Source organism: Curtobacterium poinsettiae (genome assembly GCF_025677645.1).
In the GTDB taxonomy this organism is placed as follows: Bacteria; Actinomycetota; Actinomycetes; order Actinomycetales; family Microbacteriaceae; genus Curtobacterium; species Curtobacterium poinsettiae_A.
Genome location: NZ_CP106879.1, coordinates 1,079,395 through 1,193,811 on the forward strand (window position 1 = coordinate 1,079,395; position 114,417 = coordinate 1,193,811).

Consider the following 114,417-nt stretch of genomic DNA (forward strand, 5'->3'; position numbering starts at 1 on the left):
TCCGGCGACGCCTGGATCCACTCCGAGGTGCGGTCGGCCAGCTGGGCGAGCCAGTCGAGCTTGTACGTGTAGTGCGGGTCGCCGAGCTCGCGGCCGTTCGGCACGTAGAGGCTCCACAGCCGGACGCCGTCGACCGTGACGCCGATCGCGCGGGCCTCGACCGGCAGGTCCGGCCCCTCGTGGCCCTTCAGGAACCCGGGCTGGCCGGGGAAGTCGCGGGTGACGTCCTCCATCGGCAGCCGGCTGGCGAACGCGACGCCGTTCCACTGGTTCAGGCCGTGCGCCTCGACGTGGTACCCCGCGGCCTCGAACTGCTCGACCGGGAACTGCTCCGGCTTGCACTTGATCTCCTGCATGCCGAGGACGTCGACGTCCTCACGCACCAACCAGTCGACGATCCGACCCACTCGGGTGCGGACGGAGTTCACGTTCCAGGTCGCCACGCGCATGGAACAAGAACCTACCGGTGTCGACTGACGACGAGGTCGGCTGCGCGACCGGACGGCACGTGCGCCGCCTGTACGGCGTGCGGCACGATGGTGTTCGCTGGAGGCCAGCAATCGATCGCACGGAGGCAGCAATGGCATCGACGACGAACCGCGTCGACGGGACCCCGACCGGGACCACGACCGGGGCAGCGCTCGGCACCGGGGCCGGGAGCACCCAGCCCGCCGGCACCACCACGACGCAGGTCACCGCCAAGGGCAGGACCATCATCGACGACACGGTCGTCGCGAAGGTCGCGGGCATCGCCGCTCGCGACGTCCCCGGCGTCTTCGCACTCGGCGGCAACGCCTCGCGGGCGTTCGGCGCCATCCGCGACGCCATCGGCTCCAGCGCGCTCGGCCAGGGCGTCCGCGTCGAGGTCGGTGAGACCCAGGTGGCCGTCGACCTGACCATCGTGGTCGACTACCCGACGCCGATGATGGAGGTCGCCTCGGCGGTGCGCGCCGCCGTCACGAACGCCGTCACCGAGCTCGTCGGCCTCGAGGTCACCGAGGTCAACATCGCCATCAACGACGTGAACATCCCGGCACTCAACGGCGTCGCGGACGAGCCCGACACCCGGGACGGTCGGGTCCGGTGAACGCCACCGTCGTCGGGATGGGCACCGGCGCCCTGCTCGCGATCGTCGCCGTGACGCTCGGGTTCTGGGCGTTCGTCGTCGTCGCCGTCTGCATGGCGGTCGGCGCACTGGTCGCTCGCATCGTCACGGGCGACGTCGACTTCCGCCGCCTGCTGGACGTGCTGCGCGGACGCCGGAGCTCGTCGTGAGCGACGCCGCCGTCGCCACGACCGGCGACAGCGGCGTCCGGCTCCGCGGTTCCGACCGCATCGGCACGTCCGCGCTGGTGCACACCGCCCAGGCGGTCGCCGCCGAAGCACTGCGCGTGGCCTTCCGGGAGGTCCGCGCCCGGGTCGCCGACGACGGTCGCGGTGCGCTGGCGGTCGAGATCACCGCCCCGCTCGCCCTGCCGGTGCTGGGCTCGCACGCACTCCCCGACGAACCCGTCGTCACCACGGCGCACCGCGCTCGCGGCACGATCGCCGCGCGCTTCCGGACCATCACCGGCCGACAGGTCGCCCGCGTGACCGTGACCTTCGCCTCGTCGGTCGTGGACACCCCACGGAGGGTCCGGTGACCGCCGCCACAGCCGTCGATCCCGCCGGCGGCAACGCCGATCCGATCGCCCCCGCCGGCCCCTCGCCCGACGACCACCACGCCACCCACCGCCGCCTGCTGCGCCGCGAGACCCACGTCTCCCGTTCGGGCGCCGTCGTCGTCGCGATGCTCATCGCCCTGGTGCTCGCCGCCGCCGCGGTCTTCGCCGGCGCACTCGTCCTGCTCGACCAGAACGTGCTCGGCGTCGACCCCCGTGCGGTGGTCGACGCCGCGCTCGCCGCTCCGGACGGCCTCGACACCACCATCGTGATCGGCATCGGTGCCGTCGTGGCCCTGATCGGCCTCGTCCTCCTGCTGCAGGGGATCCTGCCCCAGCGGCGTCCGCGGCACGTGATGTCGTCCGACCGGCTCGCAGTGGTCGTCGACGACGAGGTCCTGGCCTCCGCTGCGGCCCGCGCCGCCCGATCCGCGACCCGTCTGGGTGCCGACGCCGCCGTGGGCACCGTCGGCCGTCGCACGGTCGACGTCGTGCTCCGTCCAGCAGCCGGGGTGGACGTCCCCGCGGTCGCCGCAACCGAGGCCGTCGAGCGGGAGTTCGTCGCGATCGACGCGCAGCCGCCGCTCGCTGCACGGGTCCGGGTGCAGCCGACCGGGCGGGTGGACGGATGAACGCCACGAACCGCGGGCTCGGCCGGACGGCGCTCGTCGTGCTCGGGCTCGTCCTGCTCGTCGCCGGGGTCGCCGCGATCCTGGTGCAGACCGCGCAGGGGCTGCCCCTCGTCGCCTCGTGGTGGCGCACGGTCGGTGATGTCCTCGCCGGACTCGGCACCGGGGCGTCGCGTGACGACTCGGTGTTCGCGTGGACCTGCGTGCTCGGCGGTGGCGTCGTGCTCGGCGTGCTCGCGCTCGTCGTGCTGACGACGCTCGGCGGTGGCCGCGAGGGCACCGTCGTGGACAGCGACGGTTCGGCCGACGGCGTCGCCGGTTCGGTGCGCATCGAGTCCACGGCCGTGCAGCACGCGCTCTCCTCGGCCATCGGCGAGATGCCCCAGGTCGGTTCGCTCGCCGTCGACGTCTACCGGGTCCGTGGTGGTCGGGCGATCCGGGTGCGGGTCCGTCCGCGCCGGGGTGCCGCGCCGCGCGAGATCACCGAACGGGTCGAGGCCGTCGTCGCCGACCTGGACGCCCTGCTCGGCGAACGCCTGCCGGTGCTGCTCGAGATCGCCCGTGGCGGGTCGGGGTCGTCCCGTCCGGACCGCGTGCACTGAGCGTCACCGTGGTGCGCTCGATCGGTGGACTGCCCCGGCCGGGCGAGACCGTCCCGGTGCCGCGCGTGGTCACCGAGATGGCCCGGGGCCGGGAGGTCGCCCTCGTCTGGCACAACGAGATCGGCGGGACGACGTTCCGTATCGGACCGGATGCGCACGCCGAGGAGTTCGTGAAGGTGCTGCCGCACGCCTACGGGTCGTGGATCAGCGGCGAGGCCGCGCGGCTGACGTGGGCGTCCCGGTACGCCCGGGTGCCGGAGGTGCTCGACCACGGCACCGACGAGGACGGCGTCTGGCTGCACACCCGTGCCGTGCCCGGGTGGAGCGCCGTCGACCCGCGCTGGCACGACGAACCCTGGACCGCGGTGGTCGCGGTGGGGGAGGGCCTGCGCGCGCTGCACGACACCCTGCCCGTCGACGACTGCCCGTTCACGTGGGCGACCGCGGACCGGCTCGATCGCGCACGCGGGGCTGCCGCCGACGCCGACGCCGACGCCGAGCTCGGCCCGGAGCCGCCGGCCGACCGGATCGTCGTCTGCCACGGTGACCCGTGCACCCCGAACACGCTCATCGGTGCGGACCGGCGGTGGAGCGGGCACGTCGACCTGGACGCGATGGGCGTCGCAGACCGCTGGGCCGACATCGCGGTGGCGACGATGGCGCTCGGGTGGAACTACGGACCCGGGTGGGAGCCGCTGTTCCACCGGGCGTACGGGCTGCCGGACGACCCGGAGCGCACCGCGTGGTACCGGGCGCTCTGGAACGGGGACGTGGACGACGTGACCTGCGGCGCGCTGAACCGGAGCCGTCGTGGTGCTCGATCGGTTCAGATCTTCGGCTTGTTGACGACGGGGTCGTCCCACTGGGGGAAGTTCGGGTAGACGCCGGGGAGGGACCGATCAGGGAACTTGACGGTCGAGCGTCCGTAGATGGCCGTCGAGAGCGCGTTGGCGTCGTTGGTCCAGAAGGGTTCGCTGTAGACGGTGATGGGGTTGTCGCCGTTCTCCTGGGCGGTGTACTGGATCTGCCAGCCGTCGCCGGTGGTGGCCCAGACTTCTTCGTCGCCGGTGATGGTGCGGTGTTCGATGTCCCAGCCCTGTTCGGTGAAGTAGTCGATCATCGGTTGCAGGTCGCGTTGCTGGTCGGTGGGGCCGGGTGGGGACCAGAGTCGTGTGGTGCTCATGTCGTAGCTGTTCTTGGTGTCGGAGCCGGGCAGGGGTGCGACGCCGTCTCCGCCGATGCCGGGGACGTCGTCGCCGCCGCCCCATTCCCATTCGCCCTCGTGGACGTGGAGTTGCGCGTTCCGGAGGAGTTGCTGCATGTGTTCGTAGTGGTCGCGGTAGGCGTCGAACTCTTGGTGCAGGGACATCTCGGCGACGTCGTGCTGAGTGAGGCCGGCTGCGTCGGTGGGCATCTGGTTTCCTCCTGCCGTGCACCCCGACAGCAGCCCGAGGGTCAGGGCTGCAGTCGTGATGGCACGGAGCATCGGTCGCATGGTCTTCATCATGGCTTCCCCGTCGCGATGATCTTCGCGATGGTCTGTTGTGCGGTGGCGTCGCGGGACAGGCGCTTCGGCCGCGGTGGTGGACCCGTATGAGTGCCCGAGGACGGTCAGTGACCGCGGCGCGCTGCCCCGGCTGTCGTGGATGCCGTCGAGGAACGAGGCGAGGTTCGCCCCGCCCGCTGTCGCACGCGCCTGGCTGGGGACTTCGACTGCGCCCGGTGCGCGGTACCCGACCCAGGACACGACCGCGAACGATTCGGACCGTAGCAGCGGAAGTGCGAACGGTGGAGTTCCACGTCGACGTGTGGAGAAGTTGCCGCGGCGATGCGCGGCGTTCCCACCGGGGCCGATCGCCTAGAAGGCGACCCCGCGGGCGCTCATGAACGGCACCGGGTCGGTGGTGGCGCCGTTGATGTGCACCTCGACGTGGCTGTGGCAGCCGGTCGAGGCCCCGGTGGAGCCGACGAGGGCGATGAGCTGCCCCGCGGAGACCTGCTGCCCGGTGGCGACCCGGAAGCCGCCGTCGACGATGTGGCCGTACGCGGTCTGCACCCCGCCGCCGTGGTTGATGCGGACGTAGTTGCCGTAGCCGCCGTACCAGCCGACGTAGTCGACGGTGCCGGCCGAGGCCGCGACGATGGGCGTGTAGCAGCCGCTCGCCAGGTCGGTGCCCTCGTGCATGGTCACGACGCCGGTGATCGGGTGCACGCGGTACCCGTACGGGCTGATCACGTAGCCGCTGGCCGGGCGGACCCAGCCGGTCCCCGAGCCCGCGCCGACGGAACCGCCGCCGCCCGAGCCGCTGCTGCCGGTCGAGCCGCCGCCTGACGGAGCGCCCCCGCCGGAGTTCGCGGCCTGTGCGGCGGCTGCTCGCTGCGCGGCGGCTGCGCGTGCTGCGGCTTCGCGAGCTGCCTTCTCCTCCGCCGCCTTGCGGATGCGCTCACCCTTGGCGAACTCCGCTTCGGTCCGGACGCGGCCGGAGGTCAGGGTCGCGAGCTGGGCGTCGAGTCGCGCCTTGTTCGACTGCTGCTCGTCGTAGGCGGCCTGCACGGCGTCGGACGCCGCCTGGGCTTCCTGCATGCGATCTTCGGCTTCGGCAGCGAGGTCGCCCAGCGCCTCGGCGGCGCGGTCGGCCTGTGCCTCGAGCGAGCTGGCGACGGCGGCGTCGGCGCTCGCGGCGGCCTGCACACGCTCGGCCTGCTCGGAGAGCTTGCTCAGCGCACCGAGGTTGTACAGCAGGTCACTGGCGTCCTCGCCCTGGGTGATCACCGATGTGGTGACGTCGGCGCCACCGGAGCGGGACATCTGCGCGGCGAACTGCCCGGCCTGCGCGGCGCTCTGGTCGGCGACCTCGGCGTGGTCCTTCGCGTCGGCGCGGAGCTGCTGTTCCTTCTCGGCGGCGGTCTGGGCCTTGCGCTGTGCCTTGTAGAACACGTCGCCGAGCTTCTGCGCCTTCGCCTCGGCAGCGTCGACCTTGGCGTCGAGCTCGCTGATGATGCCGCGGATCTCGGTGATCTGCCCCTGCTTGGCGGACTCCTTGCCGCGGGCGGACTTCACTTCGTCCCACGTGGGGTAGGTCACTGCCTGGGCCGCCGGAGCGTCGGCGATGACCGTGCCGACGAGGCCCGCGAGTGCCAGGCCGGTGACGGCGAGGCGCAGGCGCACGGGGACACGGTGGGCGCGGGGGCTGCTGGGACGAGACATCGAGCACGAGCCTATACATCCGTACAGCGAGCATCGGACGGCAACGCGCCGCTGTGGACAACTTCAGCAGTGGATCAGAAGCCGCGGTCGCGCCGGATGACGTCGGCGCTCCCGACGACGTCGCGCCGCAGGATCGCCTGCCCGGCGGTGCCGGCGTAGTCGTAGACGTCGAACCCGGTGCAGTGGGTGATCGTCGCCGGGGGGCCGAGTGAGTCCTCGACCGCGGTGGTCCAGAGGTCGTGCGACCCGACCACCACGAAGCTCGGGTCGGCGTCGCGGTAGGCACCGAGGTCGACGAGCCACGGGTACGTCTCGAAGGTGTCGCGCACCTGCAGCAACTCGACGTTCGTCGACGCGTAGGTCGCGAGGGGCCGGACCGTCCAGAACTGCCCGACGCCCGTGACCTGGCGTCCGTCGGCCCAGCGGTCCAGGCACGCGGCCGCCGGGTACCGCGCGGTCGACACGGCGTGGGCGGTGCCGGGGGCCACTGCGACCCCGGTCGCGAGCACGGCGGCCATCGCGACCGCCACCCCCGCTCGGACCCCGCGGTGCGGGCGGTGCACGCGGGTGCGGCGGACCGCGGTGCGGGTGAGCTCTGCCACGGCGACGAGTGCGAGCAGCGGTGCGGTCACGATCGGCTGCAGGTAGCGCGGGGTCTCGGACCCGGCGACGACGACGCCGACGGACACGGCGACGACGGTCACCAGGGGCAGCAGCGTCGCGACCAGCACGGTGCGTGCGGTGCGGACCCGCCAGGCCCAGACCGTGCCGCCGACGGTGACGAGCACCCCGGCGAACAGCAGCAGGAGTCCGAGGTCGCCCGGTGCCGTCCCCGCCCGGTCGTCGGTCAGCGCCGCGAAGAACCGCAGGGTCTCCCCGGCCCGCGACGGCTGCACGTACGTCGCCGGGTCGAGGGAGACGAACGGCCGGAGCGGGATCCGCACCAGGTACCCGACGACCGAACCGACCGTCACGGCACCGGCGAGCAGCGCAGCGGGGCGCCACGGCACCCGCCGTGCCAGCACCAGGAGCCCGAGGGTGACGACCACCGGGGCCGCCGACCACGGCACGTACAGCGGGTTCGACGCGGTCGTGCACGCGGCGACGAGTCCGAGCACCACGAGCAGGGGCACCGACGCCCGGCCGAGGCGCACCGCCCGCAGCACGAGCACCGCGGTGCCGAGCACCGCCAGCACGGCGCCGTAGTAGTAGGTCGTGGTGAGCAGCAGGGACGCCAGCTCGAGCGAGGTCGCCGTCGCCGACGACTCCGTGAGCACGAGCAGCGTGACCAGACCGAGTGCCCCCGCCGACACCGCGATCCGGGCAGGGCGCCCGGCGGACGGCATCAGCTCGTTCGCGGCCGCCCGCACCAGCGCGTACACGGCGAGCAGCACGAGCACCCCGTTCAGCGCCAGGGCCTGCTGCGGCGTCGCGGTCACCAGCGAGCAGAACAGATACACCGGCAGCTCGGGGAAGAAGAACAGCGCGGGCGACATCGCCCACTCGAACGGCTGGCCGGCCTGCAGCGAGCGCTCGACGAGCGGCAGCAGCACCGAGTCGCCGTCGTACCAGAGCAACGCCACCCGTTCCGTCGCGATGACGTGGCGCAGGGCGATGACGGCCAGGGCCAGCGCGACCAGGCCGCCCAGGGCCTCCCGTCCGACCGTGACGGCCACCGCGCCGGGCCGGCGGTCGCCGGACGGAGCCGGCTCCACGGCGGGGCGGCGCGGTGCTCGGGACATGCCCCGGAGCGTACCGAGGCCGCCTCGGTGCCGGCACCCCGCGGCCCACAGGCTGGGGGAGCGCGTTGCGGGCCCGAACGACTACCCTTGTGCGCTGTGACCGACGCGCGCGAACAGTTGATCCAGTACATCTCCTCCGAAGCGGTGTTCCACGGCGACTTCACCCTGACCAGCGGGAAGAAGGCGACGTACTACATCGACCTGCGGAAGGTCAGCCTGGACCACCGCGTCGCGCCGCTGATCGGGCAGGTCATGACCGAGCTCGTGCAGCAGGTGCCGGACGTCTCCGCCGTCGGTGGCCTGACCATGGGCGCCGACCCCATCGCCAGCGCCGTCCTGCACCAGGCCGCCGCCCGGGGCCTGACCTACGACGCCTTCGTCGTCCGCAAGGAGCCGAAGGACCACGGCCGCGGCAAGCAGGTCGAGGGACCGGACCTGAAGGGCAAGCGCGTCGTCGTGCTCGAGGACACCTCCACCACCGGCGGCTCGCCGCTCAAGGCGGCCGAAGCGCTCGAGCGCGAGGGCGCGATCGTCGCCGCCGTCGCGGTCGTCGTCGACCGGGACACCGGTGCCAAGGAGACGATCGAGGCGGCCGGCTACCCCTACTTCGCGGCCATCGGGTTGGCTGATCTGGGGCTGACCGCGTGACCGAGGAGCGTCCGGACGACGCACGCGAACCCGACGGCACCGCCGGCCCGGCAGACGGGGACGACGGCCTGGAGGCTCGGCGTGCGTCCGGATCGGACGCTCCGTTCCACGGTCTCCGCAGCGCTGCGGACATCTTCGGGGCTCCACGCGGCGAGGAGGACTGGCCGTCGCGGCGGGAGCGCCGTGCGGCCGAGCGCACCGCCCGCGAGACCGGCGCACCGCTGCCCGAGCCGTTCGTGGCCGAGGGGGAGGCGGAGGACGCCGCGCCTGCGGCTCCTGCTGCGGCTGCGCCGGTGCCGCCCGCTCCGGCTCCGGCGCTCGACGACGGTGCGACCCAGGCCATCTCGATGCCGCCCGAGCTGCTCGCCCCCTCCGAGAACCCCGACGCCGTCGTCGAGCACGAGCGCTCGACACTGCACGACCGGATCCCGGCCGCCGCTGACGTCCCACCGGACTCCACCGCGCCGCACCCGTCGTCGATCGTGCTGCCGACCGCGCAGACGCACCGCGACGAACGTGCCGCCGCGGCGAAGGCCATCGAGGACGAACGTCGTCGCGTGGATCCCTTCGGCGAGGGCCGCGCCGATGTCGACTGGCTCGGGCGCGCGACCGGGAACCACCCGGAGTCCGTTGCGCCCGCTGCCCCGCAACCCGTCGGCGTCGAGAACGTGCTGCCCCCGACCGAGGAGCCGCCGACCTTCACCGACCTGCTGCGCATCACCAGCACCGGGCCGGTCCCCACGCAGACCGGCGCGCACGACCGGCCGTTCGACTGGGCGATCGGCGACGACGAGCCCGGCGAGGTACCGGCGACGCTGACCACCGACTCGTTCGACACCACCGCGCTGTCCGCCGGGTCCTGGTCGCTCGCCGACGAGTTGGACGACGAGGACGAGGTCGTCGCCGGCGAGGTCGACACCCCGGCCACCGGGCTGCCGCAGGCGCCGCGGACCTACCCGGTGCCGCCCGCGGTCCCCGTGCCGCCGGTGGTGCCCCCGGCCGCTCCCGGCGCTGGCGCTGGCGCTGGCGCTGGCGCCGGCGCTGGCGCTGGTGCCGCTGCTGCTGCCGCTGGTGCTCCGTCGGAGGCGACCGAGGCCGTGGACGCGCCCCGTGGGTCCGCCGGGGACGACGTGCCGGACGCGACCGAGGGCCTCCAGGCCGACGCGCCGACCACCGCGATGCCGGCTGCCGGCACGCCCTGGTGGTCCGAGCCCGACGCGACCGCGCCGCCGACCGCCGCGCCGCCGCTCGTCGAACCCGCCGGTGCACAGGAGTACCCGGCGCACCTGCCGCCGTCGGTCGGGCAGGACCTCGACGCCGTGCTCGGGCTGCGCGGGAACGACACCGGTCCGCAGCCGGAGTCCCTGCCGGCCGCGGCGCCGGACGACCTGGACCAGTCCGAGTGGGACGGCCGCGAGACCAGCGACACGAGCGCCATCAAGGACCTGTTCGGCACCGAGGCCGTCGGGCAGCTCGGTGGCACGGGCTACGACCCGGAGGAGACCGGGACGCGGATGATGCCGGCGGCTGCCGTGCCCGCGGCGGCTGCCGCTCCTGCTGCTGCCTCCGCGCCCGCTGCTGCCGGACGGCCGGCCGGCGGTCCGGACCGGCAGTCCGGCGACCGCGACAACTTCATCAACGAGGGCTTCGCGCGGCTGCGGAACGAGGGCAAGCGCGGCAAGCAGCTGCTGATCTACGGCTCGATCGCGCTGATCCTCGTGCTCATCGTGCTGGTGTTCCTGCTGTCGAAGTGGATCCTCGGCAACAACATCGCCGACCAGGCCGTGCCGACGAAGTCGCCGGTCGCTGCCTCGTCGGCGCCGGCGACACCGAGCGCTGCGCCGTCGGCGTCGGCCTCGCAGTCGAGTGACGCCGCAGCACCGTCCGCCACGCTGCAGTTCGCCACGACCCCGGCCCTGCCCGGCGAGCACCCGTGGACCGACCTGGCCGGAGGGGAGTGCCTGTCGCCGTTCACGAACGCGTGGTCGCAGACCTTCACGGTGGTGGACTGCGCGACGCCCCACATCGGGCAGCTGACCGCGAGGCTCGCGGTCGAGGGCGACACCTACCCGGGCGCCGAGGCCCTGGCGACCCAGGCCGCCGACCAGTGCCAGTCCGACACGGCGCTGAACGCCTCGGCCGCCGCTGCCGTGGGCGACGTGCAGGTGCAGGGGTCCTACGCGCCCGACCAGGCGACGTGGGACCAGGGTGACCGGTTCATCTCGTGCTTCGTGACGCGGTCGTCGGGGCAGCCGCTGTCCGGGTCGTTGGCGCCGGGGGCGTAGGCGAGGCGGGTCGGTCGTCGGCGTCCGGCGGTCGGGGCGGGTCACACCTGTTCTGCGACGTTCCACCCCGTGATCGACCGGTGGTCTGTCGGAACATGCACACGCAGCGAATGCGTGTGCAACGAACGACATCCCACCCGTCGAACGACGAGTGGGATGTCGCAACATGCACGCGCATCGGCTGAGATGCGCCGGCGTCAGGCGCTCGCTGGCACCTTCGCCGACACGTCGGACAGCGTCTGCAGCTCGTCGGCGGTGAGTTCGAGCTCCGCCGAGGCCAGCAGCGCCGGCAGCTGCTCGGTGTTCCGGGCGCTCGCGATCGGTGCGACGACGTCGGGCTGCGCCTGCAGCCAGGCGAGTGCGACGGTCGCGATCTCGGAGCCGTGTGCGTCGGCGATCGAGGACAGCGCGTCCACGACGGCGAGCCCCTCGTCGGTGAAGTAGCCGGACACCTGGCCCTCGCGGTCCTTGCCGGCGAAGTCGTCCTTCGAGCGGTACTTGCCGGTCAGGAACCCTGCGGCGAGCGAGAAGTACGGCACGACGCCGAGGCCGTGTTCGTGCGCGAGCGGTGCGATCTCGGCCTCGTACGGCTGGCGCGTCACCAGGTTGTAGTGGGGCTGGATGGCGACGGGCTGGGCGAGGCCGTTCTCGGTCGCGATGCGGATCCACTCCGCGGCGCGGTCCTTCGAGTAGTTCGAGATCGCGGTGTAGCGGACCAGCCCGTCCTGCACGAGCTGGTCGAAGGCGCGGACGGTCTCCTCGAGCGGGGTCGACTGGTCGTCGAAGTGCGCGTAGTACAGGTCGATCCGGTCGGTGCCGAGGCGCTCGAGGCTCGCGCGGGCAGCGGCGGCGACGGTGTCCGCAGCGAGGCCCTGGAACTCCGGATGCTGCGAGCCCTTCGTCGCGATGACGACGTCGTCCCGCTTGCCCGAGGCGCGCAGCCACGAACCGATGACCCGCTCGGACTCGCCGCCCGAGTTGCCCGGCGCCCAGGCCGAGTAGACGTCCGCGGTGTCGATGAAGTCGCCACCGGCCGCGGTGTAGGCGTCGAGGACGTGGTGCGAGGTCGACTCGTCCGCCGTCCACCCGAAGACGTTGCCGCCGAGGGCGAGGGGGAACACGTGCAGGTCACTGGTACCGATGCGGGGCATACGGAGGTCCTTTCGTGGTCGGAGGTGCGGTGGGAGCGAACCGCACGTCTCCCGACGCTATGCCCCGATGCTTGACACGGCCCCGGCGCGAGGGGCTTCGATGGAGTGATGACCACGCTCAGCGATGCCCTCGCCGACCCGCGATCCTCCGCCCGGCTGCAGGCCGTGATGGCCGCGGGGACCACCCCGGACCCCGCGGACCTCGAGGTGCTCGTCGCGCAGTGCGCCGTGGAGCCGGACTTCTTCGTCCGCGACATGCTGACGTGGGCGCTCACCCGGCACCCCGCCGACGACGTCGTGGCCCGCGTCCTGCCCGAGCTCGAGCGCCCCGAGCCGCAGGCCCGCAGCCAGGCGCTCCACACCCTGTCGAAGATCGGGGACCCGGACGCGTGGCCCGCGGTGCGCCCGCTCCTCGAGGACCGCGACGACGAGGTGCTCCGCGCGGCGTGGCGCACGGCCGTCGCACTGGTGCCGGACGACGAGCGGGCGTCGCTCGCGCGGACCCTCGCCGTGCAGCTCGGCGTCGGGGACCGCGAGCGTCGGCTGAGCCTGTCGCGTGCCCTGGTGGGACTCGGCGAGGTCGTCGTCGAACCGGTCCTCGCCGCGGCGGCCGACCGTGGGACCGACGCCGTCCGGGAGCACGTGCACGAGACCGAACGGCTGCTGCACGACCCGGATGCGGCATCCGCGCTCGCCCTCGAACGGGCTCGGCGCGAGGTCGCGCTCGGCCGGACGCGCTCCGTCAAGGGGTAGGGCCGGCGGGCGCGCCCGGCCGGGAGCGCCGGGTGGTCGCGAGGCGTCGCCGCCGCGGGCGTGGGGCGGGCGCGTCGCGCGGTCATGAAACCCCGTGGGCGGGGGGCCGAGTGGTCGTGAACCGTCGGTTGCGGGGCTCCCGGGCGACAGATGGTGACCGCTCGGCGGAGGTGAGCGGGGTGTCGTGACCGATGGGGGCGGCGGACGGGAGGCGCGTGGCGGCGGGGCACCGGGCCTCCCGTCCGACGCCACGCGCGTTCGCGGGCCGCGGTGCGGTCACGACACCCCGTGCGCTGGGCGCCGAGTGGTCGCGAACCGTCGGCTGCGGGGCTCCCGGGTGACAGCTCCTGACCCCTCAGCGAACGTGAGCGGGGTGTCTCGACCGGCCGGCCAACGCATGCGTGGCAGCCGACCAGCCGACCAGCCGACCAGCGCGCGCAGCGCGGTCAGTCGCCGTCGGGCGCGAGCCAGATGGACGACGCCGCCGCCGCCGGCAGGTCGACGAGGGACTCCGAGCCGTCGGTCGCCCGCCGCGACACCGCGATGACGCCGGCGTAGTCCCGCACCCGCTCCACCCGCAGGTGCGTCCCCAGCCCCACCCCGAGCTCGTCGAAGTACCGCAGCAGGGACGGGTCGTCGTCCGAGACCCGGTCGACGGTGCCGCACGCACCGGGCTCGATCGCCCCGAGGAGCGTGCCGGGCGAGTCCGGCACGATGCCGTCCGCACCGGGGATCGGGTCACCGTGGGGGTCGTGCGTCGGGTGGCCGAGGTCGGCGTCGACCCGGTCGAGGAACTGCTCCGACACGGCGTGTTCCAGGGCTTCGGCCTCGGTGTGGACCTCGTCCCACGAGTAGCCGAGCCGCTCCACCAGGAACGTCTCGATCAGCCGGTGCCGCCGGACCATCGCCACCGCGACCTGCTGCCCGAGCGGCGTGAGCACGACGCCGTAGTACGGGGTGTGCTCGATCAGGCCGTCGCGGTCGAGCTTCTTGAGGTTGCCCGACACCGTCGACGCCGACACCTTCAGCGACGCCGCGATGTCGCGCGTCGCCAAGCCGGGTCCGCCGCGCTCGCTGGCCTTCCAGACGAGCTTGACGTAGTCCTCTGCCATGGTGGACAGGGATGGCAGGCGCATACCGCCAATCGTACGTCCCGCCTGGTACAACCAGCAGATGACCACCACCGCCTCCGTCCGAGCCCCTCGCCGTCGCTGGCCGGTGCCGCCGTCGCTGCTGCTCGGGCTCGCGCCGATCGTGGTGTTCGCAGCGATCAGCGCCTGGCGGTCACGGCCGAGCGACGACTACGCGACCCTCGGGCAGACGGTCGACAGCGTCGTGCACGCCCTCGTCATCCCCGAGGGCATCGCGGTCGCGGCACTCGCCCTGTTCGTCACGGCGCTCGGCTGGTGGCGGATTGCGACGGTCGACCCGGTCCGGACACGGCTGCGGTGGACGATGCTCGCGCCGATCCTCGTGCTCGTGGTGTGCGTCGTCCGGCTGCCCCTGATCGACTGGACGGCGCTGCCGGCGCACTACTTCGTGCTGCTCGCCGTCGGGGTGCTGTTCGTCGGGGTCTTCGAGGAGCTGATGGCCCGCGGCACCCTGCTCGTGGGGCTGCGGCGGCGGCTGCCGGAGATGGGGGTGTGGGCCCTGTCGTGCGCGCTGTTCGGGCTGCTGCACCTGCTCAACGCGCTCGCCGGTGCCGGGATCGGGCCGACGCTCGTCCAGGTCGTGTTCGCGGCGTCGTTCGGGTCGACGCTGTACGTCGCGCGTCGGCTGACCGGGTCGCTCCTCGCCCCGGTGCTGCTGCACGCCTTCTGGGACTTCGGGTCGATCGGGTTCTCGGCGACGGCGGACACGGGCGACTTCGGCAAGCTGACCCTGCTCGGCCTGATCGGGCTGTTCTCGTTCGGGGTGCTCGCGTTCGGCATCGTCGCTGGCGGGATCATCGCCTGGTACGACGACCGGCCCCGTCGGCTCGCGAAGCGGTGGCGGACGGTGCCGCCGATGGCGGCCTTCGCCCTGGAGGCCCGTGGGGCGTCCCACGAACCGGCTGCGGCGGGTGCCGCGGTCGCCTCCGGCGCCGGGGTCGACGCCCGGTAGCGGCCGCGGGCGACGCGAGCGGTCGCCAGCGGTCGCGAGCGGTCGCGAGCCTCCGGCTAGAGCTCGACCTCGAAGGGCTCGGTGCGCACGAGCTCGTGCACGCCGGAGATGACCTCGCTCGGGCGGAACGGGTACCGGTCGATCTCCGCCTGGTCGCTGATGCCCGTCATCACGAGCACGGTGTGCAGCCCCGCCTCGATGCCGGCCTGCACGTCGGTGTCCATGCGGTCGCCGATCATGCCGGTGTTCTCGGAGTGCGCGCCGATCCGGTTCATCGCGGAGCGGAACATCATCGGGTTCGGCTTGCCGACCACGTAGGGCTGCTTGCCGGTGGCCTTCTCGATCATCGCCGCGATGGCGCCGGTGGCCGGCAGGACCCCCTCGGCGCTCGGGCCGGTGGCGTCGGGGTTCGTCACGATGAAGCGGGCGCCCGCGCGGATGAGCCGGACGGCCTTGGTGATCGCCTCGAACGAGTAGTTGCGGGTCTCGCCGACGACGACGTAGTCGGGAGCCGTCTCCGTCATGATGAACCCGGCCTCGTGCAGGGCGGTCGTCATGCCGGCCTCACCGATCACGAACGCCGAGCCGCCGGGCATCTGCGACTTGCAGAAGTCGGCGGTCGCGAGCGCACTCGTCCAGATCCGCTCCTCGGGCACGTGCAGGCCCGAGCTCCGCAGGCGGGCGCTGAGGTCGCGCGGCGTGAAGATCGAGTTGTTCGTCAGCACGAGGAACTCGGTGCCGTCGTCGAGCCACTGCTGGATGAGCTCCGGGGCCCCCGGGAGTGCCTGGTTCTCGTGGACGAGCACGCCGTCCATGTCGGTCAGCCAGCACTCGACGTCGTCTCGGGTCGCCATGGCCATCACCCTACTGCGCAGGGGCTCAGGCCCGGCTCGTGGGCGGCTCGTGGCCTGCTCGTGGCCGGCTCGGAAAGGGCCGGGAGGCCCGGGGCGGCTCTTGCGCGCTGCTCCGAGACCCGAGAAGGTCGAGACACCGAACCGCGGTCGGCTTTTGCTCTACGCTTTTCGGGACACGTACCGAATCAAGGAGGCCCCCTCGTGCTCGTCGAACCCGGAACCCCGTCCGCCGCGCCCCGACCCGCCACGGTGTCGGAGACGGAGCTCGAGGTGACGCCGCGACGACGCCGAGGCCGCCCGAACGTGCTGTCCCGCGAGCAGGTGATCGACGCCGCCACGACGATCGCGAACGAGGACGGCCTCGACCGCCTGTCCTTCCGGGCGCTGGGCGTGCGGCTCGGGGTCGCCCCGATGACCGTGCACCGGACGATCGGCGGCCTGGACGACCTGCACGCCGAGCTCGTCCGCCGCACCGTCGACGAGTTCACCGCCACCTTCGTCTGGCCGGACGAGTGGCACGCCGTCGTCCGCACGTTCGCCACGACGTTCCGTGACCTGATGCGGACCCATCCGCTCGTGCTCGAGTCGCACAGCCAGCGCGCCCCGCTCGCCTCGACCGAGTCCGACGCCGTCGTGGCGAAGGTCGTCGGTGCTCTGCAGGACGCCGGGCTGCCGCCGGCCGAGGCGATGTACACCTTCTTCGTCGTGTACGACTTCGTGGTCGGGCACGCCGGGGTGCAGGTCGGACGTGGCGACTCCGAGGCCGGCCGACCCGAGCGGCACCGGTTGGTGGGCGAGATCCTCGGCGAGCACTCCTACGACGACCGGTTCGCGCTCGGCCTCGACATCCTGATCGCCGGCATCGAGTCGCGCATCGCCCACGGGGTCCGCACCGCCTGACGCAGCGCCCGGCCGTACGCTGGTCGGGTGACCACTGCGCCCGAACCGTCGCACGAGCTGACGACCAACGGGGTGGGGCCGCACCCGGAACCCTGGCCGGACGACCCGAGGCTCGACCCGGAGCTGCTGGCCGCCGGGGACTCCCGGAACGTGCTCGACCGCTATCGGTACTGGTCGATGGACGCGATCGTCGCCGAGCTCGACACCCGACGACACGCGTTCGACGTGGCGATCGAGAACTGGCAGCACGACCTGAACATCGGCTCGATCGTCCGGAGCGCCAACGCGTTCCTGGCCGGCACCGTGCACATCATCGGGCGACGCCGGTGGAACAAGCGCGGGGCGATGGTCACCGACCGCTACCAGCACGTCCGCTACCACCCCGACGTCGAGGCGTTCCTCGCCGCGATGGCCGAGGAGCAGCGTCCCGTCGTCGCCATCGACAACACCCCCGGTGCCGAGCGCATCGAGACCGCGACGATCCCGGAGCGCTGCGTGTTCCTGTTCGGGCAGGAGGGCCCCGGGCTGACCGAGCAGGCGGTCGCCGGTGCCGGCGCACACCTCGAGATCACGCAGTTCGGGTCGACGCGGAGCATCAACGCCTCGGCCGCCGCGGCGATCGTCATGCACTCGTGGATCGTGCAGCACGCGGAGCCGCCCGGCACGACTTCGTGAGCAGAAACGGTCGGGTACGGGCCCTGGACCCGACCATTCCTGCTCACGAAGCGGGCGGGTCGGAGGTGGGACGGGCCTCCCGTCCGGGGTGCCGTCAGCGCGTGGCGGTGGTGCGTCGCGCGACCAGGCGGGGTTCGACGAGGAGTTCCGAGGCGGCCATCCGTGGATCGGCGATGCGGGCCAGCAGGCGCTCCCCGGCGCCACGGCCGATCTCGACACTGCGGTCGTCGATGCTCGTCAGGCCGACGTACCGCATCGCCGCCACCGGGGTGTCGTCGTAGCCGATGACGGAGACGTCCTCGGGGACGCGCAACCCGCGTTCGGCGAGTTCGGACAGGGCGCCGAGGGCCATCACGTCGTTCGCGGCGAAGACGGCGGTGACGTCCGGGTGCTCGTCGAGGAGCATGCCGAGGGCGCGGGAACCGGCCTCTTCGGTGGGTTCGCCGGGCAGCACCGTCGTGACGACGGACGCACGTGTCGCCGCGGCCTGCTCGAACCCGGACCGGCGTTCGGACGAGGCCGCCGAGCTCGCACCGACGAACCCGAGGCGGGTGTGGCCGAGGTCGAGCAGGTGGTGCGCCGCGATGCCGCCACCGGCGTGGTCGTCGTTCGCCACGGTGTCGGCGCGGGGGATCGCGACGCGGCCGCCGGCGATGACGAGCGGCATCGAGGCGGGGATCGCGAGGTCGGTGGTGGGTTCGCCGGCGATCACGATGCCCTCGACGCGCATCGACAGGAAGCCCTCGACCGGAGAGGCATCGAGCCCCGTGTTGAGGAACCGGTCGGCCACCACGAGCCGGTGCCCCTGGTCCTGCAGGCTCTCGCGCAGGCCGGTGAGCAGGTCGACGAACCACTGGTTCCGGAAGTCGTCGAGCACCACGCCGATGGTGCGGCTGCGCGTGCCGGCGAGGGAGACGGCCGCGGTCGAGGGGCGGTAGTCGAGCTCCTGGATGGCCTTGAGCACGGCTGCCCGGCGCTGGTCGCTGACCCGGGGGGAGCGCTGCAGCACGAGGGAGACGAGGGACTTCGAGACCCCGGCGCGTGCGGCGACGTCGTAGATGGTCGCGGGCTTGCCGTCTCCCATGATGCGCTTCGACCTCCGTTGGCTCGTGCGTCGATCGTAGCGGTTGACGTGACATGGGCCGGGCGGTGTCGTGGGCGGTGGCGGCGGGTCGCGGTGGGGGTTTCGCTTCGTGAGCAGAAATGGTCGGGTGCGGGGCGGCGACCCGACCATTTCTGCTCACGATCTGCGCGTGCCTGGTCCTCCACGCGGGAGGCCCGGGGCGCGTTGTGCACAGAAGTCGCGTTCGGCGCGCGGGCGGCGGGCGCGGGGCGCGAACGTGGTGGTCATGCGAGCACGACCACTTCCGACACCGCTGCGCGGGCGCACGTTCGACGTCGGTGCCGCCGACCGCGCGGGCGTCTCCCGACAACGTCTCCGACGGCGTGACCTGATCCGGCCGACCCGGTCGATCCGATGGGAACGTGACCGTCCGCCCGATCCGGTTCACCGGATCCGGGCGTTCCGGCCGGTCTTGGTTCCCGGGCAGTTCATCAGTCACGTCTCGGCGGCGGTCCTCTGGCAGCTGCCGGTCCCGTTCGCTGACGACGGACCGGTGCACGTCACGAGTCCCGTGCCGATCGCACAACCGCGACGCCGCGGGGTCGTCGGGCACCGCATCACACCGGACCGTGCCCGGGTGACGGAGCGGTGGGGGATGCCGACGAGCACGCCCGCGGCGCTGTGGGTGGATTGCGGCGCCGTGCTCTCGGTCGACCAGCTCGTCGTACTCGGGGACGCCATCGTCACGGAACGACGGTGTGGGACGACGATCGACGACCTCGCTGCCGCCGTCGCCCTGGCCGGCGCACGATCGGGTGTCCGACGACTGCGGGTCGCGCTCGAGCTCGTGCGGGTGGGTGCTGGCTCGCCCCAGGAGACCCGGGCACGACTGGCGATCGTCCGCGCGGGGCTGCCCGAGCCCGACCTGCAGGTCGACGTGCTCGACGAAGTCGGTCGGTTCGTCGGCCGCGTCGACATGGCCTACCCGGAGCGGCGCATCGTCATCGAGTACGAGGGCGACCACCATCGGACCGACGCCGAGCAGTGGAGCCGTGACCTCCGCCGCTACCGCGAGATGGAACGACTCGGCTGGGCGGTCGTCCGGTGGACGAAGTCCGACCTCGACACCCCGGCGTTCGGCGCGGTCGTACAGCTGAGGTCGCTGCTCGCGCGCCGGGGGTAGCGTCCGCGGCATGGCGACGCTGCTCATCACCGGAGCCGCGGGTCGCATCGGGAGCGCCCTGCGTCCTCGCCTGCGGTCCGCGGGACACGACCTCGTGCTGCTCGACGAACAGCAGCCCCACGATCCGATCGGCGCCGGGGAACGGTTCGTGCCCGGTTCGGTGAACGACCCGGCAGCGCTGGACGATGCGCTCGCCGGGGTCGACACCGTGGTCCACCTGGCGGGCATCCCGACCGAGGCCGCTTGGGACGATCTGATCGCGGCGAACCTGACCGGCACGAAGAACGTGCTCGAACGGGCGGCCGCCGCCGGCGTGCTCCGGGTCGTGCAGGCCAGTTCGATCCACGCAGTGGGGCTGGTGCCCGAACCCCTCGACCAGCCTGGGAGCGTGACCGGCGACCGGCTGCCCCGTCCGGACACGTACTACGGCGTGACGAAGGCGGCCATGGAACTGCTCGGCAGCCTGTTCGTCGATCGGTACGAGATGTCGATCGTGTCCGCGCGCATCGGTGCGTTCGGTGCGCTGCCGCCGACGACCCGGGCGCTGCTCATGTGGACCTCGCCCGACGACCTGACGCGCCTGGTGCTCGCGACCGTGGCGCTCCGTGACCCCGGGCACCACGTGGTCTGGGCCCTGTCGCGGAACACCGGGTCGCCGGCTGACCTGTCCGCCGGGGAGCGCATCGGGTTCCACCCCCTCGACGACGCCTCCGCGGTGCTCGATGCAGACGCCCGTGCTGCCCTGCCGACCGACGACCTGCGCACCCTCGGCGGCGGGATGGTGCACCAGCCGCTCGGCGAACGTCCTTCGTGAGCAGAAGAGGTCGGGTGACCTGATGTCACCCGACCTCTTCTGCTCACGAAGCGCCCCGCGCCCCGGCGCCGCGCCCGGCGCCCCGCTACCCGATCAGGCTCGGGCGCAGGTCGCGCAGCGTGCGGGAGCGGGTCTGCCGCGCCGTGACCACGAAGGACACCAGGAGCGCCCCGAGCAGCCAGCAGAGCAGCACGCCCGCGTCCGACCACGCGGTGCCGAGGTTCCCGCCGTACATCGTCTGCCGGATCGCGTCGACCGAGTACGTCATCGGCAGCGCGAAGTGCAGCGCCGCCAACGGCCCCGGCAGCGTCTGCCACGGGAACGTCCCGCCGGCGGTGACGAGCTGCACGAGCATGAGCACCAGGCCGAGGAACTGCCCCACCGATCCGAGCAGCACGTTGAGCGCCATGATGATCGCCGCGAAGGTCGCCGAGGCCAGCACCATGATCCCGATCGTGCCGCCGACGTGCACCACGTTCAGGTCGAGGGCGAAGCGCACGATGAAGAACAGCGCCACCATCTGCACCAGGCCGAGGAGCGCCGGGGTCAGCCAGCCGCCGAACACCACCGCGAGGGGCTTCCGCACCGCCGTGATCGCACGCTTGGAGATCGGCTTGAGGATGAGGAACAGCGCGTACATGCCGATCCAGGCCGCGAGCGAGATGAAGAACGGTGCGAGGCCGGCGCCGTAGTTCGACGCCGCGGCAACGTTGTCGTCGCCGACCTTGACCGGGTCGGAGATCACCGAGGCCTGCGATTCGCGCTCGGAGGCGTTCGAGGCTGGGATCTTCGTGCGGCCCTCGTCGAGCGACGACGCGAGCTTCGACGAGCCGGTCTTGAGCTCGTCGAGGCCCGATGCGAGCGACGTGGCGCCCTTGTCGGCGGACGCCGCGCCGGTGGCGAGCGACGATGCGCCCGACGACAGGGTCGGAGCGGCCGAGGCCAGCGTCGACGTGCCGTCTGCTACCTTCGCGGCACCCGCGGAGAGCACGGACGCGCCAGTCGCCGCCGACGAGATGCCCGAGGTCAACGTCGGTGCCGCGGCAGCCAGCTTCGACGTCCCGGCGGCGAGCGTGTCGGAGCCGTCGGAGAGCTGCTGGATGCCACTGGTCAGCGCCGGAGCCTGCTCGGCGAGCTGCGATGCCCCCGCGGACACCTGCGCGCTGCCGGTCTTGAGCTTCTGCAGGTTGCCGGACAGGTCGCCGGCACCGGCACCGAGCTCGGTGCTGCCGGCCTGCAGGCGGTCGAGCCCGGCGAGCAGCTGGGTCTTCTGTTCCGCGGTGAGCACCGTGGAGGCCTGGACGACGGGCTTCAGTGACGCGACGAGTTCCGGCGACTGCGCCGAGAGCTGCTGGACGCCCGCGATGAACGGTGCGGCCTCGTCGGCCAGCGTGGCATTCCCGGTGGCGACCTGCGACGCACCACTGGACAGGCGCGCAGAGTCGGAGGGGAGCGAAGCCGTCTGGTCACGGAGCTGGTGCAGCCCGGACTGCAGCTGCTGCGCCCCAGTGTCCAACTGCTGCGTCTGCGACGGCAGCGCCGCCGTCTGCTGCTGCGCGCTGGCCAGCCCGGACGCCAGGGTCGACGCCCCCGACGCCACCTGCTGCGCCCCGCTGTTGAGCTGCTGGGTCTGCGACGGCAGGTCGGCCGTGCCGGACGCGAGCTCCGCCGCCCCGGACGACAGCTTGCCGGTGCCGTCGGCGAGCTGGTGCGCGCCCGAGTCCGCCTTGGCGGTTCCGGACGCGAGTTCATCGGCCCCGTCGACGGCGTCGCCGAGGCTGTCCCGCACGTCGGCGAGTCCGACGAGCAGGGTCTTCGCCGCCTGCTTGCCGACGCGCTCGGCGACGGCGGTGCGCATGGTCTTGCCCGCCTGCTCGGCGATGGTCGACGCCAGGTACGAGTTCGTGTCGGCCGTCGTCATCACGAGCTTCGCCTGCGTCGGGTCGTCGGACTGCGCGGACACCAGGTGCTCGGAGAAGTCGTGCGGGATGGTGACGACGAAGTCGTAGGTGCCGTTGCGGACGCCGGAGCGGGCATCGGCGGCGCTCGTCTTCGTCCACTTGAAGTCGGCGCCGTCGATGGCCTCCTTCGTGACGTCCTTGCCGTAGTCGACGTGCTCGCCGTCCAGCGTGGCACCGGCGTCGAGGTTCACGATCGCGGCGGGGATCTGGTCGAGCTTCGCGTACGGGTCGCGGTTCGCCCACAGGTATGCGCCGCCGTACAGCAGCGGCACGATCATCAGCGCGATGAACGCCAGGCGTGCGAGCGGGGTCGCGGTGAGCCGCGCGAGTTCTGCGCGGACGAGCGAGGTGGTGGTCACTTCTGTGCCTCCGTCGGGACGGTTGCGGATGCTTCGGTGACGGAAGGAGCGGCCGGGAGGCCCGGCTCGCTTCCGTCGGTTCGGGCCACGTCCTCGGGGTCCTCGGTCTGGGGCGTCACGAGCGTCGCGACATCGTCGTGCGTGTCGATCGTGTCGAGCAGGTGCTCGACGGTGGTGGCGGCGGCCTTCGAGGTCACGAGGACCACGGTCACGCCCCGTCGTGCGACGTCGCGGATCACCTGGAACCAGTCCTCGACGGCGCCGCCGTGCCGCTCGGGTGAGGTGATCACGATGCCGGTCACACCGTCGCGCAGCAGGGCGAGTTCGACGAGCAGCCGGACGCGCACGACGGTCGGCACCCGCTGCACGGCGGTGTCGACGTAGTCCCGCAGGCCGAGCTCGTCGAGCACGGTGTCGACGTGCTCGCGGTTCGGGCGCTGCCCGGCGAACGCGAGCTCCTCGCGCACGATCTGCTTCAGGGTCATGACGGGGAAGGGCTCGGCGACACCGGGGGTGTCGACCAGGGCGAACGAGCGCCGGACGGCTGCCGGGTCCTCGTGGCCGTCGAGCAGCAGGCGGCCGGTGTCGGGCTGCATGCGGCCGCCGGCGACGAGTGACGCGAGCACGGGTGCCTGCTCGGTCTCGACGGCGAGGACCCCGGGGCGTCCGGGGGCGGCGACGGCGGAGACGACGGGCAGGGGTGCGCCGGGCTCCTCGCCGATGCCGACGTGGTCGAGTTCGAGCGTCATGCGTGGTCCTTCGGGGCGGGAGCGGGAGCAGCGGGTTCGGAGAGCAGCGCGGTGCGCCAGTCGATGCCGGCCATGCCCAGCGCCGACACCACCACCATGCGCCGTCCGTCCTCGTCACTCGTGCCGGAACGGGTCGCCTCGTCGAGGACGGCGATGCACGCGCCCTCGACCAGACGGCCGAGGGTCTCGGGGTCGACGTCGTCCCGCATGGCGCCGTCGGCGATCCCGAGCGCGCACGCCTGGCGCACCTGTGCGCGCAGCGGCGCGAACACCTCGGCGACGGGTTCGGCGAACGGGCTGCGCACGGCGACCCTGGCCATCGAGCGGACGTGCGACACCTCGGTCCAGAGCGTCACCGCGATCGCGGCGAGGCGTGCGGCCGGCGGGAGCTCCTGCAGGTCCGAAGCGGTGGGCATGGCGGCCGCGATCCGGGCGGCGCCGGCGGTCACGACCTCGCGCACCAGGTCGTCGCGCGAGGGGAAGTGTCCGTACACCGCACGGCGCGAGAGTCCCGCAGCCGCGGCGATCGTCTCGATCGAGGCGTCCGGGTCCTGCTGCAAGCACGTCTTCGCCGCGTCGAGGAGGGCTGCCCGGTTCTCCGTGGCGTCGCGACGGGGCGCGCGGAAGTGCTGCTCAGTGGTGGTCACGCACCCCATCGTAATAACGTGCACACACGTGTGCAACTTAACAGGTTCCGTCCCCCGGATGAGGGGGGTCCCCCAAAGTGCGGACTGTCTTCCCTGAGAACGAACGCATAGCTTCACAGGAATCTCATGCGAACCACGGACTGAGCCAGGAGTGTCCTCTTTGAACCGTGCAACACCGAACACCGACCCGAACCCAACACCCCATCGCTTCACCCGCGTCCTGACCGCCGGCATCGCCGTCGCGGCCCTCGCGTGTGGCGGTCTCGCAGTCGGGGGCGCGGCCTCCGCAGCTCCGGCCGGGATCTCGGTGGCCGACCTCAAGCTCTCCGCCCCGCTCCGTGACGCCAAGCCGACGAAGACCGTCGCCGCGTTCGTGCGCACGACCGGCCAGGGTGCCCTCGAAGTGGACGCCAAGGCGAAGGGCGGGGACCTGACGAAGTCGCGGACCCAGTCCTCCGCGGCCAAGAACCGCGTCGAGGCGATCCAGTCGACCGTCGCCGCGGTGCGGTCGGCCGTCAAGCGCGCCGACGCCGACGCGACCGAGCTCTACTCGACCGAGTACACCGTCCCCGGCGTCGCGGTCGTCGCCGACGTCGACGCGTTCCGGCAGATCGCGGAGCGCTCCGACGTCGAGAGCATCATCCCGCTCACGCCGAAGAAGATCGTCGAGCCGACGGTCAACGAGAACGCCGACGCCGCTCCCTCGGGTGTCGACCCCAGCCTGGTCCAGCCGGGTGCCGACGGTGTCGCGCCGAAGAACGCCGCGAGTGACGTCTACACGCGCTCGCTCAACGCCTGGCAGCAGACCGGCCACACCGGCAAGGACGTCAACGTCGCCGTCCTCGACACCGGTCTCGACTACACCCAGGCCGACTTCGGCGGCCCCGGCACCACCGAGGCGTACCAGCAGGCCCTGGCGAACGCGAGCGGTGGCGCCCCGGACCCGAGCCTGTACGACGCGTCGAAGTTCCTCGGCGGGTACGACTTCGCCGGTGCGACCTACAACGCCGACCCGTCGGACCCGGACGCCTACGACCCGGTGCCGGCTCCCGACGACAACCCGATCGACGGCAAGGGCGGCGACCACGGCACGCACGTGTCCGGCTCGATCGCCGGCTACGGCCTGACCGCCGACAAGCAGCAGTTCGACGGTGACTACACCAAGCTCACCACGCAGCAGGTACAGGACATGTGGATCGGTCCGGGCACCGCGCCCGAGGCCGGCCTGTACGCCCTGAAGGTCTTCGGTGACAACGGTGGCTCGACCGACGTCACCGGTGCCGCGCTCGACTGGGTGGGCCAGGCGCTCACCGAGGGCAAGGACATCAACGTCCTGAACCTGTCGCTCGGCTCCGACTACGGCGCACCGGATGACCCCGACAACGCCAAGATCGACGCACTGACCGCGCGCGGCGTGCTCCCCGTGATCGCCTCGGGCAACGCCGACGACTTCACCGACATCGGTGGTTCGCCGGGCAACGCCGAGGGTGCGCTCACCGTCGCCGCGAGCGCCACCGGCCAGTCGCTGTACGACGGCGTCCAGGTCACCGCGCCGGCCGACGTCGCGAAGACCTACCGCTCGCAGTACTCGTCCAACTTCAAGGGCACCCTGCCCGTCGAGGGCGACGTCGTCGTCCCGACCGCGAACATCGACGGCTGTGCCGCGTTCAGCGCCGCTGACGCCGCGAAGATCAAGGGCAAGGTCGTCTGGCTGAAGTGGACGGACGCCGCGCTCGAGTGCGGTTCCCTCGTGCGCTTCAACAACGTCGAGGCCGCTGGCGGCGTCGGCGTCCTGCTGGCGGGCACGCTCGACACGTTCGAATCCGGCATCGGTGGCAACGCGACCATCCCGGGTGCCGAGCTGACCGCGAAGAGCGTGGCGAGCCTCCAGGCCACCGCGAAGGCGGGGACCCTGCACGTGCGCTTCGCGGACGAGCTCAAGGGCTTCGAGGTCGCCATCGAGGCGGACGCCGTGAACACGCTCGCGTCGTTCACCAGCCGTGGTGTGCACGGATCGTTCGACGACATCGTCAAGCCGGACATCGCCGGCCCCGGGGTCAACGTGATCTCGGCGGCCAACGGCACCGGTGACGGCCGCATGTCGATGAGCGGTACCTCGATGGCCACGCCGGACGTCGCGGGCATCGCGGCGCTGACGTTCCAGTCGCACCCCACCTGGTCCGCCCCGCAGGTCAAGGCGGCGCTGATGAACACGGCGACGCACGACGTGAAGGACGGCAACCGTTCGGCCACCCTGCTCCGTCAGGGCACCGGTCGCGTGGACGCGCTGCAGGCGGTCACCGCCGGCACCACGGTCCGCAGCGCCGAGAACGACCAGCTCGTCACCGCGTCGTTCGGCGTCGTCGAGGTCGCGAGCGGGACGAGCGAGACCCGCACCCTGCAGATCGACAACACCGACAGCACGGCGCACACGTACGACGTGTCGTACCAGCCGCAGGTGTCGCAGCCGGGCGTGACGTTCGCGCTCAGCTCGAAGCAGGTCACGGTGCCCGCCAACGGCACAGCATCGGTCACGCTGACGTTCTCGGTCGCCGACGCGACGAAGCTCCGCCGGGTCATCGACCCGACCCAGGAGGCCGTCCAGCAGGGCTACCAGCGCGAGTTCGTTGCAGCGGCCTCCGGCATCGTGGCGTTCGCGCCGACCGACAGCTCGCTCAACCCGATGCGCCTCGGGGTCTACGTGGCCCCGAAGCCCGTCAGCGCGGTGCGGGCCCGCACCACGGTCTCGTTCACGGGACCCGGCAAGTCGGCCGAGCTGACGCTCAAGGGCCGCACGCTCGACCAGGGCGGACTGACGACCGGCTACCACGCCGCCGTCGCTCCGTTCGTGCTCGGCGGCACCGACCCCGCCGAGGCGTTCCCCGAGGGTTCGGCGACGCGTTCGCTGCAGGCGGCCGACGTCCGTTCCTACGGTGCGTCGTACGACAAGGCGTCGGGAACCCTGGCGTTCGGCGTGCAGACCGCTGGTCCGGACGCGAACCCGGGAGCCGTGACCAACGTCGAGGTCCTCATCGACACGGACCGTGACGGCGAGCCCGACTTCCTGGTGTACAACGCGAAGTCGGCTGCCGTGGACGCCACGTTCGCCACGACGGTCGACCTGGCGAAGGCCGCCCTGGACGACCCGGACATCGACCCCGTCGTCGACGTCCAGCCCCTCAACGGCGGTGCGCCCGGACAGGACGTGAACACCTTCGACAGCTCCGTGAAGGTGCTGACCGTCGCTGCGAAGGCCATCGGTTCGTCGAAGAAGTTCGACTACACCGTGCTGACGGAGTCAGCCTACGCCCCGGGTGCCGCCACCAGCGGTTCCTCGGTCGTGGACGAGACGAAGACGGCCACGTTCGACCCGTCGAAGCCGAAGCTGTCGTTCTCGCAGGACGGTACCTCCGGCGTGCTGTTCGCCGACGCCGACTCGCTCACGGTCACCCGTGCCTCGGGTGTCACCAAGGCGACGGTGCTGCTGCTCCACTTCGACAACGCGGCGGGCAAGCAGGCCGACACGTCGACCATCAACGTGGTCCCGCCGAAGCTCGCGCTGGCGAAGGGGAGCAAGGTCACGGTGAGCGGGACGGCGAAGGTCGGCTCGACCCTCACCGCGAAGCACGGTACGTGGAGCACGACTAAGGCGACCTACAAGTACCAGTGGCTGCGTGACGGCAAGGTCGTCCGGTCGGCAACGGGTACGAAGTACGAGCTCGGCTCATCCGACGTCGGGCACCGCATCAGCGTGCAGGTGACGGCCCACGCCTCCGGGTACGTGGACGGCACCGCCAAGTCCGGGGCGACGCCGAAGGTCACGCGCCGCTAGGTCAGGGTGCGCGCGGTCCGCGCGCCACATGGTGAGCAGAAGAGGTCGGGTCCCGAGTGGGGATCCGACCTCTTCTGCTCACGAAGCGGCCCGGGCGTACACGGGGCAGCCCCCTGAACGCGCGTTCGGGACAGGTAGTTAGACAAACTAGTGAAGTGGTGCAAGTGTGGCTCCCATGCAGAGCACGCTGAACCAGCTCCGGTCCAACCCGGTCGAGTGGCGCCGTCGTGGACTCACCCCGCCGGACGTCATCCAGGCCATGATCGAGCAGCGACTGGCCGAGCCGGGGCACTCCCAGCCCGTCGGTGACCCGTCGTACCAGGACTTCTTCCGGAGCTGATCCGGGGTCGGACGGGCGATTCGGGACGCACCGACCGACAGACGGGAGGCGCGGTGCCAGCTGGCACCGCGCCTCCCGTCTGCGTGTCCGGTTGCGCCTCGGACGTCACTTGCCGATCTTGCCGTCGGCTGCGTCCTCGGCCTTGCCGATCTGGTCGCCGTGCCCGCCGCCGGTCGCCTTGTCGGCCGCGTCGCCCGCCTTGTCGAGGCCGGCGTCCGTGGCCTGCTCGCCCTTGTCGCTCTCAGCGAAGTCCTTCGCCTTGTCTCCGATGCCGCTCATGTCGTGCTCCTTTCGCGTCGTGGATCTGGACGCGTCCGACCGTGCTCCGCCCGATCCGGACGGACACCCAGGTGCGCCGGATGTGGACAAGCGGCCCGCCGTCCACAGGACGTCACAGCGGGTGACGCGCAGGTGACCAGCCGATAGACTCGGGTGGACCACCGGCCCGGACGGCCGTGTGCGGTCCTCCGCCAACGTGAGGAGAACCAGATGCCCGCAGCAGTCATCATCGGCGCCCAGTGGGGCGACGAGGGCAAGGGGAAGGCCACCGACCTCCTCGGCTCCCGCATCGACTACGTCGTGAAGTTCAACGGCGGCAACAACGCCGGCCACACCGTCGTCGTCGGCGGCGAGAAGTACGCCCTGCACCTGCTGCCCTCCGGCATCCTGACGCCCGGCGTGACCCCGATCATCGGCAACGGCGTCGTCGTCGACCTCGAGGTGCTGTTCCAGGAGCTCGACGCCCTGCGCGCCCGCGGCGTCGACGTCTCGAAGCTGCTCGTGTCGGCCAACGCCCACGTCATCACGCACTACCACCGCACCGTCGACAAGGTGACCGAGCGGTTCCTGGGCAAGCGCCAGATCGGCACGACCGGTCGCGGGATCGGCCCGACCTACGCCGACAAGATCAACCGCGTCGGCATCCGGATCCAGGACATCTTCGACGAGAACATCCTGCGGCAGAAGGTCGAAGCCGCGCTCGACCAGAAGAACCACCTGCTGGTCAAGGTCTTCAACCGCCGTGCGATCGACCCGGAAGAAGTCGTCGAGTCGCTGCTCTCGTTCGCCGAGCGCCTGCGCCCGATGGTCGCCGACACCGCCCTCGAGATCCACCGGGCGCTCGAGCGCGGCGAGACCGTCCTGTTCGAAGCCGGCCAGGCCACCATGCTCGACGTCGACCACGGCACCTACCCGTTCGTCACCTCGTCGTCCGCGACCGCCGGCGGCGCCGCGACCGGTTCGGGCATCGGGCCGGGCAAGCTCGAGCGGATCATCGGCATCGTCAAGGCGTACACGACCCGCGTCGGCGCCGGACCGTTCCCGACCGAGCTGTTCGACGAGTCCGGGGAGTTCCTGCGCGCGAACGGCTTCGAGTTCGGCACCACCACCGGCCGCCCGCGCCGCTGTGGCTGGTACGACGCCCCGATCGCCCGCTACACGGCACGCATCAACGGTGTGACCGACTTCGTGCTCACCAAGCTCGACGTCCTGACCGGGCTCGAGACGATCCCGGTGTGCGTCGCGTACGAGGTCGACGGCGTCCGCGTCGACGAGGTCCCGGTCAACCAGTCCGACTTCCACCACGCGAAGCCGGTGTACCAGGAGTTCCCCGGCTGGACCGAGGACATCACCGGGGCCCGTACCTTCGACGACCTGCCGAAGAACGCGCAGGACTACGTCCTGGCGATCGAGGCGATGTCCGGCGCACGGATCTCGGCGATCGGTGTCGGACCCGGCCGTGACGCCATCGTCGTGCGGCACGACCTGCTCGGCGACGACGAGCGTGCCGACCAGCGCGCCGGCGAGCGCACCGACGCAGCGTGACGATGCGGATCCTGTTCGTCTGCAGCGGCAACATCTGCCGGTCCCCGCTCGGCGCGCAGGTCCTGACGGCACGACTCGGCCCGGACGCTCCCGCGTTCGTGGTCGAGTCGGCTGGCACCATCGCCGACGACGGCGCCCCGATGGACGCTGTCGCGGCCGAGCAGTCCGTCCGGCTCGGCGGCGACCCCTCGGCCCACCGGTCGCGGTACCTGACGGCCGAGGTCGTCGAGCGCGCCGACCTGGTGCTGACCGCCGAGCGATCGCACCGTGCAGCCGCCGTCTCCCTGGCGCCCCGGGCGTCCAAGCGGACGTTCACGGTCAAGCAGTTCGCGCGGGTGCTCGCCGGCCTCGAGCCCGGTGACCTGGCCGACGTGACGACCCCGCAGCAGCTCGTGGAGCGCGTCGCCCGGCTGCGCGGAACGGTCCCGCCGCCCGCCGACCCGGCCGACGACGACGTGGACGACCCCTACCGTCGCTCGACGGCGACCCACCAGCGCGTCGCGGACGAGCTCGGTGCGGCGCTCGCGCTCATCGCCGACGCACTCCGGGCAACGCTGCGCTGACGCTGCGCACGGTGCGCGGTTGTTCGCCCGGTGCGAGGTCGGCGGCCTGGTGCAGGGCTGCAGCGGCGCACGGAGCGAGCAAGCTCGCGCGGGCCGAGGGGCACCGCACGGTGCGAGTCCGGCGACGCTCGCACGGGTCGGAGCGCGCAGCACCATGCACGTGCGAGGATGCCTCATGCCCGTCGTCGAGTCCCGCTGCGTCGTCCCGGTCGAGCCGTCGGTGGCCTTCGCCGTCTCGCAGACGCAGGGCGCAATCCGGAAGCGGTGGGACCCCTTCATCCGCCGCCAGCACCTGATGGACGGCGCGTCCGTGCCGGCGAAGGGCGTCCGGACGTACACGGTGCAGCGGTTCGGGCTGGCGATGGAGAGCGAGTACGTCTCGTACCACCCGCCGTCGAACGTGGGGATGAAGATGACGAAGGGCTCGTGGTTCTTCGAGCGCATGGGCGGAGGGTGGCACTTCCAGGCGGCGGAGGGGCAGCCCGGGCACACCCTCGCGATCTGGCGCTACAACTTCACCTGCCGGCCGCAGTGGCTCGCGCCGATCGCCGAGAGGATCGGCGTGCTGGTCTTGCAGCGGGACATCGACCGGCGCATCCTGGGGTTCGCCCGCGGCTGCGAGGACCCCGTCGTCCTGGCCCACGTGGCCGCCCAGCGCGCCGCCTGACCGGACCCGCGAGACGCCGGTGTCGTGCGGCTGCTCGTCGGTCCAAACGACGCGGCGTCGAGCGATGACGACGGCGTGTCCAGGAGTACCGAACCGCCCGATCGGCGCTTGCATCCTTCGATGGAACTCCCGCAGGTGCGTCCCGAAGCGGGTCGTCCCCGAGCGCGCTGGTTCCTAGCGTCGTGTGCATGACGAACACCACCGAAGTCCGGCCCACCGCCGGCACCGCAGCCCGTGACCGAGGGGGTGTCCGCGGCCTCATCGCCCGGCACCCGCTCGTGTCCTTCTTCACCATGGCACTCGGCCTGAGCTGGCTCGCGTGGGTGCCGTACATCCTGTCCCCGCACGGCATGGGCGTGTGGGACATCCACTTCCCCGAGGTCCTGGGCAGCGGACAGTTCACGGGCGTCCTGCCCGGGGCGCTCCTCGGCCCGTTGGGCAGCGCGTTCATCGTCACGGCGGTCGCCGACGGTCGCGCGGGGCTCCGCCGTTGGGTGGGACGGCTGTTCCGCTGGCGGGTCGCCTGGTACTGGTACGCACTGGCGCTCGTCGTCGTGCCGGCCCTGATCGTCGTGTCCGCGCTGCCCTTCGCCGGTGGTGACGTGCGGGCTCCCTCGGCCCTGGCCTTCGCCATGCTCGTGCCCGGGCTGATCATCCAGCTGTTCTCGACCGGCCTGAGCGAGGAGCCCGGCTGGCGCGACTTCGCCCTGCCCCGCCTGCAGCACCGCTTCGGGGGCCTCGGCGCCGCCGCGATCCTCGGCCCGATCTGGGCGCTCTGGCACATGCCGCTGTACTTCAGCGACTGGGGCGGCTGGCCGAACGCGCACTGGAGCGAGCCCGTCGTGTTCGCCCTGTTCACCATCACCTTCAACGTCGTGATGATCCAGGTCTTCAACAAGACCCGCGAGAGCCTGCCCCTGGCCCTGCTGCTGCACGTCGGCGTGAACAACACGATCTCGACGCTGTTCCCCGAGATGTACCCGAGCATGACCGCCGGCACGCTGATGATCGGCCTGACGATCATGTCGACGATCGCCGCCGCGGTGCTCCTGATCGCGACCCGTGGCCGCCTGGGCTACGACCCCGCGCGACGCGCCCTGCCCCTCGACGCCCCGGTCCCCGGTGACGCCCGTCTCGTAGGATCCAACGATGGCCTCCGCTGAGCACGACGCGCTGCGCGCACCGGCCGAGCCGGCAGCGCAGCCCGCGCGGCCGGCCCACCACCCCGCACAGCGCGACCGCCGCGTCGACGTCTTCGTCGCCCTCGGCACGGCCGTCGTCGCCGTCGGGCTGCTGCTCGGCCTGCCGCCCCTGGACGCCCTCGAGCCCGACGGTGCCGCCCTGGCGCTGCGTGTCCCCGCACCGTTCACCCTGGCGTGGACCGTCCTGGCCCTCGGCCTGCTGGCTCAGTCGGCCGCCCTCCTCGCCGCCCGTCGCGCGCCGCGCACCGTGCTGATCGTGGTCGCCGCCCTGCCGGTGGTGGTCGCGGCGCTCGCCCCGCAGTCGTCCGACCTGTTCGGCCTCACCGCGCTGCCCGTGGTCGTCGCGGTCGTCCTCGCCGCACTCCGCGTCCCGCTGGCCCGCCTGTGGCCGACGCTCCTGCTCGCCGGTGCGCTCGTCGCCGCCGGCAGCGCGGTGCTGGCCGCCGTCGCCGGTGGCGCCTTCCGCGGTGACTTCTCGACGGGCCTCGCCGGCTCGCTCGGGCAGGGCGTGCTGCAGGCGATCGGCGCGGTCGGCCTGCCCCTGCTGGTCACCCTGCTGGTGCAGTCCCGCCGCGAGGTCCGTGTCGCCCGCACCGCCGAGGCCAGCGCCGTGAACCGTGAACAGGACGCCCTGGTCGACGCCGCGGTGTCCCGCGAACGTGCCGCGATGGCCCGTGAACTCCACGACATCGCCGCGCACCACCTGTCCGGCATCGCCCTGATGGCCGCCGTCATCGACCGGCAGATCGACGCGGACCCGCAGCGCGCCCACGAGGGCGCCCGCCAGGTCCGTGAGCAGAGCACCGCCGTGCTCGAGGACCTGCGCCGCCTGGTCGGCCTGCTCCGCGACGACGCCCCAGCCGAGCGCGCCGTCGAGACGGTCGCCGGCATCGTCGACCTGACCGAACGTGCCCGGTTCCGCAGCGACGTCCGGCTCGACGTGCTGCCGGGGGACCGCCCGCTGGCCGACGGCGTCGGCCCGCTCGCGCAGCTCGCCGCCTACCGCACCGTCCAGGAGGCGCTGGCCAACGCCGCCCTGCACGCGCCGTCCGCCCCGTGCACCGTCACCATCGACGACCGCGACGCGACCCGGGTGGTGATCCGGGTGGAGAACGCTCCGGCCACCGTCCCGGCAGCGGGGACCTCTCCCTCGGGCGGCAACGGCCTGCGGGGGATGCGCGAGCGGGCGGACCTGGTCGGGGCGCGCCTCCAGACCGGCCCGACCGCGACCGGCGGATGGCTGGTGGAGCTGGCGCTCGGCCGGGAGGCACCTGCCGCACCCACGCAGGCCGCCGACGGCACCGGGGTGGTCGCGTGATCCGCGTGCTGGTCGCCGACGACCAGCCCCTGGTCCGCGCCGGGGTGTCCGCGCTCCTCGGTGCGGAGCCGGACATCGAGGTGGTCGGCGTGGCCGCCGACGGCGGCGAGGCGCTCGCGCTGGCGCGCGAGACACGACCCGACGTCGCCTGCCTGGACATCCGGATGCCGGTGATGAACGGCATCGAACTCGCCCGGATCTTCTGCGCACCGGACGCCGATCCGGCGATCCCCGCGCTCATGCTGACGACGTTCGACCTGGACGACTACGTGTTCGGGGCACTCGAGGCCGGTGCTTCCGGGTTCCTGCTCAAGGACGCCGAGCCGGACACCATCGTCGACGCCGTGCGGCAGGTCGCCGCCGGCAACGGCACGCTCGACCAGGCCCTGACCCGGCGGGTGCTGCGTGAGTTCGTGTCACGGCGGAGCCTGCAGCCGGTCTCCGGCGACCGGGCCGACGGCGTGCTGACCGCCCGCGAGCGCGAGGTGCTCCTGCTGCTGGCACAGGGGATGTCGAACGAGGAGATCGCCGCTGCGCTCGTGCTCGAGGTGTCGACCGTGAAGTCGCACCTGGCACGGATGCTGCCGAAGCTCGGCGTGCGGTCGCGGCTGCAGGCCGTGGTGTGGGCGTACCAGAACCGGATCGTGACGGTGCCGGAACAGCCGTAGCGGTGTTGGTCCGCGAGCCGCGGCGTCAGCCGGCGGGCTGCGGCTCGGCGGCGCCGGGGACGACGAGCTGCCAGACGTCGTCGTCTCCGTCGTGGGAGAGGTACAGGCGGAAGGTGCCCTCGTCGGCGAGGGGGTCGCCCGAGAGGTACTCGACCGGTTCGCCGCTCGTCTCGCACTGGTCCGAGGTGCTGATGACCTGGATCGTGTCGCCGGGGGCGGCGGCATCGCCCTTCGTGACGTCGGTGACCGTCGCCTCGTACACCCGGTAGATGCCCTGCGGTTCCACGGTGCGGTCGGTCTTGGTGACGTCGGCGTCGACGACGAGCTCAGCTGCGTCGCGGCGTTCGGCCGGCGTCCCCAGCTGGACGTAGTCGGTGCACCCGGTGCTCTGCAGGCCGTCGTCGTTGACCGACTGCACCCGGCTCTCGCTGCCACAGCCCGCCAGGGTGCCGCCGAGCACCACGACGAGTGCCACGACCGGTGCCATCCGTCCCCACTGCATGGGGCGAGTATGGCTCACGACACGAACGGGTGCTAGCCCGCTGCACCCTTGGCGCCCTCGGCGGCGATGTGGATCGCCTGCTGCATCCGGACCGAGACCTTCTTGGACATCGCGACCGTCGGGTGGACGCCGTCGTACGTGCGCGAGGACGGCCAGCCGCCGTCGAGCCGGCGGTCGGCTGCCCACGGGTCGACGAACATCCAACCGCGGGTCAGCGCGTGGTTCTGCAGGTCGCGGTTCAGGATCTCGCCGAGCTTGCGGCGGTCGATGTGGCTCTTGCCGTAGTTCGTGGTGTTCGACGGCGCGATCGCCGAGATGACGACGTGATCGGCGCCGGCCCGCGCGGCGATCTTGTCGATGTTCTGCAGGATGGACGCGGAACTGCGCTGGTAGCGCAGGTCGTTCGTGCCGGCCATGACGACCAGCACGTCGGCACCGTGGTGGGCGGTGTTGGCGAGGATCTTGGTCGTCGTCGCGCTGCCGATGGCCGTGCCGCCGACGTTGGTCATCGACGAGTCCTTCAGCTGCCGCATCCACGACTTCGGCATCTCGGTGATCGAGTCGCCGGCGTACGTCCACGTCAACTTCGTCGGGGCTGCGGCTGCAGCGGCCGTGCTGCCGACCGCGGTCTCCGGCGCAGCAGGGGTGACGGCTGCCGTCGGCGTTGTCACCGGAGCCGGTGTCCCTGTCGGGGTCGGGGCAGGACTCGGGGTGAGCACTGAGCCGGCGGCGACGGCGAGCGTTGCTGCCGCGGCGAGGAAGGGGACGCTGGTGAGGAACTGGAGGCGCGGCAACGTGATCTTTCGTTTCGGGTGCGAACCAAACCACCCTAGAAGCTGTACGGCGGCTCATCTTCCCCCAGGTGGGGGGACACCGCGCCAGACCATGCGTGGCACTGTCCGGGGAACGCGCGTTCCCGTTCGGGGGACTGTGCACGGGCGCGTCGGGCTGGTGAGGTGTATAAATGCACATCGAAACGCCGCCGATGCCCGTCCTCGACGACACCGCCCTCCGTGGCGAGGTCATCCACGGGATGATCACCGCGCTGCGCTCCCGGCCGCTGCACGAGGTGACCCCCGAGGTCGTCGCGGCAGCGGCTGGCGTGTCCATCGACGTCGTCGACCGCACGTTCCCGAGCTGGGACGGCCTGCTGCTCGCCACGATCGACCGGTGGAACGAGGACCGCACCGTGCCGCTCATGCCCCTGGCCGAGCAGCACGGCACCATCCGGTTCCTCCGTGCGATCGTCACCGCGAACGTGGCCGACCCGTCGCTCATGCGGTTCCTGACGGCGACGCTGAACATCGCGGCGTCGCCCGAGCACCCGCTCGCGCCGATGCTGCACGCCCGGTGGCGTCGTTTCCACGCCTTCGTGCAGCACGCGCTCGAGCGCGACGTGATGCTCGGGCGGGAGCCCGGGACGATGGAGCCGGCCCGAGGATCGGAGCAGTTGCTCGCGACCTACGAGGGACTGCAGCTGCAGTCGATGGTGCGGCCGGAGATGGACCTGCTCGAGGCCTTCGACCGCGCCGTGACGCGTCTGCGCGAGGGCTGGTCCCGCGCCTACGTGCCGCCCGTCTGGGACCTCGACCTGGTCCACTGAGCCGCCGGGGTGGCCCGGCTGGTCACTCCCCACAGACCGAGGACGCTAGGGCGTCCGAGGGCAGACGCTCACCGTCTGCACGCGTCGCCGCACGATTCGGGTTCGAGCGGCGGCGCGTACCAATCTCTGCAGGTGTCCGTGCGTTCCGCACCGCTCGACGGTCGCCGTGCGCTCGTTCCGCGCCGTCAGTCCGCGTGCATCGCGAGCGGTCGCTCCGTGTCCACCTCGACCGGCTGCCGGCGGATCGCGATCACCGTGACGTCGTCGTCGTGCGGCACCTCGTCGGCACGGGCCGACAGTGCGAGGACGACCGCGTGCGGGTCGCGGCCGGCGCGCGCGATCGCCGCGACGGAGTCGATCGTGTCGTCCAGGTCGTCGTACAGGTCGAGCACGCCGTCGCTGAACGAGACGAGCAGGTCACCCGGTTCGAGCGCACCGTCGGCCGTCGCCCACTCCTCGCGGATGCCGAGCCCGAGCGGCATGTCACCGGACCGCAGCCGGTCGACGTGTCCGTCGGCGCGCAGGACGAAGCTCAGCCCGTGCCCGGCGTCCGACCAACGGAGCGTGCCGTCGTCGGAGATCCGGGCGTGGAACAGCGTGGTGAAGGCGAGGTCGGGCCCGATGCCCTCCGCGGACAGACCGTCGGACGCCCGCTTCAGCGCCTCGGCGGGGTCCTCGACCGTCCGGGCACTGCGCAGGGTCGATCGCACCGCGGCCGCGATCAAACCCGCGCCGACACCCTTCCCCATGACGTCGCCGAGGGTCACCGCGACACCGGTCGGGGTCGGGTACCAGTCGAAGAAGTCGCCGCCCACACTCCGGGCCGGCAGGCAGGCACCCGCGACGACGACGTCCTCGGTGATGCGGCCGGTCGTCGTCGGGAGCAGCGATCGTTGCACCGCGGCGGCCCGGTCGATCTCGGCGCGGACCTTGCCCTCGCGGTCCTGCGCGACCCGGACGCTCCGGCGTGCGCGTCTCGAGAGCTCGTGCACCACCACCGCGACCGTGCCGAACACCGCGACCGTGATCGTCAGCCGAGCGAGCTCGCTCACCGCGGGGGCGTCGTCCGGCGTCAGGACGTAGGGGGCGAGGATGACGGCGGCGACGCCCAGGAGCGAGAAGACCACGTTGCGGCGGCCGTCGAGCGACGACCACCAGACGACGGGCAGCACCACGAGCGAGGTGAAGACCGACGCGCCGGAGCCGGTCCCGGTGCGCAGCAGCGCGATGGTCACGAAGTCCAGGCACAGCAACACCGGCACGAGCGCTCCGGCGCGGGGCAGGACGAGGGGGACCGCGCTCATCACCGTGGCGACCGCCGTACCGATCAGGCTCGCGAGGAAGAGCTCCGCCGAGGTGATCTCGAGCGTCGGCACGACCACCGTGAGCACAGCCGACACCACCAGCAGGCCACTGATCGGAGCCTGACGGACGAGGGGTGATTCGACGATGCTGGTTGGGCGAGTCATGCTCAGTGCAGGTTAGTGGTCCGAGCCTGCGGAAGTCCGTCGTCGCCTCGATCTGGGGGTGGGCTCGTGACCGCTCAGCGCGGCCAGGTGGCGACGACCGCGACCGCGTTGAACAGCACGTGCGCCAGGATCGCGCCGCCGATGCGGTCGGTCATCGCGACGAGCGTGCCGGTGAGCAGGCCGAGCAGGAACGTCGTCACGAACACCTGGAAGCCGCCGAGCAACGTGCCACCAGCGCCGAGCAGCAGGTGGAGCAGCGCGAACAGGAACGCCGTGACCACCACCGCCAGGAACCGGGTGCGGGGCGTGAGCTCGGCGGCGAGCCGGCGCTGGAACAGCCCGCGGAACACCACTTCCTCGAGCACCGGGCTGACGACGACGATGCCGATCGCCGACACGAGCAGCAGCCCGACGTCGGGCGTGCCGAGGGACGGTGCGGGGACCAGCCCGGTCGACCCGGTGAACGCGATCGACATGAAGACGTCCACCGCGCGGCACACGATCACGATGCCGATCGCGAAGACGACGATCCCCAGGTCGAGCCGGAGCCGCGACACCATCGCCGCACGCGGGGTCCGACGGAGCACCACGGCGGCCGCGACGACGAGCGGCACCCACACGGCGGCGTCCGCGGCGAGCACCTGCAGGACCGGCGAGGGGATGCCCCCAGTCCGGGTGACCTGTCCGACGATCCGGGTCAGGATCACGGCGACGCCGAGTGCGACGAGGATGACGACGAGGTCCCGCTGCCGCCGCACGCTGGGCTCGGTGGTGGGCGTGGCCGACTCGGAGCGCATGGGGCCACCGTAGAGGACACCGCGCGCCGGATGGCGACTTCCCCCGAGGAGTGCTCGTTCCTGTGGCACTATTTGTATGCCGTGCACTGGGAGTACCCCGGCGCGCCTGTGTCGGGACCACGGGGGACGGCCATGATCGGGGAAGGCAAAGGCGTGGAACTCCGCGACTACATCACGGTGCTCCGCAAGGGATGGGTACTGATCGTCGTACTCGCCCTGGTGGGAGTGGCCGCAGCCGCAGGGTTCTCCCTGCTGAAGAAGCCGGTCTACTCGGCATCGGCGCAGGTCTTCGTCTCCACGGAGACGTCCGGCAGCGCGAGCGACCTGGCCCAGGGCAACACGTTCACCCAGCAGCGGGTGCTGACCTACTCGAACCTGGTGTCGACGCCGATCGTGCTGCTGCCGGTCATCTCGTCCCTCGGGCTCGACATGAACGCCGACCAGCTCGCGACGATGGTGTCGGCGACGGCACCGACGAGCACCACCCTCATCTCCATCTCGGTGGAGGGCACCGACCCGGTGCAGGCCGCCGACATCGCGAACGCGACCTCGCAGAGCCTGACCAACGTCGTGCAGGACATCGAGGCCACCGACGCGAGCGGCAAGAGCACGGTCAAGCTCACCCGCGTGAAGCAGGCCGACGTGCCGAGCGTCCCCGTCAGCCCGAACGTGCCCGTCAACGTCGCGCTCGGGCTGCTCGTCGGCCTCGCGCTGGGCGTCGGCATCGCCGTGCTGCGCGAGACCCTGGACAACCGGGTGCGCACCGAGCTCGACGTCGAGAAGATCAGCGACAAGCCGGTCGTGGGTGGGATCGCCTTCGACGCCAAGGCCGCCGAACGCCCGCTCATCGTGCAGGTCGACCCGCGCAGCCCCCGTGCCGAGTCGTTCCGCACGCTCCGCACCAACCTGCAGTTCCTCGACATCGGCAGCGGTGCCCGCACCTTCGTCATGACGTCGTCGATGCAGTCCGAGGGCAAGAGCACCACCGTCGCGAACCTGGCGATCGCCCTGGACAGCGCCGGGTTCCGGGTCATCCTGATCGACGCCGACCTGCGTCGCCCCCGCGTCGCCGAGTACATGGACGTCGAGGGCAACGCCGGTCTGACGGACGTGCTCATCGGCCGCGCCGACCTGGAGGACGTCGCCCACCCGTGGGGTCGCGGCAAGCTCGTCGTCCTGCCCGCCGGACCGATCCCGCCGAACCCGTCCGAGCTGCTCGGGTCCCGCGCCATGCAGGACCTGATCGAACGGCTCGAGCAGCAGTTCGACTACGTGCTGTTCGACGCCCCGCCGCTGCTGCCCGTCACCGACGCGGCGATCCTGGCCAAGAAGGCCTCCGGCGCGATCGTCGCGGTCGCCTCGGGACAGACGCTGAAGGGCCAGCTGGCCGCCGCCGTCGCGACGCTCGAGAACGTCGGCGCCCCGATCTCCGGCTTCGTCATCACGAAGATGCCGCTCAAGGGCCCCGGCGCCTACGGCTACGGACGCTACGGCTACGGGTACGGCTACGGTCAGGACGAGGACACGACCCCGACGGTCAACCCGCCGAAGCGGGTCGGCAAGAAGCTCGGCGTGCTCCGCCGCGCCGGACGCTGAACGGGGACACCCACATGAAGACTCGCCGGGGGACCCGAAGCCTCGGCCGCGCACTGCCCCGGACCACGCTCATCCTGGTCGCCGTGGTGGTGGTGGCGCTGATCGTCGTCGACGTCGTGCTCGTGGCGCTCGCCCTGGGCCGCACGGCCCCCGAGGAGAACGGACCCGCCGGCCCCATCCCCACCTTCTCGGGGACGCCGGACCGGCGCGAGACACCGCGACCGAGCGCGTCTGCCGACGCAGACGCCGCTGCGACCAAGCAGCAGGGTCGCCGCCTGTTGGCAGCGGTCGACGGCCAGGAGGCGTGGCGCGCGTCCGGCGGGTCGTGCGGCGGCCCGCGGCCGGTACTGGAACACTCCGTGGACGGCGGGGCGACGTGGGTCCCGGTGGGACTCGGGACGGATGTCGGATCGCTCATGGCGATCCGGGCCTCCAGCGCGGAGCTCTCGATCTTGGCGGGCGTCGGCGACGACTGCACCACGACGGCGCGGACCAGCACCGACGCCGGCGTGACGTGGGAAGCCGGGGCGCCCGGCGCCGCCGGCGCCGGCATCAGCACCGACGGCGTCGTGCTCGCGAGCGGGACGGAGCAGGCGCCGTGCGCCGACCCGATCGACGCGTTCCAGGGGGAGCAGACCGCGGTCGTCATCTGCGACGGCCAGCTCGAGTGGCGCACCGGCGATGCCGCGTGGGTCGACGTGCCGATGGGCGGCATCCGTTCGATCGGCGTCGACGGTGGCAACTACACCCTCGCCCGGGTCGGCGCAGCAGCCTGCGACGGCGTGCAGATCGAGACCATGTCCGCGTCGGACGTGACGCCCTCGTCGTCGACCACGCCGATCGGCTGTGCCGACGGCGCGGACACCGACGACACGGTCACCATCGACCGTGCCGGGCAGGACGTGTGGCTGTGGGACGGCACGACCGTCCGGGTCTCGTCGGACGGTGGCGCGACGTGGTGACCGGGTCGTCCTCGTGACAGCGGACGCGCTCCGCGCACCGCGCGCCGTGGGCGCCACCGACGAGTGGAGCCGCACGTACTCGCGCCGCGTGCTCTTCACCGACCTGCTGGCGCTGATCTGGGTCGTCTTCGGTGTGCAGATCGCCTGGCTCGGACTCGAGTCGAACCTGGCGACCAACACCGCCGACCTGCGGCTGAGCTACTCCGCGATCTCCATCGTCGTGATCGTCGTGTGGATGAGCGCGCTCGCCCTGTACGACACCCGCGGTGCGCGGGTGATCGGTGTCGGCAGCACCGAGTACCGCCTGGTCGCAGACTCCAGCGTCCGCGTGTTCGGCCTGCTCGCGATCGCAGCGTTCCTGTTGCACGTCGACCTGGCCCGTGGCTACGTGCTCATCGCGTTCCCGATCGGGATCCTCGTCCTCCTGCTGTCGCGGTGGATCTGGCGCCAGTGGCTGGTCGCCCAGCGTCAGCAGGGCGCCTACTCGGCGACCGTGCTGCTCGTCGGGTCACCGGCCAGCGTGCTGCACATCGGCCGCGAACTCGCGCGTTCCCCCGAAGCCGGCTACCGCGTGGTCGGGGCGGTCGTGTCGACGAACCACCGCGGTCTGCTGACGGGTTCGACCATCCAGAGCCACGGCGGCTTCGACGACGTCGGCTCCGCGCTGCGCGAGACCGGTGCCGACACGGTCGTGATCACCAGCTCCGACGACCTGCCGCCGGAGCGCGTCCGCGAACTCAGCTGGTCGCTCGAGCCGGGCCGGCAGCACCTGGTGGTCGCGCCGAGCCTGACCGACATCGGTGGTCCCCGCATCCACACCCGGCCGGTGCAGGGCCTGCCGCTCATCCATGTCGAGACGCCGACGTACTCGGGGCGCAAGCTCTACACGAAGCGGGCCTTCGACCTGATCGGTGCCGCGCTGCTCGTCGTCGTCCTGTCGCCGCTGCTGCTCGTGCTCGCCGTGCTGGTGAAGACCACCTCGACCGGTCCGGTCTTCTTCCGGCAGGAGCGCGTCGGCCTGAACGGCAGCACCTTCCGGATGATCAAGTTCCGATCGATGGTCGTCGACGCCGAGGAACGCCTGCAGGAGCTCAGCGCTCTCGACCGGGCCGAGGGCAACGACGTGCTGTTCAAGATGCGGAACGACCCCCGGGTCACCCGGGTCGGCGGGTTCATGCGCCGCTACAGCCTGGACGAGGTGCCGCAGCTGTTCAACGTCCTGGCCGGCAGCATGTCGCTCGTCGGACCCCGGCCGCCGCTGGCTCGCGAGGTCGCCCGCTACGACACACACGTCCACCGTCGGTTCCTGGTGAAGCCCGGCATGACCGGCCTGTGGCAGGTGAGCGGTCGGTCCGACCTGTCGTGGGAGGATTCGGTGCGGCTCGATCTGTACTACGTGGAGAACTGGTCGATCGTGGCCGACCTCCTCATCCTCTGGAAGACCTTCAAGGCAATCGCCAACAGCCGGGGTGCGTACTGATGGTTACTCACCGCGATGTCCTGCCCGACGGCGGGGACAAAGCCAGTCCCCGCGACACCCTGCTGGCTCTTCCCACGGTGCGTGCGGCGGGCGTACCACTGGTCGCCATACCTGGCTCGAAGATCCTCGACGAGCTGAGGCTGATCGCCGATCACCTGGACGATGCGGGAGTGCCGGTCCATTTCGTCAACGCGTACACCGTCTCGCTGACCGCTGATGAGCGCTACTTGCGCGTGTTCCAGTCGGACGGGCTGAACATCGCCGATGGGACGCCCCTCGCTTGGATCGCCCGTCGGACGAGTGGCCAGGTGGCACATCTGCGCGGGCCAGATGCGTTCCGTGAACTGCTTTCGTCGAACCCGTCGCACGGTATCCGACACTTCCTTCTCGGCGGAAGTGATGCCTCGCTGGCCCGTCTTGAACAGGCAATCGCGCGGGACTATCCCGACGCAGTGGTGGTGGGGTCGTTCAGCCCCCCGTTCACCGACTTCGAAGCAAGCGATCGGGAAACGATTGACTCGTTGATCCGGGAGTCGGGGGCGAACATGCTGTGGGTCGGAATCGGGACTCCCAAGCAGGACTACGAGGTCCAGAGACTCGCCGAGCGGCACCCCGCGGTCGTGTTGGCGGTGGGAGCCGCCTTCAACTTCGTGTCCGGAGACGTTGTCGAAGCTCCGAGACTGTGGCGCCGCACGGGCCTGGAATGGTTGTACCGGCTCTTCCGCGAGCCACGACGCCTCTGGCGACGGTACTTGCTGGGCAACGTGCGGTTCTTGCTCCTCGCCCTTCGGAGACGACGTGGCTGAGGCAGGCGCGGACGTTGTCGTGATCAGTCAGCTTCCTCCACCGGTGCACGGATCAACCATCATGACGAGGACGTTCCTGGAAGCACTTCACCATGCCGGTCTGCGGGCGGTCCTCGTGGATCGGCGTTTCAGCAAGTCAGTCGACGAGATCGGCGGGATGAGCCTCAGGAAGGTCCTCAGCGCTTTCTCGCTCCTGTTCCGACTCGGGAACGCACTCCGACGCAACAGAGGTGCGGCGGTGGTGTTCTTCACCACCAACCGGCCGCCATCGTTCTGGGTCGACGTGATGATGAGTGCAACACTCCAGGTGCTACGCCGTCCCTACATCGCGTACGTGCACACGTCGGGGTACCAGGAACTCGCCGATCGGGGCGCAGGGCAACGCCGCGGGGTCGCTCTCCTCCTCGGCGGTGCTGTGTCCGTGGTCGTCCTCGGAGAGTCGATGGTCGCAGACGTATCGCGGTTCAACGACTCGATCCGCACGGTCCCCAACGCCGTGCCGGAGCGGGAGCGGAACGCCACACCCGTGGCCGACGCACCGTCAATCGTCTTCCTGTCGAACCTCATCCCCGGCAAGGGCGCGGAGGACTTCATGCGCATCGCGAACCGATGCCTGAACAGCACACCGGCATCGCGCGCGGTCGTGATCGGGCGTGCTTCGTCGGACGAGTACCTCGACGGTCTCCGCGCGCTCCTCGACCCGCACGTTCGCGATCGAGTGAACTTCACGGGTGCTCTGTTCGACGAGGACCGTGACGATGTGCTCTCGACAGCAGCCGTGCTCGTGTTTCCCAGCACCTACCGCTACGAGGCACAACCGTTGACCGTGTTGGAAGCGATGCGGTTGGGTGTTCCGGTCGTCGCCTACGACGTCGGAGGCCTCCGCGATGTCATCGAAGATGGCGAGAACGGATTCCTCGTCGGTTTGGGTGACTGGGAGGCGGCGTCCGAACGGTGTCGGGAGCTCCTGTCGTCACAGCGTGATCGCGAACGCCTCGCAGCCGGAGCCCTCGCAACCTCGCGTGAGCGCTTCGGACTCGCCCAGTACAGCGCCGCTTGGATCGCGCTCCTCGAGCGAGGAGTGTGACGTGGCGGGTCGACGATTCGCGATCGTGCAGGAGTACGTTCCGGCTTACCGTGCGCCGCTCTTCGACAGGTTGGCGGAGGTGCTGGCTGCGGAGGGCGATGAGCTCACCGTCTTCGCGGGAGAACCAGCTGGCACTCTCGCACAACGACGAGACGGCGTTCGCAACCGCCCGTGGTTGCGAAAGATCCGGCAGCGAGAGCTGAGGTTGCTCGGCAAGCGACTGACCATCCGCGCTCTGCCTCGCGACGTCTGGCGAGCGGACCTCATCGTCGTGGAGCAGGCCCGACGGAATCTCGATGTCCCACTGTTGCTCCTCTGGCCCCGCACCGCGCGGAAGACAGCGCTTTGGGGTCACGGTGCTGACGTGGTGAAGGTGCCGTCCCGCTTCGAACGCCTGTACAGCCGCCTGATCACGCGGAAGGCCGCCTGGTTCTTTGCGTACACACCTTCCGGTGCCGAGTGGGCAGCCGAGATCGGTAGGGATCCACGGCGTACCACGACCCTGTACAACAGCATCGACGTGGGGCAGCTGCAGGAGGACCTCCGATCCGTCCACACGGCGACGTCGGCGCACCAGGTGTGCTTCATCGGCGGCCTCGACGCCAGCAAGAAGATATCCGAACTGATCGCGATCGGAGAGGGCGTACACCGTGCGGATCCTGCCTTCCGCCTGGCGGTTGGGGGCGACGGACGGCTTCGAGGTGTGGTCCAGTCCGCCGCTGACCGACTTCCGTGGCTCGACTATCGTGGCCCCGTGTCAGGACGCGCGAAAGCGTCGATGCTCCGCGAAAGCGAGTTGCTCCTGCTTCCAGGTCGAGTCGGCTTGACAGCCATCGACAGCCTTGCAGCAGGCCGGCCGATCGTCACACTCGCCTCCTCCCTGCACGGGCCGGAGTTCGGGTACCTCGAACCCGGCAGGACCTGCGTTGTGTCCGATGGTGTCGACGCCGCCGCCCACTCTGTCGTGATGCTCCTTCGCGATCGGCAGGCGCTTGCGACGATGCAAGACAGCTGCCGCCAGGCATCTCAGAAGTACTCCATCGAGAACATGGCGCAGTATTTCCACGGCGGTCTGAAGGAAGCGATCAGGGACGACGATGAGTAAGTTGCACGTGATCGTGGCCAGCCACAACCGCGCTGAGACCACCTGGAACGCGTTGCAGTCCCTCCACGAGGCAGCCTCCGGTGCGGGTGTCGAGTACGACGTGACGTTGTTCGACGACGGTTCGTCAGACGACACCATCGAGCAAGCCACCGCCGCCGTGGATGAGCTGACGGTGCTCCAAGGTGACGGTTCCGCTTTCTGGGCGCTGTCCATGGCCACTGCTGAAGCAGCAGTGCTGGCACGCGATGACGTGCGGGACGACGACTGGTTGCTCTGGTTCAACGACGATGTCCAGCTCGAGCGCTCGGGGCTCCGGGCATTGTTCGAAGCGGCATCTCGCCTGCCGGGGGGCATCCTCATCGGGAGCACCGTCGACGCAGTTTCGGGCGAGCTGACGTACGGAGGTCTCCGGCGCGCGGGAATCCACCCGCTCTCCTTCGATCTCGTCGAGCCGTCAGAACTCGTCGAGGAAGCGAAGCGAGTCGACGCGTTCAACGGCAACGTCGTGCTCCTACCGGTCCATGTCGCTCGGGCAGTCGGATCGATCGACGGAGGATTCAGTCACGCCTACGCGGATGTGGATTACGGGATGCGGGCGACCTCGACAGGCGTGCCGATCTGGGTGACCGGGGGCACGGTCGGTTACTGCAGCCGGAACCCGACCGTCTCGCATCGATCACTGATCACCGCCTGGCGCTCGTTCATCAGTCAAAAAGGGGCGGGCAATCCGCGCTCGCTGCGGCGTTACCTGCGCCGGCATAGTGCACGGTCGTGGTGGTTCTTCTACACAGCGTCCTACGCGCTCTGGTGGATTCGGGCCCTCCGTCGGACATTGCGCGTCGGAGGGGTGAACCGATGACGACCTTGCTCTTCCTCGTCGTGGCGATCATCTTCATGGTCCTCGCCATCGGGCTGGTGCGGATGCAGCCGCGCGTCGTCTACTGGGTCGCGTCCTTGTACGCAGTGACGGCATGGGAGTACCCGAACTTCGGAACGATCGGCACCTTCGGTGGCACGACCATCACCCTCGGCGACGGGCTTGCAGTGAGCCTGATCGTCGCGGGACTCCTGGACGCTCGGGCGGTGGTCCGGCGTTTCCCACCTGTTGCTGTCATCGCTGGTGCGGTGCTCGTCGCACTGCTAGCGATCTCGCTCGTTCAGGGGATCGCGACCTTCGGCCTCGGCGTCGCCGTGAACGAAGCACGTGGCTTCTTGTACGTCCTCGGCATCTTGTTCTGGGCGGTGACGCGTCCGTGGCCTCGATCGGAGGTCGTCTACGCGGAGAAGTTCCTCGTCATCGTGCAAGGTGTCGGACTGTGCGTCGTGGGCCTGTACCACGTCGCGCGGTACGGGTTGGGCGGGACCGCAGACTTCGTTCTCGTCAGCGGAGAACTCAGCCAGACGGGCCGGCCGCTGGTCTCGGGCCAAGCCCTGCTCCTCACGCTCTGTGCGGTTCTTGCTCTGCGGCTCTGGCAGCGCAATGCGCAAACGCGCTGGGTCTGGTTGTTCGGCTTGTTCATGGTGTTCGTGATCGTCAGTCAGCAGCGGACTGTCTGGTTGACAGCCCTCGCAGTCGCAATCGTCCTCCTGGTCCGTGGACCTCGTGCGCTTCGCCAGAAGCTCGTGCTGCTCTTCGGGGCGCTCCTGGTCGGGGGCGTCCTGGTGTCGGCGGTTCAGTCGTCGACGAGCAGCATCGTGGCTGAGTTCGCCGGCTCAGCATCGAACACCGGGACGTATTCCGCGCGACTCACGAGCTGGATCGGTCTCATTGTGCAATCGGTGGGCGAGGGTGTGCTGACTGTCTTGTTCGGAGCACCCTTCGGTCACGGTTTCGGCAGGTTCGAGGGCGTCGGCCGGTGGGTGGTCTTCGCCCCACACAATTGGTACGTCACCGTGTACCTGCGAGAGGGGCTGATCGGGCTCGGCGCGATGTTGGTCATTTTTCTGCCCCGGTTCTTCGCTGGGTTCAGGGCCAACCGTGACGTGTTCCTGACCGCCGTGCTCGTGTGCTTCCTCGTCTACGGATGGACGTACTCGTGGCAGTGGTGGACGTGTCTGCCCCTCGCGCTGGCATTCCTCGATCGAGACTTCCCCGAGGCAATCTCCACACAGATCCCCGCGCTGCCCGGCTCCCGGCGGATTGAGGTGCACCGGTGAAGCCCGGGATTCGGGTCTTGCACGTCCTCGGGGAACTGAAACCGAGTGGCATGGAACGGATGCTCGTCTCCGGAGCACAGGAGTTCCAAGCGGCGGGCGTTGACGGTCATGTCCTCGGCGTGGGCCAGCAGCACCCGTTCGAGGGCGCGATCCGGGACGCTGGCTACTCGGTGACCACCACCAACCGCGCGTTGCACACGGCCGCTGGGCGCGAGGTACTGCGGCGGCTCCTCGTCGAGGCCGAACCGGATGTCGTGCACATCCACACCGAGGGCCGGTACTTGCAGACAGTGCTCGCTTTCCGGAGGTTGGATCGGAGACTGCCCGTTGTGAGGACCATCCACAACGTGTTCGACGCGCGCGGTCGATGGTTTGTACGTCGTGCCGTGCAGGCGCTCGTCGCTGACCGGTTGGTCAGCGCTCTGATCGCTCCGAGCCCTGACGTGGCGGGAAATGAGATGCGCTTCGGCCGTCGCCCCCAGGTGATCTACAACTGGGTGGAGGACCGGTTCTTCGATCTGGCGAGGCAGCGTGCCGAAGCGGTGGTGGCGCCCTCGGCCCCGATCGTCATCGTCGGGAACTGCTCGAGCATCAAGAACCACGAAGTGGTGCTCGAGGCAGCCCTCCTCGGGAACCTCCGCGTCGCCCACGTCGGCTCCGAAGTCGACGCCGGGTCCGTCGAAGGGGAACTCCTCGAACGACTCGAGCGAGCAGGACTCCTCGCCGCTCGTGGGGTTGGTGATCCGGGAGCAGCGCTCGTCGCTGGGCGTGTGTTCGCGATGCCCAGCCGTCACGAAGGCATGCCTGTTGCGCTTGCTGAAGCGTTGGTCGTCGGCCTGCCCGCGATCGTTTCGGACGTTCCGGGGCTGCGGTGGGCCCTGGGGCAGAGTGGTGTCGTCGCACTTGCCGAACGAGAACCGGCGAAGTGGAGCGAACGTCTCCGAGCAGGAGCCTTGGCGAGTGGCGCTCCGACGATCGACTTCCATGCCGCCAGGGGAGTCGCCGAGTACACGGCGGTGTACCGAGCCACCACCATCAGACGACGAAGAAGGGCTGCCACGTGATCCGAGGAGTGCTGACACGCATCCGGCGGCGGCGGTGGTTCCGGGCGCTGCCGACGACCGTGTCGTGCGAGCGCGGCCTGCGCTACGGCGCACGCGTTCGTCTCTGGGCGCCGACGTCGCTGACCATTGGCTCAGATGTCCATCTCGGGTCCGACGTCCGTATCGAAGTCGACGGCAGCATCGGCGACGCGGTCCTCATCGCCAATCGGGCGGCCATCATCGGGCGACGTGATCACGACATGACCGTCGTGGGTGTCCCCATCACCGCGAGTCCTTGGGTGGGTGATACTCCGATGCTCAGCGCCGTCACGACGATCGGAAGTGACGTCTGGATCGGGTTCGGAGCGATCATCTTGTCCGGCGTCACGGTCGGGGACAGCTCCGTCATCGCGGCCGGCGCAGTCGTCACGCAGGACGTCGAGGCGAACACGGTCGTCGCCGGCAACCCGGCGAAGGTCCTCAGGCCTCGCTTCCGCGAAGGAGAACTGAGCGCGCACTGGGATGCCTTGCGGCGACGGGGTGTCCGGCTCGCCACTGACAAGGCGGCAGGTGCACCCGATGTCTGAATCGTCGCCACGGATCTTCTACGTGCCGAACGAGTTCGGCGGTTTCCGCCAGCTCGGCTTCCGTGATCCGCTGGAAGCGCTGGTCCGGGCCGGTCGCGTCGCTTCACTGGCGACCTTCAGCGTCCTGGACGCGATCCGGAACGGTGGAGATGCCGAGCGTCACCGTGAGGAGCTCGTGCGACGGGTGTCGGAGTTCCGCCCGGACATCCTGCTCATGCAGCACCTCGGACACACCGGGCTGCGTCGGCAGCACTTCGCGGCCCTGCGCGCAGCCTGTCCCGGTGATTTCATCTACCACGAGGCTGATCCGTACTCGAGGTACCTCCATCCGATCCCTCCCGAAGCGAAGGCTGCAGGCAGGGCCGCGGACGTCGTCTTCACCGTGGGGAGCAGCGGGTTCAGCGAGAACTTCCGCAGGGCGGGGAGCGCGGACGTCCGCTGGATCCCTTCGGCCTACGAACCGACGAGGAGCGCCAACTTCGACCGACCGATCCGGAAGGACCGCCCGTACGACGTCGTCATCGTCGCCAACCGGAATCGTCCTCGGCTCCGAGGTCTGCCGGACTGGCGGGAACGCATTCGATTCGTCGGGTTGATGCAGCAGCATTTCGGAGACCGGCTCGCTGTCTTCGGGAGAGGCTGGGACGGAACGACGGCCAAGGGGCCCGTGCCCTTCGAAGCGCAAGACGAGGCCATCACCTCAGGCTGGGTCAGCGCCAACTGGGACCACTTCGCGGGCGAAGCGTCCTACTTCTCGAACAGGTTGCCCATCTCGTTGGCTGCAGGGTCGATCCATGCGACGACCGAACACCCCGGGTACGACGATGTCTTCCCCGCGAGCAGCAGCCGGTTCCTGTTGCGCGGACGGACGCCGGAGGCCCTCATCGATTCCATCGAGCAGGTGCTGGCCGAGACCACCACGAACGACCGCCTCGACGCGATCGCCGCGGGCCGTAGCTTCGCTGACGAGTACCTTCGGCAGGACGATCTCATGGTCCAGATGCTGAACTGGCGCACCCGCTGGATCGACCCAGCGGACGCCCGCGCAGTCTGGCGACGGACGACGGGAGGACGGCCGTGAGGATCGGACCGATCAGTACGTTCCCCTTGCGTGCTTCGCTTCGGATCGAGCGGGGTAAGAACGCCAAGGACCTCCGCAGGAAGAGCGATGGCCGAACTGCGCCCGGGGACTGGACACCTCCGCGAAACTTGCTGGGACTCCGCGTGCGCATCGATCCGTACCCCGATCTCGGCCATCAGCTGTCGACGTGGATCGCGGGTTACCTCTGGTCCGCCGATCTCGGGGTGCCGTACCTCGGTGGGAAAGTGACGAAGGACACGAAGGGGCTCTTCGACCTGGCGCAGCTGACTGCTGCCACACCGTCCGGGCACGTGCTGGAGCATCGCCTCGCCGCGACTGGGTTCGAGACCGACGATTGGTCGCTCCGCGCTCTCCAAGAATCGACGAGTCGTGCAGCGCCTCGTTCGAGCCGTCCGTGGATCGGGCGCCTGGCCTTGGACCAGCGTCGCTGGGACCAAACGCCGGCTGCAGAACCGCTCCGACGCGCAGTCCTCGGAGGTACCTCGGCGACCAGCTCCGGAGCCTCGAGTCGAACGCGGACTACATCGCTGTCCACGCTCGGCGCGGCGACATTGGTCCCCAGTCACATCCGGACCGCTGGATCGGTGTCGACTACTACCAAGGTCTGATCAACGAGATCAGGGGCGTGCCAGCACTCAGCCGCATGCCGATCAGGCTCTTCACGTCAGGAGATGCTGCCGACCTGCGCGACCTGGAGCGCGTCGGAGTGTCGATCAGTGACGGAGGCCAGCGCGATCAGGACTTCATCGAGATTGCGGCAGCTCGGGTGGTCGTAGCGGCCCCGAGTTCCTTCGGGTTCCTCGCCGCGCTCGTGTCGAGGGCACCCGTCATCGCCCGGACCCCCTGGTGGCACCATGTGCCCGACTCCGGCCGCTGGATTGCCTACCAGGCTGACAAGGGCCTCGACACCACTCGTCTTGGCCGTCTGGTCGCGGGTGCCCCTTCGTGACGTCGAACGGGCGACGCCTCCTTGCGGGGGCGTCATGGGTCTACGGGCTGCAACTCCTCACCGTCGTCGTGCAACTCGGCTACGCGGCCCTCACGTCGAGGCTCGCTGCTCCGGGCGTCTTCGGTGCGTACAGCGTCGCGCTCTCCATCGCGGCGCTCGTCAACCTCCTGGGGTCCGGTGGACTGTCGCAGACGGCCGCGCGCGCGCCTGATGCGGAACGTTCATCGACGCGGCCCCTCGCGACATATGCGCTGCTCCTCGGAGTAGCGGCTGCCCTCTTCACCTTGGTCACAGCCGATTTATGGAGCGCATTCTGGGGTGCTCCGCAGGCAGCCGGTGCTGTCCGCCTCCTCGCCATGAGCGCGCTGGTGATGCCGTTCCTCAGCCTGAGCACGGGCCTCCTGCGCCGCCGAGGCGCTTTCCGTGAGATGGCGATCGCCACCTTCTGTTCCAACGTCGTCGGAATGGTCGCGGGAGCCGGAGCCGTGCTCCTCTTCCGAAGCCCGGAATCGCTCGCCGCGTCCGCAATCATCGGACAGTGGGGCACGCTGCTCTGGGCGGTTACTCGGCTCCGCGGCGCTCTGCTTCCAGGGCGGCTCACCCTCCGATCGGACAATGTTCGGTTCAGCACCAAGCTCGTCGCGGTATCTGTCTTCCAGTACATCTCCGGCAACGCTCCGCGGTGGAGCGTCAGCCAGTTCGTCGGAGCCGGCGTGCTCGGGGCGTGGAACCGGGCAGATGTCCTGTCAACGGTCCCGTTCTCGCAGCTGCAGAACGCGCTGATGCAGGTGATCTACCCGGAATTCCGTCGCTACGAGGTCGGCACGTTGAATGCGAAAGCCGTGTGGCTGGACATGCTGAGCCTCGTCGCATGGCTCACCCTTCCACTCGGCGCCGTCATCGCCGGAGTAGGACCGGAAATCATCTACGTCGCGCTCGGGCCGGGGTGGGAACTCGCAGGCGAAATCCTGCCGCTGCTCGCGGTGCTGGGAGCCGTGCAACCGTTGATGATCCTCCTCGCCGGTGCCCTCGAGTCCGCGGCGCTGTTCAAAGCGATCTGGCTGTCCGAAGCCGTCGCCTTCGTCACCAGTGCTGTCGGCGTCGCGATGGTCGTGGTCCATCAGCAGTACGTCTTCGCCCTCCTAGCACTCATCGCGGCGATGATCGGTCGGCACGTGGTCCACATCATCCAGGCGCACCGTGTCCGAGCGCTCGGCCTTCGGCAACTCGCGCTCGGGTACGCACAGCCAGCGGGATTCGCCCTGGTTCTGTACGGCTCACTCATGGTGCTGTTCCACGACTTCGGTGTCGGCCCCGCCCGCGTGGCAGTGGGACTCATCGGCCTTGCTGCCCTCGCCGTGTGGGTGGGCGTGACGCGTCGATCCTTCCCGCCGATGGAGATCCTCCATCGCCGGCGGATTCTCCGTCGTCGCGGCGAAGGTGCGCCATGAGACTCAGAACCTCCGCTGGACGCAAAGGAGTTCGGTCCGGCGGACTTCGCTGACGCTCGTACGGTAGATTCAGCCGATCAGGGGGCCGGGAGGTCGGATGTTCCGGCCGATCCCTCTCGATCACGAAGGGGCGGCTGTGAAACCGATCTTCCTCGTCTACACGTTCCAGGATGCGGAACACCTCCGAGAACTCGTCGAAGCGCTGTCACCGTACGAAGTGATCGTGCACGTTGACGCGAAGGTCGATCTGTCCCCGTTCGCGGTCGCCGTCGAGGACTGTGCCAACGTCCGAATGGTGAGGGACAGGGTGCAGGTCAACTGGGGTGGCTACTCGCAGGTGCGTGCGATCCGAGCCCTCGTTCGGCACGGACTCGAGTTCGCGGACGACGACGACTACCTCGTCCTGCTCTCCGGGTCTGACTACCCACTCCGTGCCGTCGATCACTTGATCGCTCACCTGGAGGAGCACCAGGGTCGGCAGTTCCTCCGCGCTTTCGAAATCTCGGCGAGTGAAGAGAAGTACCGGCGTCAAGTCGACCGGCATCACCATCGTGACATGCGTTTCTTGTCGACCCGGACCGGTAACAAAGCTCTCCGAAAACTCCGTAACGGGATCATCCGGCTCATCGACGGCCCCTTGAGTGTGAAGCGATCTCCGGCTCCTCCGGGCGGGCTGCGCGTCGGTCACGGCGGTACTCACTTCGCCGTGACGGCATCGTGTCTCCGCGAGATGGAAGCCCTGGTAACGCCGGAAATCGAGCGCTACTTCGCGGCAATATTCTGCCCGGAGGAGAAGTTCTACCAGTCCTTGGTCATGCGGACCAGCTTCGCCTCGGCGACGCCCGCAGGCGGTTTCGAGGATTACGTGGGCCCGGGGAACTGGCGATACGCCAACCTGCACCTGATCGACCCGACTCTCATCCGGGTGTTCACCGAAGAGGATTGGCCGGAAGTGGCGGCTTCCGACGCCTTCTTCATCCGGAAGATCGTGACCGGACCGAGCACCGGTCTCCGCACCAAGATCAAGACCGAGCGGCTGACGGCCGCGCGCTCCAACTAACGACGTGAGGACGGGAAACAGTTGCCCAAGAAGGCCTTGATCACAGGCATCACCGGACAGGACGGCTCGTACCTGGCCGAGCTGCTGCTGCGGAAGGGGTACGAGGTGCACGGGCTCATCCGTCGTGCGTCCACGTTCAACACCTCGCGGATCGACCACCTGTACGTGGACCCGCACAACCCGGACGCCAGGCTGTTCCTGCACTACGGGGATCTTGGTGACGGCGCGCGGCTCGTCAGCCTGCTCAGCGAGCTGAAGCCCGACGAGGTCTACAACCTCGCCGCGCAGTCACACGTGCGGGTGTCGTTCGACGAACCGGAACACACCGGCGACGTGACGGGTGTGGGCACGATGCGCATGCTCGAGGCGGTCCGTGTGTCCGGTATCCACACGCGCTTCTACCAGGCGTCCTCCTCCGAGATGTTCGGCGCAACTCCGCCGCCGCAGAACGAGGAGACGCCGTTCTGGCCCCGTTCTCCCTACGGCGCCGCGAAGGTCTACAGCTACTGGGTGACCCGGAACTACCGCGAGGCGTACGGGATGTTCGCCGTGAACGGGATCCTGTTCAACCACGAGTCGCCGCGTCGCGGTGAGACGTTCGTCACCCGGAAGATCACCCGCGCAGTCGCTCGGATCAAGGCCGGCCTGGAGGACCACGTGTACCTCGGCAACCTCGACTCCGTCCGCGACTGGGGGTACGCCGCCGAGTACGTCGAGGGCATGTGGCGGATGCTGCAGGCCGACGAACCGGACGACTTCGTGCTCGCGACCGGTGGTGACTTCACGGTCAAGGACTTCCTGACCACGGCGTTCTCGCACGCTGGGTTGAACTGGGAAGACCACGTGCGGTTCGACGAGCGGTACCTGCGACCGAGCGAGGTGGACGCCCTCGTCGGTGACGCTTCGAAGGCCAAGGAGAAGCTCGGTTGGGAGGCGACCGTCGACACCGCCGAGCTGGCGAGGATCATGGTCGACGCCGACATCTCCGCCCTCGAGCACGAGGGCCGTCCCTGGATCGACACCGTCCGTCTCGAGAGCTGGGGTTCCTGATGACCACGACCGACTTCACCCCCGGTCCGATCGATCGAGCCGACCGCGTCTACGTCGCGGGACACCGCGGCCTGGTGGGTTCGGCGGTCTGGCGCAAGCTCGAGTCGGAGGGCTTCACCGACGTGGTCGGACGGACCTCGTCCGAGCTCGACCTGAAGGACCGCGGCGCGGTCTTCGCCTTCTTCGCAGACCAACAGCCGAAGCACGTCGTGCTCGCCGCCGCCAAGGTGGGCGGGATCATGGCGAACAACACCTACCCGCACGACTTCCTCAGCGAGAACCTGCAGATCCAGGTCAACGTGATGGACGCCGCGGTGGAGCACGGTGTCGAACGGCTCGTGTTCCTCGGCTCGTCCTGCATCTACCCGAAGATGGCCGAGCAGCCCATCCACGAGGACGCACTGCTCACGGGCCACCTCGAGCCGACGAACGACGCCTACGCCATCGCCAAGATCGCCGGCATCCTGCAGGTGCAGGCCGTCCGTCGACAGTTCGGCCGTCCGTGGATCTCGGCCATGCCGACCAACCTCTACGGCCCGGGCGACAACTTCTCGCCGACCGGCTCCCATGTCCTGCCGGCGCTCATCCGCCGGTACGACGAAGCCGCTCGCAGCGGTGCATCGACAGTCGAGAACTGGGGGACCGGGTCGCCCCGTCGTGAGTTCCTGCACGTCGACGACATGGCGGCTGCGGTGTTCCACCTGATGGAGCGCTACGACGGCCCTGACCAGGTCAACGTCGGTACCGGGTCGGACGTCACGATCAGGGAGATCGCGGAGACGATCGGCAAGATCGTCGGGTTCGAGGGTGAGACGGTCTGGGACACGACGAAGCCGGACGGGACCCCGCAGAAGCTGCTCGACGTGTCGAAGCTGGCGGACGCCGGATGGACGGCGCAGATCGGCCTCGAGGACGGGCTCCGCAGCACCATCGACTGGTACCGCGAACACGCGGATTCCGTCCGTCAGTGACGGGTGTGGGACGGACGGAACCGTAGGATCGCCTCATGTCCGACGCGCCCGAGTCGCGACGCACTGCAGTACGCCGGGGGTCCAGGGCCCGGATCGTCCTGTGGGTCGTCCTCGCCCTTGTCCTGCTGCTGATCCTCGCCGTCGCCTGGGTCGGTGTCCGCGGCATGCTCGCGAAGGGGCACCTGGAGCGGGCCGTCGGGGACGTGGACACCCTCCGGTCCCAGCTCAGCGGCGGTGACACCACCGGCGCCCAGAAGACGGCGCGTCACCTCGAGGACGAAGCAGCGTCGGCTCGGTCACTGACCGGCGATCCCGTCTGGGGCGCTGCGCAGTCCGTGCCGTTCTTCGGGACCAACCTGCGGGCCGTGCGGGACGTCTCGGTGATCGTCGACGACGTCGCCAGCGACGCCGTCAGTCCCGTCGCCGGCGTCATCGACGGCCTCGGGTCGGACTCGTTCGCACCGAAGAACGGCAGGATCGACCTCCAACCGATCGAGGACGCGCAGCCGGCGGTCGCCGAGGCCACGAAGACGCTCCAGCAGGCACGCGCCGACGCGGCACGGATCGACACCAGTGGGACGCTGTCGCCGGTCACCACCGCCGTGGGGCAGCTGCGGAACGCGTTGTCCTCCGCGTCCGACCAGGCGGTCGCGGCGAACCGCATCGTGCAGCTCGCGCCGGCGATGCTCGGGCACGACGGGGACCGGAACTACCTGCTGCTGTTCCAGAACAACGCCGAGTTGCGCGCGGGCGGGGGCATCCCCGGTGCAGTGGCGCTCCTGCAGGCGAAGGACGGAGCAATCAGCCTAGGGAGCCAAGCGTCCGGGTCGTCCTTCGGACCGTACGACAAGCCGGTGCTTCCGCTGACCGACGACACGCGTGGGCTCTACGGAGACATCACCGGCGAGTACATGCAGGACGTCACCCTCACACCGCGATTCGACGTGTCGGCGAAGCTGGCTCGCGAGATGTGGAAGCAGAGATCCGGGCAGCAGGTCGACGGCGTGCTCGCCATGGACCCCGTGACCTTGAGCTACCTGCTCAGGGCCACGGGTCCCGTGCAGCTGCCGACCGGCGACACCCTGACGTCCGAGAACGCGGTCAAGCTGCTCTTGAGCGACGTGTACGTGAAGTACCCCGACCCGGTCGTGCAGGACGCGTTCTTCGCGTCCGCCGCCAGCGCGGTGTTCGACAAGGTCGCGTCGGGCGGGTTCGACACGAAGGCGTTCGTGTCTGCGCTGACCCAGAGCGCTGACGAGGGCCGCCTTCGGCTCTGGAGCGCCGAGAAGGCCGAGCAGCGCCGCATCAGTGGGACTCCGGTCGCCGGCGAGCTGCCGACGGCAACCGCCGACTCGAGCCAGTTCGCCGTCTACCTGAACGACGGCACCGGGGCGAAGATGGACTACTACCTCGACAAGAGCGTCTCCGTCGGCAGCTCGGTGTGCCGGAAGGACGGCCGCCCGACGTCGGTCGTCGAGATCACCCTGAAGAACACGGCACCGGCCGACGCCGCGACGAGCTTGCCGCGGTACGTCACCGGGGGCGGGGACTTCGGCGTGGAGCCGGGCAGGATCAAGACCCTGCTCGCGGCGTACGCACCCGAGGACGCGATCTTCCTCGGTGCCACCAAGGACGGCAAGACGACGGCCGTGCAGACGGCAACCGACGGCGGGCACCCCGTGGCCCAGCTGCAGACCCTGCTCGCCCCCGGCGAGAGCCTGACCTACCGTGTCGCCTTCCTGGGTGAAGCGAAGTACGCGAAGGCAGCGGTGCAGGCGACCTCGACCCCTGGCGTCCGGCAGGCCGAGGCGAAGCCTCTGACGTTCGATTGCGAGCGGCCACTCGCCGCTGGCTGAGGTCGGAAGCTCCGCAAAGCGAACCAGAAGAATGCCCCCACTCCGAGGGGCAGTAGACGAACCTGTCCGGGGCCAAAGCCTCTTGAGCCGCCGCACAGTGTGCGGCACGCACACTCCTGAGCGGCTCTCATCTGGGGTTTCTCTCGCGAGCAGCTACGGCGTGTCCGCGACGGGACACATCGACTCGCCGAGAGAACGGGTGAACACACGTCGACCAATGACCAAAATCCACGTGATCTGGTACCAAGCTGGGAAACTCCGCTAGATTGAGACAACTTCGCCATCACAACCGCCATTTCCATGGCTGGGGTCAACCACCGGCGGATCAGCGGGCTCTGGGTGTCAGGGTCTGGATCATCAGATCTTTAGGGGAACCATTCATGAAGAAGCTCATCGCAGCGGTGGTGCTGGCTGGCGCCGCACTGCTCGCCACGCCGGCCGTCGCCAACGCCGCCGGCTACACGCCTGACTCCGACGTCTCCGTCTCCGGCTCCGCCGTCGCCGGTGGCACCGCTTCGGTGAACTTCACCGAGGGCGCGTTCCAGGACAACGAGACCGTCAACGTCCAGGTCACCGGTGCCGGTGCGGTCACGCTCGGCGCGCTGCCGACCACGACCGTCTCGAAGACCTACACGGCCGCTTCGGATGGTTCGCTCGACGTCAACGTCACGTTCCCCCAGGGCGCCTCGGGCACCTACAACCTGACCGCCACCGGCGCCACCTCGGGCGTCGTCGGCTTCGCGGCCTTCACCGTCGCTCCGGCTGACGCTGCTGCTGTCCCCGCCGCTGGCGCGGGCGCCGGCACCGGCACCGACGGCACGCTGGCCTTCACGGGTTCGACCGTCTCCGCCCTGGCCCTCTGGGTCGCCGGCGGCGCAGTCGTCCTCGGTGGTGGCCTCCTGCTGGTCCGCGGCTCGGTCCGTCGCCAGCGCGAGTCCGTCTGAGTGTCGACACACTGAACGAAGCCCCCGGAGCATCTGCTCCGGGGGCTTCTTCGTGTCTGGAGATCGTCCTCAGCGTCGTCGGGCCGCCCGGCTGAGCAGCAGCACACCCACAACCGCGCCCAGGAGCGCCCCCACGCCGTTCGCGACGACGTCGTCGATGGTCGCGGTGCGGGCGGGCAGGAACAGCGCCTGACCGGTCTCGATGCACGCGCTGACGACGAGCCCCGCGGCGATGGCGGCCCACCACCACCGAGCCCCGGCGAGCAGCACCACGAGCAGGCCGAGCGGCACGAAGTAGACCACGTTCGCCAGGGACTCCACGGTGGCGTAGTCGATGCGCTCCGGCAGGCCGTGACGGTGCGCGGCTGCGAGGGCACGGGTGAGCCACGGGGCCCCTGCAGCGTCGACGGGGGAGCCCCAGAACCCGACGAGCGCCAGGGCGACGCCGTAGGCGATCGCCAGCCCCGTCGCGAACCGACGGCTGCGCCAGGTGGCCGGGGCGCGGTCGTCGACGCGGGGCTTGTCGGAGGTCACGTGCCGACGCTAGCGAGTCGCGCCTCCAGGCGGGTGTCCGAACCATCTCGTCCCCCGAACGCGGCGATCCGGAAAACGAGTACCCCGATCCTGGCGCTGTACCCCGGAAGTGCGACGCACCTGCCCGGAAATCCGGGGCTGCCCGACGGATGGCATTGACGAAACCCGTGAATCGACGGGCCTGGCTGGCGATCCCCTCGGTACTTCTCGTAGCGTTCTGGTGTCAGCAGATGTACCCCGGATCGTGAAGGAGAGCGACATGAGCATCACCGTGAACAACGCGACGCAGGCCGAGGTCACCCTCGACACCGACACCGTGGACACCATCGCGATCCTCGAGGCCGATGCAGCGCTCTCCTCGCGCCCCAAGCGCGCCAAGGTCACCTGGGTGCAGGAAGACCAGGGCGAGTGGATCGCCGGTTACGGCGGGTACTTCGGCGGCAGCGTCGACAAGCGCGACGACCGGTACGTGGCCTCCGACACCTTCGGGCTCGTCGTGGGCGAGTTCTCGTCCCTCGAAGAGGCGCAGACCAAGCTCGAGGACCAGCTGCACGTCATGCTCCCGCCGGTCATCCGGCCGGTCGAGTGACGACAGCGGACACCAGCTCCACCGGCGTCGACCGCGACGCCCGCACCACCCGGAACCACCGGCACCACCCAGCACGCAGCACCGCACGAAGGAGCAGGACCATGAGCACGACCGTCGCCCACCGCCAGCAGGCCGAGGTGACCCTGGACACCCAGACGATCGAGGTCATCGCCGAGATCGAGGCCCAGGTCGTGGCTCCCGTGCAGGCGGCCCCCGTCCGCATCTCGTGGGCCCAGGCCGACACGGGCCTGTGGGTCGCGAACTACGGCGGCTACTACGGCGGCACCGTCGACCGTCAGGGCACCCACTTCTTCGTCGCCGACACCTTCGGTGAGTACGTCGGGGACTTCCGCTCCCTCGATGAGGCGAAGGCGCGCCTGGCCGAGCGCCTGCACGTGCTGCTGCCGGACGTGATCCGTCCGACCGTGTGATCGGCTGCTGATCGCTCGCTGATCCTCGAACCCCCGCCGGCCTGCCGGCGGGGGTTCTTCCGTGTGCCCGGGGCGCGCACGGGTCGCGACGGCGGGCCGTCGAGTGCCGTGGCGTGCCGGGCTGCCGCGTGACCCCTGAACGAGTGGTCCCCCCTATTGGGGACCCGTACTGTCCCCATCCGAACACGAGGAACTGCCAGGATCAACCTGGCGCCAACGACCGTTCTCCCTGATCCTCCGGTCGGTCTCGGTGCCCGCATCGTCTCGACCCGAAAGTGATCATGCAGCGTACGAACCCGGGCACCGCTGTGCCCACCGACGGTCCGGACCGTCCCGTCGGCACCCGTGCCACCCGCCGACCCGGCCTGCGCGCCGTCGCCGTGCTCGGCGCGGCGCTCCTGGTGGGCACCGGGCTGACCGCCACATCAGCGGTCGTCGCGGCCGCGCCGGCCTCGGCCGTCAGCGCCACGAAGGACGGCGCCATGGTCTGCACCCCGCAGGAGACGCTGTACGCGATCGACGGCACCGGCAAGGTCGTCGCGGTCGACATCAGCACCGGGGCCTCACGGGGCACGACCGCCGACGTCACGAACCTCGGTACCGGCGCGAACAACGGTCTCGGCATCTCGCGCGAGGGCGTCTCGATGTTCGCGGCGTCGAACAACCAGACGGCGACCCTGCGGCAGTTCGACCCGAAGACCGGTGTCGCGTCCGACCCGGTCGCGACGGACAAGACGCGCACCGTCATCCGGGGCGCGGTCAACCCGGTGACGGGGATCTACTACTACGGCGACAACGCCGGGTGGCTCGGTGCGTACGACCCGTCGACGGGCAAGTACCTCGGCCAGGTCGGTCAGATCAACGGGCTCACGAAGCGCAACGCTGCGGACACCGCGAACGCCAACGGTGACTTCGCGTTCAGCTCGCGCGGCCTGTTCTTCGTCGTCGCGGCGAACAAGGTCTACCGCGTCAACGTCGACCAGGTGCCGGCGACCGCGGGCACCACGGCGATGAGCACCACCGAGATCGCGACCCTGCCGGCGAGCACGAACAGCCCCGGCATCGCGTTCTCGTCGGACGGCTACCTCTACGTCTCCAACACCGTGACGACCAACAGCGTCGCGACGACCACGATCTACCAGCTCGACCCGACCTCGGGCAAGGAGGTCCGCAGCTTCCCCATCGTCGGCAACTACGCCGCGAGTGACCTGGCGAGTTGCAACTACGCCGACACCGTCACGGGTGCGGCGAGCGTCGACCAGCGCTGGGGCAGCGGCGACCAGTTCACCCTGGCCATCAGCGGCGGCGGCATCGACCCGGCGACCGCGGGCGTCTCCGGTACCACGACCGGCTCCGCCACGGGCGTGCAGGCGCAGAAGGCCGGCGCCGTCCTGACGACGCCGAACAAGGACTACACGGTCGAGCAGACCGCCGCGGGCACCACCGACCTGGCGAACTACGACACCACGTGGAAGGCGGTCGACCAGACGACGGGCACGACCGTCGCCAGCGGCACCGGCACCACGGGGACCTTCACCTTCCCGGCAGCCACCACCGCGGACGGCACGGACGTCCTGGTCACCTTCGCGAACACGCTGAAGGCCACGCACGTCACCACCAGCAGCGACACCGCCACGACCCCCACCGGCACGGCGCTGTCGGTGCCGGCTGCCTCGGGTGTGCTCGCGAACGACCGCGGCACCGGCCTGTCCGTGGTCTCGAACACCACGCCGGCGCACGGCACCGCCACGGTCGCCGCCGACGGCTCGTACACGTACACCCCGGCCAGCGGGTTCTCGGGCTCGGACACGTTCCAGTACACGGCGAAGGACTCGTCGGCCCAGACCTCGACCAGCACCGTGACCGTCACCGTCGCACCGAAGGGCTCCGACGACGCGTACAGCGTGCACGCGGGCAAAGTGCTGAAGGTGAACGCCGCGGACGGCGTCCTGGCGAACGACCGCGGGTCGGACCTGACCCTCACCGGCCACGGCCAGCCGTCCCACGGCCTGGTGAAGGTCGCCGCCGACGGGTCGTTCTCGTACGGTGCCGAGAAGGGGTACTCCGGCCCGGACTCGTTCACGTACACGGCGAAGGACGGCTCCGGCGCGACCGTCACCGCGACCGTGCGGCTCACCGTGCTGCCCACCGCGTCGGCCGATGCCGTCACCGCGACGGCCGGGTCGACGACGACCGGCAACCTGCTGGCGAACGACCTGGGCACCGGCCTGACGGTCACGGGCAACAGCACCCCAGCACACGGCTCGGCGACGGTGCGACCTGACGGCTCGTACTCGTACACGCCCGCCGCCGGGTTCTCCGGCACCGACTCCTTCACGTACACCGTGACCGACGGCAGCGGCGGGACCGACACCGTCACGGTCACCGTGCAGGTCGCCCCGGCCGCACAGGACGACACGGTCAAGGTCGCCGCGGGCGGCACGGCCACCGCCGGCACCCGCGCGACCGGCGTGCTCGGCAACGACTCCGGCACCGGGCTCACGGTGGCGTCGAACACGTCCCCCTCGCACGGCGCGCTGACGCTCGACCAGGCCACCGGCACGTTCACGTACACGCCGACCGAGGGGTACTCCGGCCCCGACGCGTTCACGTACACGGCGGTCGACCGCTCCGGTTCGCCGAGCACCGCGACCGTCTCGATCACGGTCAACCCGACCATCGGCGCCGACTCCGCGTCGACGGACGCCGGCACCCCGGTGACGATCGACGTGCAGGTCAACGACCGTGGTTCGGACCTCGAGACCACGATCGTCACCGGCCCGTCCCACGGCACGGCCGTCGTCGCAGCGGACGGCTCGGTCGAGTACACGCCGACCGCCGGCACGTCCGGCAGCGACTCGTTCACCTACACGGTGACCGACGGCAGCGGTGTCACCACCGGTGCGGCGACCGTCACGATCACCGTGCGGCCCGTCGCGACGGCCGACACGGTGTCGTCCCGGTCCGACGAGGCGCTGACGATCGACGCCGCCGCCCTGACCGGCAACGACCGGGGCACGGGGCTGACCGTGACCGACGTGACCGCAGGCGGGGCCGGCAACGGCACCGGCACCGGCGAGACCGGCGCCACCCGCGGCACGGTCACCCTCGACCGTGCCGCCGGCCGCGTCGTCTACACCCCGGCCGACGGCTTCTCGGGCACGGACACCTTCACCTACACGGTGACCGACACCGCCGGCAGCTCCACCACCGGCACGGTCACGGTCGTCGTCGGCCCCCGCGCCACGGCCGACACCGCCACCGCCACGGCCGGCTCGACGCTGACCGTCGCGAAGGGGGACGGCGTGCTCGCGAACGACCGGGGCACCGGCCTGACCGCGGTCGTCGACCAGCAGCCCGCACACGGCACGGTCGAGCTCGCGGCGAACGGCTCGTACACGTACACGCCGAAGGACGGCTTCTCGGGGACGGACACCTTCACCTACACGGTGACGGACCCCGCCGGCCGCACCACCACCGGCACCGTGACGGTCACGGTCCGTCCCGGCACGGAGCCCGACACCGTCACCGTCGCGGCGGGTGGCAGCACCACGGTCACCTCTGGCGCCCTGACGGCCAACGACCACGGCACCGGCCTGACCGTCGTGTCCGTCACCGACGGGAAGAACGGCACCGCGACCCGCAACGGCGACGGCACGGTCACGTACACGCCGAAGGACGGCTTCTCCGGCACGGACACCGTCACCTACACGGTGACGGACCCGTCGGGTGCCACGAACACCGGCACCGTGACGGTCACCGTCACCCCGGTCGCCGGCGGTGGGTCGACCTCGGCCGAGGCCGACGCCACCACCACCGTGCCGGCCGGCACCGGCCTGCTCGACGGTGCGAAGGGCACCGACCTGGCGGTCACCGACCACACGAAGCCCTCGCACGGCGAGGTCACGGTCGACGAGGACGGCTCGTACACGTACAAGCCCGAGCCGGGCTACTCCGGCCCGGACGGGTTCGACTACACGGTCACCGACGGCTCCGGCGGGACGACCACGGGCACCGTGACGATCGTCGTCGCCCCGAAGGCCGCCGCGGACACCGCGACGACGAGCGCCGCGACCCCGGTCGACGTCGCCGTCACCGGCAACGACTCGGGCACGGCGCTCGCCGTCACCGCGGTGTCGAAGCCCGGCCACGGCACCGCCACGACCACCGGCAGCACGACGGCCGGAGCCAGCTCGGTCACGTACACGCCCGCCGACGGGTTCTCCGGCACGGACACGTTCACCTACACGGTGACCGACCCGACTGGTGGCACCGCGACGGCGACGGTCACCGTGACCGTCACGCCGACCGCGGTCGCCGACGCCCTGCGCACCGCGGCGAACACCGCGCTGCCGATCAGCGGCGCGACCCTGACCGGCAACGACCGCGGCGCCGGCCTCACCGTCACCGCGCACGGCCGCGCCGAGCACGGCACCGTGACCGAGGGCACCGAGCCCGGCTCACTCGTCTACACCCCGGCCAAGGGCTTCTCCGGCGCGGACACGTTCGAGTACACGGTGACCGACGGCGCCGGACGGACGTCGACCGCGACGGTCACGGTCGTCGTCGGCGTCGCCGCGGTCGACCACTGGCACACCATGTCGACCAACCGCAGCATGCGCATGGCCGCCGACAGGGGCGTGCTGGTCGGTGACTCCGGTCGCGGGCTCTGGGCCGCCATGGAGACGAAGCCGTTCAACGGAACGCTCTCGCTCGAGAAGGACGGCTCGTACGTCTACACGCCCACGGCGAACTGGTCCGGTCGTGACTGGTTCACCTACTCGGCCAACGACGCCGACGGCACCGCGGCGTTCGCGCGCGTCGTCATCGACGTTGCTCCGGCGGCGAAGGACGACAAGGTCACGACCACGGCCGGCAAGACGGTCCGGGTCGCCGGCCACGGCGTGCTCGGCAACGACCACGGTGACGCCCTGACGGTCGTCGCGGTGGGGCACGCCCGTCACGGCACGGCCTCGATCGCCGCCGACGGAACGTTCGTCTACACCCCGGCGAAGGGCTTCTCGGGCACCGACACCGTCACGTACCGTGCGCAGGACTCGATGGAGCAGCAGGTCGACGCCACCGTCACGATCACGGTCGGCATCGCCGCGGCGGACGACTCCGGGCACACCGTGTCCGGCACGCCCGTGGCCCGTGACGCCCGCCACGGCCTGCTCGCCGACGACCAGGGCACCGGCCTCACCGCCGCCCCGGGCCGGAAGCCCGCCCACGGCACCGTGACGATCCAGCGGAACGGCGCGTACGTCTACACCCCGGCCGCCGGCTTCACCGGCACGGACACCTTCACCTACACGGTGACGGACGCCTCGGGGCAGACGGCCACCGCCACCGCGACCATGACCGTGGTCGCCGCGGCGGTCGCCACCGACGACTCCGCCACCGGGATCGTCGGACACCGGGTCGTCGTGGATCCGCTCGACAACGACTCCGCCACCGGCGGCGCCAGGTTCGAGCCGGGCACGCTGCACCTGCTCGACCCGGAGTCCGGCACGCCGACCGACCGCGTGGTCGCCGCCGACCAGGGCACGTGGACCGTCCGCGACGGCCGGGTCGTCTTCACCCCTCGGGACGGTTTCGCTGGAACCGCCTTCGTCGGTTACGCGGTCACCGACAGCGCGGGACAGACGGTCACCGCGACCGTCACGGTCACGTTCCCGACCGGGCTCGCCGCGATCGTCCACGGCACCGAGCTCGCCTTCACGGGCGTGACCGGGCTGGTGGGCCTCGGGCTCGCGGCGCTCGCGCTCGTGCTGGCGGGCGTGCTCCTGGTGACCCGACGACGGATCGCGGTCCGCGTCGTGCCGGGCATCCGCCGCAGCGCACGTCCGTAACAGGGCACCGGACTGGAGGCCCGGATCACCGCAGCAGACCCGCTGCGGTGATCCGGGCCTCCCGTCTGCGCGCGGGGCGCGACCGCCTACGCGACGGGCGCGATGAGCTGCGGTCCGTCGTTCCGCACGCTGTTCACCGTGCGGGAGACCTCGTACTGCTCGAGCCCCGCGGCCACCGTCAGCGACTCGTGGTCGAGCAGGGCCAGCAGGTCGTCGGCGTGCAAGTCGCCACCGAGCCAGTCGTCGTAGCCGTCGGGTGTCAGGAACGCCGGCATGCGGTCGTGGACCTCGCCCGGGGCGACGTGGGCGTCACGGGTGATGATCGCGAGCGACAGCCGCCACTTGTCCGGGTCGCCCTCGGGCTTCGTGGGGTCGGGCCAGGCGCTCACGACGCCGGCCATCGCCAGGGCGCCGCCGGGTTCGTGCACGAAGTGGGGTTCCTTGCCGTCCTCGCGCACCACCCACTCGTAGTACCCCTGTGCCGGGACGATGCAGCGGTTCGTGGCGAAGGCGCGCTTGAACATGCCGCTCGTCGCGACCGTCTCGATGCGGGCGTTGATCGGCTTCGGCCGCTGCTTCTGGAAGTCCTTCGCCCAGCTCGGCACGAAGCCCCAGCTGATCTGCGGCAGCTCCCGTTCACCGTGCCGCTGGCGGACGGCGTACACGGGGTCGGTCGGGGCGACGTTCCAGCTCGGGGCGAGGCCGGGGTGCACCTCGCCGGTGTCCTCGTCGACGTGCTCGGTCCGGGCGGCGAGCTCGCCCATGAGCTCGGGCAACAGATCGGCCGTGGTGTCGGAGACGACGAACCTTCCACACATGCGCCCAGTGTGCCCGTCGCCGCCGACAGTGGTGCGGGTGCGGGAGCCGATGCGGGTGCCGGTGCGGGTGCGGCTCGGGTTCGTCGGTTCGCCGAGTGAGCAGAAGACGTCGAGTGCGACCGCGCGTCCCGACGTCTTCTGCTCACTCGATGGGGCGAGCGGACGTCCCGGGTGCGGGCTCGAGGGACTCGGCGGACAGGCGGGCGCGTTCGGAGCGGCCGAGGCGGACGACGTACTCCGACAGCCCGACCGTGTACGCCGCGAACCAGAGCACGTGGAACCAGCTGGCGGGCCCGAGGACGAACGCCCCGAGGACGGCGACGAGACCCGAACCGAGCAACGGTGCCGTCCGGGCGAGCGTACCGATCAGCCCCCGCCGCAGCAGGACGGCGTCGGCGCGGACGATCTCGCGGTGTTCCGGCAGGACCGGCACCGGCCGACGCTGCACGTACAGCTGCGTGGCACCCCGCGCGGCGAGTTGCCACGAGGGCCGCACCTGCCGACCGTTGATCGTGGTCGAGGGGTCCGGCGGCTGCCACGTCGGGATGCACGCGAAGGTGAGCAGTCCGACGCCGAGCGCCAGCAGCACCATCGCGACCGCGCTGCGGACCGGGGCGGTCCCCGTCCAGTCGACCCGGGCCTCCAGGACGGCCATGCCGACCAGCGCGACGACCGCCGCGGACCCGGACCACCGGGCAGCGCGACGGACGCGTGCCGGATCCAGCACGTCCGTGACGTGGCGGCGGAAGACCTGCCAGCCGAGCGTGAACACGGGTCACTCCTCCGGCAGGGCGAGCTTGCTGCCGCTCCGTGCGCCGGGACGGCCGCGGGGTGGCAGGGGCGGGGGAACCGGCGGGAGCGCTTCGGCCTCGACGCGGAGCTGCTCCTGGCGGCCGAGGGTGCGCAGGCCACCGATCGCGGTGACGGCGCCGGTCAGGGGCACGACGATCCAGAAGGCGGACAGCCCGACGAGCCCGTCGCTGGCCGGCACGGTGGCGACGTTGACCACCACGGTCGCGACGAGCGCCAGGGCCCAACCGCCGAGCAGCAGGAAGCCCCGGAACGCGTTGCGGACGATCAGGTCGCGGGTCTCGGGCATGCGGTCGAGGACGGCGTCACGGTGTTCCGGGTCGACCGGCGGCGGATTGCGGCGGTAGTACCGGGCGACGGCCTCCTGTGTGCGCCATCCGATGCCGGGGATCGGCGGGGCCGCCCACCCCTTCGGGCCGATCGGGACGAAGCACGAAACGATGCCGCCGACGCCGGTTGCGAACAGCGCCGATGCGACCAGCCACACCGCGAGGGGGACCGAACCGTCGTCGACGAGCAGCGCGACCGCCTGGAACACGACGAAGGCGACCACTGCGACGACGGCGGCGACGACCACGACACGACGGCGGTACCGCGGCCCGATGAGTGCGGGGAACCGCTCCCGGAACACCTGCCAGCCGATCTTGAACACCCATCATGTCTACCCGGTGGGGGTGCAGGGCGCCCGGACGCTCGCGTTCGTGAGCAGGAGATGTCGGGTGTGGGCGGGGGACTCGACACCTTCTGCTCACTCGATGCATCGCGCATCGCGCGCCGGCCCCGCAGCCCCCACCCGGACACGCCCGAGCGTTCCCGCCCGGAGCCGCCGCACCCGCGACGTGGTGCTGCCGCTCAGGGTTCGCCCAGGCGAGCACGGTGGCCTCGGAGCATGAGTCTCGACATCGTCTACACCGCCGCTGCCCACGCCACCGGGGGCGGCCGCGACGGGCACGTCCGCAGCGAGGACGACCGGCTCGACCTCGACACCCGCCCGCCCAAGGAGATGGGCGGCAGCGGCGAGGGCACGAACCCCGAGCAGCTCTTCGCCGCCGGGTACGCCGCGTGCTTCCTCGGTGCCCTGCACGCCGCCGGCAAGGAGCTCGAGGTGGACACCACCGGCGCCGAGGTCTCCGCCGAGGTCGGCATCGGCGGCGCCGGCAACGGCGCCTTCGGCCTCGCCGTCGAGCTCGACGTCTACGCCCCGAACGCCCCGCAGGAGCAGCGGCAGCGCCTGGCCGAGCGTGCACACGAGATCTGCCCGTACTCGAACGCCACCCGCGGCAACATCACCGTGACCCTGTCCATCGTCGACTAGCGTTCGGCCGGTGGTCACCGACGCGACGCGCTGCCCCTGCCTGAGCGGCAACCCCTACGGGGAGTGCTGCGGCCCCCTGCACGCCGGGGCCGTGGCACCGACCGCGGAACGGCTCATGCGCTCCCGCTTCAGCGCCTTCGCGCTGGGCCTGCCGGAGTACCTGCTGCTCACCTGGCACCCGCGCACCCGGCCGGCCGGGCTCGAGTTGGACCCGTCCCAGCGCTGGACCCGTCTGGACGTGCTGGCGACCACCTCGGGAGGCCCGTTCGACTCCCACGGCACCGTCACGTTCCGCGCGTGGTGGCGTTCCGACGACGAGCGCGGCACGCTCGAGGAGACGAGCGACTTCGTGCGCGAACAGGGACGATGGTTCTACGTGGACGGCGTGGTCGCCTGACGGACGTCGTCGACGTTGCCTCCGGGGCTAGCGGCCGATGACCGCCGGCAGGCCGACCGCGGTGCGCATCGCGCGGCGGACGCCGGCCTCGTCGGGGAGCAGCTCGTCCTCGTCACCGGTCAGGAAGAACCGGATCTGCCCGATCGCCTGCTCGGTGAGCATGTCGAGGCCGTTCAGCACGCGGCCCCCGGCCTCGGTCCACCGGCTGGCGACCGCGGTGGGCCACGGTTCGTAGGCGACGTCGAACAGCACGGCGTCGGGCCCCGACGGACGGAACTCGAGGGGATCGGCGGCACCACCCGGCAGCGTCGACAGGACGAAACCGTGGTGCGTGCCGGCGAGTTCGATCAGCGGGTGCACCTCGAGCGTCACACCGAGCCGGACGGCCAGGTCGACGAGCGCGTGCGTCTTCGCGGTGTCACGGGCGAACACCCGGACGAGCGACGCCCCGAGCCGGACGGCAGCGGTCAGTGCGCTCGCCGCGGTGGCTCCGCCGCCCAGGATCGTGGCCTCGCCGGGCAGGTGTCCGAGCGCCTCGACCGGGCGGACGAGCCCCTGCACGTCGGTGTTCGCGCCGGCTCGGACGATCGTCGAGCCCTCGTGGCGGAACGCGACCGTGTTGGCGACCCCGAGCTCGTCGACGAGCGGGGTGGTGCGGTCGAGCAGCGGCAGCACCTCGCGCTTGAGCGGCATCGTGAGGCTCAGCCCACGCCATTCCGGACCCAGCCCCGCGACGAACGCGGCGAGCTCGCCGGACGCGACCTCGTGCCTCCCGTACGTGAAGGGCAGGTCGAGCGCGTCGTAGGCCGCTGCGTGGAGCGTGGGGGAGAGCGAGTGCGCGATGGGGGAGCCGAGCACCGCGAGGTGCGTACGGCCTGGATCGGTGAACGCCACGGTCACCCAGCCTAGCCAGGCGTGTTCCTGAGCACTCCGTTAGGTTAGGCTACCCTTCGTGAACCGTTCTCCCTTGCGTCTCCGACGCGTGCTCGCCGCAGCCGGCGCCGTCGTCGCAGCGTCCCTCGTCCTCGCCGGCTGCGCGTCCGGCTCCGGCTCCTCGACCGACTCGGCGTCGTCGGGGTCGTCCGACGCCGCGTTCCCGGTCTCGATCACGACCGGCCTCGGCACCACCACCATCGAGTCGGCGCCCAAGCGCGTCGTCGCGCTCGGGTGGGGCGACGCCGAGACCGCGCTCGACCTCGGGGTCCAGCCGGTCGGCGCGAGCGACTGGCTCGCCTTCGGTGGCGACGGTGTCGGTCCGTGGCTCAAGGGTGCGTACGACGAGTCGCCGAAGATCATCCAGACGCTCGAGCCGAGTTACGAGGACATCCTCAAGCTCGACCCCGACGTGATCCTCGACGTGAAGTCCTCGGGTGACAAGGAGCGGTACGACAAGCTGTCCGCGATCGCGCCGACCGTGGCGATCCCGAAGGGCGGCGAGAACTACCTCGCCTCGACCGAGCAGCAGACGACCATGATCGCCAAGGCACTCGGCAAGGAGTCCGAGGGCAAGAAGCTGCTCTCGGGCCTCGACGACGCCTACGCCGCAGCACGCAAGGCGCACCCGGACTTCGAGGGCAAGACGGCCGTCGTCGGTGCCTACAGTTCCGAGGGCTTCGGGGCGTACGCCTCCACCGACAGCCGTTCGACCTTCATGCGGAACCTGGGCTTCGAGATCCCGAAGGCCATCGACGAGCAGGCCGGCAAGGAGTTCTCCGTGCACCTGTCCGACGAGAACCTCGACCTGCTCGACGCCGACCTGACGCTCATCCTGCCGATCTACGTCGACGCGTCGGAAGCGTCGTCGAACAAGCTGTTCCAGAAGGTGCCGTCGGTCGAGGCCGGGCACGCGATCGTCTTCGACGACAAGGACGTGTCGTCCGCGTTCTCGATGGGCACCACGGCTGCGATCGAGTGGGCGCTCGACAAGCTGCCGGCGCAGTTCGAGGAGAAGCTCGGCTAGAGCTGGTCGTTGCTGCTGGCCCGGTTCCGCCGGTCAGTACCGCGAAAGCGACAGGGTGCCACCGATGTCCGGTGGTACCCTGTCGCTTTCGCAGTTCGGGAGAGGAGCGGTGGGCTAGACGCCGACGGTGGAGCCCAGCAGCGCGAAGAGCAGCGCGATCAGGGGGAGCGTGCCCTGCTTGAAGGCGGAGTTGACGTACTTGCGACCCGTGCCGAGCAGGATCACCGCGGCACCGAGCATGCTCGCGGTCGAGAACACCACGAGGGTCCAGCCGCTCACGGTGTTGCCGGCGAGGACGAGCACGACGCCGAGGATCGCCCCGATCGCCAGGAACAGGTTGTAGAAGCCCTGGTTGAAGGCGAGCGAACGGGTCGCCACGGCTTCGGTCTCGGAAGCGATGCCGAAGATCCGGCGTGCCTGCGGACTGGTCCAGATGACCGATTCGAGGAAGAAGATGTACACGTGGACGAGGCCCGCGAGGACCGCGCAGACACCCGAGATCACCAGCAGGACCGACATGTGCACATTCTCGCAGCAGCGGGCCGGGTTCCGCTGCACGTCCGCCAGTAGGCTCGGACCATGAACGACGACGTCACCCTGCCCGAGGCCGACGCGAGCGCCGTCGCCGAACTGCGGAGCATCCGGCAGAGCATCGACAACATCGACGCCGCCGTGATCCACATGCTCGCGGAACGCTTCAAGTACACGCAGCGCGTGGGACACCTGAAGGCCGAGTCGGGCATGCCGGCCGCCGACCCGGACCGCGAACGGATCCAGGTCGCACGGCTCCGGTCGCTCGCCGCCGACTCCCACCTCGATCCCGCCTTCGCCGAGAAGTTCCTCAACTTCATCGTCGCCGAGGTCATCCACCACCACGAGCGCATCGCGGGCCGCGACGAATGAGCGCCGAGCTGCCGTCGCTGCTCATCGGGTCGTACACGGCGACCGGCGGCGGGAACGCCACGGGCATCTCGCTGGTCGACGCCGGACCGGTCGAAGCCGGTCCGGCGCCCCGGACCGTCGCGGTGCTCGACGACCCCTCGTTCCTGGCGGTCTCGGCTGACCGGGTCTACGCGGTCTCCGAGACGAACGACGGCGCAGTGTCGGCCTTCCGGCTGCAGAGCGGCGCACTCGAGCACCTGTGGGACGCCCCCGCCGGCGGAGACGCCCCGTGCCACGTGCGGGTCGACCCCTCGGGTGCGCTCGTCGTCACGAACTACGTCTCCGGCACGGTCACAGCGATCTCCCTCGCCCCGGCCGAGTCGCACGCCGCCTCGGTGACCGCCAGCGACGGCGTGGTACTGCACGCGGACGCCGACCAGCGCTCCGTGCCGGCCCAGGCCGTCGCGGTCGCCGTGCTGCCCGACGCGACCGGTCCCGACGAAGACCGCCAGGACGGCCCGCACGCCCACCAGTCGATCGCGACTCCGGACGGCACGGTGCTCGTCGCCGACCTCGGCGGCGACGCCCTGCACGAGTTCCGCGTGTCGGTGTCGGCCGACGGGGTCCCCGAGATCGAGGCGCTCCGCGTGCACCACGTGACACCCGGCGCCGGCCCGAGGCACATGGCCTGGATCGACGGTGACCTGCTCGTCGCCGGTGAACTCGACGGGCACGTGCACCGCCTGCGTCGCGACGACTCCGGCTCGTTCGTGACGATCGCCGCCGCGCCGACGTTCGACGGTGCCGTGGGGGAGTCGCTGCTCAGCCACATCGAGGTCGACGAGGCCGGCCGCGTGTACGTGGCGGTGCGCGGGCGGGACCTGCTCGTGGTGCTCGACGCGCGTGACGGCGGGCTCGTCGTCGTCGGGTCGGTCCCCTGCGGTGGGGTCTGGCCGCGGCACTTCGCTCGCGTGCCCGGGTTCGTCCTGGTGGCGAACCAGATGTCCGACGCCGTCGCCGTGCTGCCGCTCGACGCCGAGGGCGTGCCCGGCGAAGCCGTCGCGCAGATCCCGGTCGGCACCCCGACCTGCATCGTCCCGCTCTGACCGTGACCGCCGGGAAGGAACAGCCCGAGTACCGCATCATCGTCGGTGCACCGCCGCTCGAGGACTACCTGCGGCTGCGCCGGGACTCCGGTCTGTCCCCGAAGGACCCCGCCCAGGGTGCCGGAGCGATCGCGGGCAGCTGGTCGGCGTGCCACGTGGTGGACGAGCACGGCACGCCCGTCGCGATGGGTCGCACGATCGGCGACGGCGGGTGGTACTTCCACATCGCCGACATCGCCACCGATCCCGCACACCAGCGGCAGGGTCTCGGCCGTCGGGTCGTCGAGTGGTTGCTGGCGGACGTCCGCGACCGTGCACCTGCGGGCGCGTACGTCACGCTCGTCGGAGACCCACCGGGGCAGCGGCTCTACCGGTCCCTCGGCTTCGAGGACGTTGCGCCGAGCCTGGGGATGGCGCTGCGACTCGAGTGACGCCGCGGTTCCGCTCGCTCGTCAGAACTCGATCAGGTTCTCGAACGGGCGACCCTCGGCCAGCGCGGCGACCTGTTTGCGCATCAGCTCGATCGACCGCGGCACGCTCAGGTCGGTGTTGCCGCCGACGTGCGGGGTGAGCACGGTGTTCGGGGTCGTCCACAGCGGGTGTCCGGCGGGCAGGGGCTCCGGGTCGGTGACGTCGAGGGCCGCGAACAGCCGCTCCGACCGCAGCTCGGCGACCAGGGCGTCGGTGTCGACGACCTTGCCGCGCGCCACGTTCACCACGAGGGCGCCGTCCGGCAGCGCCGCGAGCAGCTCCGCGTCGACCAGGCGCTCGGTCTCGGCGGTGAGGGGGGCGATGAGCACGAGCACGTCGGTCGTCGGAGCCAGGTCGGGCAGCTCACCGAACGCGTGCACGTGCCGGCCGTCCTGCTCGCGAGCGGTCCGGGCGACCACGGTCACCTCGGTGCGGAACGCCTCGAACCGGGTGGCGATCGCGGACCCGATCGCCCCGTAGCCGACGACGGTCACCCGGCGGTCGGCGAGCGATCGGGTCTCGCGGGAGTCCCAGACGCCGTTCGCACGGTCGACCTGGAACGCCGAGATCTCGCGGAGTGACGTCAGCGCGAGGCCGACGGCGAGCTCGGCGGTCTCGTCGTCGTGGATGCCGCGACCGTTCGCCAGCTGCGCGTGTCCGGGCACGTGCGGGACGGCGTGCTCGTACCCGGCGCTCGGCAGCTGCAGCAGCTGGAGCTCGGGCAGGTCGTGCACGAACTGCCAGCGGTGCCGCCCCTCGAAGTAGAACGGCAGGAACGTGATCGCGACGTCGTCCGGGCGACCGTACGGCGACTCGACGTCCCAGACGTCCAGCTCGATGCCGTCCGGCACGGGGCCGAACCGGTCGACGAGCTCGGCGAAGGGCAGGGTGACGATCGGCATCGGCGACCCGGACCTAGGCGTCGGTGCGCGGCGAGAAGGCACCGTCGGAGTCGAGCGGCCCGCGGCCGACGTACCCCTCGGTGACGTCCTCGACGATCACGTTGCCGAAGCGGGCCGGCAGCGTCGCGGCGTGGGTGCCGCGCAGCTCGTCGACCGTGGCCTCGAACGCGCCCTGGACCTCGAGCGTGCTCGACGTCGCGTCGGTCACGCCGATGCGCAGCACCGGGAACCCCCGGCCGTCGCACATCCCCTGGAACCGCACGTCGTCCTCGCGGCGGACGGTCACGATGACGCGACCGGTCGACTCGGAGAACAGCGCCGTCGCGGTGTCGATGCCGTCGCGGGCCTCGAGCTCGTCGAGCACCACGCGGGCGCCGATGCCGAAGCGGAGCACGGACTCGGCGAGCGACTGGCCGAGGCCGCCGTCCGCCAGGTCGTGCGCGCTGGTGAGCAGCTGCTCGCCGGACGCCGCGTACAGCAGTTCGGCGAGGGCCTTCTCGCGCTCGAGGTCCACCGCCGGCGGACGCCCACCCAGGTGCCCGTGCACGGTGCCGGCCCACGCGGAGCCGTCGAGCTCGAGGCTCGTGGTGCCGAGCAGGTAGATGTTGTGGCCGTCGTCCTGCCACCCCGACGGCACGCGCTTGGCGACGTCGTCGATGATGCCGAGCACGCCGACGACGGGCGTCGGGTGGATCGGGGTCGTGCCGGTCTGGTTGTAGAACGACACGTTGCCGCCGGTGACCGGGATGCCGAGCTCCATGCAGCCGTCGGCCAGGCCCTCGACCGCCTCGGAGAACTGCCACATGACCTCGGGGTTCTCCGGAGAGCCGAAGTTCAGGCAGTCGGTGACGGCGGCGGGGACGGCACCGGTGACGGCGACGTTGCGGTACGCCTCGGCCAGGGCCAGGCGTGCACCCTGCTTCGGGTCGAGCTGGCAGTAACGACCGTTGGCGTCGGTCGCGATGGCGACACCGAGCCCCGTCTCCTCGTCGACGCGGATCATGCCGCCGTCGTCGGGGAAGGACAGCGCGGTGTTGCCGAGCACGTAGGTGTCGTACTGGTTCGTGACCCAGTTCTTCGACGCCAGGTTCGGCGAACCGAGCAGGCTGAGGAACTGTGCCTTCAGTGCGGGGCCGTCGGCCGGCCGGTCGAGCGAGGCGGCGGTGTCGGCCTGCAGCGCGTCGATCCAGGTCGGGTAGGCGACCGGGCGGTCGTAGACCGGGCCGTCGACGGCGACGGTGCGCGGGTCGACGTTCACGATCTCCTGCCCCTGCCAGTCGATGACGAGTCGGCCGGTGCCGGTGACCTCGCCCAGCACGCTGGTCTCGACCTCCCACTTGCCGACGACGCTCAGGAACTCGTCGAGCTTGTCGGGGCGGACGACCGCCATCATGCGCTCCTGGCTCTCCGACATCAGGATCTCTTCGGCGGTGAGCGTGGGGTCGCGGAGCAGGACGTCGTCGAGCGAGATGTGCATGCCGCCGTCACCGTTGCTCGCGAGCTCCGAGGTGGCGCAGGAGATGCCCGCGGCGCCGAGGTCCTGGATGCCCTCGACCAGGTCCTTCTGGAACAGCTCGAGGCAGCACTCGATCAGGACCTTCTCGGCGAAGGGGTCGCCGACCTGCACGGCCGGACGCTTCGTCGGGCCGCCCTCGGTGAAGGTGTCGGACGCCAGGATCGACGCGCCGCCGATGCCGTCGCCACCGGTACGGGCACCGAACAGGACGACCTTGTTGCCGGCGCCGGACGCGTTCGCCAGGTGCAGGTCCTCGTGGCGCAGGACGCCGACCGCGAGGGCGTTGACCAGCGGGTTGCCCTGGTACACCGGGTCGAAGTAGGTCTCGCCGCCGATGTTCGGCAGGCCGAGGCAGTTGCCGTAGAACGAGATGCCACCGACGACGCCGTGCACGACGCGTGCGGTGTCCTCGTGGTCGATCGCGCCGAAGCGGAGCTGGTCCATCACGGCGACGGGGCGCGCGCCCATCGAGATGATGTCGCGGACGATGCCGCCGACACCGGTGGCCGCGCCCTGGTACGGCTCGACGTAGGACGGGTGGTTGTGCGACTCGACCTTGAAGGTCACCGCCCAGCCGTTGCCGACGTCGACGACTCCGGCGTTCTCGCCCATGCCGACCATCAGGTTCTTCGTCATCTCCGGCGTGACCTTCTTGCCGAACTGACGGAGGTAGTTCTTCGAGGACTTGTAGGAGCAGTGCTCGCTCCACATCACCGAGTACATCGCCAGCTCGCCCGAGGTGGGGCGGCGTCCGAGGATCTCCTTGATGCGGGCGTACTCGTCCGGCTTCAGGCCCAGCGCGTCGTACGGCTGCTCCTTGTCGGGGGTGGCTGCCGCGTCCTGCACGGTGTCGGGCTTCGGGCGAACGGGTGTCGTCACGGTGTCGTTGTTCCCTGTCACTTGACGAGCGCGTGCTCGATCACGGAGGTGAAGAAGGTCAGGCCGTCGGTGCCCGAGGCCATCGCAGCGGGGGTGTCCGGGCCGAAGCCGGCCTCGGTCGCGTGCTCCGGGTGCGGCATGAGGCCGACGACGTTGCCGCGCTCGTTCGAGACGCCGGCGATGTCGTCGATGGAGCCGTTCGGGTTCACACCGACGTAGCGGAACACGACCTGGCCGTTGTCCTCGATGCGCTTGATGGTGTCGGCGTCCGCGACGAAGCGGCCGTCGGCGTTCTTCAGCGGGATGGTGATCTCCTGCTGGGCGCTGAAGCCGGAGGTCCAGGCGGTCGCGGTGGTCTCGACGCGGAGCTTCTGGTCGCGGCGGATGAACTGCTGGTGCGCATTGCGGGTGTGCGCTCCGGGGACCAGACGGGCCTCGGCCAACATCTGGAAACCGTTGCAGATGCCGAGCACGGGCATGCCCTTGCCGGCGGCGTCGATGACCTCGGCCATGATCGGGGCCTTCGCGGCGATCGCGCCGGCGCGCAGGTAGTCGCCGTACGAGAACCCACCGGGCAGCACGATGGCGTCGACGCCCTGCAGGTCGTGGTCCCCGTGCCACAGGGCGACGGGGTCGGCGCCGGCGAGACGGACGGCGCGCTGGGCGTCGCGGTCGTCGAGCGAGCCGGGGAACGTGATGACGCCGATGCGCATCCGGGTCACTGGCCTTCGACGGTCACGGACACGACGTCCTCGATGACCGCGTTCGAGAAGACGTCGGCTGCGATGTCACGGACCTCGGCGAGCTTGGCGTCGTCGACGGGGCCGTCGACGGTCACCTCGAAGCGCTTGCCGATGCGGACGTTGGTCAGGTCGGCTTTGCCGAGGCGGGCCAGGGCGTTGCCCACGGCCTTCCCCTGGGGGTCGAGGATCTCGGCCTTGGGCATGACCTCGACGACGATCGTTGGCACGTGTTCTCTCCAGCACTTCAGGGGTGGGGGGACGCGACCAGTCTACGGGGCGCGCGCGACACGCCGGGACGGCCACGGGCCTCCTGGCTGGCCGTTGCTGTGCGGTTGCTCATGCATGTTCCAATGCGTATATTCCACTTCGAATAGTCAACAACGAACAAGCGGACTGGAGGCACGTGTGCCGTCGCTCACGCCACTCGCGTTCGCCGCGCTCGGGCTCCTGGCCGAGGGGCCGACGCATCCCTACGAGATGTTCCAGACGATGACGCACCGCCGGGACGGCCGGAACGTCAAGGTCCGGCCCGGCACCCTGTACCACCAGGTCGGCCGCCTGGTGGAGCTCGGCCTCGCCGAGGTCGTGGGGACCGACCGGGCGGGCAACCGCCCGGAACGCACCACCTACGCGATCACGGACGACGGGTGGACGGCCCTGCACGACGGGCTCGTCCGGCTGATCGCCGAACCGGCCGAGGAGTACCCCGTCTTCCACCTGGCCGTCGCCGAGATCGAGAACCTGTCGGTCGACGAGGCCGAGTCCGCCCTCCGGGCACGGGCCGTCGCACTCCAGGCCCAGCGCGACGAGGCGGACGAGATCCTCGGGGTCGTCCGTGCCAAGGACCTGCCCGAGCGGTACTGGCTCGACGTGTCGTACGTGCGTGCCATCCTCACGACGCAGATCGAGTGGCTCGTCGCCACGGCCGACCGGATCGCCGCCGGCCACATCTCCTGGGACGCCCCCGCCGCGTCCGAAGACACCACCACGAACAGCAAGGAAACCACTCGATGACCACCGTCACGCCTCCGCGGACGACCGAGAAGAAGCCGTGGCCCGCCCTGTGGGCACTCGTCGTCGGGTTCTTCATGATCCTCGTCGACTCGACCATCGTGTCGGTCGCCACCCCCACCATCGCCCAGGAGCTCGACGCGGACATCAACTCCGTGATCTGGGTGACGAGCGCCTACCTGCTCGCCTACGCCGTGCCGCTGCTCATCACCGGCCGGCTCGGTGACCGCTTCGGCCCGAAGGTCATGTACCAGATCGGCCTCGTGGTCTTCACGCTCGCCAGCCTGTGGTGCGGCCTGGCCGGCTCGATCGAGGTGCTGATCGTCGCCCGCGTCGTGCAGGGTCTCGGCGCAGCGATGATGAGCCCGCAGACCATGTCGGTCATCACGCGCATCTTCCCGCCGCAGAACCGCGGCGCAGCGATGGGTCTCTGGGGCGCCGTCGCCGGTGTCGCGTCGCTCGTCGGCCCGATCGTGGGCGGCCTGCTCGTCGACGGCTTCGGCTGGGAGTGGATCTTCTTCGTGAACGTCCCCGTCGGTGTCGTCGCGTTCGTGCTCGCGCAGCGCTTCGTGCCGTCGTTCGACCGGCACGGGCACCGCTTCGACTACCTGGGCATCGTGCTGAGCGCGGTCGGCCTGTTCCTGCTCGTCTTCGGCATCCAGGAGGGCGAGACCTACGACTGGGGCACCATCACGGGCCCGATCTCGGTCTGGGCGCTCATCATCGTCGGCCTCGTCGTGCTCGCCGGGTTCGTCGTCTGGCAGGGCGTGCAGAAGGGTGAGCCGCTGCTGCCGCTCGGCCTGTTCCGCGACCGCAACTTCACCCTGGCCAACGTCGCCATCACGGCCGTCGGTGTCGCGATCGCGTCGTTCGCCCTGCCGATCATGCTGTGGGCCCAGGACGTCCTGCGCTTCTCGCCCACCCAGGCCGCGCTGCTCCTCGTGCCGCAGGCCGTGCTGTCGGCGGCACTGGCCCCGATCGTCGGCAAGAACCTGAACCGCTGGAACCCGCGCTGGGTCGCCGCGTTCGGCCTCGCCTGCTTCTCGGCCGGCCTGTTCTGGTTCGGCGCCCTGCTGTCGAGCGGTGCCGAGTGGGGCTGGGTGCTCCTGCCGAGCGCGCTCCTCGGTCTCGCCAACGCCTGCATGTGGGGACCGCTCTCCGTCTCGGCGACGCGCAACCTGCCGCCGAAGCTGGCCGGTGCCGGCTCGGGCGTCTACAACACCACCCGCCAGATCGGTGCGGTGCTCGGTTCGGCCGGCATCGCCGCCCTGATGGAGGCCCGGATCACCGCGAACTTCCCGGCGTCGTCCGGTGGGGCCTCGGCCGGTGGTGCGGAGCAGCAGGTCGGCGCACTGCCGGGCTTCCTGCTCGAGCCGTTCTCGAAGGCCATGGGTGAGTCGCTCTACCTGCCCGCGATCGTGCTCGTCGTGGCCATCGTCGCGGCGCTGTTCCTGGCGAAGCCGAAGCAGACCGTCGCGTGGCAGCAGACCGGCTCGGTGACCACGCAGCCCGACGCCGAGCCCGCCGGGGCCCCGTCGAAGTAGCGCACGAACGCACTTCGTGAGCAGCAATGGTCGGGTCGCCTTCGGGCGCCCGACCACTGCTGCTCACGAAGTGGAACGAGGGGCGTCCCGACGCTCAGCCGCGGCGCCGCAGGTGCGCTCGGGTCAGCTCGTCCATCTGTTCGTCGGTCAGGGCGTCGACGGCCCGGGCCTCGCGGCGGTCGGTCCGCTGCCACCGGATGAACAGGGCGACGAGCACGGGGATGTCCGCCACCTCGGCGATGAACCACAGCAGGTCGCCCGCCAGGTGCTGGTCCTGCAGCGGCGACGGGTACCAGGCCCGCCCGACCACCGGCACGAGGGACCCGTCGAGCACGTGGTTCGTGATCCGCAGCACGATGCCCGGGACCGCGTCGACGACCAGCTCGACGAACGCCAGCAGGAACTCGGCCGTGGCGAACGTCGACGAGACGAGCACGCCGACCTCGGACAGTGGCGCGAGCAGGCCGAACCCCAGCGCCGGCACGGCCACGGTGATGACAGCCGCCCATGCGGGGGACTCCCGGATCACCGCCGAGAACGGGGTGAGCAGGACGGCGAACAGCGCGAGCGCGACCAGCGGCGCGACGATCGCGTTGCCGAGCAGGCGCACCGGACGTGACCCCATGACCGCGTCGGCGACCTGCGCGAGGCGACCCGGGCCGCCGATCCGGAGCAGTGCGACGGGCGCACCGAGCGCGGCGAAGGTGGGGACCGCGAAGAACAGCAGGGCGGCCCGCAGGACGAAGGCCCAGCGCAACCGCTCGTCGTCGACGCCGACGATGCCGAACTGCAGGACGCCGAACAGCACGAGCGCCGTGGCGAAGGCGAGCGTGCGCCACCACGGCCAGCGGGCACCCCGCCGCGCCGCGCCGCCGACCCACCGGCAGTAGGCGACCGCGGCGACGACGAGGAGCACCGCCGCCAGGGGATCGAACCGCCAGGTGCTCCAGAACTCGGGTGTCGACGGCGTGGGGAGCCTCCTGGGGATCAGGCGGGCTCGTCCTCCGCGCCGCCGGAGCCATCCTCCGTCCGCCCGACGTCCGCCGGGGGTCCGGCTGGCCCCGGGACGGTGAGAACCGGTTCAGATCCGGGCGACCCCGCGTGCCGGGACGGTCCGCGACAGCAGCCAGACGCCCACCGGCACGGCCACTGCACCGACGAGCGCGACGCCGAACGACAGGTGCAGCTGCATCACGAGGAACGCCGGGCCGATCGTGCAGAAGGCGGCGAGCGCGACGACCGGCCACGACGGACGGTCGGCCGACGGCAACAGCCGGGGGAGCGGCCGGTCGAACCAGCGCAGAGCCCTGGCCACCCCGAGCGCGACGGCGAGCACCACCACGAGTGCGACGACCCGGGACGCCCACCACGGACCGGAACCCGGCGTCGGGAACGGCAGTCCGACGAGCAGGGCGACGCCGTTCAGCGCGATGAAGAGCGGCAGGTGCCACAGGTAGATGGTCATGCCGTCCCGGCCGAGCACGAACACTGCCCCGAGGGCGGCCCGGGTGCGCATCAGTCGGGAGAGCGGAGCGTGCACGAGCTGGACCAGGCAGGCCTGCGCGATCGCCAGGAACGCCAACGGGAGCATCGGCGGGTTGAGGTCCTGCAGCATGTCGGGTGCCCAGAGCCCGACCGAGGTCATCGGTACGAGCACGGCGTAGGCGGCGACGGCGATGCCCAGCAGGAGCACCTTCGACCGGCGAGCGAACCAGCCGTCGGCCCAGAGGAAGCCGAGCTGCTGCGCGAAGAGCCACACCGGCCCGAGGTTGAGCAGCCCGACCTCGGCGACACCGGTGGCCAGGCGGACGGCGTCGACCGCTCCGGCGAGCACGAGCAGCACGGCGAGGGTGGCCCAGGGTGCTCGTTCGTGCAGGCGCATCATCACGGGCACGCAGCACTGGGTGATGCCGTAGGCGGCCAGGAACCAGAGCGGCGAACCGATGCCGAACGCGACCTCGGCCAGGAGCTCCGGCGGCGTCCCCGCGGCCGTGGCGACCCCGAGCCCGAGCGCGAGGAACACGAACAGCGGCACCGCGGGCCGGAACAGCCGCACCAGTCGGGTGGCCAGGAAGTCGCGGGCGGGGCTCGGTGCGCCTCGGGCGACGGTGCTGCGCCAGCCGACGGCGCTCGCGAACCCGCCGACCACGAAGAACAGCGGCATCACCTGCCCGACCCAGGTGGCGGCGACGTACCAGGGGAGTTCCTGCAGCGGGCTCGTGACCCGCACCCCCTGGTCGTCGGCGGCGACGCCGACCATCGTGACGTGCACGATGACGACGAGGACGACGCAGGCCGTCCGGATGAGGTCGACGACCAGGTCCCGCTTCACGATGATCCCCCGGACGTCCTCGGTGCTGTTCGCCTGTTCAGGCAGACCCTGGCTCGTGGACATGTCCGGACGTTAGCGTGCGGATCGGTCGGTCCAGCGGCGTCCCAGCGGATCGCGACCGGATCGTGACACTTCGTATTCCGGTGGCGGCATGCGTCCTTCGATGGCCGGCAGCAGAAGCTCGTGTACAGTGAACACGTTGTCTTGATTCCTGCAAAAGAAAGGCTCAGCATGGACGCCGACGCCGATCTGCTCCGTTCCTCGGGGCTCCGGGTCACGACCCCGCGACTCGCGGTGCTCCGCGCGACCGACTCGATGCCGCACGCCACCGCGGACGACATCGTCACCGCGCTCGCCGTGGAGTTGCCGACCACGAGTCACCAGGCCGTCTACGGCGTGCTGAACGCCCTGACCGGCGTCGGGCTCGTCCGCCGCATCGAACCGGCTGGCAGCCCCGCGCGGTACGAGCGCCGCACCGGTGACAACCACCACCACATCGTCTGCACCCTGTGCGGCGCCATCGAGGACGTCGACTGTGCGGTCGGCCACTCGCCCTGCCTGACGCCGTCCGAGACCCACGGCTTCGCGGTCACCACCGCGGAGGTCACCTACTGGGGCATCTGCGAACGCTGCGCAGCGGCAGAGCGCGACGGTGCGGAGCACGACGACCCGGACGTCGCCCCCGCGCCCGCCTGACGGCGACCGCCCACCGCACCGGCCGCACGACGCGCCGGATCCCGAACCACCCGAGCACCCCTGACCGAACCAACGTCCCACCTCAAGGAGGAACCGTGTCCGACCAGAACACGCCGACCGGCACCCCGACCACCACGACCAACAGCGGCGCACCCGTCTCGAGCGACGAGCACTCGATGGGCGTCGGGGCCGACGGCCCCCTCGCGCTGCACGACCACTACCTGGTCGAGAAGCTCGCCCAGTTCAACCGCGAGCGTGTCCCGGAGCGGGTCGTGCACGCCAAGGGTGGCGGCGCCTTCGGTACCTTCACCGTCACGCAGGACGTCTCGCGCTTCACCCGAGCCGCGTTCCTGCAGCCCGGGCAGACCACCGAGATGCTCGCCCGGTTCTCGAGCGTCGCCGGTGAGCAGGGTTCCCCCGACACCTGGCGCGACCCCCGCGGCTTCGCGCTGAAGTTCTACACGACCGAGGGCAACTACGACCTGGTCGGCAACAACACCCCGGTGTTCTTCATCCGCGACGGCATCAAGTTCCCCGACTTCATCCGCTCGCAGAAGCGCCTGCCCGGTTCGCACCTGCGCGACCACGACATGCAGTGGGACTTCTGGACCCTGTCGCCCGAGTCGGCGCACCAGGTCACGTGGCTGATGGGCGACCGCGGCCTGCCGGCGAGCTGGCGCGAGATGGACGGTTTCGGCTCGCACACCTACCAGTGGATCAACGCCGAGGGCGAGCGCTTCTGGGTGAAGTACCACTTCATCACCGAGCAGGGCCACAAGACCCTGACGCAGGAGGACGCCGACCGCATCGCCGGCGAGGACGCGGACTTCCACATCCGCGACCTGCACGCCGCGATCGAGCGTCAGGACTTCCCGCGGTGGACCCTCAAGGTGCAGGTCATGCCCTACGAGGACGCCGCGACCTACCGCTTCAACCCGTTCGACCTGACGAAGGTGTGGCCGCACGCGGACTACCCCCTCATCGAGGTCGGCACGATGGAGCTCAACCGCAACCCGGAGAACTACTTCGCGCAGATCGAGCAGGCGACGTTCGCCCCCTCGAACTTCGTGCCCGGCATCGCGGCGAGCCCTGACAAGATGCTCCTGGCGCGCATCTTCAGCTACGCGGACGCCCACCGCTACCGTGTCGGCACGAACCACGCCCAGCTGCCGGTGAACGCCCCGAAGAACGAGGTCCACTCGTACTCGAAGGACGGCGGCATGCGCTTCGACTTCCAGAAGTCCGAGGTGCCGGTGTACGCGCCGAACTCGCTCGGTGGTGCGCACGCCGACCCGAACGCGACCGACGACGCCCCGGGCTGGGAGTCCGACGGTGCGCTGCAGCGTTCCGCCGCGACCCTGCACCCGGAGGACGACGACTTCGGCCAGGCCGGCACGCTCGTCCGTGAGGTCCTGGACGACGCCGCCCGTGAGCGCCTGGTCGGCAACATCGCCGGCCACGTCTCGAAGGTGACGCGCGACGACCTGCGCGAGCGCGTGTTCGCCTACTGGACGAACGTCGACGCCGACCTGGGTGCGCGCGTGCGCGCCGCGGTCACGCCGAGCGCGCCGGGCTCCAACGAGGACCCGGAGAAGGTCGCGGTCGAGGCGTAAGCCCCGCTCCACCACCTGACGGACGGGAGGCCCGGTACCAGCTGGTACCGGGCCTCCCGTCCGTCGGTCTGAAGCGGTTCTAGACCTGCTGGCCGTTCAGCCAGATCGGCCCAGCGGGCCAGTCCTCGAGCTGCGCTGCCACCGGCAGCGCCATCCAGCCGCCCTGCTCGGTGTTGCTGACGCCCGCGCCCTCGGCCGTGAACGCCGAGAAGGTGCCGACGGCCTCGGGGAACTCGTGCCATCCGAGCTTCGAGTAGAACGGGATGCGGTCCTCGCCCGCGCCGAGGAACCCGAAGGGGACGCGGAGTCCCTCGAGGACCGCCGCGGTCCGGGTCATCAGCTCGCGGCCGACGCCGGTGCCCTGCAGGCGGGGTGCGACGGCCACCAGGCCGGTGTCGCCGACCAGGACGTCCTGCCCGCCGACGGAGATGTACATGCGGCGGATGCCGACGTGGGCCAGGACGACCCCGTCGGCGTCGTGCGCGAGCACCCGGCGTTCCGGCTGCATGCCGGACCAGCTCCGGCCGCCCACGTACCAGTGCGACCAGTCGGGGAAGGCCTGCCCGAGCAGCGCTGCGATCGCTTCGTGGTCGGGGAGCGACAGCGTGCTCTCCTCGACCACCTCCCACCGGATGTCGTCACTCACGCGTCCATCCTGCACGGATGTGGTGACGGTCGTTGCGTTCTCTCACTGGCCGGTAATACGTTAACGGTGACATCTGGGTGATGTCACCAACGAAGGGGAGATCGATGTCGATCAAGAACGTCGTACTGGGTGCGGTCGTGCTGGGGAGTGTCGTGGGCGGCGGGATCGCGGTCGACACCGTGACGGCGCCGGAGGCGAGTGCTGCGACGTGCTGGCGGAAGGTGACGCAGAGCACGGGCTTCAACGAGTCGGGGTGTGGTCGCGCTCAGCACTTCAACCGTCTGCGGAGCGGGACGATGAAGTGGGGGAACGTGGTCGGTGGCAACAAGTGGTCCTACCAGGCTGCCTGCTGGACCAACATCGCCCAGTACGGCATGACCCGGGCCTGACGCGGTGATCCGGAACCGTGCGCGGGGAGCAACGGTCGTCGGGGTGATCGCCGCCGCGGCACTCGCTGGCTGCGCCTCCGCAGATGCTGCCCCCCGGGTCGTCGATCCGTCAGGCTTCTCCGACGCTGGGCCGTGGGCGGATGAGTTCGCGGAATCAGCCGCCGACACCAGCCCGTACCAGCGGCAGATCCTCTCGGACGGAACGATCTCGGCGCGGGAGGTCGCAGATGCGCAGGCCCGCATGAGCGCATGCATGCGAGATCTCGGCTACGACTACACCACAGCGGAGGACGGCACGTCCGAAGCGTCGCCGCTCCCCGGGCGGAAGGCTGAAGACGCCACGGCCATGAACGATTCGAAGTCGAAGTTCGCGAAGGACTTCGACAGCGACGTGACCTACCTGTTCAACGAGGTCTGGCGGAACCCGGAGAAGCAGGACGAGGCAACGATCACTGTCGCGTGCCTCCGTGCTGCGAAACTCGTCGACGACACGTACACCGAACGTGACTGGCGTGATCAGAACGACGACGGGAACTTCTCCTTCTCGCCGTGGGATCCCGCAGCCGTCCAGTGTCGGCTGGACCCCCTCGGCCTCTAGCGGCGCTGATGCGCTTCCCGTCTGCCGCACTCCTGGCGCTCGGGGCGATGGTGGTCGCGGCGGCGACGGCCGCCGCCATCGTGGTCGTTGTGCCGGCCGAGGTCCCGGCGGCACTCCGGACGGCGGCCCCCGCGAGCACCGTCCGGGTGACCGAACGCACCGATGCCGACGAACGACAGGTGCAGCTCGCACTCGACACCGGTGCCCAACGGGCGGTCGTGACGTCGCGGACCGGCACGGTGACGACGTCGACGTGCTCGACCGGGGCACCCGTGCGGAGCGGGGACGTCTTCGCGCAGGTCGACGGGCGGCCGGTGATCGCGCTCGCCAGTGACGAGCCGCTGTGGCGCGACCTCGAGCTCGGCGACAGCGGGGCCGACGTCACGGGGTTGCAGCGGGAACTCACGCGCCTCGGTGCCGGATTGAGCACCGACGGCGTCCTCGGCCCGGGCACGCTCCGCGCTGCGCAGCAGTTCCTGGTCGACCGAGGTGTCGACCGCGACGACCTGCCCGACGACGTCGTGCTGCGGGACCCGTTCGCATGGGTGCCAGCCGCCGAGAACATCGTCCTGGCGTGCGTGGCCGTCGTCGGGGCAGCGGTCGGCGCTGACGGTGTCCTCGTCGAACTCCCGGCCGAACTCCGCGGTGCGCGCATCGAGGCGCTCCCGGTCGATCCGGCGCCGGGGGAGCGCGTGCTGCGGATCGGGAATGCCGACGTCCCGATCGACACCGCAGGGGTGGTCTCCGCGCCGACGGACCTCGCTGCTATCACCGCCCTGCCGGAGTACGCGGCGACGGTCGCTTCGGCGGACGGCGCACCGACGGTGGCCGCGACCTGGACGCTCAGCCGCCCACGAACCGTCCAGGTGGTGCCACCGACGGCCCTCTGGGACCTCGTGGGCGCGCAGGCATGCGTGCAACCGACGACGGGGCGGTCACTCCGGGTCGAGGTGCTCGGATCGGAACTCGGGCAGTCGTTCGTCCGGGTGCCCGGCGGACGAACGCTCGACCGGATCCGTGCTGCGCCGGACCGGTCCAGCTCGTGTCGGTGACGCTCGAGGGCGTCGGGCACGTCTGGCCGAACGGCACCGTGCTGTTCGACCGCGTCGACCGCACCTTCGCCGAGGGGACCGTGACCGCGGTCGTCGGGCCGAGCGGTTCCGGCAAGTCGACGCTGCTCGCGATCCTCGCCGGGATGCTCCGTCCGACGCGCGGTGCCGCCGTCCGTCCGCCGGGCTGTCGGCCGCTCTGGGTCTTCCAGAACCCGCACGGGGTGGCCCGCCGCCGAGTGCTCGACCACGTCGCGTTGCCGTTCGTCGCCCAGGGCGCGGATCGTCGGACCGCGGACGTCCGCGCGCTCGGGGTCCTCGAGCGCTTCGGGCTCGGTTCGCGGGCGCACGCGCGATTCGCCGAACTGTCCGGTGGTGAGGCGCAACGCCTGATGCTCGCGCGCACCATCGCCAGCGCGCCGGGTCTGATGCTGGTCGACGAGCCGACGGCGCAACTCGACCGAGCGGCCGCGATCGAGGTGAACCGTGGGATCGGTGCGCTCGCCGCGTCGGGGACGGTCGTCGTCGTCGCCACGCACGACGACGCGAGCCGTGACGCCTGCGACGGAGTGCTCGACCTCGGGCGGTACCGATGAGCCCTCGCCGGATGCAGGTGACCGAGGTCTGGCGGGAGGCGTGGCGCGACATCGCTTCCGGAGCCTCGTGGGCAGCGACGTCCGCTGTCGTCCTCGCGGTGCTGCTCGGCGGTGTCGTGGGCCTGCGCGCCGTAGCGGTCGCCGATGACGTCCGAGCGGCTGCGGTGTTCGTCGCGAGCGGCGCGGCGACGACCGTCCAGCGGGCCGAGGGCCGGATCGACGGCCGCGTGTGCGATGCGCTCGTGGATACCGAAGGGGTCATCGCGTCTGGTGCGTTCCGGCGCCTCGACGCCGCCGTCGTCCCCGCCGCGCTGCCGGGCTCGGCGATCCCGACCTACGAGGTGACCGCCGGGGTGCGTGGTCTGCTCGGCGGCTCCGATGCCGACGGCACCGCGGGAGTGATCGTCTCGCCCACGGTGCACGAGACCCTGGGTCTTGCTGCCGGCGATCGCCTCGTGACGGCGGGCGGTGCGGGCACCGGAGTCGCCGGCGTGTACGACTACCCCGACGACGGCCGGGACCCCGACCTGGAGTACGCGGTCCTCGCGCCGACGGTCGACGACGGGTCGCCGTTCGACGCCTGCTGGGCGACGGTGTGGCCGCAGCGCGACGACACGGTCTCGATGCTCCGGCGCACCGTCCTGCCGGCGAGCGGGGCCGAGGGCGAAGACCGACCGACCGCCGGGCAGCTCAACCCGACGCTGGGCGCGGTCTTCACGCCCGCGGCGCGGCAGCCAGTGCTCGTCCCGTTCGGTGCAGCGGCCCTCGTGGGGCTGACGATCGGCGGGGCAGCGGTCGCACGGCGTCGGCTCGCCCTGGCCTCCGATCGGCACGTCGGGGTACCGCGGAGTGCGCAGGTCCTCGGCGTCGTCCTGCAGCACCTGGTCTGGGCATCGGTCGGGGCTGTGGTCGCGACGAGCGTCGCGGTGGTGTCGGTGCGTGGCCTCGAGGTCGACGATGCGCTGCCGATCGTGCGCGAGGCAATCGCGATCGCGTCCCTCGGGCTCGCCGGCGCGCTGCTCGGTGGGGCGCTCGCCGCGGCCGCGATCCGCGAGCGCGCGCTCCACCGCTACTTCCGCTCCCGCTGACCGCGGCCGGAGGGGCGGACACGCACCGGGCCTCCCGTCGCCTGCGCGCCCCCGTTCGCCGAAGCGACAGATCGCCGCGAACCGTTCGCAGCGATCTGTCGCTTTGGCACAGGCGATCGACGCCCATTTGGTTGACGCGTCAACTAAATGGGCGCACACTGGTGCCATGCACACGCAGGACCTCCTCGCCGCCGACACCGGGATGGGTGCCGTCACCCTCCGCGTCGCGAACCTCGACCGGATGATCGGCTACTACCGCGACGGCGTCCAGCTCTCGCTGCTCTCGAACGACGGCAGCGTCGCCGTCCTCGGGCGACCGGGCGCCGGTGGCCTGGCGGTGCCGATCGTGATCCTCGAGCACGCGCCGTCCATGCAGCACGCCAGCCCGCACGACGCCGGCCTGTTCCACACCGCGATCCTGTTCGACACGAGGGCCGACCTGGCCGCCGCGCTGTACTCGGTCGCAACGAAGTTCCCGCAGACCTTCACCGGCAGCGCCGACCACCTGGTGAGCAACGCGTTCTACTTCACCGATCCCGAGGGCAACGGCGTCGAGCTGTACTGGGACCGTGACCGCACCGAGTGGTCGTGGACGCACGGCATGGTCGACATGGACACGAAGTACGTCGACCCGAACGCGTTCCTGCAGGAGCACCTGACGCAAGACGCCCTGGACACCGCCGCGGAACGCCCGGGCAAGGTCGGCCACGTGCACCTGTCCGTCGGCGACGTCGACGCCGCACGCTCCTTCTACGTGGACACCCTCGGCTTCGAGACCACCGCCGGCTTCGGCGACGCCCTGTTCGTCAGCGCCGGCGGGTACCACCACCACATGGCGATGAACACCTGGAACTCACGTGGGGCCGGGCGCCGCCAGCTCGCGCTCGGGCTGGGACTCGTGCGGATCGAGGTGCCCGGGTCGGACGACCTCGGTGCCCTCGTCGCGCGCATGCACGACACCGGGGTGCAGACCGCCGACGACGGCCGGACGGTCGCGTTCGAGGACCCTTGGGCGAACCGCATCGAGGTGACCGCGCCCGGTCGCGGCTGACGAGCGGGTCGCGAGGGGCCGAGTCTCGGGTTGAGCGACACTCCTCGCGCCCGCAGCCCCGAGAAGTGTCGCTGACCCCGAGACTCGGCGCCGGCTGCCCGGCCGCCCGCGTCAGGCGCTGTTCGAGATCCCGCCGTCCGACTTCAGCAGCTGGCCGTTCACCCACGCACCCTGCTCCGAGCAGAGGAACCCGACGAGCGCGGCGGTGTCCGACGGGCGTCCGAGCCGACCGAGCGGGGTGCCCTCGACGGCCCACCCCTTGACCTCGTCGGACATCCAGCCGGTGTCGTTCGGGCCCGGGTTCACCACGTTGGCGCTGACGCCGAGGCTGCCGAGCTCCTTCGCGGCGCCGAACACGATCCGGTCGAGCGCGCCCTTCGACGCCCCGTACGGCAGGTTGTACGCGATGTGGTCGCTCGTCAGCGCGACGATCCGACGTCGGTCCCTCGGTGCGGCGTCCCCGGCACGCTCGAGCCCGGCCGCGTAGGCCTGCACGAGCAGGAACGGTGCGCGGGCGTTCACGGCGAAGTGGCGGTCCCACGACTCGACCGTGGTGGTGCGCAGGTCGGAGTCGACGGACTCGCAGTGCGACATGACGAGGGCGGTGACGGGGGCGCCGGCTTCCGTCTCGGCGCGGCCGACGAGCGCGGCCGCCTGCTCCGGGTCCTCCAGGTCGACCGGAAGGCGCGTCACCCGTGCTCCCGCAGCCTCGCACTCCTGCACCACCGACTCGACCCCGTCCGGGTCCGCCCCGCCGCTCACGCGGTCGTCGTAGGGCCCCCACCACGAGATGGCGAGGTCCCAGCCGTCGGTCGCCAGCCGGGCGGCGAGCGCTGCACCGATGCCGGCTCTGCGGCCCACCCCGGTCACCAGGGCGAGTGGTCGTGCGGACGTCATGCGTGCCTCCTGTCCGGCGCTCCGTCGCACCGATCGGCACCCAGTCTGCCGGAACCGGCCGGCCGCGTGAGCATCGCAGCCGGTGTCCTGTCGGCGGACGGCCGACCGCGGGGGCCAAGATGGACGGATGCCACGCACACGACGGCCCTCCCGACCGGGGCGCGGACCCCGCGGCGGTCGCCCCGACCCCCGCGACCTGCCGCTCGAGCACGTCCGCGACCGGATGTCGTCGTACATCTACGGCAACATCACGGTGCTCGCCGTCGCGATCGCGGTGAACCCGGAGCAGATCCACCACGGCGCCGCGGTGGCGACCGTCCTGGCGACCGCGGTGCTCACGTACCTGGCCCACGTGCTCGCGCACCTGGTCGCGCACGGGCTCGGCGACGACGGCGAGGAGTCCGCCGAGGACCGCGCTGCGCGCCGCGACTCGGTCGCGACGATCGTCCGGAACGCCAACCCGATCGCGACCTCGGGGCTGATCCCGGCGGTCCTCTACGCGGCTGCATGGGTCGGGTGGCTGCCGGCGGAGTGGGCGCAGATCGCGGCGACGGCGATCCTGGTCGTGCGCATCGGGCTGGTGGGCGTGTTCATGCAGCGGTTCAGCGGCAAGCAGCCGACGTTCCTCGGGCTGTGGGGCGGGATCGTGCTGGCCGCGGTGGCGTTCGTGATCGGTCTCGTCAAGGTGGTGCTGACCCATTGAGCGACACGCACCCCCACGCCGAACCGCACGCCGAACCCGCCGCCGAGAGCGAGCCGGAGCGCGGGGGCCTCCGGTTCCTGCGCGACCTCGTCATCATCGTCGTCGTGGCGCTGCTGGCGTCCTTCCTGGTCAAGGCGTACCTGGTCCGTTCGTTCTACATCCCCTCGGCCTCGATGCAGAACACGCTGCTCGTCGGAGACCGGGTGCTCGTCAACGAGCTCGTGCCCGGGGTGGTGCCGCTGCAGCGTGGTGACGTCGTGGTGTTCCAGGACCCCGGCGGCTGGCTCGGCATGGGCCAGGGCGACGACCTGATCAAACGGGTCATCGGCCTGCCGGGTGACACGGTGTCGTGCTGCGACGCCGAGGGCCGCCTGTCGGTGAACGGGCACGCGGTCGACGAGCCCTACGTCGTGCTCGAACGCGGGTCGGACCGTGTCGCCGGGAAGGACTTCGGGATCACCGTGCCGAAGGGGCGCATCTGGGTGATGGGCGACAACCGGTACGACTCCGCCGACTCGCGTGTGCACGGCACCGTGCCGGTCGACGACGTCGTGGGGCGCGCCTTCGTGACCACGTGGCCCGTCTCGCGGTGGTCGGTGCTGTCCCGGTACGGCGACGAGTGGGACCGGGTCCCGACGCCGTGACCGCGGACGACGAGGGCTTCGGCTACGAGACCGGCGGGGACGACGATCTGTCGATCCACCGCATCGCGACACCGGGCAAGCGGTCGGGGACGATCGGTCCGCGCCCCGACCACGTCGTGTTCTGGCTCGCCGACGGCCGGGCCAGCCTGACCGCCGACGACGGCGAGCACTGGGAGGTCGGCGCCGAGCGGCCGATGATGCTCTCGGCGTCCGTCGCGTACGGGTTCGAGACCGACGCGACCGCCACGACGCTGCTGCACCTGTCACCGTCGCTGCTCGGCGACACGGAAGAGTCCTCGGTGTTCGGGCAGCCGGACGCGGCGGATCCCGCACTCGAGCCGCTGCGGGCACTGCTGCGCGAGGCCTCCGGGCGCATCCTCGACCCCGGCCTGCCCGCCGACGACCGTGCGGCCCTGAACCGGCGGATCGCGACCGTCGTCCTGTCGACCTTCGCCCGGTCGCGATCGGACGTCGCGGACCGGATGCGGCGGGCGATCGGCTTCGTGCACGACCACGCCGACCGGACGCTGACGGTGGCGGACGTAGCAGCGGCCTGCGACCTGAGCGAGCGCGGCCTGCAGGACCTGTTCCGCCGTCGTCTCGGCGTCACCCCCATGCAGTACCTGCGCGAGGTCCGGCTCGACCGGGTGCACCTGGAGCTGGGGCGGCCGGGTTCCCGCGCGCTGCTCGTCAGCCAGGTCGCGCGGCGGTGGCGGTTCACCCACCTGGGGCGGTTCGCGGCGCACTACCGGGAACGGTTCGGGGAGCAGCCGCACCAGACCATCGCGCGGAGCGGCACACCCAGAGAACGGTAGTTCTCGCGTTCTTTGCGGATTCCGGCTATCCTGCTCGCGTGGATGCGCGACGGTCCGAACTGGGGCAGTACCTCCGCGCCCGTCGGGCACTCGTCCAGCCCGAGGACGTCGGCCTCACCCGTGAGCCCGGACGACGAGTGGACGGCCTGCGCCGCGAAGAGGTCGCACGGCTCGCGGGCATCAGCCCCGAGTACTACCTGCGGCTCGAACGGGGCCGCGACCACCAGCCGTCCGACCAGGTGCTCGTGGCGCTCGGCCGCGCACTGCGGCTCGACCACGAGGCCGTCGACTACCTGCGCCGCCTCGCACACGCCGAACGCCGCCGCCCCGAGGGGGTCGTGCCGCCGGGGCTCGACGACTCGGTCCGGTCGCTGCTGGCGCAGTGGTCGCACACCCCGGCGTTCGTGATGGACCGCAACCAGGACATCATCCTGTCCAACGCCCTGGCGAGCGCCCTCGGCCCCGGGTACATGGAGCCGGGCGCGAACCTCGTCCTGCAGATGTTCTCCGAGGCGTCCCGGCAGCACGCGGCCGATTGGGACCGCACCGCGCACCGGGTCGTCGCCGCGCTCCGGCTGCACGCCGAACCCGAGGACCCCCGGCTGCAGGAGATCGTCGGCACCCTGACCCTGCAGGACCCGGACTTCGCCCGCATCTGGGCCCGGCACGACGTCGCCGTGCAGCGCACCGGGGTCTCACGGCACTGGATCGACCCGATCGGGTGGGTCGAGTTCCGCTGGCAGAACCTCGCGATCCCGGGCAGCTCGCACGTGCTCGTGACCTTCTGGGCCGACCCCGGCACGCCCGCAGCCGCTGCCGTCGCGTACCTCGCCGCGCAGGTGCAGCAGGGCACCGCGCGCCGGGAGCCGGTCGCAGGCGAGACCGCGGTGGGGTAGCGAGGCGGTCGCAGCGGGCGCTGCGCTCGCGGTCAGGCGGTCGTCGCGTCCTCGTCGAGCAGTCCCCGGAGCGTCGTGAGCCGCGCGGCGGACTCCTCGTCCGCTGCCGTCCACACCACGAGCACGTGCTCGGGGTCCTCCAGCCGACGCAGCTGCTCCCACCGCAGGTCGATCCGGCCCACCAGCGGGTTCTCGAACGTCGACTCCCCGCGTCGATCCGGCCGCACCGCGCCGCCGGCCCACTCGGTCGCGAATGTCGTGCTCCTGGCCATCAGCTCGCCCAGCAGCTCCTGGAACCGGTCGTCGGCGTCGTGCTCGTCCAGCGAGTCCCGGAGCATCGCGGCGGTGCGGTGCGCCTCGGCCTCCCAGCCGTCGACCGAGTCCTCGACCCAGGGGTTCAGGAAGGTGAACCGCGCCAGGTTCGTGCCGACGGTGAGGGACGCGGACAGGGCCCCGGCGAGCCGGTTCGCCGCCACGACGTCCAGGTGCCGGTCGAAGACCACGACCGGTTCGGCGAGCGCGTCCACGAAGTCCTGGGCCGACGTCGTCGTCGTGCCGTCCTCGTGTTCCATGCGATCACGCTAACCGGCTGGGCAGTGGAGCAGGAGGGAGAAGGGGGCCCCGGCGGGGACCCCGTCGCCGTGCCTCCGCCCCGCAGGGGGACCCCGGCACGGTGCGTCCGGCCGTCCGAGGGCACCCCGCGGCGCACCCGGCGCCGCCGACGCGCGCTGTCGTCGGGGGTGACGGGCAACGACAGGGACAGGACGGCGCAGCGCCCGCAGCCCTAGCGTGACGACGCCGGGACCCCCGGTCCCCGCACCACCCCAGACGTTCGTCACGAAGGAGACCCGCAATGGCTGCACCCACCATCGTCCTCGTCCACGGCGCGTTCGCCGACTCCGCCAGCTGGGCGCCCGTCACCCGCGAGCTGCTCGACCGCGGCCACACGGTCCTCGTCCCGCCGGTCTACAACCGCAGCCTCGCCGAGGACGCCGCCTCGATCCGCGCCGTCGCCGAGCACGTCGACGGGCCGGTCGTCCTCGCCGGGCACTCGTACGGCGGCGCCGTGATCACCGTCGCTGGCGAAGCCGAGAACGTCGTCGGACTCGTCTACGTCTCCGGCTACGTGCTCGAGGTCGGCGAGAGCCTCGGACAGCTGCAGGGCGGGTTCCCGGACTCGGACCTCGCCGCGAACCTGGTGTACACGCCGTACCCGGTCGCCGGCGCCGAGGACGGCACCGACGTCTCCGTCGCGATCGACGCGTTCCCGCAGGTCTTCGCCGCCGGGGTCGACCCGCGCGTCGCCGAGGTCCTCGCGGTCTCGCAGCGCCCGCTGTCCGGCGCCGCCTTCGGTGAACCGGCCTCCGCCGCCGCGTGGAAGACCACCCCCGCGTGGGCGATCGTCTCGTCCGACGACCACACCATCAACCCCGAGGTCGAGCGCTTCGGCTACTCCCGTGCCGGCATCACCGACGTGACCGAGCTCGCCGCCCCGCACCTCGTCATGCAGACCCACCCGAAGGACGTCGCCGACGTCATCGAGCGCGCCGTCGCCGCGACCAGCGCGACCGACGCCGCCGCCTGACGCGACCACCCCTGGAGGCGCGGCGTGCGCCCGACGCGCACCGCGCCTCCAGGATGTCCCCGTTCCACCCCAGGAGGCGACGTGACCACGGAACGCACCACCCCCGCACCCCGCGGCGGCGCCCTGGCGCCGCTCGCGATCCCGGTCTTCCGCGCCCTGTGGATCGCGGTGCTCGTGAGCAACATCGGCAGCTGGATGCAGACCGTCGGCGCGCAGTGGCTGCTCGTCGACGAGCACGCCGCACCCGTCGTCGTCGCCCTCGTGCAGACCGCGTCGAGCCTGCCGGTGCTGCTCGTCGGGATCCCCGCCGGGGTCATCGGCGAGTTCGTCGACCGGCGGCGGCTGCTCATCGGCGTGCAGGCGTTCCAGGTGGTCGTCGGCGTCGTGATGACCGTGCTCACCGCGACCGGCGACATGACCCCGGCGCTCCTGCTCACCGTCACGTTCCTGCTCGGTACCGCCTCGGCGCTCCAGCTGCCCGCGTACCAGGCGCTCGTGCCCGAGATCGTGCCGCGTGCCGCGATCACCGACGCCGCGGCGCTCAGCTCCGTCGGCGTCAACGTCGCTCGGGCGATCGGACCGGCGCTCGCCGGGGTGGTGATCGCGCAGCTGGGCGTGCCGTTCGTGTTCGCCGCGAACGCGCTGTCGTTCGCGCTCTTCCTGGTGGTGCTCGTCGCCTGGCGTGGGTACCAGCGCCCCGAGACGCGGGCCGAACCGTTCATCGACGCCACCCGCGCCGGGCTGCGGTACGTCCTGCACGCGGCGGTCGTCCGCCGGCTGCTCGTGCAGCTCGCCGTCTTCATGGTGCCCGCGAACGCGCTGTGGGCACTCCTGCCACTCGTCGCCGACGGCCCGCTCGGCCTGTCCTCCGGTGGGTACGGACTGCTGCTCGCCGCCGTCGGCATCGGATCCGTCGGCGGGGCGTTCCTGATGCCGGCGGTCCGTGCGCGGCTCGGCATCGGCCGTACGGTCGGGATCGCCTCGGTGGTGTTCGGCGTCTGCACCGCGGTCGTCGCGCTCGTCCCCGTGCTGCCGGTCGTGCTCGTCGCGCTGCTGGTCGGCGGGGTGGCCTGGATCGCCGTGGTGACGACGCTGAACGGCACCGTGCAGGCGTTCCTGCCCGCCTGGGTCCGGACCCGCGGGCTCGCCGCCTACCAGCTCGTGCTCTTCGGCTGCACCGCCATCGGTGCGGCGCTCGCCGGAGCCGTCGCCACGCCGCTCGGGGTGACGGGGGTGCTCGCCGGCGCCGGGGTCGTCACCGCGCTCAGCGCCGCGCTGCTGCTCGTGTCCGGGTTCCCGGTGCTCACCGACCGGCAGCGCGCCGTGACGCCGATGCCGTTCGGCGACGAGGTGTTCGTGGCGGACGACCACGGCGCGGCGACGGGGGAGACCCTCGTCCTGCTGCACTGGACGGTGCCGACGGATGCGGTCGACGAGTTCCGGGCGCGTGCCGAGCGGCTCGGGCGGAGCCGTCGGCGGACCGGCGCCCGTGACTGGAACCTGTACCGGGACGCGGCGTCCGGGCCGGACGCCTGGGTGGAGGCGTTCCGGGTGGGGTCGTGGCAGGAGCACGTCGACCAGCACGAGGTCCGGCAGACCGGGGACGACGCGCGGACCCTGCAGTCGGTGCGCGAGGTCGCGGGCGAGCCGCGGGTGGAGCACCTGGTGGCGGAGGGGGCCGGCAGCCCGTCGTCGGGGTGACGGGCGGGGGTCAGCGGCCGGTCGTGGTGGCGGGTGGTGTCAGCAGCCCGTCGTGGTCAGGGTGACCGTCGCGACCGTGCCGTCGGACACCTTGGTCGTCTGCGGACAGAGGTCGCCGGCGCGGACCGTGACCTGGCCGAGGGGGACACCCGCGAAGTCGGCCGTGCCGCCCGGGAACACCCGCTGGTGCTCGGAGAGCTTGCCGCTCGAGGCGAACACCTTGACCTCGTAGGGGTGGTCGGCGGCGTTCGACGACACCGTGACCGACACCTGGCCGGTGGAGTCGTGGGCGCCACAGCCGGCGAGGGCCAGGAGCGCGGCCACGCCGAGGACGGTTGCGGGGACGACTCGGAGCACGACGACCAGGGTACGCCGCCGCGCCCGAGGAACTGCGCCCTCCGGACTGGGGCCAGGCCCTGTCCGTTCAGCGCGTTACCGTGGGAGCATGCAGCCGGAAACCGCGACGTCCGTGCCCGCGCCGACCGGGGTCGATGCCGTCCGGCGAGCGGCCCTGATCGCGGCACTCGACCTGGTCGACGGTGGCGTCGAGGAACGGTTCGAACGGATCACCCGGATCGCGCGTGAGACCCGCGGGGTCTCCGGTTCGTTCCTGAACCTGGCCGGCGAGACCACGCTGACGATCAAGTCGCAGCAGAGCGACGCGGCCTTCGGCCCGGTCATCCCGCTGCAGGACACCTTCTGCGGACGGACCCTGGGCCAGCAGGGGCCCGTGGTGGTCCCCGATGCCCGGGTGGACGCCCGGTACGCGGACCTGCCGATGGTGGTCGGCGACCCGAACGTCCGGTTCTACGCCGGTGTCGGACTCCGTGCCGGCGACGACGACCTGAAGATCGGCACGCTCTGCCTGATCGACCCCGAGCCGCGCACCCTCGACGCCGGCGAGCTCGAGCTGCTGCAGGAACTCGGCATCTGGGCGGAGCGCGAGCTCCTGGCCGGAGCCGACGAGGACCGCCTGCGCACCGTGCTCAGGGGCCTGCAGCCGGCCGAGGTGCAGGTTCCCGGGTACCGGATCACGGGGATGTCGATCCCGCACGGGCTCGTCTCCGGCGACTTCCACGACTGGCACCGTTCCGGCGAGGACTCGATCCACCTGACCGTGTCGGACGTCATGGGCAAGGGGATGTCCGCTGGGCTCCTCGCCGCGAACATCCGCGGAGGCCTGCTCGCCCGCGGCGACCAGGACCCGGGCACCGCAGTCGCCGAGCTCGAGGCGCAGGTCGCCCCGGAGCTCAGCCGCGCCGAGTCCTTCGCGACGATGTTCCACGGTCGGCTGACCCCGTCCACCGGGCGCCTCGACTTCGCCGACGCCGGCCACGGGCTCGTGCTGCAGCTCCGTGACGACGGGGCCGAGCGGATCCTGCGGTCGTCGGACCTGCCGATCGGGCTGCACCCCGCCGGGATGCCCCGCGCCGCCGGGTCGCTCGTGCTCCGGCCCGGTGACGTGCTCATCGTCGTGACCGACGGCGCGCTCGAGCTCTGGGACTCCACGCTCGCGGCGCTGTCGGAGCTCGGGGCCCTGTACCGGGAGTCCCCGGACGTCGAGACGTTCCTGCAGCGGGTGCGCGCACGCGTCGCCGAGCACGACCCGGGCGACGACCTGACCGTCGTCGTGGTGGCGCGGGACGCCGTCGAGGCGCTCGAGGCCTGAGCGGTCGAGCGGTCGAGAACCGTCTGCGGGCGTCGCGCGCCGAGTGGTCGCGACGTGTCGTGCGTCGGCCGCCGAGTGGTCGCGAACCGTCGGTCGGCGGGGCCTCGGGCGACGGTTCGTGACCGGTCGCTGGACCGGAGCGGGGTGTCGTGACCGCTGGACAGGCGCTGCCAGCACCGCCAGCACCGGTAGGCGCCGGTGGGCGCGGCGTCAGGCGCCGAGGCGCTCGATCAGCTCGGCGTACCGCGCAGCCGTGCGCTCGACGATCTCGTCCGGCAGCACCGGTGGCGTGCCCTGACGGTCCCAGTGCGCGCTGAGCCAGTCCCGCACGATCTGCTTGTCGAACGAGTCGGTGCGGTCGGCGGAGCGGGCGTCCCAGTAGCGGCTGGAGTCGCTCGTCAGGACCTCGTCGGCGATGCGGATCCGGCCTGTGGCGTCCTGCCCGAACTCGAACTTCGTGTCCGCGATCACGACGTCCCGTTCGAGGGCGATGGCCGCGGCCTCGGTGTAGACGTGCAGCGAGAGCTCGCGCAGGGTGGCCGCGGTCTCGGCACCGACCAGGTCGACGGTCTGCTCGTACGAGATGTTCTCGTCGTGCTCGCCCTGGGCTGCCTTGTACGCCGGCGTGTAGATCGGTTCCGGCAGGCGGTCACCGTTGGACAGCCCGGCGGGGAGCGGGACGCCGCACACGCTGCCGGTCTCCTGGTACTCGGCCCAGCCACTGCCGACCAAGTACCCGCGCACGACGCACTCGACGGGGAACATCCTCAGCGGCATGACGTGCATCGACCGTGCCTCCACCTCGGCGGGTACCGGGGTACCACCGGAGGACGGGCCGATGATGTGGTTCGGGACGTCGCTCAGCTGGGTGAACCAGAACCGCGACAGGCGGGTCAGCAGTTCGCCCTTGCCCGGGATCGGCGGCTCGAGCGCGAAGTCGTACGCGCTGACCCGGTCCGAGGCGACGAGCAGCAGCTCGGACGCGCTCGCCAGGTCGGCGGTGCCCTCGGGCACGTAGAGCTCGCGCACCTTGCCGGACGAGACGTGCCGCCAGCCGGCGATCGGGGCGGCGGCGGTCACTTCGCGACCTTCGCGGCGATGTCGGTGCGGAACTGTGCGCCGTCGAGCGTGATGTCCCCGAGCCCGGCGTAGGCACGCTCGCGGGCCTGGGCGAAGTCCGACCCGGTCGCCACGACGCTGAGCACCCGGCCACCCGTGGCCACGAGCGTGTCGTCGAGGACGCCGGTGGCGGCGTGCGCGACCGAGACGCCGTCGCGGGCGTTCGCGTCGTCGATGCCGGTGATCGGTCGACCGGTCTGCGGGTTCTCCGGGTAGCCCTCGCTCGCCAGGACGACGGTCACGGCGACCTCGTCGTGGAACACGGGTGCGGGCACCGCGCCGAGCTGCCCGGTGGCGGCGGCCAGCAGGAGTTCGCTGAGCGGCGTGGCCAGGCGGGGGAGCACGACCTGCGTCTCCGGGTCGCCGAAGCGAGCGTTGAACTCGATCACACGGACGCCCTGCTCGGTGACGATGAGGCCGCAGTACAGGAGCCCGACGAACGGCGTGCCCTCGTGCTCGAGGCGGCGGACGGTCGGCAGCGCGACGAGCTCCGTGACCTCGTCGACGAAGGCCTGCTCGGACGGCCAGCGGTCGGCGAGCCACGGCAGCGGCGAGTACGCGCCCATGCCGCCGGTGTTCGGTCCGAGGTCACCGTCGGCCAGGCGCTTGTAGTCCTGCGCGGGGCTGAGCGCGCGGACGTCGTGCCCGTCGCTCAGGAAGAACAACGAGACCTCTTCGCCGTCGAGGAACTCCTCGACCACGACGTGTCCGTGCTGGAGCCAGTAGGTGGCGTGGTCGATCGCGGCCTGGCGGTCGTCGGTCACGAGCACGCCCTTGCCTGCGGCGAGCCCGTCGGCCTTGACCACGTACGGGGCGCCGAGCTCGTCGATCGCGGCGACGGCTTCGTCCGCCGTGCCCGCGTAGACCGGACGCCCGGTGGGCACACCGGCCTCGCCCATGATCCGCTTGGCGAACGCCTTCGAGCCCTCGAGCTGCGCGGCGGCCTTGCCCGGCCCGAACACCGGGATGCCGCGGGTGCGCACCGGGTCGGCCACACCGGCGATGAGCGGGGCCTCGGGGCCGACGACGACGAGCTCGACGTCGTTCTCGATCGCGTACTCGGCGACGAGCGCGCCGTTCGTGGGGTCGAGGGAGACGGTCTCGACGTCGGCGGCGATGCCGGCGTTGCCGGGCGCTGCCGTGATGACGTGACCCGCATGCTCAGCGAGGAGGGCCGTGATGATCGCGTGCTCGCGGGCACCGGAACCGAGGACGAGGATTCGCACCCGATCACCCTACCCAGCCCGACTCGCCGCCCGCGATGCGAGGGCTAGCCTGTGGAGATGCCACCCAGGAGGATCGAGGACGCCGACGGGCGCGCGGCACTTGCCGCCGTGCGTCGTGGGGAGACGGCTCGACCGGCCGTCGCGACCGCGGTGCGGTGGACGTTGCAGTGCCTGGCGGACGAGGTCCCGGGCAACAGCGTCGAGGTGCGGGTGCCGCCGTTCGCCGCTGTCCAGGCCGTGCCGGGACCCCGGCACACCCGTGGCACGCCGCCGAACGTGGTCGAGACCGATGCCACCACGTGGCTGGCACTCGCGTCCGGCGAGCTGACCTGGGCCGAGGCGGTCGCGCAGTCGCGCGTCAGTGCCTCGGGCTCGCGCGCCGACCTGACGGCGTTCCTGCCGGTCCGGCTGCCCACCCCCGGCGCCTGACCCGGCGAACCGCCGGCACCGGGCCGCACGTGGCGGGGCCATCCGCGGAGAAGCCCCGCGCGAATTAGGTAGTCCCTACCGATGCGCCCGCATCGACTCGGTTCCTAAGCTTGAAGTCGCCGGGATTCGGACCCGACCCGAACGGGTCCGAACCCGGCGACAGGCACCAAGGTACGCGATGTTCCACACAACGTGTCAATCGCAGCGGCGCGTCGTGCTGCAATCCGCAACGTTCTTGCGTGCGCGACAGCCGATGCCGAACGCCGAGCACCTCAGAGCAGTTCGCTGAGCTCCGACCGCGCGTGCAGGTCCCACTTCGCGAAGACGCGCGACAGGTGCGCGTCGATCGTCCGCGTCGACAGCCCGAGGGACTCCGCGATCCGCCGGTTGCTCAACCCCTGCGCGGCGAGCTCGGCGACCTCGTACTCGCGCTTGGTCAGCGGTGGTTTCGAGCGCCCGGCGGTCACCGAGATGCCGTGCGCCGCGAGCACGCCCTGCGCCGCGATCACCCGCGTCCGGTCGTCGGCGCGGACGGCGTCGGCGTACTCGATGACCGCGGCTGCGAGCGGGCCGTCGACGCGGGTCGCGGCCTCGCGCATCCGGTCGAGCGAGGACGCCGAGTCGCGCCCCTGCAGCATGCCGACCGCGTGGTGCAGCGCGTACCCGTACATGACGTGCGTCCACGAGCCGTTGGCCGTGCTGCGTTCGATGATGTCGTCGGCGTGCTGCAGCCCGGCCGGGTTGCCGAGCACGGCCTCGGTCCAGGCGATCGACACGGCGACCTGTTCGCCGGTGATCCGCATCGCCCGCTGGGGCGTGGTCCGGGCACGTTCGAGCGCGTTGGAGGCTTCTTCCGGTCGTCCGCCGTACGCGAGCGCCAGGGCCAGCCGCGCCCAGGGGTAGGCCGCGAACCCGCCGTGGTCGGCGATGTCGTAGCGTTCGCACGCCGCCGAGAACGCGGCGACGGCGTCGTCCCAGCGGCGCTGCGCGATCGCCAGGTTGCCCTGACCGATGAGCTCGAGCGTGAAGTCGTACTTCAGGTACGGGCTGGACCGGCCCGCCGGCACCTCGGTGATCAGGTCGTCCAGGTCGCCGCGCCACATCTGCACCTGGTGCAGGACGGAGGAGTTCTCGCCGACGCTCCACGGTGCTGCCTCGACGTGCGCCACCGCGGTGGCCAGGGCACGGCGACCGAGCGCGGACGCGTCGTCCAGGCGGCCGGCGGTCGCCAACGCCATCACGGCGCACGGTGCGACGGCGAGGAACGACATCGGCATCGTCGGGGCGTGCACGATGCCGCTGCGCTCGATCTCGGCTCTGACCTCGGCGAAGTCCCCGCCCCACCCCTGGTGCGCCATCCGCAGCAGCCGCAGCCGTTCGACGGCCTCGTCGGACACCACCAGACGTGTGGCGGCATCGGCCAGGGCGACCGCCGCAGCGACGTCGTCGTCGTGGAACTGACGGATGTTCGCCAGGGTCTCGCACGCCTCGATGACGGCCTCGTCGGTGACGCCGCCGACGTGCCGCTTCGCCACACCCCAGGCCGCTTCGGCGTCGGCGCGGCCGGCCTCACGGCCGTCCGAGTACGAGTACGCGAGCGAGCGGAGGCAGTGCGCCGTGACCTGCTCGGTCGGCGTGAGCGTCGTGCGGAGCGCCGCCGAGGCCAGGGCGATCCCGCTCTCGTGCTCCTGCAGCCGCACGGCGACCTGCGCCGCGTCGAGCAGCTGGTCGACCGACGGCAGGACGCCGCACTCGAGCGACCACAGCGCGGCACGCAGACGTGCCGCAGGCGGTGCGCCCTCGGGACGGTCGGTGCGGAACGCGTTCGCGCGGGCGAAGAGTGCCGTGCGTCGGGCGACCGGCACCAGGGTCCGGATGACCTCGCCGACGAGCGGGTGCGACGGCCGGACGACCGCGGCGCCGTCCTCGAGCGAGTCGATCCGGACCAGGCCGAGCGCGACGACCCGGTCGACGTCCCCGCCGCTGACCAGGCCGAGCAGGCGGGCGAGCGGGATGGGGTCGGCGAGGGCGACGATGTCGACGACGTCGCGCAGGTCCTCCGGCAGCGAACCGAGTTCCGTGCGGTACATGTCGGCGAGGCTGTCCGACGCGGTCACCCGCCCGCGCCAGTACCACCCGGTCGCGGTGTGGTCGAGGGCGCCGGAGACCCGCGCCGCACGGACCACCTCGCGCAGGTACAGCGGGTTGCCGGCGGTGGCGCGGTGGACGCGCTCGGCTGAAGCGTTCTCGAGCGGCGAGCCCAGCGCCTCGGCCACGAGCGCGGCGGTCTCGTGCAGCGCGAGTGGCTGCAGGTCGATGCGCTCGAGCAGGTCGTCCTGCCACAGCGCGCGGAGCGGCTCGGGGAGCGCCGTGAAGTCGCGACAGGTCAGGACGAGCCGGGCACCCTGTCGGCGGACCAGCCAGGCGACGTACCGCGCGGAGATCGCGTCGAGGTGGTCGGCGTCGTCGACGCGGAGCAGCACGTCGCGGTCGACGAGGTCCTCGATCGCCCGGAAGTGCTGCTCGGCACCGGTGTCGTCGGACAGCTCCGAGATGGACGCCGGCAGCTCGCCGAAGCGCTCGGCGACGGCGCCGAAGGGCATCGACCGACTCGCGGCGACCGCCGTGATCGGCACGACGACCGTGCGGCCGGTGCCGTCGCGACCGGCGACGCGGTCGGTGACCCGCGCCGCGGCGGTGCTCTTGCCGATGCCGGGGGCACCGACGAGCGCGACGCTCCACCGGTGCTCGGCGACGACGGCGACGGCGCGGTCCTCTTCCGCGCGCTGCGCGACGGGCCAGGCCACGCGGGCGGGTGCGGCCGGTCGGCGTCGGCGAGCGGGTGCGGTTCGTTCGCGCATCCGACACACCTCCTCCGCTTGGGATACCGACCAGTAGCGACCATCCTCTCCCGGAACGACCGCCGCGCACAGGCCGCGGGACGTCCCACAGTGGGGGACAATGGACAGGTGAGCACCACCGATCAACCCGACGAGCAGCCGCTTCCCACGCCGGCGCCGGCTCCCAGCGCGGTCGCCAGCCCCGACGAGGTCACCATCCGCCGTGCACCGAAGTTCGGCGTGTTCATCGTCGGCGGTGCCGTGCTCGGGTTCCTCGCGACCCTCGTCGTGGTCGCCCTCACCATGAACCTCGGCGGCCAGCGGGACCAGACGAGCTTCGGCAGCCTGGTCGGCTACTTCAGCCTGTGGGGTGTCACGATCGGCGCCTTCGTCGGTGCGGTCGTCGCCGTCGTGTTCGACCGGGTCTACGCCCGGCGGTCGGCCCGCCTGACGGCGGAGCGCGTCGAGGTCGAACTGCCGCCCGAGACGGTCGACGGCGAACTCGACGACCACGGTGACCAGCGGCCGTAGCCGCGAGCGCCTGACGGACAGGAGGCCCGTGGCGGTGTCGCCACGGGCCTCCTGTCCGTCTGCTGGTCGCGCCTCGGGCGCGGCCTAGCTGAGCTGGTTCGCCTCGACCCAGGACAGGTACTCCGGGCTCACGGTGCCCGTGACGTACTCGCCCGTGAAGCAGCTCATCTCGAGGTCGGTCACGTCCGAGCCCTCGATGATGGCGTCCCGCATGTCCCCGACCTCCTGGTAGATCAGGTGGTCGCTGCCGAGCACGCGGTTGATGTCTGGGATCTTCCGGTCGTGCGCGATGAGCTCCGCACGGGTCGGCATGTTGATGCCGTAGACGTGCGGGAACCGGACAGGGGGAGCAGCGCTCGTGAACGTGACCTCGTTCGCGCCGGCCGCCCGGGCCATCTCGACGATCTCGCGGCTCGTGGTGCCACGGACGATCGAGTCGTCGACGATCAGGATGTTCTTGCCCTTGAACTCGGACGACATCGCGTTGAGCTTCTGGCGCACCGAACGCTTGCGCTCCGCCTGCCCCGGCATGATGAAGGTGCGGCCGACGTAGCGGTTCTTGTAGAAGCCCTCGCGGTACTCGATGCCGAGCTTCCGGGCGACCTGCATCGCCGCCGGACGGCTCGAGTCCGGGATCGGCATGACCACGTCGATGTCACCGGTCGGCGCGTACTGCTCGATGGTGTCGGCGAGGCGGTTGCCGAGGCGCAGACGCGCGTCGTAGACCGAGATGCCGTTCATCACGGAGTCGGGACGTGCCAGGTAGACGTACTCGAACGAGCACGGCACCAGGCGCGGGTTCTTCGCGCACTGGCGGGCGTGCATCTGGCCGTTCATCTCGATGAAGACGGCTTCGCCCGGGGCGATGTCGCGGACGATCTCGTACCCGCCGGACTCGAGCACGAGCGACTCGCTCGCGACGACCCACTCCGGCTGCCCGGCCTCGTCGAACTTGTGCCCGAGGATCAGCGGGCGGATGCCGAACGGGTCGCGGAAGGCCAGCAGTCCGTGCCCGGCGATGGTCGCGATCGTGGCGTAGGAGCCCTCGACCCGCTCGTGCACGCGCTCGACGGCGTCGAAGACCTGACCCGGATCGAGGTTCGCGCCGCGGACCTGGCCCTGCAGCTCGTGCGCCAGCACGTTCACCAGGAGCTCGGTGTCGCTCGTCGTGTTCAGGTGCCGACGGTCGATGTCGAACAGTTCACGCGTGAGTTCCCGCGTGTTGGTGAGGTTGCCGTTGTGGACGAGGACGATGCCGTACGGCGCGTTCACGTAGAACGGCTGGGCCTCTTCTTCGTTCGTCGCGGCGCCCTTGGTGGCGTAGCGGACGTGTCCGAGCCCCATGGTGCCGAGGAGGGCACGCATGTCGCGGGTGCGGAACGCCTCGCGCACGTGCCCGCGGGTCTTGTGCATGTGGTGCACGTGGCCCTCGACCGTGGCGATGCCCGTCGAGTCCTGCCCGCGGTGCTGCAGGAGGAGCAGTGCGTCGTAGATGGATTGGTTGGCTGGGCCCTGCGCAACAAGGCCGACGATGCCGCACATTCGCGGGTGTGCTCCAGATCAGTAGAATCGGGGGGTACCGAACAAGTCTGCCATGTCACCGCGAAGGACTCCGCATGCCCAACCCGTACGCCGAAGCCGGAGTGGACACCGCTGCCGGTGACCTGGCCGTCGAGCTCATGAAGTCCGCGGTCGCGGCCACCCACAACTCCTCGGTCCTCGGCGGCGTCGGCGGGTTCGCCGGGCTCTACGACGTCTCGTTCCTGAAGGACTTCGCACACCCGTTGCTCGCGACCTCCACCGACGGCGTCGGCACCAAGGTGGCCATCGCGCAGGCCATCGACAAGCACGACACCATCGGGCAGGACCTGGTCGGCATGGTCGTCGACGACATCGTCGTGGTCGGCGCGAAGCCGCTGTTCATGACCGACTACATCGCGTGCGGTCGCGTGGTGCCCGGCCGGATCGCCGACATCGTCGCCGGCATCGCCCGCGGCTGCTCGGAGACCGGCACCGCCCTGGTCGGCGGCGAGACCGCCGAGCACCCGGGGCTGCTCGGGCCGGACGACTACGACGTGGCCGGTGCGGCGACGGGTGTCGTCGAAGCCGACGCGCAGCTCGGCGCGCACCTGGTGCAGGACGGCGACGTGGTCCTGGCGATCGAGTCGTCGGGCCTGCACTCCAACGGCTACTCGCTCGTGCGGCACATCCTGGCGTCGCGCGGCGTCGGCTTCACGGACCAGCTGCCCGAGCTGAGCGGCGTCGGGTTCGGCGGTGCGGTCTCCGTCGGCGAAGCCCTGCTCGAGCCGACCCGCCTGTACACCGCACCGCTCCTGGCGCTCCTCGAGCAGCACCCGGGCGCGGTGCACTCGCTCTCGCACGTGACCGGTGGTGGCATCGCCGCGAACCTGGCGCGCGTGCTGCCCGTCGGCTCCTGGGTTGAGGTCGACCGTTCCACCTGGCAGCCGCTCCCCGTCTTCCGGGTCCTGGCCGACATGGCCGGCACCCCGATCGAGGACACCGAGGGCACCTGGAACCTGGGCATCGGCATGTTCGCCGTCGTCTCGGCCGGTGCCGCTGCCGAGGTCATCGCCTCACTCGGTGCCGCCGGCCTGCCCACGTGGCCCGTCGGCACGATCGCCACGTCCGCGCGGGACCTGACCGGGTTCGAGCAGGGCGCGAAGGGTGTCGACGGCGGCGCGGTCCGGCTCGTCGGGAGCTACGCGGGCTGACCCGCTCGGCGGCTGCGGGGCGGGGCTGCGGTCGCACCGTCCTGTGCCGCGCCGTGGTGCGTGCGGTGAGTGGTCACGAATCGTCGCCTGGCGGGCCTGCAACCGACGGTTCCTGACCACTCGGCGTCGTGCGCGCGGGGAGTCGTGACCACTCGCCGCCGGAACCCGAGCGCTCCGACAGGTGTCCGGGCACGCGGAAACGCCGCGCTGCCCGAGGGCTGCGCGGCGTCACTGCGAGAGAGGTCAGGCGGACTTGTTCTGGTCTGCCTGGGTCTCGAACTCGTCTTCGTCTTCCGCCGATTCCGGACCGTACTGGTCCGCCCAACGGTCGACGTAGTCCTCGTCGGAGTGTTGTCCGGCGGAGAGCTCCTGCTCGAGCGCACCGTAGTTCGTCTGCGGGCTGAAGTACTTCAGCTCGCGGGCGACCTTGGTGTGCTTCGCCTTCTGACGGCCGCGCCCCATGCGTGACCCCCTCGTTCGGCTCTGGTCCGGTCCTGGCGAATGACGGAGGATCACTCGGGGAACCAGACGGTTCGTGGTTTGAAATCTGCCGATCACTCTACCATGTACCTCGATCTGGACGTCGCGCGACGGCTGGCCCGCACAGCAGAATCGAAGTGATGACGGAACCCCTCGAGACCCCGGTCGACCAGCACGCCCGCGTGGTGGTGATCGGTGCGGGGCAGGCGGGGCTCTCGGTGGGATACCACCTGCGTCGCCTCGGGCTCGTCCCCGGCAGCGACCTGGTGATCCTCGACCGCGCGCCGAGCACCGGTGGGGCGTGGCAGTTCCGGTGGGAGGCCCTGCGGCTCGGGGCGGCGCACCGGGTGCACGACCTGCCCGGCATGCGCGCGATGGGGCTGGAGTTCGACGACGCCGACCGGTCACGACCCGCGCGGGACGTCGTCGGTGAGTACTACCGGCGGTTCGAGCAGCACTACGACCTGCGGGTGCGGCGCCCGGTCACGGTGACGTCCGTCTCACGCATCCACGGCGACGGCGGCGTGGCACGCGACGCCCCGGCGGACGGCGGGCTGTGCGTCACGACCCGGAGCGCCGACGGCACCGTCACGCGCATCCGTGCCGAGGTCGTGGTGAACGCGTCCGGCACGTGGGGCACCCCGTTCGTGCCGTGGTACCCGGGCCGCGACGTGTTCCGCGGACGCCAGATCGACACGACCGAGTACCGCAGCGCCGCCGAGTTCACTCGCCAGGACGTCGTGGTGGTGGGCGGTGGGACGAGCGCGATCGGGTTCCTGCTCGAACTCGACGGCGTCGCCCGCTCGACCCGGTGGTTCACCCGGCGCCCGATGGTCTGGGCCGGGAGCGCGTCGCTCGACGTCGAGTCCGCGGTGGCCGCCGTCGACGAACAGGACCGGGCCGCCCGTGCTGGCGAGGTCCTGCCGAGCATCGTCAGCGGCACCGGGGTCCCGGTGTCGCGACGGATCCGTGCCGGCATCGACCGCGGCGTGCTGCGTGACGAGCCGATGTTCACGCGCATGGACGAGACCGGCGTGGTGACGGCGGACGGCACCCACGTGCACGCCGACGCCGTGATCTGGGCGACCGGGTTCCGCGCCGACCTGCGGCACCTCGCACCGCTGCACCTGCGGACCACGGCGGGCGGGGTGGTGGTCGAGGACGGCCGGTCGACCGAGGAGCCGCGGTTGTTCCTGGCCGGCTACGGGCCCCAGGCGTCGACCATCGGTGCGAACCGGGCTGGCCGACGCATCGCCCGCCAGGTCGTGGACGCGCTGGCGGCCTGAGCGGCCGCGCGGTCCATCGCACGGTGCGAGGGACCGCATGAACGGTGCGAGGTTCCGTTCCCGGTGCGGGCCTCTTGAGCTCGCACGGGCGACGGAACCTCGCACCGGACGGACTGAAACGCGCGGCTCAGGCGGGCAGGGGCTCCTCGACGCCACGACGACGGCGCGAGGACTTGAGCACCATGGCGTCGAGCGAGAACCGCCCGGGCCCGGTCAGCGCCACGGCGAGCGACGCCACGGCGAGGACGAGCACGTACTCGAACCCGCCGTCCTGCGAGTAGAAGCCCGAGGTGCCGTGCGCCAGGAACCCAGCGACGACCATGTCGACGGCCAGGAGCACACCGACGACGCGGGTCGCGACGCCGAGCACGAGCAGGATGCCGCCGACGAGCTCGAGGCCGGCGACGAGGGGTGCTGCGACCTCGGCGAGGGGGACGCCCATGCCCGAGAAGCCCTGCACCACGTTGGGGATGCCCTGGGCGAACTTCTGGGCGCCGTGGGCGATGAACACCACCCCGAGGACGATGCGGAGCGCGGTCAGGCCGATGGAGGTCGATGTCGTTCGCATGGCCACGAAGGTAGCCGGTGACGCGTCATCGATCGTCCTCGAACAGGGGACTGACCGCGCTTCGCCAGAACATGCCCAGAGCATGTCCAGACAGCGGTCCGCCGAAGGGCGGACTGCTCCTCAGGAATCGGCGCCGCGGCCGGTCTGCTGCTGGAGGCGGTCGATGTGCTCCGACGCCTGCGCCTTGGTGAGGTCGGCGGGGAGCTCCTCGCCGGCTTCACGGGCCAGGGTGTCGAGGTAGCTGCGCTGCGGTCCGGTCATCGGTTCGTCGCCGGTGACCCACTGCTCGGGGTCCTTGCTCGCGTCGGTGGAGGGGTCGGGTCGGGGGCCGCCGAGGGTCTCGCCCTGGATCGGTGCGTCCGGGGTCTGCTGCTGGTCGCGGTCTGCGTCACTCATGTCGGCGACGGTACGCCGCACCCCCGTCACGACACGCAGCAGCGGCGTCCCCCGAAGCGGCACAGCGGGAGAGCGGTCCGCCGCGCACAGCGGTCCACATCTGCACCGGGGCGGCACAGTGCACACCGGCACGCATCCGCGTCGAAGCGGCTCAGACGGCCGCCGCCGCGTACCGCACCAGATCGGGCCCGACGGCACTCGTGGCGATCGGCACGACGCGGTCGGCCCGCCGGATCCAGATGGTCGCCGCACGCTCGTCGATCCGGTCGACCTCGTGCAGCTCGCCGTCGAGGAGCACCGACGCCGTGACCCGGACCCGGCCGCTCGCCGGACGTGGCGGCAACCCGACCACGTCGTCGCCGTACGCCGGGTGCTCTCCGGGCTGCAGGAACGGTGACACCGGAGCGGTGACGACCTCGAGTCCCTCGTCGACCGCGGTCACCGCCACCAGGCGGACGGCCTGGTCGGTCGGCAGCGGCACGTCGACGACGGGCTCGGCGGTGGGGCCGGCCAGTGCGCGGAAGGCGGGCCGACCGTCGGGGGCGAGGTGGGCCTCCAGGCCGTCGATCCGGACGCGACCGCGCCCACGGGAATCGGCGTAGACACCGGGCTCGATGCCGGACTGCCGCGCCTCGAGCCGGGTGAGCACGACGCGGTCCGGGCGGTACCAGTCGCGGAGCGCGGCCGGGTCCACCCAGCCGACGCTCGGGACGCCGCGGGAGAGCGCGGCGGACTCGTCGGCGGCGCGCTCGTCGCGCGCGCCGAGGGGGTGCTCGCCACGCACGGCGACGAGTCCTTCGAGCGGGCTGCCGGCCGGCGGCTCGTGGTCGAGCACCTCGACGCGCTTCGAGACCTTGCCGCCGTGTCCGTCGAACGTGGCGAACGTCCGCAGGTCACTGATGGTCATGGGGCCACATGCTACGACTCGTCGGCTCCCCGTCGCGGCGGGGAGGGCACGAGGGCGTGGATCTCGCCCGTGCAGAGTGCGGGGTCGACGCCGTCGGCGGGGCCGGCCGGACGGGTCGCGCGGCGCGGCTGGATGCTGTTGCGCTCGGCGGACCGGAGGAGGCGGTCCTCGGCTGCGGCCTCGGCCGACGACCCGGGCTGCGCCGGGCGGCGGAGCGGGGGCCGGACGGGCTCGCCGCGGCGCTCCTGGCCGGGCAGCGGGCGGGAACGGCGGCCGTACAGCAGCTCGGACGAGTCGAGCAGCCACGGCACCAGGGCCACGGTGACGCCGTGCACGAGCAGCAGCTTCTTGCGGATGCGGCGGCCGCGGTGGTTGTGGAGCAGGCCCTCCCACCAGTGCCCGACGATGAAGATCGGGGTGTAGACGGTGACGACCTCGGATCCGTGCTCGGCCCGGTGTGCCTTGATGTACTTGATCAGGGGCATCGAGATGTCGCGGTACGGGCTCGGCACGATCGTCAGTGGCACCTGGATGCCGTACTCCGCCCACTGGTCGCGCAGGCGTTGGGACTCGGCGTCGTCGATCGCGACGTGCACCGCCTCGATGCTCGCGTGCTCGGCGGCGACCGCGTAGTCGAGCGCCTTGAGCACGGGCTTCTGCAGCTTGTTCACCAGGACGATGGCGTGGTCCCCGGTGGCGCCGAACTTCGTCTCGACGTCGGCCTCGATCTCGTGCGAGACGTCGCGGTAGTAGCGGTTCACGCCGAGCATGAGCACGTACAGCACCGGCATGATCAGGAACACGAGCCAGGCGCCGTGGGTGAACTTCGTGATCGTGACGATGACGAGCACCACGAGGGTGAAGGTCGCACCGATCGCGTTGATCGTGCGGGAACGGACGACCTGCCCACGGTTCACGGCAGGGTCACCCGCCGGCACCGTCCCGTCCCGGTCTGCCCGCAGCAGCCGCGTCCAGTGCACGACCATGCCCGTCTGCCCGAGCGTGAACGACACGAAGACGCCGATGATGTAGAGCTGGATCAGGCTCGTGACGTTCGCCCGGTAGACCACGAGCAGCGCCGCGGCGACGAGGGCCAGGACGATGACGCCGTTCGAGTAGATGAGCCGGTCGCCGCGGGTCGACAGCGCCTTCGGGGCGTACGAGTCGCGCGCCAGGATCGAGCCGAGCAGCGGGAACCCGTTGAAGGCCGTGTTCGCCGCGAGGAGCAGGACTGCGGCCGTCGTCGCCTGGATCACGAAGAACAGCACCGAGTTGTTGCCGAAGGTCGCGGCCGCGATCTGCGCGATGAGCGAGCGCTGCGGCGTGGTGGCACAGTTCGCGAAGCCCTGCAGGTCGCAGGCGCGCTCGGCGTAGTGCACGTGCGACACGAGCGCCAGGGTGATGAGCCCGACGAACAGGACGATCGCGATGCCGCCCATGGCGACCAGGGTGGCCTGCGCGTTCTTGATCTTCGGACGGCGGAACGCCTGGACGCCGTTGGCGATGGCCTCGACGCCGGTCAGGGCCGAGCACCCCGAGGCGAAGGCGCGGAGGAGCAGCAGGATGAACGCCGCCTGCGTGGTGTGCTCGACGTTCTGCACGGTGTAGGCCGCGGACTCGGCGACCGGGGCGTTGCCGGCGGCCACCCGGACGAGCCCGGTCACGACCATCACGAAGACGCTCGCCACGAACAGGTAGGTCGGGATCGCGAACGCCTTGCTCGACTCCCGCACACCGCGCAGGTTGGCGGCGGCGAGCAGCACGACGAACAGCAGCGCGAGCTCGACGCGGAAGTGGTCGAGCATCGGGAGCGCCGAGATGATGTTGTCGACGCCGGAGGCGACCGACACGGCCACCGTCATCACGTAGTCGACGAGCAGCGCACTCGCGACGACCAGCCCGGCCTTCTCGCCGAGGTTCCGGTGCGCCACCTCGTAGTCGCCGCCGCCGGACGGGTACGCCTTGATGAGCTGCCGGTACGAGGCGACGACGACCACGAGCAGCAGCACGACGAGTGCGGCGACCCACGGTGCGAACGTCAGGAAGGCCATGCCGCCGAGCAGCAGGATCATCAGGAGTTCCTGCGGCGCGTACGCGACAGAGGACAGTGGGTCACTCGCGAAGATCGGCAGGGCCAGGTGCTTCGGGAGGAGCTGTCCTTCGAGCTTCTCGGAGGGGAGGGGATCCCCGATCAGTC

The 114,417-nt window shown here is 71.1% G+C and carries 112 protein-coding genes and 1 pseudogene (2 of these 113 cut by a window edge); 71 read left to right on the forward strand and 42 right to left on the reverse strand.

What is annotated here, in order from left to right:
• Positions 1-449: the 5' portion of an exodeoxyribonuclease III gene (locus OE229_RS05360; protein ID WP_138802509.1), read on the reverse strand. It extends 388 nt beyond the left edge of the window; only the first 449 of its 837 coding nucleotides appear in the window; it begins with the start codon at positions 447-449; its stop codon lies off the left edge, out of view.
• Positions 450-580: 131 nt separating this feature from the next.
• Here OE229_RS05360 and OE229_RS05365 point away from each other — a divergent pair, with 131 nt between their 5' ends.
• From OE229_RS05365 to OE229_RS05390, 6 genes are read left to right on the forward strand one after another with little or no spacing between them, the layout of a single operon-like run.
• Positions 581-1,087 carry an Asp23/Gls24 family envelope stress response protein gene (locus OE229_RS05365; protein WP_182064614.1) on the forward strand — a complete coding sequence of 169 codons (507 nt, stop codon included), beginning with the start codon at positions 581-583 and terminating at the stop codon, positions 1,085-1,087.
• Positions 1,084-1,275, forward strand: coding sequence for a DUF2273 domain-containing protein (locus OE229_RS05370; RefSeq protein WP_027464859.1), 192 nt, complete (start codon positions 1,084-1,086; stop codon positions 1,273-1,275). The genes OE229_RS05365 and OE229_RS05370 overlap by 4 nt, the downstream gene beginning before the upstream one ends.
• A complete protein-coding gene (locus tag OE229_RS05375) occupies positions 1,272-1,643 on the forward strand; it encodes a hypothetical protein (protein ID WP_182064615.1) in 372 nt (123 codons plus the stop codon). The genes OE229_RS05370 and OE229_RS05375 overlap by 4 nt, the downstream gene beginning before the upstream one ends.
• Positions 1,640-2,293 (forward strand): hypothetical protein, encoded by a 654-nt coding sequence (locus OE229_RS05380; RefSeq protein ID WP_262136827.1) that lies wholly within the window; start codon positions 1,640-1,642, stop codon positions 2,291-2,293. The genes OE229_RS05375 and OE229_RS05380 overlap by 4 nt, the downstream gene beginning before the upstream one ends.
• Complete coding sequence (locus tag OE229_RS05385; RefSeq protein WP_225557527.1) at positions 2,290-2,892, forward strand: hypothetical protein; 603 nt, start codon at positions 2,290-2,292, stop codon at positions 2,890-2,892. The genes OE229_RS05380 and OE229_RS05385 overlap by 4 nt, the downstream gene beginning before the upstream one ends.
• 11 nt (positions 2,893-2,903) lie before the next feature.
• The gene (locus tag OE229_RS05390) at positions 2,904-3,773 is read left to right on the forward strand and encodes an aminoglycoside 3'-phosphotransferase (protein ID WP_263345083.1); all 870 of its coding nucleotides are present in this window, start codon (positions 2,904-2,906) and stop codon (positions 3,771-3,773) included.
• Here the strand turns inward: OE229_RS05390 and OE229_RS05395 are convergent.
• From OE229_RS05395 to OE229_RS05405, 4 genes and pseudogenes are all read right to left on the reverse strand, one after another.
• A complete protein-coding gene (locus tag OE229_RS05395; protein WP_262136830.1) occupies positions 3,719-4,399 on the reverse strand; it encodes a hypothetical protein in 681 nt (226 codons plus the stop codon). The two genes, OE229_RS05390 and OE229_RS05395, sit on opposite strands and share 55 nt — an antisense overlap.
• A gap of 72 nt (positions 4,400-4,471) precedes the next feature.
• A pseudogene (locus OE229_RS18130) lies at positions 4,472-4,747 on the reverse strand (alpha/beta hydrolase); the annotation flags it as partial.
• A gap of 3 nt (positions 4,748-4,750) precedes the next feature.
• Positions 4,751-6,100, reverse strand: a complete 1,350-nt coding sequence (locus OE229_RS05400; RefSeq protein WP_182064619.1) for a M23 family metallopeptidase — start codon at positions 6,098-6,100, stop codon at positions 4,751-4,753.
• Positions 6,101-6,174: 74 nt separating this feature from the next.
• On the reverse strand, positions 6,175-7,842 hold the full coding sequence (locus OE229_RS05405) for a hypothetical protein (protein ID WP_262136832.1): 1,668 nt from the start codon (positions 7,840-7,842) through the stop codon (positions 6,175-6,177).
• Positions 7,843-7,938: 96 nt separating this feature from the next.
• Here OE229_RS05405 and pyrE point away from each other — a divergent pair, with 96 nt between their 5' ends.
• Positions 7,939-8,490, forward strand: a complete 552-nt coding sequence (gene pyrE / locus OE229_RS05410) for an orotate phosphoribosyltransferase (protein ID WP_110858775.1) — start codon at positions 7,939-7,941, stop codon at positions 8,488-8,490.
• Complete coding sequence (locus OE229_RS05415; RefSeq protein ID WP_262136833.1) at positions 8,487-10,775, forward strand: septum formation family protein; 2,289 nt, start codon at positions 8,487-8,489, stop codon at positions 10,773-10,775. The genes pyrE and OE229_RS05415 overlap by 4 nt, the downstream gene beginning before the upstream one ends.
• A 197-nt stretch (positions 10,776-10,972) precedes the next feature.
• Here OE229_RS05415 and OE229_RS05420 read toward each other — a convergent pair whose 3' ends face one another.
• Positions 10,973-11,926: an aldo/keto reductase gene (locus OE229_RS05420; protein WP_209133031.1), complete on the reverse strand. Its 954-nt coding sequence runs from the start codon at positions 11,924-11,926 to the stop codon at positions 10,973-10,975.
• 108 nt (positions 11,927-12,034) lie between these two features.
• Here OE229_RS05420 and OE229_RS05425 point away from each other — a divergent pair, with 108 nt between their 5' ends.
• Positions 12,035-12,679: a HEAT repeat domain-containing protein gene (locus tag OE229_RS05425; protein ID WP_262136834.1), complete on the forward strand. Its 645-nt coding sequence runs from the start codon at positions 12,035-12,037 to the stop codon at positions 12,677-12,679.
• A gap of 446 nt (positions 12,680-13,125) precedes the next feature.
• On the opposite strand, the gene OE229_RS05430 is transcribed toward OE229_RS05425, so the two are convergent.
• Entirely contained in the window at positions 13,126-13,815 is a 690-nt protein-coding gene (locus OE229_RS05430) for a metal-dependent transcriptional regulator (RefSeq protein WP_259580361.1), read from the reverse strand.
• Between the two features lie 37 nt (positions 13,816-13,852).
• Between OE229_RS05430 and OE229_RS05435 the strand changes: the two genes are divergently transcribed.
• The gene (locus OE229_RS05435) at positions 13,853-14,782 is read left to right on the forward strand and encodes a CPBP family intramembrane glutamic endopeptidase (RefSeq protein WP_209133035.1); all 930 of its coding nucleotides are present in this window, start codon (positions 13,853-13,855) and stop codon (positions 14,780-14,782) included.
• 56 nt (positions 14,783-14,838) lie between these two features.
• On the opposite strand, the gene OE229_RS05440 is transcribed toward OE229_RS05435, so the two are convergent.
• Positions 14,839-15,636: an HAD-IIA family hydrolase gene (locus OE229_RS05440; RefSeq protein WP_111234866.1), complete on the reverse strand. Its 798-nt coding sequence runs from the start codon at positions 15,634-15,636 to the stop codon at positions 14,839-14,841.
• Between the two features lie 201 nt (positions 15,637-15,837).
• Here OE229_RS05440 and OE229_RS05445 point away from each other — a divergent pair, with 201 nt between their 5' ends.
• Positions 15,838-16,536 (forward strand): TetR/AcrR family transcriptional regulator, encoded by a 699-nt coding sequence (locus OE229_RS05445; RefSeq protein WP_182064626.1) that lies wholly within the window; start codon positions 15,838-15,840, stop codon positions 16,534-16,536.
• A gap of 27 nt (positions 16,537-16,563) precedes the next feature.
• On the forward strand, positions 16,564-17,211 hold the full coding sequence (locus OE229_RS05450) for a TrmH family RNA methyltransferase (RefSeq protein ID WP_262136836.1): 648 nt from the start codon (positions 16,564-16,566) through the stop codon (positions 17,209-17,211).
• A gap of 94 nt (positions 17,212-17,305) precedes the next feature.
• Here the strand turns inward: OE229_RS05450 and OE229_RS05455 are convergent, their stop codons facing one another.
• Positions 17,306-18,295 (reverse strand): LacI family DNA-binding transcriptional regulator, encoded by a 990-nt coding sequence (locus OE229_RS05455; protein ID WP_262136837.1) that lies wholly within the window; start codon positions 18,293-18,295, stop codon positions 17,306-17,308.
• A 550-nt stretch (positions 18,296-18,845) separates the two neighbouring features.
• Here OE229_RS05455 and OE229_RS05460 point away from each other — a divergent pair.
• Positions 18,846-19,457 (forward strand): endonuclease domain-containing protein, encoded by a 612-nt coding sequence (locus tag OE229_RS05460; RefSeq protein WP_262136838.1) that lies wholly within the window; start codon positions 18,846-18,848, stop codon positions 19,455-19,457.
• 10 nt (positions 19,458-19,467) lie between these two features.
• A complete protein-coding gene (locus OE229_RS05465; protein ID WP_182064630.1) occupies positions 19,468-20,271 on the forward strand; it encodes an NAD-dependent epimerase/dehydratase family protein in 804 nt (267 codons plus the stop codon).
• 85 nt (positions 20,272-20,356) lie between these two features.
• Here OE229_RS05465 and OE229_RS05470 read toward each other — a convergent pair whose 3' ends face one another.
• Genes OE229_RS05470 through OE229_RS05480 form a run of 3 tightly spaced genes read right to left on the reverse strand, consistent with a single transcriptional unit; the run spans position 20,357 to position 23,987 of the window.
• Positions 20,357-22,591 carry a YhgE/Pip domain-containing protein gene (locus OE229_RS05470; RefSeq protein ID WP_262136841.1) on the reverse strand — a complete coding sequence of 745 codons (2,235 nt, stop codon included), beginning with the start codon at positions 22,589-22,591 and terminating at the stop codon, positions 20,357-20,359.
• Entirely contained in the window at positions 22,588-23,340 is a 753-nt protein-coding gene (locus OE229_RS05475) for a hypothetical protein (RefSeq protein ID WP_182064632.1), read from the reverse strand. The genes OE229_RS05470 and OE229_RS05475 overlap by 4 nt, the downstream gene beginning before the upstream one ends.
• Positions 23,337-23,987: a TetR/AcrR family transcriptional regulator gene (locus OE229_RS05480; protein WP_262136842.1), complete on the reverse strand. Its 651-nt coding sequence runs from the start codon at positions 23,985-23,987 to the stop codon at positions 23,337-23,339. Before OE229_RS05480 ends, OE229_RS05475 begins: the two co-directional genes overlap by 4 nt.
• A gap of 160 nt (positions 23,988-24,147) precedes the next feature.
• Between OE229_RS05480 and OE229_RS05485 the strand changes: the two genes are divergently transcribed.
• Both OE229_RS05485 and OE229_RS05490 read left to right on the forward strand, forming a co-directional pair.
• Positions 24,148-27,819 carry a S8 family serine peptidase gene (locus OE229_RS05485; protein ID WP_262136844.1) on the forward strand — a complete coding sequence of 1,224 codons (3,672 nt, stop codon included), beginning with the start codon at positions 24,148-24,150 and terminating at the stop codon, positions 27,817-27,819.
• A gap of 175 nt (positions 27,820-27,994) precedes the next feature.
• On the forward strand, positions 27,995-28,159 hold the full coding sequence (locus tag OE229_RS05490; protein WP_156155336.1) for a hypothetical protein: 165 nt from the start codon (positions 27,995-27,997) through the stop codon (positions 28,157-28,159).
• A gap of 105 nt (positions 28,160-28,264) precedes the next feature.
• Here the strand turns inward: OE229_RS05490 and OE229_RS05495 are convergent, their stop codons facing one another.
• A complete protein-coding gene (locus OE229_RS05495) occupies positions 28,265-28,438 on the reverse strand; it encodes an antitoxin (protein WP_209133050.1) in 174 nt (57 codons plus the stop codon).
• A 210-nt stretch (positions 28,439-28,648) separates the two neighbouring features.
• On the opposite strand from OE229_RS05495, the gene OE229_RS05500 reads away from it, so the two are divergent.
• The 6 genes from OE229_RS05500 (at position 28,649) to OE229_RS05525 (ending at position 34,401) form a co-directional block, all read left to right on the forward strand.
• Positions 28,649-29,983: an adenylosuccinate synthase gene (locus OE229_RS05500; RefSeq protein WP_017886319.1), complete on the forward strand. Its 1,335-nt coding sequence runs from the start codon at positions 28,649-28,651 to the stop codon at positions 29,981-29,983.
• Positions 29,984-29,985: 2 nt separating this feature from the next.
• Positions 29,986-30,546: an arsenate reductase/protein-tyrosine-phosphatase family protein gene (locus OE229_RS05505; RefSeq protein ID WP_262140088.1), complete on the forward strand. Its 561-nt coding sequence runs from the start codon at positions 29,986-29,988 to the stop codon at positions 30,544-30,546.
• A gap of 175 nt (positions 30,547-30,721) precedes the next feature.
• Positions 30,722-31,213 (forward strand): SRPBCC family protein, encoded by a 492-nt coding sequence (locus tag OE229_RS05510; RefSeq protein ID WP_262136847.1) that lies wholly within the window; start codon positions 30,722-30,724, stop codon positions 31,211-31,213.
• A 188-nt stretch (positions 31,214-31,401) separates the two neighbouring features.
• Positions 31,402-32,376, forward strand: a complete 975-nt coding sequence (locus OE229_RS05515) for a CPBP family intramembrane glutamic endopeptidase (protein ID WP_182064637.1) — start codon at positions 31,402-31,404, stop codon at positions 32,374-32,376.
• Positions 32,363-33,733, forward strand: a complete 1,371-nt coding sequence (locus OE229_RS05520; RefSeq protein WP_262136850.1) for a sensor histidine kinase — start codon at positions 32,363-32,365, stop codon at positions 33,731-33,733. Before OE229_RS05515 ends, OE229_RS05520 begins: the two co-directional genes overlap by 14 nt.
• Positions 33,730-34,401, forward strand: a complete 672-nt coding sequence (locus tag OE229_RS05525; protein ID WP_110892023.1) for a response regulator — start codon at positions 33,730-33,732, stop codon at positions 34,399-34,401. The genes OE229_RS05520 and OE229_RS05525 overlap by 4 nt, the downstream gene beginning before the upstream one ends.
• Before the next feature lie 25 nt (positions 34,402-34,426).
• Here the strand turns inward: OE229_RS05525 and OE229_RS05530 are convergent, their stop codons facing one another.
• Positions 34,427-34,903, reverse strand: a complete 477-nt coding sequence (locus OE229_RS05530; protein WP_262136851.1) for a hypothetical protein — start codon at positions 34,901-34,903, stop codon at positions 34,427-34,429.
• A gap of 32 nt (positions 34,904-34,935) precedes the next feature.
• Positions 34,936-35,574: a GDSL-type esterase/lipase family protein gene (locus OE229_RS05535; RefSeq protein ID WP_209133057.1), complete on the reverse strand. Its 639-nt coding sequence runs from the start codon at positions 35,572-35,574 to the stop codon at positions 34,936-34,938.
• 293 nt (positions 35,575-35,867) lie between these two features.
• Between OE229_RS05535 and OE229_RS05540 the strand changes: the two genes are divergently transcribed.
• Positions 35,868-36,506: a TetR/AcrR family transcriptional regulator gene (locus tag OE229_RS05540; RefSeq protein ID WP_182064642.1), complete on the forward strand. Its 639-nt coding sequence runs from the start codon at positions 35,868-35,870 to the stop codon at positions 36,504-36,506.
• Between the two features lie 185 nt (positions 36,507-36,691).
• On the opposite strand, the gene OE229_RS05545 is transcribed toward OE229_RS05540, so the two are convergent.
• Positions 36,692-37,975: a PP2C family protein-serine/threonine phosphatase gene (locus OE229_RS05545; protein ID WP_182064643.1), complete on the reverse strand. Its 1,284-nt coding sequence runs from the start codon at positions 37,973-37,975 to the stop codon at positions 36,692-36,694.
• Between the two features lie 74 nt (positions 37,976-38,049).
• Positions 38,050-38,772 (reverse strand): CPBP family glutamic-type intramembrane protease, encoded by a 723-nt coding sequence (locus OE229_RS05550; protein WP_262136853.1) that lies wholly within the window; start codon positions 38,770-38,772, stop codon positions 38,050-38,052.
• Positions 38,773-38,925: 153 nt separating this feature from the next.
• Between OE229_RS05550 and OE229_RS05555 the strand changes: the two genes are divergently transcribed.
• The 18 genes from OE229_RS05555 to OE229_RS05640 all read left to right on the forward strand — a co-directional run bounded on the left by OE229_RS05555 (position 38,926) and on the right by OE229_RS05640 (position 58,978).
• Entirely contained in the window at positions 38,926-40,368 is a 1,443-nt protein-coding gene (locus tag OE229_RS05555) for a tyrosine-protein kinase domain-containing protein (protein ID WP_262136855.1), read from the forward strand.
• Positions 40,369-40,382: 14 nt separating this feature from the next.
• On the forward strand, positions 40,383-41,330 hold the full coding sequence (locus tag OE229_RS05560; protein WP_182064646.1) for a beta propeller repeat protein: 948 nt from the start codon (positions 40,383-40,385) through the stop codon (positions 41,328-41,330).
• Between the two features lie 13 nt (positions 41,331-41,343).
• Positions 41,344-42,810: a sugar transferase gene (locus OE229_RS05565; protein WP_262136858.1), complete on the forward strand. Its 1,467-nt coding sequence runs from the start codon at positions 41,344-41,346 to the stop codon at positions 42,808-42,810.
• Positions 42,810-43,616 (forward strand): WecB/TagA/CpsF family glycosyltransferase, encoded by an 807-nt coding sequence (locus OE229_RS05570; protein ID WP_262136860.1) that lies wholly within the window; start codon positions 42,810-42,812, stop codon positions 43,614-43,616. The genes OE229_RS05565 and OE229_RS05570 overlap by 1 nt, the downstream gene beginning before the upstream one ends.
• A gap of 61 nt (positions 43,617-43,677) precedes the next feature.
• The gene (locus OE229_RS05575) at positions 43,678-44,703 is read left to right on the forward strand and encodes a glycosyltransferase family 4 protein (RefSeq protein WP_262136861.1); all 1,026 of its coding nucleotides are present in this window, start codon (positions 43,678-43,680) and stop codon (positions 44,701-44,703) included.
• Positions 44,704-44,728: 25 nt separating this feature from the next.
• Complete coding sequence (locus OE229_RS05580) at positions 44,729-45,808, forward strand: glycosyltransferase family 4 protein (RefSeq protein WP_262136863.1); 1,080 nt, start codon at positions 44,729-44,731, stop codon at positions 45,806-45,808.
• Positions 45,801-46,667, forward strand: a complete 867-nt coding sequence (locus OE229_RS05585) for a glycosyltransferase family 2 protein (protein WP_262136865.1) — start codon at positions 45,801-45,803, stop codon at positions 46,665-46,667. The genes OE229_RS05580 and OE229_RS05585 overlap by 8 nt, the downstream gene beginning before the upstream one ends.
• Positions 46,664-47,965, forward strand: coding sequence for an O-antigen ligase family protein (locus OE229_RS05590; RefSeq protein ID WP_262136866.1), 1,302 nt, complete (start codon positions 46,664-46,666; stop codon positions 47,963-47,965). The genes OE229_RS05585 and OE229_RS05590 overlap by 4 nt, the downstream gene beginning before the upstream one ends.
• Positions 47,966-48,015: 50 nt before the next feature.
• Positions 48,016-49,029, forward strand: coding sequence for a glycosyltransferase (locus OE229_RS05595; protein WP_262136868.1), 1,014 nt, complete (start codon positions 48,016-48,018; stop codon positions 49,027-49,029).
• A 239-nt stretch (positions 49,030-49,268) separates the two neighbouring features.
• Positions 49,269-49,595 carry a DapH/DapD/GlmU-related protein gene (locus tag OE229_RS05600; RefSeq protein WP_317853265.1) on the forward strand — a complete coding sequence of 109 codons (327 nt, stop codon included), beginning with the start codon at positions 49,269-49,271 and terminating at the stop codon, positions 49,593-49,595.
• Between the two features lie 22 nt (positions 49,596-49,617).
• The gene (locus tag OE229_RS05605; protein ID WP_262136870.1) at positions 49,618-50,676 is read left to right on the forward strand and encodes a CgeB family protein; all 1,059 of its coding nucleotides are present in this window, start codon (positions 49,618-49,620) and stop codon (positions 50,674-50,676) included.
• A gap of 646 nt (positions 50,677-51,322) precedes the next feature.
• Positions 51,323-51,646, forward strand: a complete 324-nt coding sequence (locus OE229_RS05610) for a hypothetical protein (protein ID WP_263345097.1) — start codon at positions 51,323-51,325, stop codon at positions 51,644-51,646.
• A complete protein-coding gene (locus OE229_RS05615) occupies positions 51,643-53,097 on the forward strand; it encodes an oligosaccharide flippase family protein (RefSeq protein WP_262136873.1) in 1,455 nt (484 codons plus the stop codon). The genes OE229_RS05610 and OE229_RS05615 overlap by 4 nt, the downstream gene beginning before the upstream one ends.
• Positions 53,098-53,233: 136 nt before the next feature.
• The gene (locus OE229_RS05620) at positions 53,234-54,157 is read left to right on the forward strand and encodes a beta-1,6-N-acetylglucosaminyltransferase (RefSeq protein ID WP_262136876.1); all 924 of its coding nucleotides are present in this window, start codon (positions 53,234-53,236) and stop codon (positions 54,155-54,157) included.
• A 21-nt stretch (positions 54,158-54,178) separates the two neighbouring features.
• The gene (gene gmd / locus OE229_RS05625) at positions 54,179-55,207 is read left to right on the forward strand and encodes a GDP-mannose 4,6-dehydratase (protein WP_262136877.1); all 1,029 of its coding nucleotides are present in this window, start codon (positions 54,179-54,181) and stop codon (positions 55,205-55,207) included.
• Entirely contained in the window at positions 55,207-56,178 is a 972-nt protein-coding gene (locus OE229_RS05630; protein ID WP_259580388.1) for a GDP-L-fucose synthase family protein, read from the forward strand. Before gmd ends, OE229_RS05630 begins: the two co-directional genes overlap by 1 nt.
• A gap of 35 nt (positions 56,179-56,213) precedes the next feature.
• A complete protein-coding gene (locus OE229_RS05635; protein ID WP_262136878.1) occupies positions 56,214-58,034 on the forward strand; it encodes a DUF4012 domain-containing protein in 1,821 nt (606 codons plus the stop codon).
• Positions 58,035-58,414: 380 nt separating this feature from the next.
• Positions 58,415-58,978, forward strand: coding sequence for a hypothetical protein (locus OE229_RS05640; protein WP_259580390.1), 564 nt, complete (start codon positions 58,415-58,417; stop codon positions 58,976-58,978).
• Between the two features lie 69 nt (positions 58,979-59,047).
• Here OE229_RS05640 and OE229_RS05645 read toward each other — a convergent pair whose 3' ends face one another.
• The gene (locus tag OE229_RS05645) at positions 59,048-59,512 is read right to left on the reverse strand and encodes a VanZ family protein (RefSeq protein ID WP_262136879.1); all 465 of its coding nucleotides are present in this window, start codon (positions 59,510-59,512) and stop codon (positions 59,048-59,050) included.
• Between the two features lie 259 nt (positions 59,513-59,771).
• Here OE229_RS05645 and OE229_RS05650 point away from each other — a divergent pair, with 259 nt between their 5' ends.
• The 3 genes from OE229_RS05650 (at position 59,772) to OE229_RS05660 (ending at position 66,384) form a co-directional block, all read left to right on the forward strand.
• Positions 59,772-60,101, forward strand: a complete 330-nt coding sequence (locus OE229_RS05650; RefSeq protein WP_071248415.1) for a hypothetical protein — start codon at positions 59,772-59,774, stop codon at positions 60,099-60,101.
• A gap of 101 nt (positions 60,102-60,202) precedes the next feature.
• Positions 60,203-60,532 carry a hypothetical protein gene (locus tag OE229_RS05655; protein ID WP_247737336.1) on the forward strand — a complete coding sequence of 110 codons (330 nt, stop codon included), beginning with the start codon at positions 60,203-60,205 and terminating at the stop codon, positions 60,530-60,532.
• Positions 60,533-60,813: 281 nt separating this feature from the next.
• Positions 60,814-66,384 carry a beta strand repeat-containing protein gene (locus tag OE229_RS05660; protein ID WP_262136880.1) on the forward strand — a complete coding sequence of 1,857 codons (5,571 nt, stop codon included), beginning with the start codon at positions 60,814-60,816 and terminating at the stop codon, positions 66,382-66,384.
• A gap of 86 nt (positions 66,385-66,470) precedes the next feature.
• On the opposite strand, the gene OE229_RS05665 is transcribed toward OE229_RS05660, so the two are convergent.
• From OE229_RS05665 to OE229_RS05675, 3 genes are all read right to left on the reverse strand, one after another.
• On the reverse strand, positions 66,471-67,202 hold the full coding sequence (locus tag OE229_RS05665) for an SOS response-associated peptidase (protein ID WP_111110077.1): 732 nt from the start codon (positions 67,200-67,202) through the stop codon (positions 66,471-66,473).
• Between the two features lie 142 nt (positions 67,203-67,344).
• Positions 67,345-67,974 (reverse strand): hypothetical protein, encoded by a 630-nt coding sequence (locus OE229_RS05670; RefSeq protein ID WP_262136883.1) that lies wholly within the window; start codon positions 67,972-67,974, stop codon positions 67,345-67,347.
• Between the two features lie 3 nt (positions 67,975-67,977).
• Entirely contained in the window at positions 67,978-68,664 is a 687-nt protein-coding gene (locus OE229_RS05675; RefSeq protein ID WP_262136885.1) for a hypothetical protein, read from the reverse strand.
• 237 nt (positions 68,665-68,901) lie between these two features.
• Here OE229_RS05675 and OE229_RS05680 point away from each other — a divergent pair, with 237 nt between their 5' ends.
• The gene (locus tag OE229_RS05680) at positions 68,902-69,327 is read left to right on the forward strand and encodes an organic hydroperoxide resistance protein (RefSeq protein ID WP_209133087.1); all 426 of its coding nucleotides are present in this window, start codon (positions 68,902-68,904) and stop codon (positions 69,325-69,327) included.
• Positions 69,328-69,337: 10 nt separating this feature from the next.
• Positions 69,338-69,724, forward strand: a complete 387-nt coding sequence (locus OE229_RS05685) for a YchJ family protein (RefSeq protein WP_214543859.1) — start codon at positions 69,338-69,340, stop codon at positions 69,722-69,724.
• A 27-nt stretch (positions 69,725-69,751) separates the two neighbouring features.
• On the opposite strand, the gene OE229_RS05690 is transcribed toward OE229_RS05685, so the two are convergent.
• A complete protein-coding gene (locus OE229_RS05690) occupies positions 69,752-70,618 on the reverse strand; it encodes a shikimate dehydrogenase family protein (protein WP_262136887.1) in 867 nt (288 codons plus the stop codon).
• Positions 70,619-70,676: 58 nt separating this feature from the next.
• Between OE229_RS05690 and OE229_RS05695 the strand changes: the two genes are divergently transcribed.
• Positions 70,677-71,684 (forward strand): iron-siderophore ABC transporter substrate-binding protein, encoded by a 1,008-nt coding sequence (locus tag OE229_RS05695; RefSeq protein ID WP_262136888.1) that lies wholly within the window; start codon positions 70,677-70,679, stop codon positions 71,682-71,684.
• 114 nt (positions 71,685-71,798) lie between these two features.
• Here OE229_RS05695 and OE229_RS05700 read toward each other — a convergent pair whose 3' ends face one another.
• Positions 71,799-72,203, reverse strand: a complete 405-nt coding sequence (locus OE229_RS05700; protein ID WP_182064669.1) for a DUF1304 domain-containing protein — start codon at positions 72,201-72,203, stop codon at positions 71,799-71,801.
• Between the two features lie 60 nt (positions 72,204-72,263).
• Here OE229_RS05700 and OE229_RS05705 point away from each other — a divergent pair, with 60 nt between their 5' ends.
• Genes OE229_RS05705 through OE229_RS05715 form a run of 3 tightly spaced genes read left to right on the forward strand, consistent with a single transcriptional unit; the run spans position 72,264 to position 74,103 of the window.
• Complete coding sequence (locus OE229_RS05705) at positions 72,264-72,587, forward strand: chorismate mutase (protein ID WP_071404383.1); 324 nt, start codon at positions 72,264-72,266, stop codon at positions 72,585-72,587.
• A complete protein-coding gene (locus OE229_RS05710) occupies positions 72,584-73,672 on the forward strand; it encodes a lactonase family protein (protein WP_262136889.1) in 1,089 nt (362 codons plus the stop codon). Before OE229_RS05705 ends, OE229_RS05710 begins: the two co-directional genes overlap by 4 nt.
• A gap of 2 nt (positions 73,673-73,674) precedes the next feature.
• A complete protein-coding gene (locus OE229_RS05715; RefSeq protein WP_262136891.1) occupies positions 73,675-74,103 on the forward strand; it encodes a GNAT family N-acetyltransferase in 429 nt (142 codons plus the stop codon).
• Positions 74,104-74,124: 21 nt separating this feature from the next.
• Here OE229_RS05715 and OE229_RS05720 read toward each other — a convergent pair whose 3' ends face one another.
• From OE229_RS05720 to purS, 4 genes are read right to left on the reverse strand one after another with little or no spacing between them, the layout of a single operon-like run.
• Positions 74,125-75,045 carry a 2-hydroxyacid dehydrogenase gene (locus OE229_RS05720; protein WP_182064672.1) on the reverse strand — a complete coding sequence of 307 codons (921 nt, stop codon included), beginning with the start codon at positions 75,043-75,045 and terminating at the stop codon, positions 74,125-74,127.
• 13 nt (positions 75,046-75,058) lie between these two features.
• Positions 75,059-77,440, reverse strand: a complete 2,382-nt coding sequence (gene purL, locus OE229_RS05725; protein WP_263345107.1) for a phosphoribosylformylglycinamidine synthase subunit PurL — start codon at positions 77,438-77,440, stop codon at positions 75,059-75,061.
• A gap of 17 nt (positions 77,441-77,457) precedes the next feature.
• Positions 77,458-78,153, reverse strand: a complete 696-nt coding sequence (purQ, locus tag OE229_RS05730) for a phosphoribosylformylglycinamidine synthase subunit PurQ (protein ID WP_027465024.1) — start codon at positions 78,151-78,153, stop codon at positions 77,458-77,460.
• 5 nt (positions 78,154-78,158) lie between these two features.
• Positions 78,159-78,410, reverse strand: coding sequence for a phosphoribosylformylglycinamidine synthase subunit PurS (gene purS, locus OE229_RS05735; protein ID WP_017886272.1), 252 nt, complete (start codon positions 78,408-78,410; stop codon positions 78,159-78,161).
• A gap of 178 nt (positions 78,411-78,588) precedes the next feature.
• On the opposite strand from purS, the gene OE229_RS05740 reads away from it, so the two are divergent.
• Positions 78,589-79,197: a PadR family transcriptional regulator gene (locus tag OE229_RS05740; protein ID WP_182064674.1), complete on the forward strand. Its 609-nt coding sequence runs from the start codon at positions 78,589-78,591 to the stop codon at positions 79,195-79,197.
• Positions 79,194-80,738 carry a DHA2 family efflux MFS transporter permease subunit gene (locus OE229_RS05745; protein ID WP_259580402.1) on the forward strand — a complete coding sequence of 515 codons (1,545 nt, stop codon included), beginning with the start codon at positions 79,194-79,196 and terminating at the stop codon, positions 80,736-80,738. Before OE229_RS05740 ends, OE229_RS05745 begins: the two co-directional genes overlap by 4 nt.
• A 94-nt stretch (positions 80,739-80,832) precedes the next feature.
• Here the strand turns inward: OE229_RS05745 and OE229_RS05750 are convergent, their stop codons facing one another.
• Together OE229_RS05750 and OE229_RS05755 are read right to left on the reverse strand one after the other, a co-directional pair.
• Entirely contained in the window at positions 80,833-81,654 is an 822-nt protein-coding gene (locus OE229_RS05750; protein ID WP_209133096.1) for a cytochrome c oxidase assembly protein, read from the reverse strand.
• A gap of 165 nt (positions 81,655-81,819) precedes the next feature.
• Positions 81,820-83,133 (reverse strand): acyltransferase family protein, encoded by a 1,314-nt coding sequence (locus OE229_RS05755; protein WP_262136893.1) that lies wholly within the window; start codon positions 83,131-83,133, stop codon positions 81,820-81,822.
• A gap of 168 nt (positions 83,134-83,301) precedes the next feature.
• Here OE229_RS05755 and OE229_RS05760 point away from each other — a divergent pair, with 168 nt between their 5' ends.
• Together OE229_RS05760 and OE229_RS05765 are read left to right on the forward strand one after the other, a co-directional pair.
• Complete coding sequence (locus OE229_RS05760) at positions 83,302-83,766, forward strand: Fur family transcriptional regulator (RefSeq protein WP_262136894.1); 465 nt, start codon at positions 83,302-83,304, stop codon at positions 83,764-83,766.
• Between the two features lie 95 nt (positions 83,767-83,861).
• A complete protein-coding gene (locus OE229_RS05765; RefSeq protein ID WP_182064679.1) occupies positions 83,862-85,379 on the forward strand; it encodes a catalase in 1,518 nt (505 codons plus the stop codon).
• Positions 85,380-85,458: 79 nt separating this feature from the next.
• Here the strand turns inward: OE229_RS05765 and OE229_RS05770 are convergent, their stop codons facing one another.
• Positions 85,459-86,025: a GNAT family N-acetyltransferase gene (locus tag OE229_RS05770; protein ID WP_262136897.1), complete on the reverse strand. Its 567-nt coding sequence runs from the start codon at positions 86,023-86,025 to the stop codon at positions 85,459-85,461.
• A 104-nt stretch (positions 86,026-86,129) separates the two neighbouring features.
• Between OE229_RS05770 and OE229_RS05775 the strand changes: the two genes are divergently transcribed.
• The 6 genes from OE229_RS05775 to OE229_RS05800 all read left to right on the forward strand — a co-directional run bounded on the left by OE229_RS05775 (position 86,130) and on the right by OE229_RS05800 (position 90,796).
• On the forward strand, positions 86,130-86,414 hold the full coding sequence (locus OE229_RS05775) for a hypothetical protein (protein ID WP_110858837.1): 285 nt from the start codon (positions 86,130-86,132) through the stop codon (positions 86,412-86,414).
• A 43-nt stretch (positions 86,415-86,457) separates the two neighbouring features.
• The gene (locus OE229_RS05780) at positions 86,458-87,012 is read left to right on the forward strand and encodes a hypothetical protein (protein WP_262136898.1); all 555 of its coding nucleotides are present in this window, start codon (positions 86,458-86,460) and stop codon (positions 87,010-87,012) included.
• 8 nt (positions 87,013-87,020) lie between these two features.
• The gene (locus OE229_RS05785) at positions 87,021-88,064 is read left to right on the forward strand and encodes a peptidoglycan-binding domain-containing protein (protein WP_262136899.1); all 1,044 of its coding nucleotides are present in this window, start codon (positions 87,021-87,023) and stop codon (positions 88,062-88,064) included.
• Positions 88,055-88,657: an ATP-binding cassette domain-containing protein gene (locus OE229_RS05790; protein WP_262136901.1), complete on the forward strand. Its 603-nt coding sequence runs from the start codon at positions 88,055-88,057 to the stop codon at positions 88,655-88,657. The genes OE229_RS05785 and OE229_RS05790 overlap by 10 nt, the downstream gene beginning before the upstream one ends.
• Complete coding sequence (locus tag OE229_RS05795; protein WP_182064684.1) at positions 88,654-89,745, forward strand: hypothetical protein; 1,092 nt, start codon at positions 88,654-88,656, stop codon at positions 89,743-89,745. The genes OE229_RS05790 and OE229_RS05795 overlap by 4 nt, the downstream gene beginning before the upstream one ends.
• A 166-nt stretch (positions 89,746-89,911) precedes the next feature.
• Positions 89,912-90,796 carry a VOC family protein gene (locus OE229_RS05800; RefSeq protein ID WP_259580412.1) on the forward strand — a complete coding sequence of 295 codons (885 nt, stop codon included), beginning with the start codon at positions 89,912-89,914 and terminating at the stop codon, positions 90,794-90,796.
• Positions 90,797-90,907: 111 nt separating this feature from the next.
• Here the strand turns inward: OE229_RS05800 and OE229_RS05805 are convergent, their stop codons facing one another.
• Positions 90,908-91,693, reverse strand: a complete 786-nt coding sequence (locus OE229_RS05805; RefSeq protein WP_262136904.1) for an SDR family oxidoreductase — start codon at positions 91,691-91,693, stop codon at positions 90,908-90,910.
• A 127-nt stretch (positions 91,694-91,820) separates the two neighbouring features.
• Between OE229_RS05805 and OE229_RS05810 the strand changes: the two genes are divergently transcribed.
• From OE229_RS05810 to OE229_RS05825, 4 genes are read left to right on the forward strand one after another with little or no spacing between them, the layout of a single operon-like run.
• Complete coding sequence (locus tag OE229_RS05810) at positions 91,821-92,396, forward strand: hypothetical protein (protein WP_262136905.1); 576 nt, start codon at positions 91,821-91,823, stop codon at positions 92,394-92,396.
• On the forward strand, positions 92,393-93,040 hold the full coding sequence (lepB, locus tag OE229_RS05815) for a signal peptidase I (RefSeq protein WP_262136906.1): 648 nt from the start codon (positions 92,393-92,395) through the stop codon (positions 93,038-93,040). The genes OE229_RS05810 and lepB overlap by 4 nt, the downstream gene beginning before the upstream one ends.
• The gene (locus OE229_RS05820; protein WP_262136908.1) at positions 93,016-93,855 is read left to right on the forward strand and encodes a helix-turn-helix transcriptional regulator; all 840 of its coding nucleotides are present in this window, start codon (positions 93,016-93,018) and stop codon (positions 93,853-93,855) included. The genes lepB and OE229_RS05820 overlap by 25 nt, the downstream gene beginning before the upstream one ends.
• A 38-nt stretch (positions 93,856-93,893) precedes the next feature.
• Positions 93,894-94,751, forward strand: coding sequence for a helix-turn-helix domain-containing protein (locus OE229_RS05825; protein ID WP_163343274.1), 858 nt, complete (start codon positions 93,894-93,896; stop codon positions 94,749-94,751).
• A 32-nt stretch (positions 94,752-94,783) separates the two neighbouring features.
• Here OE229_RS05825 and OE229_RS05830 read toward each other — a convergent pair whose 3' ends face one another.
• On the reverse strand, positions 94,784-95,323 hold the full coding sequence (locus OE229_RS05830) for an MmyB family transcriptional regulator (protein WP_262136910.1): 540 nt from the start codon (positions 95,321-95,323) through the stop codon (positions 94,784-94,786).
• 281 nt (positions 95,324-95,604) lie between these two features.
• Here OE229_RS05830 and OE229_RS05835 point away from each other — a divergent pair, with 281 nt between their 5' ends.
• Positions 95,605-96,336, forward strand: a complete 732-nt coding sequence (locus OE229_RS05835; RefSeq protein WP_071248357.1) for an alpha/beta fold hydrolase — start codon at positions 95,605-95,607, stop codon at positions 96,334-96,336.
• A gap of 81 nt (positions 96,337-96,417) precedes the next feature.
• Positions 96,418-98,037, forward strand: coding sequence for an MFS transporter (locus tag OE229_RS05840; RefSeq protein WP_262136912.1), 1,620 nt, complete (start codon positions 96,418-96,420; stop codon positions 98,035-98,037).
• Positions 98,038-98,076: 39 nt separating this feature from the next.
• Here the strand turns inward: OE229_RS05840 and OE229_RS05845 are convergent, their stop codons facing one another.
• A complete protein-coding gene (locus OE229_RS05845) occupies positions 98,077-98,394 on the reverse strand; it encodes a hypothetical protein (protein ID WP_262136914.1) in 318 nt (105 codons plus the stop codon).
• An 88-nt stretch (positions 98,395-98,482) separates the two neighbouring features.
• Here OE229_RS05845 and OE229_RS05850 point away from each other — a divergent pair, with 88 nt between their 5' ends.
• On the forward strand, positions 98,483-99,706 hold the full coding sequence (locus OE229_RS05850; RefSeq protein WP_262136915.1) for a PP2C family protein-serine/threonine phosphatase: 1,224 nt from the start codon (positions 98,483-98,485) through the stop codon (positions 99,704-99,706).
• Positions 99,707-99,916: 210 nt separating this feature from the next.
• Here OE229_RS05850 and OE229_RS05855 read toward each other — a convergent pair whose 3' ends face one another.
• Together OE229_RS05855 and purD are read right to left on the reverse strand one after the other, a co-directional pair.
• Positions 99,917-100,786 carry a phosphoribosylaminoimidazolesuccinocarboxamide synthase gene (locus OE229_RS05855; RefSeq protein WP_182064692.1) on the reverse strand — a complete coding sequence of 290 codons (870 nt, stop codon included), beginning with the start codon at positions 100,784-100,786 and terminating at the stop codon, positions 99,917-99,919.
• Positions 100,783-102,051 (reverse strand): phosphoribosylamine--glycine ligase, encoded by a 1,269-nt coding sequence (gene purD / locus OE229_RS05860; RefSeq protein WP_182064693.1) that lies wholly within the window; start codon positions 102,049-102,051, stop codon positions 100,783-100,785. Before purD ends, OE229_RS05855 begins: the two co-directional genes overlap by 4 nt.
• Positions 102,052-102,108: 57 nt before the next feature.
• On the opposite strand from purD, the gene OE229_RS05865 reads away from it, so the two are divergent.
• On the forward strand, positions 102,109-102,480 hold the full coding sequence (locus tag OE229_RS05865; RefSeq protein WP_209133113.1) for a sterol carrier family protein: 372 nt from the start codon (positions 102,109-102,111) through the stop codon (positions 102,478-102,480).
• Between the two features lie 272 nt (positions 102,481-102,752).
• Here OE229_RS05865 and OE229_RS05870 read toward each other — a convergent pair whose 3' ends face one another.
• Entirely contained in the window at positions 102,753-105,341 is a 2,589-nt protein-coding gene (locus OE229_RS05870; RefSeq protein ID WP_262136920.1) for a helix-turn-helix transcriptional regulator, read from the reverse strand.
• A gap of 108 nt (positions 105,342-105,449) precedes the next feature.
• Between OE229_RS05870 and OE229_RS05875 the strand changes: the two genes are divergently transcribed.
• On the forward strand, positions 105,450-105,851 hold the full coding sequence (locus OE229_RS05875) for a hypothetical protein (protein WP_262136922.1): 402 nt from the start codon (positions 105,450-105,452) through the stop codon (positions 105,849-105,851).
• Positions 105,852-105,935: 84 nt separating this feature from the next.
• Here the strand turns inward: OE229_RS05875 and purF are convergent, their stop codons facing one another.
• Entirely contained in the window at positions 105,936-107,393 is a 1,458-nt protein-coding gene (gene purF / locus OE229_RS05880; protein WP_042539088.1) for an amidophosphoribosyltransferase, read from the reverse strand.
• A gap of 74 nt (positions 107,394-107,467) precedes the next feature.
• Here purF and purM point away from each other — a divergent pair, with 74 nt between their 5' ends.
• A complete protein-coding gene (gene purM / locus OE229_RS05885; protein WP_182064695.1) occupies positions 107,468-108,583 on the forward strand; it encodes a phosphoribosylformylglycinamidine cyclo-ligase in 1,116 nt (371 codons plus the stop codon).
• A 243-nt stretch (positions 108,584-108,826) separates the two neighbouring features.
• Here purM and OE229_RS05890 read toward each other — a convergent pair whose 3' ends face one another.
• Positions 108,827-109,045 carry a DUF3073 domain-containing protein gene (locus OE229_RS05890; RefSeq protein WP_262136924.1) on the reverse strand — a complete coding sequence of 73 codons (219 nt, stop codon included), beginning with the start codon at positions 109,043-109,045 and terminating at the stop codon, positions 108,827-108,829.
• Between the two features lie 158 nt (positions 109,046-109,203).
• Between OE229_RS05890 and OE229_RS05895 the strand changes: the two genes are divergently transcribed.
• Positions 109,204-110,349, forward strand: a complete 1,146-nt coding sequence (locus tag OE229_RS05895; RefSeq protein ID WP_262136926.1) for an NAD(P)/FAD-dependent oxidoreductase — start codon at positions 109,204-109,206, stop codon at positions 110,347-110,349.
• Positions 110,350-110,476: 127 nt separating this feature from the next.
• On the opposite strand, the gene OE229_RS05900 is transcribed toward OE229_RS05895, so the two are convergent.
• From OE229_RS05900 to OE229_RS05915, 4 genes are all read right to left on the reverse strand, one after another.
• Complete coding sequence (locus tag OE229_RS05900; RefSeq protein ID WP_262136928.1) at positions 110,477-110,917, reverse strand: DoxX family protein; 441 nt, start codon at positions 110,915-110,917, stop codon at positions 110,477-110,479.
• 120 nt (positions 110,918-111,037) lie between these two features.
• On the reverse strand, positions 111,038-111,313 hold the full coding sequence (locus OE229_RS05905) for a DUF3072 domain-containing protein (RefSeq protein WP_017886246.1): 276 nt from the start codon (positions 111,311-111,313) through the stop codon (positions 111,038-111,040).
• A gap of 151 nt (positions 111,314-111,464) precedes the next feature.
• Entirely contained in the window at positions 111,465-112,220 is a 756-nt protein-coding gene (locus OE229_RS05910) for a hypothetical protein (protein WP_182064699.1), read from the reverse strand.
• An 11-nt stretch (positions 112,221-112,231) separates the two neighbouring features.
• Positions 112,232-114,417, reverse strand: the 3' portion of a protein-coding gene (locus tag OE229_RS05915; protein ID WP_262136931.1) for an APC family permease. It continues 40 nt past the right edge of the window; 2,186 of the gene's 2,226 nt are visible here — the last part of the coding sequence; its start codon lies off the right edge, out of view; it ends in the stop codon at positions 112,232-112,234.

Coding starts and splice junctions, on each gene's coding strand:
- OE229_RS05365 (WP_182064614.1), top strand. CDS start 581: ATGGCATCGACGACGAACCGCGTCGACGGGACCCCGACCGGGACCACG.
- OE229_RS05385 (WP_225557527.1), top strand. CDS start 2,290: ATGAACGCCACGAACCGCGGGCTCGGCCGGACGGCGCTCGTCGTGCTC.
- OE229_RS05395 (WP_262136830.1), bottom strand. CDS start 4,399: ATGATGAAGACCATGCGACCGATGCTCCGTGCCATCACGACTGCAGCC.
- OE229_RS05400 (WP_182064619.1), bottom strand. CDS start 6,100: ATGTCTCGTCCCAGCAGCCCCCGCGCCCACCGTGTCCCCGTGCGCCTG.
- OE229_RS05405 (WP_262136832.1), bottom strand. CDS start 7,842: ATGTCCCGAGCACCGCGCCGCCCCGCCGTGGAGCCGGCTCCGTCCGGC.
- OE229_RS05420 (WP_209133031.1), bottom strand. CDS start 11,926: ATGCCCCGCATCGGTACCAGTGACCTGCACGTGTTCCCCCTCGCCCTC.
- OE229_RS05425 (WP_262136834.1), top strand. CDS start 12,035: ATGACCACGCTCAGCGATGCCCTCGCCGACCCGCGATCCTCCGCCCGG.
- OE229_RS05430 (WP_259580361.1), bottom strand. CDS start 13,815: ATGCGCCTGCCATCCCTGTCCACCATGGCAGAGGACTACGTCAAGCTC.
- OE229_RS05435 (WP_209133035.1), top strand. CDS start 13,853: ATGACCACCACCGCCTCCGTCCGAGCCCCTCGCCGTCGCTGGCCGGTG.
- OE229_RS05440 (WP_111234866.1), bottom strand. CDS start 15,636: ATGGCGACCCGAGACGACGTCGAGTGCTGGCTGACCGACATGGACGGC.
- OE229_RS05455 (WP_262136837.1), bottom strand. CDS start 18,295: ATGGGAGACGGCAAGCCCGCGACCATCTACGACGTCGCCGCACGCGCC.
- OE229_RS05465 (WP_182064630.1), top strand. CDS start 19,468: ATGGCGACGCTGCTCATCACCGGAGCCGCGGGTCGCATCGGGAGCGCC.
- OE229_RS05475 (WP_182064632.1), bottom strand. CDS start 23,340: ATGACGCTCGAACTCGACCACGTCGGCATCGGCGAGGAGCCCGGCGCA.
- OE229_RS05490 (WP_156155336.1), top strand. CDS start 27,995: ATGCAGAGCACGCTGAACCAGCTCCGGTCCAACCCGGTCGAGTGGCGC.
- OE229_RS05495 (WP_209133050.1), bottom strand. CDS start 28,438: ATGAGCGGCATCGGAGACAAGGCGAAGGACTTCGCTGAGAGCGACAAG.
- OE229_RS05500 (WP_017886319.1), top strand. CDS start 28,649: ATGCCCGCAGCAGTCATCATCGGCGCCCAGTGGGGCGACGAGGGCAAG.
- OE229_RS05505 (WP_262140088.1), top strand. CDS start 29,986: ATGCGGATCCTGTTCGTCTGCAGCGGCAACATCTGCCGGTCCCCGCTC.
- OE229_RS05510 (WP_262136847.1), top strand. CDS start 30,722: ATGCCCGTCGTCGAGTCCCGCTGCGTCGTCCCGGTCGAGCCGTCGGTG.
- OE229_RS05515 (WP_182064637.1), top strand. CDS start 31,402: ATGACGAACACCACCGAAGTCCGGCCCACCGCCGGCACCGCAGCCCGT.
- OE229_RS05520 (WP_262136850.1), top strand. CDS start 32,363: ATGGCCTCCGCTGAGCACGACGCGCTGCGCGCACCGGCCGAGCCGGCA.
- OE229_RS05530 (WP_262136851.1), bottom strand. CDS start 34,903: ATGCAGTGGGGACGGATGGCACCGGTCGTGGCACTCGTCGTGGTGCTC.
- OE229_RS05540 (WP_182064642.1), top strand. CDS start 35,868: ATGCACATCGAAACGCCGCCGATGCCCGTCCTCGACGACACCGCCCTC.
- OE229_RS05545 (WP_182064643.1), bottom strand. CDS start 37,975: ATGACTCGCCCAACCAGCATCGTCGAATCACCCCTCGTCCGTCAGGCT.
- OE229_RS05550 (WP_262136853.1), bottom strand. CDS start 38,772: ATGCGCTCCGAGTCGGCCACGCCCACCACCGAGCCCAGCGTGCGGCGG.
- OE229_RS05560 (WP_182064646.1), top strand. CDS start 40,383: ATGAAGACTCGCCGGGGGACCCGAAGCCTCGGCCGCGCACTGCCCCGG.
- OE229_RS05570 (WP_262136860.1), top strand. CDS start 42,810: ATGGTTACTCACCGCGATGTCCTGCCCGACGGCGGGGACAAAGCCAGT.
- OE229_RS05575 (WP_262136861.1), top strand. CDS start 43,678: ATGACGAGGACGTTCCTGGAAGCACTTCACCATGCCGGTCTGCGGGCG.
- OE229_RS05585 (WP_262136865.1), top strand. CDS start 45,801: ATGAGTAAGTTGCACGTGATCGTGGCCAGCCACAACCGCGCTGAGACC.
- OE229_RS05590 (WP_262136866.1), top strand. CDS start 46,664: ATGACGACCTTGCTCTTCCTCGTCGTGGCGATCATCTTCATGGTCCTC.
- OE229_RS05595 (WP_262136868.1), top strand. CDS start 48,016: ATGGAACGGATGCTCGTCTCCGGAGCACAGGAGTTCCAAGCGGCGGGC.
- OE229_RS05600 (WP_317853265.1), top strand. CDS start 49,269: ATGACCGTCGTGGGTGTCCCCATCACCGCGAGTCCTTGGGTGGGTGAT.
- OE229_RS05630 (WP_259580388.1), top strand. CDS start 55,207: ATGACCACGACCGACTTCACCCCCGGTCCGATCGATCGAGCCGACCGC.
- OE229_RS05635 (WP_262136878.1), top strand. CDS start 56,214: ATGTCCGACGCGCCCGAGTCGCGACGCACTGCAGTACGCCGGGGGTCC.
- OE229_RS05640 (WP_259580390.1), top strand. CDS start 58,415: ATGAAGAAGCTCATCGCAGCGGTGGTGCTGGCTGGCGCCGCACTGCTC.
- OE229_RS05650 (WP_071248415.1), top strand. CDS start 59,772: ATGAGCATCACCGTGAACAACGCGACGCAGGCCGAGGTCACCCTCGAC.
- OE229_RS05655 (WP_247737336.1), top strand. CDS start 60,203: ATGAGCACGACCGTCGCCCACCGCCAGCAGGCCGAGGTGACCCTGGAC.
- OE229_RS05660 (WP_262136880.1), top strand. CDS start 60,814: ATGCAGCGTACGAACCCGGGCACCGCTGTGCCCACCGACGGTCCGGAC.
- OE229_RS05665 (WP_111110077.1), bottom strand. CDS start 67,202: ATGTGTGGAAGGTTCGTCGTCTCCGACACCACGGCCGATCTGTTGCCC.
- OE229_RS05680 (WP_209133087.1), top strand. CDS start 68,902: ATGAGTCTCGACATCGTCTACACCGCCGCTGCCCACGCCACCGGGGGC.
- OE229_RS05700 (WP_182064669.1), bottom strand. CDS start 72,203: ATGTCGGTCCTGCTGGTGATCTCGGGTGTCTGCGCGGTCCTCGCGGGC.
- OE229_RS05705 (WP_071404383.1), top strand. CDS start 72,264: ATGAACGACGACGTCACCCTGCCCGAGGCCGACGCGAGCGCCGTCGCC.
- OE229_RS05710 (WP_262136889.1), top strand. CDS start 72,584: ATGAGCGCCGAGCTGCCGTCGCTGCTCATCGGGTCGTACACGGCGACC.
- OE229_RS05720 (WP_182064672.1), bottom strand. CDS start 75,045: ATGCCGATCGTCACCCTGCCCTTCGCCGAGCTCGTCGACCGGTTCGGC.
- purQ (WP_027465024.1), bottom strand. CDS start 78,153: ATGCGCATCGGCGTCATCACGTTCCCCGGCTCGCTCGACGACCGCGAC.
- OE229_RS05745 (WP_259580402.1), top strand. CDS start 79,194: ATGACCACCGTCACGCCTCCGCGGACGACCGAGAAGAAGCCGTGGCCC.
- OE229_RS05755 (WP_262136893.1), bottom strand. CDS start 83,133: ATGTCCACGAGCCAGGGTCTGCCTGAACAGGCGAACAGCACCGAGGAC.
- OE229_RS05760 (WP_262136894.1), top strand. CDS start 83,302: ATGGACGCCGACGCCGATCTGCTCCGTTCCTCGGGGCTCCGGGTCACG.
- OE229_RS05775 (WP_110858837.1), top strand. CDS start 86,130: ATGTCGATCAAGAACGTCGTACTGGGTGCGGTCGTGCTGGGGAGTGTC.
- OE229_RS05785 (WP_262136899.1), top strand. CDS start 87,021: ATGCGCTTCCCGTCTGCCGCACTCCTGGCGCTCGGGGCGATGGTGGTC.
- OE229_RS05795 (WP_182064684.1), top strand. CDS start 88,654: ATGAGCCCTCGCCGGATGCAGGTGACCGAGGTCTGGCGGGAGGCGTGG.
- OE229_RS05800 (WP_259580412.1), top strand. CDS start 89,912: ATGCACACGCAGGACCTCCTCGCCGCCGACACCGGGATGGGTGCCGTC.
- OE229_RS05805 (WP_262136904.1), bottom strand. CDS start 91,693: ATGACGTCCGCACGACCACTCGCCCTGGTGACCGGGGTGGGCCGCAGA.
- OE229_RS05810 (WP_262136905.1), top strand. CDS start 91,821: ATGCCACGCACACGACGGCCCTCCCGACCGGGGCGCGGACCCCGCGGC.
- OE229_RS05830 (WP_262136910.1), bottom strand. CDS start 95,323: ATGGAACACGAGGACGGCACGACGACGACGTCGGCCCAGGACTTCGTG.
- OE229_RS05835 (WP_071248357.1), top strand. CDS start 95,605: ATGGCTGCACCCACCATCGTCCTCGTCCACGGCGCGTTCGCCGACTCC.
- OE229_RS05850 (WP_262136915.1), top strand. CDS start 98,483: ATGCAGCCGGAAACCGCGACGTCCGTGCCCGCGCCGACCGGGGTCGAT.
- OE229_RS05865 (WP_209133113.1), top strand. CDS start 102,109: ATGCCACCCAGGAGGATCGAGGACGCCGACGGGCGCGCGGCACTTGCC.
- OE229_RS05870 (WP_262136920.1), bottom strand. CDS start 105,341: ATGCGCGAACGAACCGCACCCGCTCGCCGACGCCGACCGGCCGCACCC.
- purF (WP_042539088.1), bottom strand. CDS start 107,393: ATGTGCGGCATCGTCGGCCTTGTTGCGCAGGGCCCAGCCAACCAATCC.
- purM (WP_182064695.1), top strand. CDS start 107,468: ATGCCCAACCCGTACGCCGAAGCCGGAGTGGACACCGCTGCCGGTGAC.
- OE229_RS05890 (WP_262136924.1), bottom strand. CDS start 109,045: ATGGGGCGCGGCCGTCAGAAGGCGAAGCACACCAAGGTCGCCCGCGAG.
- OE229_RS05895 (WP_262136926.1), top strand. CDS start 109,204: ATGACGGAACCCCTCGAGACCCCGGTCGACCAGCACGCCCGCGTGGTG.
- OE229_RS05900 (WP_262136928.1), bottom strand. CDS start 110,917: ATGCGAACGACATCGACCTCCATCGGCCTGACCGCGCTCCGCATCGTC.
- OE229_RS05905 (WP_017886246.1), bottom strand. CDS start 111,313: ATGAGTGACGCAGACCGCGACCAGCAGCAGACCCCGGACGCACCGATC.
- OE229_RS05910 (WP_182064699.1), bottom strand. CDS start 112,220: ATGACCATCAGTGACCTGCGGACGTTCGCCACGTTCGACGGACACGGC.